The organism is Xanthomonas sp. F4, from assembly GCF_011761895.1.
The window spans coordinates 170,410-257,730 of record NZ_JAASQX010000007.1 but is presented as its reverse complement, the minus strand read 5'-3'; the positions used below and the strand labels follow the sequence as shown (position 1 = coordinate 257,730).

69 protein-coding genes, 1 other RNA gene, 1 pseudogene and 1 riboswitch (1 of these 72 only partly in view) are annotated in these 87,321 nt (G+C 69.9%); of the genes and pseudogenes, 30 read left to right on the top strand and 41 right to left on the bottom strand.

Features of this window, described 5'->3' with window-relative positions; translation table 11 throughout:
• Positions 1-365 precede the first annotated feature (365 nt).
• Both FHR66_RS19070 and FHR66_RS19065 read right to left on the bottom strand, forming a co-directional pair.
• Positions 366-3,011 (bottom strand): hybrid sensor histidine kinase/response regulator, encoded by a 2,646-nt coding sequence (locus FHR66_RS19070; RefSeq protein ID WP_160965254.1) that lies wholly within the window; start codon positions 3,009-3,011, stop codon positions 366-368.
• 310 nt (positions 3,012-3,321) lie between these two features.
• Positions 3,322-4,494 (bottom strand): OprO/OprP family phosphate-selective porin, encoded by a 1,173-nt coding sequence (locus FHR66_RS19065; protein WP_160965256.1) that lies wholly within the window; start codon positions 4,492-4,494, stop codon positions 3,322-3,324.
• Between the two features lie 445 nt (positions 4,495-4,939).
• Here FHR66_RS19065 and FHR66_RS19060 point away from each other — a divergent pair, with 445 nt between their 5' ends.
• Positions 4,940-6,304 carry a dicarboxylate/amino acid:cation symporter gene (locus FHR66_RS19060; RefSeq protein WP_160965258.1) on the top strand — a complete coding sequence of 455 codons (1,365 nt, stop codon included), beginning with the start codon at positions 4,940-4,942 and terminating at the stop codon, positions 6,302-6,304.
• 148 nt (positions 6,305-6,452) lie between these two features.
• Positions 6,453-8,738 (top strand): NADP-dependent malic enzyme, encoded by a 2,286-nt coding sequence (locus FHR66_RS19055; protein WP_160965260.1) that lies wholly within the window; start codon positions 6,453-6,455, stop codon positions 8,736-8,738.
• A gap of 464 nt (positions 8,739-9,202) precedes the next feature.
• On the opposite strand, the gene FHR66_RS19050 is transcribed toward FHR66_RS19055, so the two are convergent.
• Positions 9,203-9,463: a helix-turn-helix domain-containing protein gene (locus FHR66_RS19050; RefSeq protein WP_225851569.1), complete on the bottom strand. Its 261-nt coding sequence runs from the start codon at positions 9,461-9,463 to the stop codon at positions 9,203-9,205.
• 180 nt (positions 9,464-9,643) lie between these two features.
• Here FHR66_RS19050 and FHR66_RS19045 point away from each other — a divergent pair, with 180 nt between their 5' ends.
• The 3 genes from FHR66_RS19045 to FHR66_RS19035 are packed head-to-tail and all read left to right on the top strand — an operon-like array spanning position 9,644 to position 12,300.
• Positions 9,644-9,841, top strand: a complete 198-nt coding sequence (locus tag FHR66_RS19045) for a zinc-finger domain-containing protein (RefSeq protein ID WP_010344507.1) — start codon at positions 9,644-9,646, stop codon at positions 9,839-9,841.
• A gap of 10 nt (positions 9,842-9,851) precedes the next feature.
• A complete protein-coding gene (locus FHR66_RS19040) occupies positions 9,852-10,964 on the top strand; it encodes a glycosyltransferase (protein WP_160965262.1) in 1,113 nt (370 codons plus the stop codon).
• A complete protein-coding gene (locus FHR66_RS19035; protein ID WP_160965264.1) occupies positions 10,945-12,300 on the top strand; it encodes an O-antigen ligase family protein in 1,356 nt (451 codons plus the stop codon). Before FHR66_RS19040 ends, FHR66_RS19035 begins: the two co-directional genes overlap by 20 nt.
• Positions 12,301-12,304: 4 nt before the next feature.
• Here FHR66_RS19035 and FHR66_RS19030 read toward each other — a convergent pair whose 3' ends face one another.
• Positions 12,305-13,246 carry an LpxL/LpxP family Kdo(2)-lipid IV(A) lauroyl/palmitoleoyl acyltransferase gene (locus FHR66_RS19030; RefSeq protein ID WP_160965266.1) on the bottom strand — a complete coding sequence of 314 codons (942 nt, stop codon included), beginning with the start codon at positions 13,244-13,246 and terminating at the stop codon, positions 12,305-12,307.
• Positions 13,247-13,348: 102 nt separating this feature from the next.
• On the opposite strand from FHR66_RS19030, the gene waaA reads away from it, so the two are divergent.
• The gene (gene waaA, locus FHR66_RS19025) at positions 13,349-14,668 is read left to right on the top strand and encodes a lipid IV(A) 3-deoxy-D-manno-octulosonic acid transferase (RefSeq protein ID WP_160965268.1); all 1,320 of its coding nucleotides are present in this window, start codon (positions 13,349-13,351) and stop codon (positions 14,666-14,668) included.
• 522 nt (positions 14,669-15,190) lie between these two features.
• Here waaA and FHR66_RS19020 read toward each other — a convergent pair.
• From FHR66_RS19020 to FHR66_RS19010, 3 genes are all read right to left on the bottom strand, one after another.
• Positions 15,191-16,558, bottom strand: a complete 1,368-nt coding sequence (locus tag FHR66_RS19020) for a TolC family outer membrane protein (RefSeq protein WP_160965270.1) — start codon at positions 16,556-16,558, stop codon at positions 15,191-15,193.
• Between the two features lie 18 nt (positions 16,559-16,576).
• Positions 16,577-17,236: a protein-L-isoaspartate O-methyltransferase family protein gene (locus FHR66_RS19015; RefSeq protein WP_160965272.1), complete on the bottom strand. Its 660-nt coding sequence runs from the start codon at positions 17,234-17,236 to the stop codon at positions 16,577-16,579.
• Between the two features lie 134 nt (positions 17,237-17,370).
• Positions 17,371-18,033: a TetR/AcrR family transcriptional regulator gene (locus FHR66_RS19010; RefSeq protein ID WP_184645272.1), complete on the bottom strand. Its 663-nt coding sequence runs from the start codon at positions 18,031-18,033 to the stop codon at positions 17,371-17,373.
• A 247-nt stretch (positions 18,034-18,280) separates the two neighbouring features.
• Here FHR66_RS19010 and FHR66_RS19005 point away from each other — a divergent pair.
• A pseudogene (locus FHR66_RS19005) lies at positions 18,281-21,288 on the top strand (diguanylate cyclase).
• Between the two features lie 212 nt (positions 21,289-21,500).
• Here the strand turns inward: FHR66_RS19005 and leuB are convergent.
• The 9 genes from leuB to ilvC form a co-directional block, all read right to left on the bottom strand.
• A complete protein-coding gene (gene leuB / locus FHR66_RS19000; RefSeq protein ID WP_167088036.1) occupies positions 21,501-22,562 on the bottom strand; it encodes a 3-isopropylmalate dehydrogenase in 1,062 nt (353 codons plus the stop codon).
• Positions 22,552-23,130 carry a 3-isopropylmalate dehydratase small subunit gene (gene leuD / locus FHR66_RS18995; protein ID WP_160965278.1) on the bottom strand — a complete coding sequence of 193 codons (579 nt, stop codon included), beginning with the start codon at positions 23,128-23,130 and terminating at the stop codon, positions 22,552-22,554. The genes leuB and leuD overlap by 11 nt, the downstream gene beginning before the upstream one ends.
• Entirely contained in the window at positions 23,130-23,312 is a 183-nt protein-coding gene (locus FHR66_RS18990; RefSeq protein ID WP_167088034.1) for a hypothetical protein, read from the bottom strand. The genes leuD and FHR66_RS18990 overlap by 1 nt, the downstream gene beginning before the upstream one ends.
• Positions 23,309-24,736: a 3-isopropylmalate dehydratase large subunit gene (gene leuC, locus FHR66_RS18985; protein WP_160965282.1), complete on the bottom strand. Its 1,428-nt coding sequence runs from the start codon at positions 24,734-24,736 to the stop codon at positions 23,309-23,311. The genes FHR66_RS18990 and leuC overlap by 4 nt, the downstream gene beginning before the upstream one ends.
• An 84-nt stretch (positions 24,737-24,820) precedes the next feature.
• Positions 24,821-26,380: a 2-isopropylmalate synthase gene (locus FHR66_RS18980; RefSeq protein ID WP_160965284.1), complete on the bottom strand. Its 1,560-nt coding sequence runs from the start codon at positions 26,378-26,380 to the stop codon at positions 24,821-24,823.
• On the bottom strand, positions 26,377-27,486 hold the full coding sequence (locus FHR66_RS18975) for a threonine dehydratase (protein ID WP_160965286.1): 1,110 nt from the start codon (positions 27,484-27,486) through the stop codon (positions 26,377-26,379). The genes FHR66_RS18980 and FHR66_RS18975 overlap by 4 nt, the downstream gene beginning before the upstream one ends.
• Positions 27,487-27,681: 195 nt before the next feature.
• Positions 27,682-27,930, bottom strand: coding sequence for an ACT domain-containing protein (locus tag FHR66_RS18970; protein ID WP_010343388.1), 249 nt, complete (start codon positions 27,928-27,930; stop codon positions 27,682-27,684).
• Positions 27,914-29,635 (bottom strand): acetolactate synthase 2 catalytic subunit, encoded by a 1,722-nt coding sequence (gene ilvG, locus FHR66_RS18965; protein WP_160965288.1) that lies wholly within the window; start codon positions 29,633-29,635, stop codon positions 27,914-27,916. The genes FHR66_RS18970 and ilvG overlap by 17 nt, the downstream gene beginning before the upstream one ends.
• A gap of 43 nt (positions 29,636-29,678) precedes the next feature.
• Positions 29,679-30,686: a ketol-acid reductoisomerase gene (ilvC, locus tag FHR66_RS18960; RefSeq protein WP_160965290.1), complete on the bottom strand. Its 1,008-nt coding sequence runs from the start codon at positions 30,684-30,686 to the stop codon at positions 29,679-29,681.
• A 494-nt stretch (positions 30,687-31,180) separates the two neighbouring features.
• On the opposite strand from ilvC, the gene ggt reads away from it, so the two are divergent.
• Positions 31,181-32,902: a gamma-glutamyltransferase gene (gene ggt / locus FHR66_RS18955; protein WP_160965292.1), complete on the top strand. Its 1,722-nt coding sequence runs from the start codon at positions 31,181-31,183 to the stop codon at positions 32,900-32,902.
• 58 nt (positions 32,903-32,960) lie between these two features.
• Here ggt and FHR66_RS18950 read toward each other — a convergent pair whose 3' ends face one another.
• Entirely contained in the window at positions 32,961-34,538 is a 1,578-nt protein-coding gene (locus tag FHR66_RS18950) for a BCCT family transporter (protein WP_160965294.1), read from the bottom strand.
• 358 nt (positions 34,539-34,896) lie between these two features.
• Here FHR66_RS18950 and FHR66_RS18945 point away from each other — a divergent pair, with 358 nt between their 5' ends.
• The 6 genes from FHR66_RS18945 to FHR66_RS18920 all read left to right on the top strand — a co-directional run bounded on the left by FHR66_RS18945 (position 34,897) and on the right by FHR66_RS18920 (position 46,405).
• Positions 34,897-36,753, top strand: coding sequence for a methyl-accepting chemotaxis protein (locus tag FHR66_RS18945; protein ID WP_160965296.1), 1,857 nt, complete (start codon positions 34,897-34,899; stop codon positions 36,751-36,753).
• 213 nt (positions 36,754-36,966) lie between these two features.
• A riboswitch (TPP riboswitch) is annotated at positions 36,967-37,067 on the top strand.
• Between the two features lie 111 nt (positions 37,068-37,178).
• Complete coding sequence (thiC, locus tag FHR66_RS18940; RefSeq protein ID WP_160965298.1) at positions 37,179-39,056, top strand: phosphomethylpyrimidine synthase ThiC; 1,878 nt, start codon at positions 37,179-37,181, stop codon at positions 39,054-39,056.
• Between the two features lie 194 nt (positions 39,057-39,250).
• Positions 39,251-39,916, top strand: a complete 666-nt coding sequence (locus FHR66_RS18935) for a two pore domain potassium channel family protein (protein WP_160965300.1) — start codon at positions 39,251-39,253, stop codon at positions 39,914-39,916.
• A 308-nt stretch (positions 39,917-40,224) separates the two neighbouring features.
• Complete coding sequence (locus tag FHR66_RS18930) at positions 40,225-42,483, top strand: winged helix-turn-helix domain-containing protein (RefSeq protein WP_237475245.1); 2,259 nt, start codon at positions 40,225-40,227, stop codon at positions 42,481-42,483.
• A gap of 120 nt (positions 42,484-42,603) precedes the next feature.
• Entirely contained in the window at positions 42,604-43,500 is an 897-nt protein-coding gene (locus FHR66_RS18925) for a helix-turn-helix transcriptional regulator (protein ID WP_160965304.1), read from the top strand.
• A gap of 49 nt (positions 43,501-43,549) precedes the next feature.
• Complete coding sequence (locus FHR66_RS18920; protein WP_160965306.1) at positions 43,550-46,405, top strand: TonB-dependent receptor; 2,856 nt, start codon at positions 43,550-43,552, stop codon at positions 46,403-46,405.
• Between the two features lie 483 nt (positions 46,406-46,888).
• Here the strand turns inward: FHR66_RS18920 and FHR66_RS18915 are convergent, their stop codons facing one another.
• A complete protein-coding gene (locus FHR66_RS18915; RefSeq protein ID WP_160965308.1) occupies positions 46,889-48,004 on the bottom strand; it encodes an HDOD domain-containing protein in 1,116 nt (371 codons plus the stop codon).
• A gap of 158 nt (positions 48,005-48,162) precedes the next feature.
• Positions 48,163-48,696 carry an inorganic diphosphatase gene (ppa, locus tag FHR66_RS18910; RefSeq protein WP_160965310.1) on the bottom strand — a complete coding sequence of 178 codons (534 nt, stop codon included), beginning with the start codon at positions 48,694-48,696 and terminating at the stop codon, positions 48,163-48,165.
• A gap of 195 nt (positions 48,697-48,891) precedes the next feature.
• On the opposite strand from ppa, the gene FHR66_RS18905 reads away from it, so the two are divergent.
• Positions 48,892-49,380, top strand: a complete 489-nt coding sequence (locus FHR66_RS18905) for a hypothetical protein (RefSeq protein ID WP_160965312.1) — start codon at positions 48,892-48,894, stop codon at positions 49,378-49,380.
• 56 nt (positions 49,381-49,436) lie between these two features.
• On the opposite strand, the gene FHR66_RS18900 is transcribed toward FHR66_RS18905, so the two are convergent.
• Positions 49,437-51,464, bottom strand: a complete 2,028-nt coding sequence (locus FHR66_RS18900) for a sodium-translocating pyrophosphatase (RefSeq protein ID WP_160965314.1) — start codon at positions 51,462-51,464, stop codon at positions 49,437-49,439.
• A gap of 255 nt (positions 51,465-51,719) precedes the next feature.
• Here FHR66_RS18900 and FHR66_RS18895 point away from each other — a divergent pair, with 255 nt between their 5' ends.
• Positions 51,720-52,259, top strand: a complete 540-nt coding sequence (locus FHR66_RS18895; protein ID WP_237475246.1) for a hypothetical protein — start codon at positions 51,720-51,722, stop codon at positions 52,257-52,259.
• Positions 52,260-52,472: 213 nt separating this feature from the next.
• On the opposite strand, the gene FHR66_RS21190 is transcribed toward FHR66_RS18895, so the two are convergent.
• Positions 52,473-52,733, bottom strand: coding sequence for a DUF6434 domain-containing protein (locus FHR66_RS21190; protein WP_221236156.1), 261 nt, complete (start codon positions 52,731-52,733; stop codon positions 52,473-52,475).
• A 107-nt stretch (positions 52,734-52,840) separates the two neighbouring features.
• On the opposite strand from FHR66_RS21190, the gene FHR66_RS18890 reads away from it, so the two are divergent.
• Positions 52,841-54,160: an energy-coupling factor ABC transporter ATP-binding protein gene (locus FHR66_RS18890; protein WP_160965316.1), complete on the top strand. Its 1,320-nt coding sequence runs from the start codon at positions 52,841-52,843 to the stop codon at positions 54,158-54,160.
• A 242-nt stretch (positions 54,161-54,402) separates the two neighbouring features.
• Here FHR66_RS18890 and FHR66_RS18885 read toward each other — a convergent pair whose 3' ends face one another.
• Positions 54,403-55,659 (bottom strand): 6-phosphofructokinase, encoded by a 1,257-nt coding sequence (locus FHR66_RS18885; RefSeq protein ID WP_160965318.1) that lies wholly within the window; start codon positions 55,657-55,659, stop codon positions 54,403-54,405.
• Between the two features lie 145 nt (positions 55,660-55,804).
• Here FHR66_RS18885 and FHR66_RS18880 point away from each other — a divergent pair, with 145 nt between their 5' ends.
• From FHR66_RS18880 to FHR66_RS18865, 4 genes are all read left to right on the top strand, one after another.
• Positions 55,805-56,368, top strand: a complete 564-nt coding sequence (locus FHR66_RS18880) for an adenylate kinase (RefSeq protein ID WP_160965320.1) — start codon at positions 55,805-55,807, stop codon at positions 56,366-56,368.
• Positions 56,369-56,803: 435 nt separating this feature from the next.
• Positions 56,804-58,249 carry a UDP-N-acetylmuramate:L-alanyl-gamma-D-glutamyl-meso-diaminopimelate ligase gene (gene mpl / locus FHR66_RS18875; protein WP_160965321.1) on the top strand — a complete coding sequence of 482 codons (1,446 nt, stop codon included), beginning with the start codon at positions 56,804-56,806 and terminating at the stop codon, positions 58,247-58,249.
• A 28-nt stretch (positions 58,250-58,277) separates the two neighbouring features.
• Positions 58,278-58,859, top strand: a complete 582-nt coding sequence (locus tag FHR66_RS18870) for an LON peptidase substrate-binding domain-containing protein (RefSeq protein ID WP_160965322.1) — start codon at positions 58,278-58,280, stop codon at positions 58,857-58,859.
• Between the two features lie 266 nt (positions 58,860-59,125).
• Positions 59,126-59,596 carry a protease inhibitor I42 family protein gene (locus FHR66_RS18865; protein ID WP_160965323.1) on the top strand — a complete coding sequence of 157 codons (471 nt, stop codon included), beginning with the start codon at positions 59,126-59,128 and terminating at the stop codon, positions 59,594-59,596.
• Between the two features lie 87 nt (positions 59,597-59,683).
• Here the strand turns inward: FHR66_RS18865 and FHR66_RS18860 are convergent, their stop codons facing one another.
• Both FHR66_RS18860 and FHR66_RS18855 read right to left on the bottom strand, forming a co-directional pair.
• Positions 59,684-61,696 carry a bifunctional DedA family/phosphatase PAP2 family protein gene (locus tag FHR66_RS18860; RefSeq protein ID WP_167088032.1) on the bottom strand — a complete coding sequence of 671 codons (2,013 nt, stop codon included), beginning with the start codon at positions 61,694-61,696 and terminating at the stop codon, positions 59,684-59,686.
• 150 nt (positions 61,697-61,846) lie between these two features.
• Positions 61,847-63,238 (bottom strand): GntP family permease, encoded by a 1,392-nt coding sequence (locus FHR66_RS18855; RefSeq protein ID WP_160965325.1) that lies wholly within the window; start codon positions 63,236-63,238, stop codon positions 61,847-61,849.
• Positions 63,239-63,371: 133 nt separating this feature from the next.
• Between FHR66_RS18855 and FHR66_RS18850 the strand changes: the two genes are divergently transcribed.
• The 4 genes from FHR66_RS18850 (at position 63,372) to FHR66_RS18835 (ending at position 66,864) form a co-directional block, all read left to right on the top strand.
• The gene (locus tag FHR66_RS18850) at positions 63,372-64,034 is read left to right on the top strand and encodes a serine/threonine-protein kinase (RefSeq protein ID WP_160965326.1); all 663 of its coding nucleotides are present in this window, start codon (positions 63,372-63,374) and stop codon (positions 64,032-64,034) included.
• A gap of 127 nt (positions 64,035-64,161) precedes the next feature.
• Entirely contained in the window at positions 64,162-64,977 is an 816-nt protein-coding gene (locus FHR66_RS18845; protein ID WP_160965327.1) for an SDR family oxidoreductase, read from the top strand.
• Positions 64,978-65,165: 188 nt separating this feature from the next.
• On the top strand, positions 65,166-66,326 hold the full coding sequence (locus tag FHR66_RS18840) for an ROK family transcriptional regulator (RefSeq protein WP_202394567.1): 1,161 nt from the start codon (positions 65,166-65,168) through the stop codon (positions 66,324-66,326).
• A gap of 115 nt (positions 66,327-66,441) precedes the next feature.
• Positions 66,442-66,864, top strand: coding sequence for a VOC family protein (locus FHR66_RS18835; protein ID WP_160965328.1), 423 nt, complete (start codon positions 66,442-66,444; stop codon positions 66,862-66,864).
• A 4-nt stretch (positions 66,865-66,868) separates the two neighbouring features.
• Here FHR66_RS18835 and FHR66_RS18830 read toward each other — a convergent pair whose 3' ends face one another.
• Complete coding sequence (locus FHR66_RS18830; RefSeq protein ID WP_160965329.1) at positions 66,869-67,738, bottom strand: ion transporter; 870 nt, start codon at positions 67,736-67,738, stop codon at positions 66,869-66,871.
• 323 nt (positions 67,739-68,061) lie between these two features.
• Here FHR66_RS18830 and FHR66_RS18825 point away from each other — a divergent pair, with 323 nt between their 5' ends.
• On the top strand, positions 68,062-69,294 hold the full coding sequence (locus FHR66_RS18825) for an acetylornithine transaminase (RefSeq protein ID WP_160965330.1): 1,233 nt from the start codon (positions 68,062-68,064) through the stop codon (positions 69,292-69,294).
• Between the two features lie 7 nt (positions 69,295-69,301).
• Here the strand turns inward: FHR66_RS18825 and FHR66_RS18820 are convergent, their stop codons facing one another.
• Positions 69,302-69,919, bottom strand: coding sequence for an HAD-IA family hydrolase (locus FHR66_RS18820; protein WP_160965462.1), 618 nt, complete (start codon positions 69,917-69,919; stop codon positions 69,302-69,304).
• Between the two features lie 260 nt (positions 69,920-70,179).
• Between FHR66_RS18820 and azu the strand changes: the two genes are divergently transcribed.
• Positions 70,180-70,611: an azurin gene (gene azu, locus FHR66_RS18815; protein WP_184447448.1), complete on the top strand. Its 432-nt coding sequence runs from the start codon at positions 70,180-70,182 to the stop codon at positions 70,609-70,611.
• 73 nt (positions 70,612-70,684) lie between these two features.
• Here the strand turns inward: azu and hemL are convergent, their stop codons facing one another.
• Both hemL and thiE read right to left on the bottom strand, forming a co-directional pair.
• Positions 70,685-71,977, bottom strand: a complete 1,293-nt coding sequence (gene hemL, locus FHR66_RS18810) for a glutamate-1-semialdehyde 2,1-aminomutase (RefSeq protein WP_160965334.1) — start codon at positions 71,975-71,977, stop codon at positions 70,685-70,687.
• A 1,022-nt stretch (positions 71,978-72,999) separates the two neighbouring features.
• Positions 73,000-73,623, bottom strand: coding sequence for a thiamine phosphate synthase (gene thiE, locus FHR66_RS18805; RefSeq protein ID WP_160965336.1), 624 nt, complete (start codon positions 73,621-73,623; stop codon positions 73,000-73,002).
• Between the two features lie 72 nt (positions 73,624-73,695).
• Between thiE and FHR66_RS18800 the strand changes: the two genes are divergently transcribed.
• On the top strand, positions 73,696-73,887 hold the full coding sequence (locus FHR66_RS18800; RefSeq protein ID WP_160965338.1) for a rubredoxin: 192 nt from the start codon (positions 73,696-73,698) through the stop codon (positions 73,885-73,887).
• A gap of 188 nt (positions 73,888-74,075) precedes the next feature.
• Here the strand turns inward: FHR66_RS18800 and FHR66_RS18795 are convergent, their stop codons facing one another.
• The 10 genes from FHR66_RS18795 to FHR66_RS18750 form a co-directional block, all read right to left on the bottom strand.
• Positions 74,076-74,990, bottom strand: a complete 915-nt coding sequence (locus FHR66_RS18795) for a SirB1 family protein (RefSeq protein ID WP_425612942.1) — start codon at positions 74,988-74,990, stop codon at positions 74,076-74,078.
• A gap of 49 nt (positions 74,991-75,039) precedes the next feature.
• The gene (locus tag FHR66_RS18790) at positions 75,040-75,492 is read right to left on the bottom strand and encodes a DUF192 domain-containing protein (protein ID WP_160965342.1); all 453 of its coding nucleotides are present in this window, start codon (positions 75,490-75,492) and stop codon (positions 75,040-75,042) included.
• A gap of 157 nt (positions 75,493-75,649) precedes the next feature.
• Positions 75,650-76,297, bottom strand: a complete 648-nt coding sequence (gene rpiA, locus FHR66_RS18785) for a ribose-5-phosphate isomerase RpiA (protein ID WP_160965344.1) — start codon at positions 76,295-76,297, stop codon at positions 75,650-75,652.
• A 101-nt stretch (positions 76,298-76,398) separates the two neighbouring features.
• Positions 76,399-76,869, bottom strand: a complete 471-nt coding sequence (locus FHR66_RS18780) for an EVE domain-containing protein (RefSeq protein ID WP_017915860.1) — start codon at positions 76,867-76,869, stop codon at positions 76,399-76,401.
• Complete coding sequence (locus tag FHR66_RS18775; RefSeq protein WP_160965346.1) at positions 76,866-77,459, bottom strand: 5-formyltetrahydrofolate cyclo-ligase; 594 nt, start codon at positions 77,457-77,459, stop codon at positions 76,866-76,868. The genes FHR66_RS18780 and FHR66_RS18775 overlap by 4 nt, the downstream gene beginning before the upstream one ends.
• Positions 77,460-77,723: 264 nt before the next feature.
• Entirely contained in the window at positions 77,724-78,503 is a 780-nt protein-coding gene (locus tag FHR66_RS18770; RefSeq protein WP_167088030.1) for an acyl-CoA thioesterase, read from the bottom strand.
• A 158-nt stretch (positions 78,504-78,661) separates the two neighbouring features.
• Positions 78,662-78,846, bottom strand: a non-coding RNA gene (gene ssrS, locus FHR66_RS18765) — 6S RNA.
• A gap of 98 nt (positions 78,847-78,944) precedes the next feature.
• The gene (locus FHR66_RS18760; RefSeq protein WP_048491763.1) at positions 78,945-79,238 is read right to left on the bottom strand and encodes a cell division protein ZapA; all 294 of its coding nucleotides are present in this window, start codon (positions 79,236-79,238) and stop codon (positions 78,945-78,947) included.
• Entirely contained in the window at positions 79,235-79,456 is a 222-nt protein-coding gene (locus FHR66_RS18755) for a TIGR02449 family protein (protein WP_160965350.1), read from the bottom strand. Before FHR66_RS18755 ends, FHR66_RS18760 begins: the two co-directional genes overlap by 4 nt.
• Positions 79,457-79,523: 67 nt before the next feature.
• Positions 79,524-81,707 (bottom strand): putative bifunctional diguanylate cyclase/phosphodiesterase, encoded by a 2,184-nt coding sequence (locus FHR66_RS18750; protein ID WP_184447447.1) that lies wholly within the window; start codon positions 81,705-81,707, stop codon positions 79,524-79,526.
• 210 nt (positions 81,708-81,917) lie between these two features.
• On the opposite strand from FHR66_RS18750, the gene FHR66_RS18745 reads away from it, so the two are divergent.
• Both FHR66_RS18745 and FHR66_RS18740 read left to right on the top strand, forming a co-directional pair.
• Positions 81,918-82,463, top strand: coding sequence for a YecA/YgfB family protein (locus FHR66_RS18745; RefSeq protein WP_160965354.1), 546 nt, complete (start codon positions 81,918-81,920; stop codon positions 82,461-82,463).
• Positions 82,463-83,809, top strand: a complete 1,347-nt coding sequence (locus FHR66_RS18740) for an aminopeptidase P N-terminal domain-containing protein (protein WP_160965356.1) — start codon at positions 82,463-82,465, stop codon at positions 83,807-83,809. The genes FHR66_RS18745 and FHR66_RS18740 overlap by 1 nt, the downstream gene beginning before the upstream one ends.
• A gap of 134 nt (positions 83,810-83,943) precedes the next feature.
• Here the strand turns inward: FHR66_RS18740 and pepQ are convergent, their stop codons facing one another.
• The 3 genes from pepQ to FHR66_RS18725 all read right to left on the bottom strand — a co-directional run.
• On the bottom strand, positions 83,944-85,269 hold the full coding sequence (gene pepQ, locus FHR66_RS18735; protein WP_160965358.1) for a Xaa-Pro dipeptidase: 1,326 nt from the start codon (positions 85,267-85,269) through the stop codon (positions 83,944-83,946).
• Between the two features lie 249 nt (positions 85,270-85,518).
• On the bottom strand, positions 85,519-85,860 hold the full coding sequence (locus tag FHR66_RS18730) for a PilZ domain-containing protein (protein WP_160965360.1): 342 nt from the start codon (positions 85,858-85,860) through the stop codon (positions 85,519-85,521).
• On the bottom strand, positions 85,857-87,321 hold the 3' portion of the coding sequence (locus tag FHR66_RS18725; RefSeq protein WP_167088028.1) for a DUF1631 domain-containing protein. Its footprint extends 875 nt past the window's final position; the window shows 1,465 of its 2,340 coding nt (coding positions 876-2,340); the start codon falls outside the window, past its right edge — the gene reads right to left on this strand; its stop codon occupies positions 85,857-85,859. The genes FHR66_RS18730 and FHR66_RS18725 overlap by 4 nt, the downstream gene beginning before the upstream one ends.

Genomic DNA, 87,321 nt, shown 5'->3' with positions numbered 1-87,321 from the left:
CCCTTCTCCCCTCGGGAGAAGGTGCCCCGCAGGGGCGGATGAGGGTGCGGCGGCCAGTGCTGCCGCATTGCAAGGGCAGTGATGAGCTTGGTTCGCCAGCTGCGCATGAGGTCTTGCGTGGCGCTGCGCGCCCCCTGACCCTCACCCCAACCCCTCTCCCGGTGGGAGAGGGGCTTGCGCGCTTCCCTTCTCCCCTCGGGAGAAGGTGCCCCGCAGGGGCGGATGAGGGTGCGGCGGCCAGTGCTGCCGCATTGCAAGGGCAGTGATGAGCTTGGTTCGCCAGTTGCGCATGAGGTCTTGCGTGGCGCTGCGCGCCCCGTACCCTCACCCCAACCCCTCTCTCCCGGTGGGAGAGGGGCTCAACCTCAACCCCGCCGCAGCAGCATCTGCGTCATCAGCGCGCGCAGGGCCGGGGGCCGTACCGGTTTGGCCAGGAAGCCCCAGTCGCGTTCCTGCGCCAGGCTGCGCAGCGCCGGGTCGGCTTCGGCAGTGATCAGGATCACCCGTGGCTCCGCCTGCCAGCGTGTGCACAGCTGCGCGAACAGGGTCGGGCCGTCGCTGTCGCCCATGCGCACGTCCAGCAGCACCAGTTCCGGTGCCTGCGCCGGCTGCGCGGCGGCCAGCGCCTGTTCCGGGCCGGCGGCCAGTTCCACCTGGCAGGCCCAGCGTGTCAGCAGGGTACGGCTGGCCTCGCAGACCCGCGGGTCGTCGTCGATGCACCACACCCGGCAGCCGTGCAGGATCGGGTCGTCGCCGTTGTCGCTGGCCATCGCCGCTGGCGCCTGGCGTTGCGCGGCGGCGGCATCGCCCAGCGGCACGGTCACCGAGAATACGCTGCCGCGCCCCAACTGCGAGCGCAGGCCGATGCGATGGCCGAGCAGGCGGCCGATACGCTCCACGATCGCCAGGCCGAGGCCGGCGCCGCGGTCGTTGGCGACGCCGTCGCCAAGCCGGCGGAACTCCTCGAAGATCTCCTGCTGCAGGGCGTCGGGAATGCCCGGCCCCTGGTCGTGGACCTCGATGCGCAGCTGCGCGCCATCGCGTCGGCAGCCCAGCAGCACGCGCCCGCGCGGGGTGTAGCGCACCGCGTTGGACAGGAAGTTCTGCAGGATGCGCCGCAGCAGGGTCGCATCGCTGCGCACCGTGGCGCGGGTCGGCACGTAGTCCAGACGTAGCCCGCGGCCTTCGGCGACGATGCCGAACTCGCGCGCCAGGGTCTGCAGCAGCGGGTCCAGCGCCAGGTCCTGCACCTGCGTCTTCAGCGTGCCCGCCTCCAGTCGCGAAATGTCCAGCAGGCTGTTGAGGATCGCGTCCTGCGCCGCCAGCGCGTTGTCGACATGATCGGCGATCTGCCGCGCATCGGCGTCGTGCAGCTTGCCGCGCAGCGCCGAGACGAACATGCGCGCGGCGTTGAGCGGCTGCAGCAGGTCGTGCACCGCCGAGGCCACGAAACGGGTCTTGTAGCGGTTGGCGTTTTCGGCCTCGCGCTTGGCCTCGGCCAGGTCGCGGGTGCGTTCGGCGACGCGGTGCTCCAGCGCGTCGGCCAGCGAGCGCAGTTCGCGCGCGGCGTTCTTGTAGCTGGTGATGTCGGCGTAGCTGGTGACGAAGCCGCCGTCGGGCAGCGGGTTGCCGCGGATTTCCAGCACCGTGCCGTCGTCCTTCTCGCTTTCGCGCATATGCGGGCGGCCGCTGCGCAGGTGATCCAGGCGGCGCTGGATCGCCGCTTCCACCGGGCCGGGGCCGAGCAGGCCGCGGCGCGCGTTGTAGCGGAACACGTCCTCGATCGGGCGGCCGACCCGGATCAGTTCCGGGGGGAAGCGGAAGATCTCCAGATAGCGCGAATTCCAGGCGACAAGGCGCAATTGCGCATCGATGATCACCACGCCCTGCGGCAGGTGCTCCAGGCTGCGGCTGAGGCCGGTGTCGGCCTGCTGCGCGGCCTGCACGATGCCGTCCTGGGCGGTGCGCAGTTCCTGCGCATGCTGCTGCAGCAGCGACTCCAGTTCGCGCCGGCTGCGCTGGCGCAGCCGCGCCAGGCGCTGGCGCTGCTGGAACAGCAGGCCCAGGAACGACAGCGCCAGCCAGATACCGGCCGCGGCCAGCGCGGCGGCGCGGCCGGCCGCGCGGCTGCCGCCGACGTCGTGCAGCAGGTGCAGACGCCAGCCGCTCTCCGGCAGCGCCATGCTCTGCCACAGCAGCGGCGCCGGCTGCGCCGGCGCGTCGATGCGCATGACCTGGCCGCCGTCGTCCAGCGTTTTCAGCACCCGCCGCCGCGCCGGCAGCAACGTCTGCTGTGCGTACTGGCGGGTAGCCAGCAGTTCGTCGCGTTCGTGCGCGCTGAGCGGCTGCAGTTGGCGGTAGCGCCACACGTCGCGGCTGGCCAGGAACACCACGCCGTGGCCGTCGCTGACCAGCACCACGTCGGGCACGCGCAGCCATTCGTGCTCCAGCGCGGCCAGTTCGATCTTGATCGCGATCACGCCGAGCGGGCGCCCGCGCGCATCCACGATCGCCTCCGACAGGAAGTAGCCGGGCACGCCGGTGGTCACGCCGATGCCGTAGAAGCGGCCCTTGCCCTGCGCCAGCGCCTGTTTCACATAGGGCCGGAAGCTGTAGTCGGCGCCGACGTTGCTGCTGCGCAGGCGCCAGTTGCTGGCGGCCAGGGCCACGCCCTCGGCGTCGATCAGGGTCAGGGTCGAGGAGCGGGTGACGTCGTTGGCGCGCTCCAGCTTCAGGTTCAACTGCCGCTGCGTCGCCGGGTCGAGCGGGCGGGTCAGGGCGTCGCGCAGTTCGGGATCCAGCGCCAGCACCTGCGGCAGGGTACGGTAGCGGTCGATGCGCTGCTGCAGGGTCTGCGCATACAACTCCAACTGCTGGCGCAGTTGCACGCTCTCGGCGCGCAGCGCGCGCTGTTCGGCGACATGCTGCGCCGACAGCATCGCCAGCACCATGCCGCCGACGATGACGATCACTAGCAAGACAAGGCGGCGATGGCGCAGGAGCGAAGGCATGCGGAAGAACGCGGCGACTAGGGCCGCATCAGCTTAGAGGGTGCGATGCCGTTTGCGGCATGCGGCGGCGATGGCCGATGTTGCGGATCGCCAACGGCAGGACGCGGCCTGGTCAGGCTTGGCTGGCGATCGCGTCAGTGCGTGCCGCCGTGGATGTGCCGCGGGCATGTTGCGGGGTGGCGAGGTCAGATCGCAAAAGGGCCGTCGGCATCGCCGACGACCCACGCTGCGTTTCGTTGCTCAGCCCCTGCGGCTGGCGCCGCAGGACGCACGCCGGCCGATCGCGTTGGATCGGCCGACGTGCGCCGGCTCAGAACTGGACCTGGGCGCGGACATCCAGCGAGTTCGGCTTCAGGCGCACGCCGGCGCGCTCGGCATCGGCGCGCACGTAGTTGACCTGGAACTTGAAGTGGCTGGTCAGGTACCAGTTGGCGCCCAGGGTCCAGTCGTGCTGGCGGCCGCCGAGCACGGTGCCGTCGTCCAGGTCCAGGCGGCTGTAGCGCGCCAGCAGTTCGACCGCGCCATAGGCGTTGGCCGGCTTGATGTTGCCGACGTTGCCGGCGCTGTACGGCCGCGATTCGCCGGTCAGCACGTAGCTGGCGAACACGTACTGGCCGTCGGCGGTGTAGTCGGGGCGGCCGTTGTCGCGGGTCACGTCGGCACGCAGCGCCTCGCCCTGCATCGAGAACGGACCCTTGATCCAGATCGCCTCCAGGCCGGTGCGACGCACCTGGTCGACGTCGACCAGCGTGCCCGAATCGATCAGGCGCACGTCGGTCAGGCCGGCTTCCGGACGCGCGCGGAAGCGCGCGCGCGGGCTGAAGCTCACGTCCAGGCCGTTGTGGTAGCCGCGCGGATTCTCCTGCGAATAGGCCAGGCCCAGGTGCAGCACGTCGCCGTCGGCCTTGAACGGGGTCCACACGCCGCGCACCGCCTGGGTGGTGCCGGGGTTGTCGCCCTGCAGGTCCTTGCCGCCGTAGGCGCCGGCCTGCAGCAGGTACTGCGGACGCTCGAAGGTCCACTCCACGCCGGTGCGGCGGCCCTGGTAGATCGCCTGCACCGGCAGCGCGACTTCCATGAAGCTGTCCGCACGCGAGCTGGTCACGCCTTCCAGGCCCACCGGCACCTTGATGTAGCCCAGGCGCACCTTGCCGTAGTCGGCGCCGAACAGCGCCTTGGTCTCGAAGCGGAAGAACACGTCCAGCCACAGCTTGGACTCGAAGTCGAAGTACACCATCGCGTCGTACACGCCCTTCTTCTTCAGCGTGGCGCCGAACTCCTTGCGCCGGAACGCGTTGTCGTCCTCCAGGCGGCCGTCGTCGTTGGAGAAGTTGTTCCAGTCGTAGGCGTAGTTGCCGGTCACGGCCAGTTCGGTACCGTCGTTGAAGGCGACCTTGGTCGGCCAGTCGTCGAAGCTGTTGGCAGCGACGGCGGGAGCGGCAGCGGTCAGGCCCAGCGCGGCGAAGAGAAGAGTGTGGCGCATGATGGAGTCGTCTCGGTAAGGAATGAAGGCGCGGCAGTCCCCGGCCGGGCTTGGTGGTGCGATGGCGCGGGCAGTGCGGTGGCGGGCCGCACGCGAACGGCCACGCCGCTGCGGTGCGGACACGGTGCCGAACGTGATGCCCCCTGCATGCAATAGCGGACGCGCCCGGCTGTTCTTTACGACGATGTTGCAGTCCTGCGGCGGCGTCTCCCCCTGAAGACCGCGCTGCGATGGCGGCGGCACTGCTCCGGGCCGCCTGGGCGGCCATCAGATGCAGCGCTGCGCGCAGCCCTTCCCTGAGCCTGCGGGGACACTGTAACCGCCTCGCCGGGGCCGCCGACCGGGCCTAGTACCAATAGGTTATCTGCTTCGGCGCTGGCGCCGCGTACAAAGGCAGCATTCCGCGACCCGCGTCGGGTGGGCGGACCGTCCCGGAGCGTCTTCGATGCACATCTCAACTTCCCCGGCCACGCCTGCGCCGCGGCCTGTGCCGTTCTACCGGCATACCTACGTCCAGGTGCTGGTGGCCATCGTCATCGGCGCCGTGCTCGGCCATCTGGAGCCGCAGTTCGCCACCCAGCTCAAGCCGCTGGCCGACGCCTTCATCAAGTTGGTGAAGATGATCATCGCGCCGGTGATCTTCCTGACCATCGTCACCGGCATCGCCGGCATGACCCACCTGAAGACGGTGGGCCGGGTGTTCGGCAAGGCGATGGTGTACTTCCTGTTCTTCTCCACCCTGGCGCTGGTGGTGGGCATGATCGTCGCGCACGTGGTGCAGCCTGGCGCGGGCATGAACGTCAATCTGGCGACGCTGGACCAGAGCAAGGTCGCCAGCTACGTGCAGAAGTCGCACGAACTGACCCTGGTCGGTTTCCTGATGGACATCATCCCCAACTCGCTGGTCGGCGCGTTCACCGGCGACCAGGTGGTCAACGGCAAGCTGGTTGGTACCAACGTGCTGCAGGTGCTGTTCGTCGCCGTGCTGTTTGGCGTGTCGCTGGCCATGGTCGGCGAGCGCGGCAAGCCGGTGCTGAACTTCCTGGAAGCGCTGATCGCGCCGGTGTTCAAGCTGGTGCACATCCTGATGAAGGCCGCGCCGATCGGCGCGCTCGGCGCGATCGCCTACACCATCGGCGAACACGGCCTGCACTCGCTGGTGCAGCTGGCCTGGCTGGTGGGTTCGTTTTACGTCACCTCGTTGCTGTTCGTGGTGGTGATCCTCGGCGCCGTGGCGTACCTGTGCGGATTCTCGATCTTCAAGCTGATCCGCTACCTCAAGACGGAATTGTTGCTGGTGCTGGGCACGTCCTCGTCCGAATCGGCGTTGCCGTCGCTGATGGAGAAGATGGAGCGCGCCGGTTGCGAGAAGTCGGTGGTCGGCCTGGTGGTGCCCACCGGTTACTCGTTCAACCTCGACGGCACCAACATCTACATGACCCTGGCGGCGCTGTTCATCGCCCAGGCCACCAACACCGAGCTGACCCTCGGCCATCAGATCACGCTGCTGCTGGTGGCGATGCTCAGCTCCAAGGGCGCGGCCGGCGTGACCGGCGCCGGCTTCATCACCCTGGCGGCGACGCTGGCGGTGGTGCCGGAAGTGCCGGTGGCCGGCATGGCGCTGATCCTGGGCGTGGACCGTTTCATGAGCGAGTGCCGCTCGCTGACCAACTTCATGGGCAATGCGGTGGCCACCGTGGTGGTCTCGCGCTGGGAGAATGCGCTGGATCGCGATCGCCTGCGCCTGGCACTGGATGGCGAGCCCGTGCCGCTGCCGGCGGTGGCGGCCGAACCGCTCGCCACGCGCTGATCCCTTGCACCACACGACGCGCCGGCCTTGCCGGCGCGTTGCTTTTTTTCCTGCCCCCAAGGCCTGGCGACAGCCGCCAGACAGGACCGCTCCTGCTGCTGGGGGTAGAATTCCGGGCCTCCGCGCCTTTCGACAAAAGAAGCCCTCGATGTCAAACGACGATTTCAAACAGGCCGCCCTCGACTATCACCGCCAGCAGCCGCCGGGCAAGATCAAGGTCTCCGCGACCAAGCCGATGCTGACCCAGCGCGACCTCTCCCTGGCCTATTCGCCGGGCGTGGCCTTCGCCTGCGAAGCCATCGTCGCCGACCCGAAACAGGCCAGCGAACTGACCGCGCGCGGCAATCTGGTCGCGGTGATCAGCAACGGCACCGCGGTGCTGGGCCTGGGCAACATCGGCCCGCTGGCGTCCAAGCCGGTGATGGAAGGCAAGGGCGTGCTGTTCCAGAAGTTCGCCGGCATCGACGTGTTCGACATCGAGATCAACGAGAACGATCCGGACAAGCTGGTCGACATCATCGCCAGCCTCGAGCCGACCTTCGGCGGCATCAACCTGGAAGACATCAAGGCGCCGGAGTGCTTCATCGTCGAGCGCAAGCTGCGCGAGCGCATGAATATCCCGGTGTTCCACGACGACCAGCACGGCACCGCGATCATCGTCGGCGCGGCCGTGCTCAACGCGCTGGTGGTCACCGGCAAGAAGATCGAAGAGGTCAAGCTGGCCACCACCGGCATGGGCGCGGCCGGCATCTCCTGCGTCAACATGCTGGTCTCGCTGGGCCTGAAGCCGGAGAACATCCTGGCGCTGGACCGCGACGGCGTGATCCACACCGGTCGCACCGACCTGGATCCGGACAAGGCGCGCTATGCCCGCGACACCGACAAGCGCACCCTGGCCGAGATCGTCGAGGGCGCGGACATCTTCCTCGGCCTGTCGGCCGCCGGCATCCTCAAGCCGGAGATGGTGGCGACGATGGCGCCGCAGCCGGTGATCTTCGCCCTGGCCAATCCGAATCCGGAGATCACCCCGGAGGCAGCCAAGGCGGTGCGTCCGGACGCGATCATCGGCACCGGCCGTTCGGACTACCCGAACCAGATCAACAACGTGCTGTGCTTCCCCTACCTGTTCCGTGGCGCCATCGACGTCGGCGCCACCGGCATCAACGAGGAGATGAAGATCGCCTGCGTCAAGGCGATCGCGGCGATGGCGCGGCGCGAAGCCTCCGACCTCGGTGCGGCCTACGGCGGCGAGACGCCGAGCTTCGGCCCCGACTATCTGATCCCGCGGCCGCTGGATCCGCGCCTGCTGGTCGAGCTGTCCTCGGCGGTGGCGCAGGCGGCGATGGATTCGGGCGTGGCCACGCGGCCGATCGACGACATGGCCGCTTACCGCGACAAGCTCAGCCAGTTCGTCTACCGCACCAGCCTGATGATGAAGCCGGTGTACGACCGTGCGCGTGCCGACAAGCAGCGCGTGGTCTATGCCGAGGGCGAAGAGGAAGTGGTGCTGCGCGCGGTGCAGAGCGTGATCGACGAGGGCCTGGCGTTCCCGATCCTGATCGGCCGCCCCGACGTGATCGAGGCGCGCATCCAGCGCCTGGGCCTGCGCATCACCGCCGGCGTGGATTTCGAGATCACCAACATCCACGACGACCCGCGCTTCAACGACTACTGGCAGTACTACCACGCGCTCACCGAGCGCCGTGGCGTCACCGTCACCGCGGCCAAGGAACTGATGCGTTCGCGACCGACGTTGATCGCGGCGGTGATGGTCGCGCGCGGCGAAGCCGATGCGCTGCTCACCGGCGTGGTCGGCCGCTTCCACAAGAAACTCGGCTATGCGCGCAGCGTGATTCCGCTGGAGCCGAAGGTCAGCTCGACCTCGGCGATGACCGGCGTGATCAACCAGCAGGGCGCGTTCTTCTTCGTCGACACCCACGTGCAGGAAGATCCGAGCGTGGAGCAGATCGTCGAAGCCACGCTGCAGGCCGCCTATCGCCTGAAGCTGTTCGGCATCGAGCCGAACATCGCGCTGCTGTCGCATTCCAATTTCGGCAGCCACGATTCGCGCGATGCGCTGAAGATGCGCCAGGTGCGCGAGGCGCTGCTCAAGCGCAAGCCCGAGCTCAACATCGACGGCGAGATGCAGGGCGACACCGCGTGGGACGAGGCGCTGCGCAAGCAGATCATGCCCAACAGCACGCTGAAGGGCCGCGCCAACCTGTTCGTGCTGCCGAACCTGGAAGCGGCCAACATCGCCTACAACCTGGTGCGCGTGTTCACCGACGGCGTGGCGATCGGCCCGATCCTGATGGGCATCTCCAAGCCGGTGCACATCCTCACCACCAGCGCCACTTCGCGCCGGGTGATGAACATGACCGCGATCGCCGCGGTCGACGCGCAGATCCGCAAGCAGCTCGAAGCGGAGAAGTAAGCCGCCACGCGGCTTCCGCACCGGCCCGCGCGACCGCGGCGCCGGTGTTGCTGCGCGTGTGCGCGGCACTGCCGGAGCGTGCAGACGGTACAGACGGCAGCAAGGCTGCCACCCCGGTGTCCCGGATGAAGGGCGGTCACGCGCTGCGCGCACAATCCTGAGGTGCGAGGTCGTGTTCGTCGCGGTGCCTGAAAGGCGTGGTGTCGCAGCAGACAGGATGGTCGGGAGGGAAGGGCGGCGATCGCGTAAGGGTCAGTGCGGGGAGCCGCGCCAAAAGCGGCCTGGGTGGCGGAACGGGCGCGCCGCTTGCGGCAGGGTCAGCGAAAGGTTGTGGCTGGAAACGGTTTCATACGCGGGCGACAGCAAGTTCTGCAGTGCCATTCGCGTCATCACGCGCAGCCGGCATGCGGGCTGCGCAGGGTCGAGCCGCGCACGGGGACGGCGCCAACGGCGCCGCGCCGCGCTCAGGCCATGCGCTTGCCTACCGGCAACGGCAGGCTGTCGCTGTCGGTCTGGTTCAGCTTGGACGGCTTGCCAGTCAGCAGCACATAGGCATCGACGCCGGTAAGTTCGGCGATCTTCAGCAAATGCCGGGCATTGGGGACCGAACGGTTGTTCTCCCAATGGCCCAGGGTGCTATGCGCCACGCCCAGCAAGGCGGCAAGCTCGCGCAGTGTGAAACCGGCATTTCGCCGCGCCTGCATCAAACGCACACCTATATCCACGAGACACCTCAAAGCGGCATGTTGGCGCCGCGTGATACCAGCATAGTGCTGCGTTCGCCCTGCATCAAGCGAATAAGAAAGGCGCGTGAAAGGGCGCCGCCGCCGTCGCCTCCGGGACCTGCGCCTGGCCCGGGACGGGCTGCTAGAATCGCCTGTCCTTTTCGCCGTGTCCCCACCGCCATGAGCCATACCGCCACCGCGCCCGCCAATGCCCAGACGCGCTACGAGGTGCGCCGCGCCGACCTGCCGCTGAGCTGCCCGACGCCGGAGATGGCGCTGTGGAACTCGCACCCGCGGGTCTACCTGCCGATCGAAGACGAGCCGGGCCTGGAAGCCAAGTGCCCGTATTGCGGCGCGGTCTTCGTGCTGGTCGACTGATCCGGGTTCGATGCACCGCCTGACCGTGGTGCAGCTGCTGCCGGCGCTGGAGTCCGGCGGCGTCGAGCGGTCCACGCTGGAAATCGCCCAGGCCCTGGTCGACGCCGGGCATCGCGCCGTGGTCGTTTCGGCCGGCGGCCGGCTGCTGCCGGCGCTGGCCGCCACCGGCGCCGAGCACATCGCCCTGGACATCGGCCGCAAATCCTTGCTGACCCTGCGCCACGTGCCGGCGCTGCGGCGCCTGTTCGCGCGCGAGCGCGCCGACATCGTGCACGCGCGCTCGCGGCTGCCGGCCTGGTTGGGCTGGCGCGCGCTGCAGGGCATGCCGGCGGCGCAGCGCCCGCGTCTGGTCACCACCGTGCACGGGCTCAACTCGCCCAGCCGCTACAGCGCGGTGATGACCCGCGGCGAGCGGGTCATCTGCGTGTCCGAGACCGTGCGCGACTACGTGCTGCAGCACTATCCGCAGACCGACCCGGCGCGCCTGCGAGTGGTGCCGCGCGGTATCGATCCGGCGCAGTTCCCGCGCCGTCCCTGGCCCGATGCGCAGGCGCGGGCCTGGGCGGCCAGCCAGGCGCCGGTGCTGGCCGGGAACGGGCCGCTGCTGTTGCTGCCGGGGCGCGGCACCCGCCTGAAGGGCCACGCCGACGCGCTGCGCCTGCTGGCGGCGCTGCGCGGCGAGGGCAGCGACGCGCGGCTGTGGTTGCCCGGCGCGCGCGAGGCCGGGCGCGAGGCCTACATCCGCGAACTGGAAGCCGAGGCGGCGACGCTCGGCGTGGCCGACGCGGTGGCGTTCACGCCGCCGACTGCGCGCATCGCCGAGGCCTACGCCGCCAGCGACCTGGTGCTGCAGCTTTCGCGCAAGCCCGAGGCGTTCGGCCGCACCGTGGTCGAGGCGCTGGCGGTGGGGCGGCCGGTCCTGGGCTGGGCGCACGGCGGGGTCGGCGAACTGCTGGCACAACTGCAGCCCGCCGGCGCGGTGGCGACCTTCGATGCCACGGCCCTGCTGGCGACCGCGCGCGCGCTGCTGGCGCAGCCGCCGGCGCCGCCGGCGACGCTTCCCTATACGCTGCAGACGATGCAGCGCAGCACTCTGGCGATCTATGACGAACTCCGGTCCTGACGGTTCCCTGTCCGCTTCTCCCTTGCCCGAGGTCCGCGAACGCTGGGCACCGGTCTGGGTGCTGGTGTTCGTCGCGCTGTGGCCGGCGCCGGGCCTGGCCGCCGGGGTGCTGGCGCTGGGCGCCCTGGTCACCCTGGCACGCCTGCTGCACAGCCGCTTCCGCGGCGGCGCGCGTCTGCTCAGCGGTCCGGCCTGGGCGCTGACCACGCTGCTGTTCCTCACCTACTGGCTGCCGCAGCCGCTGTCGGCGCTGGGCGCGGTGGACGTGCCGCTGGCCCTGAGCGAATCGGCGGTGGACCTGCGTTTCCTGCCGTTCCTGTGGCTGGTGGCGATGGCGGTGGCGACGCCGCGCGGGCGCCGCACCACCTTCAACGGCCTGGCGGTGATCGCCGCGATCTGGACCGTGGATGCGCTGGCGCAGGCGCTGTGCGGTACCAGCCCGCTGTTCTGGTCGATGGACCAACTGAAGTGGGCGATCAGCCACCACGGCCTGTGCACGCCGCAGGAGATCGCCCTGGCCGATCGCCTCAGCGGCGTGTTCGGCCCCTGCAATCTGAAGTTCGGCCAGGTGCTGGCCAGCGTGTCGCCGTTCCTGCTGTGGCTGGCCGCGCGCCGCGGCGGCGCCTGGGGCTGGCTGCTCGCGGCGGGCGCGGTAGGCGTGGTGCTGGTGCTGGCGGGCTCGCGCGCGTCATGGGTCACCTACGCGGTGCTGCTGGTGCTGTCGGGCTGGCGCCTGCTCGGCGCGCGCAAGCTGCTCGCGCTGGGCGTGGCCGCGCTGCTGGTGGCCGGGGTGCTGGGGGTGGTGTCGCCGCAGGTGCACGACCGCTTCGAGCGCACCGCGCGCGTGCTCAGCGGACATCCGGCCGACCTCAACGCGGCGTTGACCGGGCGCGCACAGATCTGGACCGCGGCCTGGTGCATGATCCGCGAGCATCCGATCAACGGCGTCGGCGTGCGCGGCTTCCGCGAGGCCTACGCCAGTTGCGACCCGGATCCGACTCACGCCGGGGAATGGGGGCGCGAGCCGGCCTTCCATGCCCACCAGATCGTGCTCGAGGTGCTCGCCGAGACCGGGGTGATCGGGCTGCTGCTGTGGCTGGCCGGTGCCGCACAGGCATGGCGCGCCTGGCGCTACGCGTCGGCGCAGGCGCGCGAGCGGGCGCGTCCGGCGATGCAGGCCTTGTTGATCACCGTGTTCCCGTTCAACACCCACCTGGCCTTCTACTCGTCGTTCTGGGGCGGGCTGACCATGCTGCTGATCGGCCTGTACGCCGGCGCCCTGTTGGCAAACGAGCCAGAACCGGGCGAACGCGCCGACGCCGCGGCGCCGCGCTGAGCGCTCAGCCGCGCTCGTAGAAGTCGCTGCGGCCGCCGGGCTGGCGCTTGAAGCGGCGGTGGATCCACAGATACTGCGCCGGCGCCTCGCGCACCATCGCTTCGATGGCGGCGTTGACCCGTGCGGTGTCGGCGACCATGTCCTCCGACGGGAACTGCTCCAGCGGCGGCGCGATGCGCAGCACGTAGTCGGCGCCTTCGCGACGGTGGAAATACGGCACCACTGCGCAGCCGGTCAGCCGCGCCAACTGATGGGTGGCGGTGATGGTGGCCGCGGGCATGCCGAAGAACGGCACGAATACCGTGTCCTTGCCGCGCATGTCCTGGTCCGGGGCGTACCACAGGAAGCCGCCGCGCTTGAGATGGCGCACGCTGCCGCGCAGGTCTTCGTTGGCGAACATGGCGGTGGCGTAGCGCAGGCGGCCGCGCTTGACCGCCCATTCGAACACCGGATTGCGGTGGCGTCGGTACATCCCGGCCAGCGGCACGTACTGGCACAGCAGCCGGCCGCAGATCTCCAGGGTCATGAAGTGGCCGGACACCAGCAGCACGCCACGGCCCTGCGCCTGCAGCGTCTGCAGGTGTTCCAGGCCTTCGATGCGGGTGCGCCGGCGAATCGCGCCGATCCCGCCCCACCAGGCGCGGGCGAACTCGAACACGCCCACGCCCAGCGCATCGAAGCTGTCGCGCAGCAGGCGTTCGCGCCAGGCCTCGCTCTGCTCCGGGAAACACAGTTTCAGGTTCACCTCGGCGGCATGGCGGCGGGTACCGGCCAGGCGCAGCGCCAGCCAGCCGATGCCGCGGCCCAGGGCACGCTGCAACAGCCAGGGCAGACGCGCGGCGATCACCGCCAGGCCGAGCAGCAGCCAGGTGAGCCAGTGGCGGGGCGAGCGCGGTGGCGGTGCGGCGTGGGTGGCGGACGCGGGCGGAGTAGGGGCGGCAGACATGCGCCAAGTTTAGCCGGGCACGCGCACGACCGCGTCGGTGCTCCCGTGGCGGGCATGTCGATCGTCTGCCGCCGCCCGCATGCAACCGGCTATGCTGTCCGGATGCGCAACGATTTCATCGAGCGGCTGCTGCGCGGCCTGTACTCGGCCGTGCTCTATCTGCTGCTGCCGGTCACCGTCTACCACCTGGTCTGGCGCGGTTTCCGCGTGCGCCAGTACTTCCAGCGCTGGGACGAGCGCTACGCCTCGTATGCGCAGGCGTGCGGCCGCCCGCGGGTGTGGCTGCATGCGGTCTCGGTGGGCGAGGTCAACGTCGCCGCGCCGGTGGTCAATGCGCTGCGCGCGCAGCGCCCGGACATCCGCTGGGTGATCACCACCATCACCCCGACCGGCTCGGAGCGGGTGCGCGCGCTGTGGGGCGACGCTCTGGACCATGTGTATCTGCCCTACGACGTGCCCGGCAGCGTCGGCCGCTTCCTGCAGCATTTCCGCCCCAGCCTGGCGCTGATCCTGGAGACCGAGCTGTGGCCGAACATGCTGTTCGGCTGCCGCGACCGCGGCATCCCGGTCTACGTGCTCAATGCGCGGCTGTCGGCGCGTTCGCTGCGCGGCTACCGGGTGCTGCGGCCGTTGATCGGGCGCGCGCTGCGCACCGTCACCTGCGTGGCGGCGCAGTCGCAGGAGGATGCCGAGCGCTTCGTCGCGCTGGGCGCGCGCGCCGAGCAGGTGCGTGCGCTGGGCAACCTGAAGTTCGATATCGCCGCGCCTGCGCACCTGCCCGACGTTGTCGCGGCGTTCCGCGAGCGCGTGCCGGCGACGCGTCTGGTGTGGATCGCCGCCAGCACCCACGATGGCGAGGAAGCGGCGGTGATCGAGATGCACCGGCAACTGCGTCGGCAGTGGCCGGACCTGCTGCTGCTGTGGGCGCCGCGGCATCCGGAGCGCTTCGCCAAGGTCGAGGCGCTGGCGCGCGACCAGGGCTGGCGCGTGGCCACGCGTCGCCAGCAGCAGTGGCCGGGCGCCGACGATGCGGTGTTCGTGATCGATACGCTGGGCGAGCTGATGGGCTTCTACGCCTGCGCCCAGGTGGCCTTCGTCGGCGGCAGCCTGCAGCCGATCGGTGGCCACAACCTGCTGGAGCCGGCCGCGGTCGGTACGCCCTCGGTCACCGGCCCGCACCTGCACAACTTCTCCGAGATCTCGCGGCGCATGCGCGAAGCCGGCGCGGTGGCCATCTGCGAGGATGCCGGCGCCGTGTGCGCGGCGCTGCAGAGCCTGCTGGCCGACGCCGAGGCGCGCAAGCGCATGGCCGAGGCCGGCTGCGCGCTGGTCGCCAACGGCCGCGGCGCATTGCAGCGGACCCTGCAGCTGATCGCGCCGCATCTGCCGCCGTTGGCGGACGACGCGGGCGCGCAGGAGTAGCGCGCCGGCGCGTCGAGATGTACGCGCCTGGAGGAGCGCCTGCAGACGGGCAGAAGCCCCCTTGTGGGAGCGACTTCAGTCGCGACGCATGACACTCTGCGTTGGCACATTCCGTCCAGCCCACCGCGCACCGCGTCGGGACTGAAGTCCCTCCCACAGTGAGCTTCCGGATCATTGCGCCATTGCACAGGATGGCGTTCGCTGCGCCACATGGGATGGTTCGACGCAGCATGGCGCATATCGCAGTGCGATGCGCACAGGTGTAGGAGCGGCTTCAGCCACGACGAGGCGTTAGCGGTAGCGCTTCGTCGCGGCTGAAGCCGCTCCTACGAATGACATCCGTCGTTACTCGAGGCGCCCTTCAAGTTGCGACGTATGGCACTCGCCGCCCCTCTCATCCCACCGCGCAGCGCGTCGGGACTGAAGTCCCTCCCACAGGGGAGCTTCCGCGAAGCCTTATCCAAAACAAAAACGGCGGACCCGAAGGCCCGCCGTTCTGGCGGCAAGCGCGTGTGCGTGCGCTTACTGCGTGCTGTTGGCCGAGTTGAGCTTGGATTCGGCGCTCTGGGTCAGCAGCGCGTTGATCGACTGCACCTCGGCCACGTCCAGCGAGCCGAGCGCCTGGCTCAGCAGCAGGCGGTTCTGCAGGAAGTTGTAGCGCGCCTGTGCGTAGGCCAGCTGCGCCTGGTACAGGGTGCGCTGGTTCTGTACCACGTCCAGCACGGTGCGGGTGCCCACTTCCAGGCCGACCTGCGAGGCGTCGAACGCGGCCTGCGCCGAGACCACCGCCAGGCGCCGTGCCTCGATCTCGCTGATCCCGGCCACCACCGTCTGGTAGGCGTTGCGGGTGTTGCGGTCGAGCGCGCGCTTCTGCAGTTCGTAGGTGTCCTGGGCGATGTCGCGTTGCGCCAGGGCCTGGCGCACGCCCGACTGGGTGGCGCCGCCGGCGAAGATTGGGATGTTCAAGGTCAGGCCGATGGTGTTGCTGTCGGCGCGCGGCGTGCTGCCGCTGCCGGAGACGCTGTCGCCCCAGTTCGCGTCGCGGCCGGCGCTGGCCGACAGGCTCAGCGTCGGCAGGTGCCCGGCGCGCGCCGCCGACACGCTGGCTTCGGCTGCCTGCACCTGGTACTGGTAGGAACGCAGCGACGGGTTCTTGTCCAGCGCCGAGGCGATCAGGCTGTCGATGTCGCCGCCGGTGGCCGGCAGCTGCGGGCGGAAGTCCTCCGGCAGGCCGCGCAGGTCGCGCACCGGCTGGCCGGTGATCTCGGTCAAGGCCTGGTACAGGTCCTGCAGCGAGTTGCGCGCGGTGATCGTGTCGGCGCGGGCCTGGTCGTACTCGGCGCGCGCTTCGTGCACGTCGGTGATCGGCGCCAGGCCCACTTCCAGGCGCTTGTCGGCGTAGTCGAACTGCTTCTTGGCGGCCGCTTCGTTGGTCTCGGCGGCGACCAGCGATTCGATCGCCACCAGCACGTTGAAGTAGGCCGCCGAGGTGCGCACGATCAGGTCGTCGTTGGCCGAGTCCAGGGTGTAGTCGGCGGCCAGGCTGCGCGCCTTCTGCGCACGCAGGTTGGAGAACTGCGCGAAGTTGACCAGGGTCTGCTGGCCCTGCACGGCATAGCTGCGGCTCTTGCCGGTGCCGGCCAGTTCGCCGCCGCCGCGCTCGACTTCGCTATGGTTGCGCTGCAGCGACGCGCTGCCGTTGATCTGCGGCAGCAGGGCGGCGCGCGCCTGCACCTCGCCTTCCTTGTCGTACAGCCGGGTCGATTCCGCGGTGGCCAACTGCGGGTCGCTGTTGCGGGCCATTTCGTAGACTTGCAGCAGGTCCGTGGCGTTGGCAGCCAGCGGAGACAGCGCGGCGGCCAGCGCCAGGACGAGGGATCGGCGGATCATTGCGGCTTCCTTGATGGATCAGAATGTGAACTGGGGGACTGGCGCTGCGCCTCGCAGGTAGTACGCCAGGTCGGTTTCGAACAGCGATTCCGTGCGCGGCGCGCCGGCCTCGGCATGCACCAGCACCGCGTCCATGACCGGCGCGCGGCCGCGGATCGCGAACAGGCGACCGCCGGGGCGCAGCCAGGCCAGGAACTGGGCCGGGATCTCGGTGACCGCGGCGGTGACGCAGACCACGTCGAAGCGGCGCTCGCTGTTCCAGGCGAAGGCGTCGGCGGTCTCGATGCGAACGTTGCTGCCCAGGCCGGCGGCATCCAGGTTGGCGCGCGCGGCGGCGGCCAGGGCCGGTTCGATCTCCAGGCTGACCACTTCGCGGCCGAGCTCGCCCAGGCAGGCGCTGACGAAGCCGCTGCCGGTGCCGATCTCCAGCACGTCCTCGCCCGGCTGCAGGTCCAGGGCCTGCAGCATGCGGCCTTCGATGACCGGCTTCATCATGTACTGGCCGTGGCCCAGCGGAATTTCCAGGTCGGCGTAGGCCACGGCGCGGTGGGCCGGCGGCACGAAGGTCTCGCGCGGCAGCCGTGACAGCACGTCGAGCACGCGCAGGTCCAGCACGTCCCAGGGACGGACCTGCTGTTCCACCATCTTTTCGCGGGCTTGGGAGTAGTCGATCGTCATTTCGGGCATCCAACGCGGAGGGCCGGGCATTTTAGCCGGCACGGAGGCCGGGCGTATGCCGCAGCATCGCCGCCGGGCGCCCCGGCGCGCAGTGCCGGAAGTCATCGGGGTAGGCGGACGGCGCCGTGGCCGGGCTAGCGCGGCGCATAGGCGCGCAGGAAGAAGTCGATGCTGGCCTCGACATGGGCGCGGATCCGGTCCTGGCCGGCATCGCGGCACAGGCCGCACATCATCAGCGAGTACAGCTCGCCCTTGACCAGGCAGAAGAACTGCGAGGCGGCCAGATTCAGGTCGGCGATGTCCAGTTCGCCGGCGGCGACGTGGGCCTGCAACAACGTCGCCAGGTCCTGCTGGGTGCGCTTGGGGCCGGCGTTCCAGAACATCTCGCGGACGTGGTCGTCGCCGGTGCCGGGGGTCAGCATCATGCGGTGGGTGGCCATCGCCGCCTCGCTGCTGATCATGGCGAAGAAGGCCAGGCCGATCTCCACCAGCTGCGTGCGCAGCGGCCCTTTCAGCGCGTGCCCGAACAGGTCGTCGGGCAGCAGCGCCTGGCATTGCGCGCGCACCGCCTCGGCGAACAGGGTTTCCTTGTCGCCGTAGTGGCTGTAGACGGTGAGCTTGGAGACGCCGGCGCGGGCGGCGATGCCGTCCATGCTGACGCCGCCGAAGCCCAGTTCGGTGAACATCTCCCGTGCCGCCTCCAGGATCGCGGCGCGTTTGCCCATGTCCTTGGGGCGGCCGGGCCCGGCGGGACGCGAGGAGGATTTGGCGGAGACGGCGGGCGATTTGCTGACCATGGCGGCAATACTAGACCAGTCGGTTCGATATTTATACTAGACCCATGGGTTCATTATTGTGACGGTGTGTCCGGCCGGCGTCGCGCAGGGGCCAGGTGATGCGTGCGCCCGGTGGCCTCGCGCGCCTGGCCTGGACGACTCCAAGCCGTCAGGAAGTCCCTGACATCGGCAGCGAACAGGCGGTGATAGATTAGTCAACTGCCCACAGGGGGTGCCGCGCGCCGTAGCCGGTGTGATTCGGAAAGGGATGGAACAGGGGGATCGGCGTCACGGTAGTCGCGACGGTGCGCATGCGCTGCGTCACCGCGTGGGTGTGATGTTGTACCTGTTGCTGGCGCTGTGTTGCGCCAGCACCGCCACGCGCGCCGCCGAGCCGGCCGCGCCGCTGACCGAGCGCACCGTGCTCGACCGCCCGGTGATCGCGCGCTGGACCATGGAAGAAGGGCTGCCGCACAACTGGTGCACGCGCTGGCGCAGGACCGCGACGGCATGATCTGGGTCGGCACCTGGGAGGGCGTGGCGCGCTTCGACGGCCGCGCCTTCACCGTGTTCGATCGTCAGAACACTCCCGGCATGGAGCTGTCGGGGGTGTTCGCGCTGCTCGCCGAAGCCGATGGCGGCATGCTGGTCGGCACCGCCTACGACGGCGTGTTCCGCTACGCCGCCGGGCGCTGGGAGCATCTGGGCGATGCGCGCGCGCAGCGGCTGCGGGTCACCACGATGCTGCGCGATGCCGACGGCGGGCTGTGGGTGGGCAGCGAGGACGGCCTGTTCCGGATCGAGGCCGACGGCCGCCTGGTCGACGCCGGCGCCGCCGCGGGGCTGGGCAGGACCCGTATCGCCGCGCTGCTGCGTTACCGCGATGCGGTGTTGGTGGGCACCCCGCAGGGACTGTTCCGGCTGACCGCGCACGCCACGCGGGCGCAGCGTTGGGGCGCGGCGGCGATGCGCACGGCGTCGATCCGGCGCCTGACCCCCGACCGCCATGGCGGCCTGCTGGTGGCCAGCGACGAGGGCGTGTTCTGGCTCGGCGGCAACGGCGGCCTGCAATGGCTGCGGCGCGGCCAGCGCGTCGATGCGGCGTTGCAGGACCAGGACGGCCAGCTGTGGATGAGCCTGTCCAGCGGGCAACTGCTGCGGCGCGACTCCAACGGCGCCAGCGAGGAGGTGCTGTCGATCTCCGGCGTGGTGAGCCCGGCGCTGATCGAGGACCGCGAGGGCCTGGTGTGGGCCGGCAGCACCGACGGCCTGTTCCGCGTCGCCAAGGGCGACGCCGGCGGCCTGACCCGCCAGGACGGACTCGGTAGCGACTATGTGCGCGTGGTCCAGCAGAACGCCGACGGCACGATCTGGATCGGCCATGCCGCCGGCCTGGATCGCTGGCAGGGCGGCCGCATCCGCCCGCTGCGGCTGAGCGAGCGCCCGGGCCGCGATCCGTCGGTGCTTGCGTTGGCTGCGGCCCGCGACGGCGGCATGTGGGTGGGCACCTACGACCAGGGCGTGCTGCTGCTGGCGGCGGATGGCACGATCCGGCAACGCCTGGGCGTGGCTGCGGGCGTGCCGCAGACCATGGTGCGCGCGCTGCTGGCCGATGCCGACGGCGGCCTGTGGATCGGCGGCAACGAAGGACTGCTGTATCGCAAGGGCGATCGCACGCGGACCTACGGCACTGCCGAGGGCCTGCCCGGGCGGCAGGTACAGACGCTGTACCGCGATCACACCGGCGTGTTGTGGATCGGCACCAACCAGGGCATCGCCACGCTCGCGGCCGACGGCACGTTGCAGGCGCGGCCGAGCGGGCATGGCTTTCCGGCGCAGAACGCCTTCGACTTTCTCGAAGATGCCGACGGCACCCTGTGGGTCGCCAGCGACCGCGGCCTGCTGCGGCTGCGCGACGGGCAATGGCGCATCTACGACCACAGCGTCGGCTTGCCGCGCGACAAGCTGTTCCGGCTGCTCGACGACGGCAACGGCAACCTGTGGGCGAACAGCAATCGCGGCGTGCTGCGCATCGCGCGCGCGCGCCTGGCGGAACTGGACGCCGGCCAGCGCAGCACGCTGGCGGTGGACGTGGTCGACCGCAGCGACGGCATGCCCGGCGGCCAGGGCAACGGCAGCAGCGCGCCGGCCGGCTGGCGCAGCCGCGACGGCGTGCTGTTGATCCCCACTTCGGCCGGGCTGGCGCTGATCGATCCGGCGCTGCCGAGCCGGCGCAATGTGCGTGCGCCGCCGCTGGTGATCTCCCGTGTGCAGGTGGATGGTGTGGCGCAGCCGCTGCGCGGCGATTATCGCCTGCCCGGCGGCGTCGCCCGGCTCGCGATCGGCTACGCCGGGCTGAGCTTCCGCTCGCCGGACAAGGTGCGCTACCGCTACCGCCTGCAGGGATTCGATCGGCAGTGGGTCGACGCCGGCAGCAGCGAGGAAGCCGTCTACACCAACCTGCCTTCGGGCAGTTACCGCCTGGACGTGCAGGCGATGAGCAGCCCGCTGGACTGGTCGCGCAGCGAACGCATCGGCAGCGCCTCGCTGCGCCTGCAACTGGTGCCGCCGTTCTGGGAACGCTGGCCGTTCGTGATGCTGGTGGCGCTGTGCGTGACCGGCCTGCTCCTGTGGTGGTACCGCGGCCGCAGCTATCGCTACCGGCGCCGCCAGCGCCGGCTCAACACCATCATCGCCGAGCGCACCCACGAACTGAAGGCGAAGAATCTGGCGTTGAAGCTGGCCAACCTCGAACGCGAGGACCTGGTGCGCAAGCTCGCCTACCAGGCCGGGCACGACGCGCTGACCGGCCTGCCCAACCGGCGTACCGGCGATCCCTATCTCAACTCGGCGCTGGAGCGGGCGTTGGCCACGCGCTCGCCGTTGTGCGTGGCGCTGCTGGACATCGACTACTTCAAGAAGATCAACGACGCCTACGGCCACGAGATCGGCGACGAGGTACTGCGCCGGGTCGGCGAGGCACTGCGCGCCAGCCTCGGCGAGCAGGCCTTTGCCGCGCGCCACGGCGGCGAGGAGTTCCTGCTGGTGCTGCCGGGCCTGGACCAGGAACAGGCACGCGCGCGCCTGGACGCGCTGCGCGCGCACCTGGCCGAGCTGGTGCTGCACGACGACGACGGAAGCGCGGTGCGCTTCACCGCCAGCATCGGCTTCGCCTGCCTGTCGCCGACCCTGCGCACCCGCCGCGACCTGCTGGTGCAGGCCGACAAGCGCCTGTACCAGGCCAAGCGCGAGGGGCGCGATCGGGTGATCGGCTAGGTCGCTGCAGCGGCACAGACGCCGCACGTCGTCCGTGCGTTGTGCCGCTGCGGCAACGAGCAGACGCCGCTTGTCGTCCGCGCAACTGCGCAGACCTGCTTGTGGCGTGAAGGCGTAGGCGCCCGGCAGGCGCGGCAAACAGAGGGGCATTCCGCACCCGCCGCATCGTTGCGGCGGGCAGGAGGCGGTCGGCGCCGGTGCGCCGCCGCAGATCAGCCTTGCAGGTGCTGCAACACCGCCTGGGTGGCGGCCTCGGTGGAGATGCCCTGGCCGGGCGCGGCGAGATCGGCGGTGAATGCCTTTGCGTCGAGCGCGGCATTCACGGCCTGCTCGATCGCCGCCGCTTCGGCTTCCAGGCCCAGCGAGTGACGCAGCAGTAGCGCCGCGCTGAGGATGGTCGCGTAGGGATTGGCGATGCCCTTGCCGGCGATGTCCGGCGCCGAGCCGTGGATCGGCTCGTACAGGCCGATGCGGCCTTCGCCCAGCGAGGCCGACGGCAACAGCCCCAGCGAGCCGGCCAGCATCGACGCTTCGTCGGTGAGGATGTCGCCGAACATGTTCTCGGTGACGATCACGTCGTACTCGCGCGGCTTGGCCAGCAGGTGCATGGCCATCGAATCGACCAGTTGGTGTTCCAGGCGCACGTCCGGGAATTCCTCGCGGCCGATCCGCGCGGCGACGTCGCGCCACAGCCGCGAGGTCTCCAGCACGTTGGCCTTGTCCACCGAGACGACGTGGTTGCGGCGCTGCTGGGCCAGCCGAAACGCGCTGCGCAGCACCCGCTCGATCTCCGCGACGGTGTAGCGGCACAGGTCGCTGGCGTCGCTGGGGCTGCGGGTCTTGTCGCCGAAATAGATGCCGCCGGTCAGTTCGCGCACCACCACGATGTCCACGCCCTGCAGCAGGTGCGGCTTGATCGGCGAGGCGTCCAGCGCCGCCGGATGCGGCTTGACCGGGCGCAGGTTGGCGAACAGGCCCAGTCCGCGGCGGATCGCCAGCAGGCCCTGCTCGGGGCGCACCTTGGCGTTGGGATCGGACCACTTCGGCCCGCCGACCGCGCCCAGCAGCACCGCGTCGGCGCCCTGGCAGGCGGTCAGCGTGGCTGCCGGCAGCGGTTCGCCGTGGCGGTCGATGGCGATGCCGCCGATGTCGTGTTCGTGGAACTGGAAGTCGTGGCCGTGGCGCGCAGCGACGGCGCGCAACACCGCGACCGCGGCGGCGGCGACTTCCGGACCGATGCCGTCGCCGGGCAGGACGACGATGTCAGCGTGCATGGGTGGCCTCGTAGCGTTCGATGTCGGGTTGGCGCAGCAACAGATAGCCCATCTCGTCCACGCCCTCGAGCAGGCAGGTCTGCGAGAACGCATCGAGCGGGAAGGCGTAGACGCGGCCGTCGGGCGTGCGCAGCTCGCGCGCGGCCACGTCCACGGTCAATTCGTCGTCCGGCCGCTGCATCAGCGTCTGCACGTCGTCCTCGGCCAGCACGATCGGCACCAGGCCGTTCTTGAGGCTGTTGTTGCGGAAGATGTCGGCGATCTCGCTGCTGACGATGGCGCGCAGACCCAGGTCGGTCAGTGCCCACGGCGCGTGCTCGCGCGAGGAGCCGCAGCCGAAGTTGCGCCCGGCCAGCAGGATCTGGCGGCCGGCGTTGTGTGGCTGGTTGAAGGCGAACTCCGGGTTCGGCGTGCCGTCGGCCTGCCAGCGCCAGTCGTTGAAGGCGTGGCGGCCGAGGCCGGCGCGTTCGGTGGTGGACAGGAACCGCGCCGGGATGATCTGGTCGGTGTCGATGTTGGTCTGGCGCAGCACCACGCTGCGCGAGGTGAGGGTGGCGAAGCCGGCCATCACGGGGTCTCCTGGGAAGCGACGGAGTCGGGGGCGGGCGCCGCCGCGGCGTCGGCCGCCGGCGGCAGTGCCGCGGGGGGCGCGTGTGGCGGCAGCAGCGGCTTGTGGCGGTGCGCGAAGGCGCGGGTGGTGGCGGCGATGAAGGTCAGGGTGGCGGCGAACGCGCCGATGTGCGAGGTCATGCCGCGCTCTCCACCGCGCCGGCGAACAGCGCGCGCGGATCGCTGACCTGGCCGTTCACCGCGGCCCAGGCCGCGGTCAGCGGCGAGGCCAGCAGGGTGCGCGAGCCGGGGCCCTGGCGGCCCTCGAAGTTGCGGTTGCTGGTGCTCACCGCCAGTTGCCCCGGTGCTACCAGGTCGCCATTCATGGCGATGCACATCGAGCAGCCGGACTCGCGCCATTCCGCACCGGCCGCGCGCACCACCTCGTGGATGCCCTCGGCCTCGGCCTGGCGCTTGACGATCTCCGAGCCCGGCACCACCAGCATGCGCACGTGCGGCGCCACCTTGCGGCCGCGCAGCACCTGCGCCACGGCGCGCATGTCGCTGAGCCGGCCGTTGGTGCAGGAACCGACGAACACCACGTCCACCGGCGTGCCGATCAGCGCGTGCCCGGCTTCCAGGTGCATGTAGTTCAGGCCCTTCTGCGCCGCCGGATCCTGCGCGGCCGGGATCGGCACGTCCACCGCGATCGCGGTGCCGGGGTGGGTGCCCCAGGTCAGGGTCGGGCGGATGTCGCGCGCGTCGATGCGCACCTCGGCGTCGAAGCGCGCGCCGGGATCGCTGCGTAGCTGCGACCAGCGCTGCACGGCGGCGTCGAAGTCGGCCCCCTTGGGCCCGCGCGGGGTCTTGGCGACCCAGTCGAAGGTGACCTGGTCCGGCGCGACCATGCCGGCGCGCGCGCCGGCCTCGATCGACATGTTGCACAGGGTCATGCGCTGTTCCATGTCCATCGCTTCGATGGTCGAACCGCGGTACTCCAGCACGTGACCGGTGCCGCCGTTGACCCCGATCACGCCGATGATGTGCAGGATCACGTCCTTGGCGCCGACGCCCGGCGCCAGCGGCCCGTCGACGGTGATCGCCATGGTCCTGGCCTTGCGCTGCAGCAGGCATTGCGTGGCCAGCACGTGGCCGACCTCGCTGGTGCCGATGCCGAACGCCAGCGCGCCGAACGCGCCATGCGTGGAGGTGTGGCTGTCGCCGCAGACGATGGTCATGCCGGGCTGGGTGAAGCCCTGCTCCGGCGCGATCACGTGGACGATGCCGCGGTTGTCCGAGCCCATGTCGAACAGTTCGATGCCGTAGTCGGCGCAGTTGCGCGCGAGCATGTCCACCTGCGCCTCGGAGGCCGGGGTGTAGTACGGCAGCTTGCCGTCGGCGCCGCGCGGCAGGGTCGGCGTGGAGTGGTCCATCGTCGCCTTGGTGCGGTCGGGCCGGCGCGGTTTCAGGCCGCGCGCCTTGAGCTCGGTGAACGCCTGCGGCGAGGTCACTTCGTGGATCAGGTGCAGGTCGATGTACAGCACCGCCGGGGCGGCGGCGCTTTCGGGGACGACGACGTGCGCGTCCCACAGCTTGTCGTACAGGGTGCGGGGAGTGGCGGACATTGCGGAACTACCTGGCAGGAAAGCTGGGCGGGGAAGGGAAGCGAAGGCGAGCGTGCACGACGACGATGACCGCGGCGTGGCGGCTCAGGCCAGTGCGTCGGCGGCGCCGACCGGCGCGCCCTGGCGCTGGCGCAGCACGCGGTTGGCCACGTCCAGCCAGGCCAGCGCGCTGGCCTCGATGATGTCGCGGCTGGTGCCGGTGCCGTCGTATTCGATGTCGCCGTGGCGCACGCTGAGATTGGCCTCGCCGCGCGCGTCGGCGCCGATGCCGACGCTGTGCACCTGGTAGCTGTCCAGCACCAGTTGCACGCCGGTGGCGGCCGACAGCGCGGCGAACAGCGCGTCCACCGGGCCGTCGCCCTCGGCGCGCTCGCTGACCCGCTGGCCGTCCGGATCGGACAGTTCGACCTGCGCGCTGGCGCGCTGGCCGCGATCGCTGACGGTCATCGACGACAGCCGGTAGCCCTGGCTCTCCGGTGCGTCCTGCATCATCGCCTGCAGGTCGGCGTCGTTGACCACGCGCTGCTGTTCGCACAGCGCCTTGAAGGCGTCGAAGGCGATGTTCAGTTCGGCCTCGTCCAGCACGTAGCCCAGCGCGCGCAGGCGCTGCTCGACCGCGGCGCGGCCGCTGTGGCGGCCCAGCACCATCTGCGAGGACTCCCAGCCCACGTCTTCCGGGCGCATGATCTCGTAGGTGCCGCGGTGACGCAGCATGCCGTGCTGGTGGATGCCCGATTCGTGGGCGAAGGCGTTGCCGCCGACGATCGCCTTGTTGCGCTGTACCGGCATGCCGACCAGGCGCTGCAGCAACTGCGAGGTGGCGACGATGCGCGGCGTGTTGATCGCGGTGTCCAGTTCGTAGAACGCGTTGCGCACCTTCAGTGCCATGGCGATCTCTTCCAGCGCGCAGTTGCCGGCGCGCTCGCCGACGCCGTTGATGGTGCATTCCACCTGCCGTGCGCCGCCTTCCACCGCGGCCAGCGAGTTGGCCACGGCCAGGCCCAGGTCGTTGTGGCAGTGCGCGCTGAACACCACCCGGTCGGCGCCGGGGACGCTGGCGATGATCCGAGAGAACATGCCGCGGATCTCTTCCGGGGTGGTGAAGCCGACCGTGTCGGGCAGGTTGATGGTGGTGGCGCCGGCAGCGATCGCCACGCTGGCGACCTCGGCCAGGAAATCCTCCTCGGTGCGGGTGGCGTCCTCGGCCGAGAACTCCACGTCGTCCACGTACTGGCGCGCCAGCGACACGTGCTTGCGCACGGACTCCAGCACCTGCTCGCGGCTCATCCGCAGCTTGTGCTCGCGGTGCAGCGGGCTGGTCGACAGGAACACGTGCAGGCGCGGATTGGCCGCCGCTTCCAGCGCCCGGGCCGAGGTCTCGATGTCGGCGGTCAGGCAACGCGACAGCACCGCCAGGGTCGGCGTGCGCAGCTCGCGGCCGATCAGCGCCATCGCCTCGCGGTCGGACTGCGAGCTGGCCGGGAAGCCGGTCTCGATGATGTCCACGCCCAGCTCGGCCAGGGCGCGCGCCATCACCAGCTTCTGCGGCGGGGTCATGCTGCAGCCGGGGGATTGCTCGCCGTCGCGCAGGGTGGTGTCGAAAATGCGGATGCGGGGGGTCTGGGAAGAAACGGAAGTGTTCACCAGATGGGTTCCTCTACGGCGGCGGTGGCTTGCGGATGGGGATGCGTGGGCGAGATGGTGCGAGCAGGAGCGGGTGGGGCGGGACGTTGGCTGCGAAGTCGCTCGGCGCTGCGGCGGCGCGGCTTGCGCGGCGGGCGCGGGCGCACCTCCGACAGCAGCGTCGCCAGCACGCCGGCGTCGATGTTGCCGCCGGACACCACCGCGCACTTGCGCTTGCCGGCGACGCGGCGCCCGGCCGCCAGGGCCAGCGCGCCGGCGCCCTCGGCGATGACGTGCTCCTCCAGCGCCAGGCGGACCAGCGTTTCGCGCAGCTCCGCCTCGCGCACGATCACCACGTCGTCGAGCAGGCTGGCGCACAGCCGGCGGGTGATGAACCCGGGGATTTTAACCTTGACGCCGTCGGCCAGGGTGGGCACCGGATCCACGGCGCGGACGTCGCCGCGGATCGCCCGCGCCATCGAATCCACGCCCTCGACCTGGGCGCCGACCACGCGCACGCCCTGCGAGCGCAGCGCCAGGGCCACGCCGGAGGCCAGGCCGCCGCCGCCGATCGGCACGATCACCACGTCCGGGGCGTGCGCGGCCAGCTCGATGCCGACGGTGCCCTGGCCGGCGATCACGTCCGGGTCGTCGAAGGCGGACAGGAAGCGGTAGCCGTTCTGCTCGGCCAGGTCTCGGGCGAAGGCGAAGGCCTCGTCGTAGCTGTTGCCGTGCTGGCGTACGGTGGCGCCCCAGTGGGCGACGCCGGCGATCTTGGTCTGCGGCGCGCCGTGCGGCATCACCGTGATCGCCTGCACGCCCAGGCGGTGCGCGGCCCAGGCCACGCCCTGCGCGTGGTTGCCGGCGGAGGCGCAGATCACCGCCCGCTCGTCGCCGCGCTCCAGCCCGGCCAGCAGCGCGTTGAGCGCGCCGCGGACCTTGTAGGAGCCGGTGCGCTGCAGGTTTTCCAGCTTCAGCCAGACGCCGAAGCGCTCGGCGTAATGCACCGGCGTCGGCGAGAGATAGCGGCGCAGCCGCGCCTGCGCGGCCAGGACGTCGGCCACGCTGACGGCGACGTGGCCTACATCCGGCTCCTGCGGGGCAGCGGGGCGGCCGGCATCAGACATGGTGAAGCCGGGATTGGGGATTCGGGATTGGGGATTCGCAGCGGAAACCCCGGGTGCAGGCGAGAAGAAGCGACCTCCGTTGAAGAAGATGCCTCCGCATGGCAGCGCGGCGCTGGCGCGGCAGGACCGCCATGCACGTCGGCACGTCGGGGTGCGCGCCCAATCCCGAATCCCGACTCCCGAATCCCGGCGCCATCACGCTACGCCATCCAGCGCGGTCACGCGCACCGATTCGCAGTCGTAGACCTTCTCCATCTGCAGGCGCAGGGTCTCGCCGGGACGGTTGCCGTCCACCACCAGTTGCAGGTGCCAGCGGCCGGCGTCCTCGGCCACCGGCGCGCCGCTGATCGAGATCGGCGCGAAGCCGCGGCGTTCGGCCATGCCGATCGCGCGCAGCAGGGCGCCGTCGATCGGTTTCAGCACCAGGTCAAGCTGGTAACGCATGTGTCGTCTCCTGGCGCTGGGTCGCGGGATTGCTTTCCAGCATGGTGCTGTTGGCGGTGTTCGGCGGCACCAGCGGCCACACGTTGGCGCGTGCGTCGATGGCCACGTGCAGCAGCGCCGGGCCCGGCTGCGCCAGCAGTTCCGCCAGCGCGTCCTCGACCTGGCCGCGCGCGGTGATGCGCTTGGCCGGGATGCCGAACACCTGCGCCAGCGCGGCGAAATCCGGGTTGTCGGACAGATCGATCTCGCTGTAGCGCTCGGCGAAGAACAGTTCCTGCCACTGCCGCACCATGCCCAGCGAGCTGTTGTCCAGCAGCACGATCTTCACCGGCAGCTTGCAGCGGGCGATGGTGACCAGCTCCTGCACGTTCATCATGAAGCTGCCGTCGCCGCTGACCAGCACCACGGTGCGGTCCGGGCAGGCGAACTGCGCGCCCATCGCCGCCGGCAGGCCGAAGCCCATGGTGCCCAGCGCGCCGCTGGTCAGGTGGTTGCGCGGGTGGTTGAAGCGGCAGTGCTGGGCGACCCACATCTGGTGCTGGCCGACGTCGCAGGCGATCACGGTGTCGGCCGGGGCCAGTTCGCTCAGCCGCTTCAGCAGGCCGGGCGCGTAGATGTCCTGCCCGGGCGCGTCGTAGCGCGCGCCGAACTTCTCGCGATGGCCGACGCAGCGCGCGTGCCAGGCCTCGCAGGTGCTGGTCGCTGCGGCCAGCGCGCGCAGCGCCTGCGCCACGTCGCCAGGCACGGCGATGTCGGCCTGGCGCAGCTTGGAGATCTCGCAGGCGTCGGCGTCCAGGTGGATGACCCGCGCGAATGGCGCGAACTCGGCCAGCTTGCCGGTGGCGCGGTCGTCGAAGCGGGCGCCGACCACGATCAGCAGGTCCGACTCCTGCACCGCCATGTTGGCGGCGCGGGTGCCGTGCATGCCGAGCATGCCCAAGTAATGCGGATGCGCATGCGGCAGTGCGCCCAGGCCGCGCAGGGTCAGCACGGTGGGGATGCGGGTGGCCTCGACGAAGTGGCGGAACGCGTCCACCGCATCGCCCAGGGCGATGCCGCCGCCACCGTAGATCACCGGCTTCTCGGCGCCGGCGATCGCCGCCAGCGCCTCGGCCAGCACCGCGTCCTGCGGCGCCGGCGGGGTCGGCACCGCCGCCGGCACGTGCGCGGGCAGATGCGAGGCATCGGCCAGCTGCACGTCCTTGGGCAGGTCGATCAGCACCGGGCCCGGACGGCCTTCGCGGGCGATGCGGAACGCGTCGCGCAGCACCTGCGGCAGGTCGTCCACGTGCCGCACCAGGAAGCTGTGCTTGACGATCGGCAGGGTCAGCCCGAACACGTCCAGTTCCTGGAACGCGTCGGTGCCCAACAGCGGCGTGGCGACCTGCCCGGTCAGGCAGATCATCGGCACCGAGTCGAGCATCGCATCGGCGATGCCGGTGACCAGGTTGGACGCGCCCGGGCCGGACGTGGCGACGCACACTCCGACCCGCCCGCTGGCGCGGGCGTAGCCGTTGGCGGCCAGCGCCGCGCCCTGCTCGTGGCGGACCAGGATGTGCTTGAGCTGGCTGTCTACCAGCGCGTCGTAGAACGGCATGATGGTGCCGCCCGGATAGCCGAACAGCGTGTCCACGCCTTCGGCTTCCAGGGCCTGCGTCAGCCAGCGCGCGCCGTTGCGGGGCGTGCCGTGAGCGGAGGTGTTCATACGGTGGCGACCTTTCGGTGGAAGCGGGTGGGGGAGCCGCGGATTACGCGGCCTTGGTGCCGCCGGCAGCCGGCGCGGCAGCGGCGTCGCCGTTGAGCCACACCATCTTGGCGCGCAGCTGCTTGCCGACCGTTTCGATGGGGTGGTCCAGGTCGGCCTGCTTGAACTTCTTGTAGTTCGGCAGGCCGGCTTCGTATTCGGCCACCCAGTTCTTGGTGAAGGTGCCGTTCTGGATGTCGGTCAGCACGTCGCGCATGCGCTCCTTGGTCGCCGCGTCGATCACCCGCGGGCCGCTGACGTAGTCGCCGTACTGCGCGGTCTCGGAGACGAACTCGAGCATGCGGGTGATGCCGCCTTCGTAGAACAGGTCGACGATCAGCTTCAGTTCGTGCAGCACTTCGTAGTAGGCGATTTCCGGCTGGTAACCGGCTTCCACCAGCACTTCGAAGCCGGCCTGCACCAGCGACGAGGCGCCGCCGCACAGCACGGCCTGCTCGCCGAACAGGTCGGTTTCGGTCTCTTCCTTGAAGGTGGTCTTGATCAGGTTGGCGCGCGCGCCGCCCAGGCCGGCGGCGTACTCCAGCGCGAACTGCTCGGCCTTGCCGCTCTTGTCCTGGTACACCGCCCAGATGCACGGCACGCCACGGCCGATCTCGTATTCGCGACGCACCAGCGCGCCCGGGCCCTTCGGCGCGACCAGCACCACGTCCAGGTCGGCGCGCGGCTTGATCATGTCGAAGTGCACGTTCAGGCCGTGCGCGAACAGCAGGCACGCGCCCTGCTTCATGTTCGGCGCCAGCACCTCGTCGTACAGCTTCTTCTGCACCATGTCCGGGGTCAGCACCGCGACCAGGTCGGCGTCCTTGACCGCCTCGGCTGGGCGCTTCACCACGAAGCCGTCGGCCTGCGCCTTGGCTTCGGTCGGGCCACCGGCACGCAGGCCGATGGTGACGTCGAAGCCGGACTCGCGCAGGTTCAGCGCGTGCGCGCGGCCCTGGCTGCCGTAACCGACGATGGCGATCTTGGTGGTGGGCTGGGCGGAACTGGTCATGGGGCGGATGTCCTTGAACGGTGTTGGAGTGGAGGGGGTTCTTGCATTTGCGGGTCACTGAAACGAAAAACCCCGCGCCGTTGCCGGTGCGGGGTCTGATCGAATCCTGGCTGCTTGTCGCTTACACGCCGGTTCGTCCCGCACTTGTGGGCGAGGTAATAAGCACGAGTACGAGGAGCGACGCGGCAGCGTCCGCGCGCAACGCGGCGGGCTGGCAGGTCGACTTCGGGCGGGTGTGGCGCTGCAACATGCAGCGAGATAACCATGGGCTTTGCGCGACTGTCAACTGTGTTGCGGGCCTGCACGGACGAATATGCCGAAAGCCGCGCCAGCGCTGCATGGTTACGCATGAAACGGAGGCGGCGCAGGCGGCGAATAGCGCCAATTGCGCGGAAATCCGGCCTCTGCCGATGACGCGATGTGCACGCGTGCGCGGCGGCATTGGCCGCACTCGGGTACGGTGGGCGTCCCCCTGTTTCCCCGGAGAGCCGCGCATGTCCGTTTCGCTTCCTTCCCTGGCGCGCCTGGCGCTCGCGCTGGCGCTGGCGACGTCGGTGCCGGCGCAGGCTGCCGACCGCATCACCGGCCAGCCGTTCGCGACCCGCTCGGAAGTGATCGCCCCGCACGCCATGGCCGCCACCTCGCAGCCGCTGGCCACGCAGATCGCGCTGGAGACGATGCGCGACGGCGGCTCGGCGGTGGACGCGGCGATCGCCGCCAACGCCGCGCTGGGACTGATGGAGCCGACCGGCAACGGCGTCGGCGGCGACCTGTTCGCCATCGTCTGGGATCCGAAGACGCACAAGCTCTACGGCTACAACGGCTCCGGGCGCTCGCCGAAGGCGCTGACCCTGGCCGAATTCCAGCGCCGCGGACTCAAGGAGATCCCGGCCACCGGCCCGCTGCCGGTGTCGGTGCCCGGTGCGGTCGATGGCTGGTTCGCGCTGCACGAGCGTTTCGGCCGCAGGACCATGGCGCAGAACCTGGCACCGGCGATTCGCTACGCCCGCGACGGCCATCCGGTGGCCGAGACCATCGCCTACTACTGGGACCGCTCGGTGCCGCGGCTGTCGCAGTACCCCGGCTTCAAGGAGCAGTTCACCATCGACGGCCACGCCCCCCGCAAGGGCGAGCTGTGGAAGAACCCGAACTTGGCCAACACCCTGCAGCAGATCGCCGACGGCGGCCGCGACGCGTTCTACAAGGGGCCGATCGCGCGCACCATCGATGCCTACTTCAAGGCCAACGGCGGCTTCCTGCGCTACGAGGACCTGGCCAGCCACCACGGCGAATGGGTCGAGCCGGTGTCCACCAACTACCGCGGCTACGACGTGTGGGAACTGCCGCCCAACAGTCAGGGCATCGCCGCGCTGCAGATGCTCAACATCCTGGAAGGCTACGATTTCTCCAAGATTCCGTTCGGCTCGGCCGAGCACGTGCACCTGTTCACCGAGGCCAAGAAGCTGGCCTTCGCCGACCGCGCGCGGTTCTATGCCGACCCGGCGTTCCAGCCGGCGCCGCTGGCGCGGCTGATCTCCAAGGACTACGCCGCACAGCGGCGCGCGCTGATCTCGATGGACCGCGCGCTCAAGGAAGTGCAGCCGGGCACGCCGAAGCAACTGGAGGAGGGCGACACCATCTACCTGACCGTGGCCGATGCCGACGGCATGATGGTGTCGCTGATCCAGTCCAACTACCGCGGCATGGGCAGCGGCATGGCGCCGCCGGGGCTGGGCTTCATCCTGCAGGACCGCGGCGAGATGTTCGTGCTGCAGAAGGACCACCCCAATGGCTACGCACCGGGCAAGCGGCCGTTCCAGACCATCATTCCCGCGTTCGTGACCAAGGACGGCAAGCCGTGGCTGAGCTTCGGGGTGATGGGCGGGGCGATGCAGCCGCAGGGCCATGTGCAGATCCTGATGAACCTGATCGACTTCCACATGAACCTGCAGGAGGCCGGCGACGCGCCGCGGATACAGCACGACGGCTCCACCGAGCCGACCGGGCAGGCCACGGCGATGCGCGACGGCGGCGAGCTGAACCTGGAAACCGGCTTTGCCTACGACACCATCCGCGAACTGATGCGCAAGGGCCACCGGGTGATCTTCGCCGACGGCCCCTACGGCGGTTACCAGGCGATCGCGCGCGACCCGGACAGCGGCGTGTACTACGGCGCCTCGGAAAGCCGCAAGGACGGGCAGGCCGCCGGCTACTGAGGCCGGCTGGCCCGCCGCCGCAGGCGGCCCACTGCTGCGGCCGCCCGTGGTGGCTGGATCAGCGCGGCTCCGGCGCGTTCGCCGCCTCATCGCCGGTGGCGTCCTGCGCCGCCTGTTCGCGCGCGATCCAGGCCTCGATCATGTGCCGCGCGCGTTGCGCCTGGCGGCGTTGGCGGTTGGACTCGGCATCGAGCACGCGGTACAGCGACACGATCACCAACACCATCAGCAGCGCGAACGGCAGCGCGGCGATGGTGATCACGCCCTGCAGCGCGTCCAGGCCACCGGCCAGCAACAGCACCGCCGCGATCAGCGCCACCGCCACGCCCCACACCAGCTTGCGTGACAGCGGCGGGTCGCCGGCTTCGTCGGTGGACATGCTGGCCAGCACCAGCACCGCCGAATCGGCGGAGCTGACGAAGAAGATCATCAGCAACAGCAGCGCCACGCTCGACAGCAGCAGCGATCCGGGCAGGCTGTCGAACAGGGTGAACAGCACCGTTTCGTAGCCGTTGTGCAGTGCCTGCAGCATGTCGACGTGGCCGAACAGCTGCGACCACAGCGCGGTGCCGCCGAATACCGAGAACCACAGGAAACCGAGCAGGGTCGGCGCCAGCACCACGCCGACCACGAATTCGCGCACGCTGCGGCCGCGCGAGACGCGGGCGATGAACGCGCCGACGAACGGCGCCCAGGCGATCCACCATGCCCAGTAGAAGATGGTCCAGTCGGCGACCCAACGGTCGCCGGAGAACGGCGACATGCGCAGGCTCATCGTCACCAGCTGGTTGAGGTAGGTGCCCAGCGTAGTGGTGAAGGTATCGAAGATGAAGCCGGTGGGGCCGAGCACCAGCACCGTCGCCAGCAACAGCGCCGCCAGCGCCAGGTTGATGTTGGACAGCCACTTGATGCCGCGTTCCACGCCGGTGCTGGTGGAGATCATGTACAGCACGAAGGCCACGCAGATCACCGTCATCTGCAATGGCAGTCCCGCGTGCACGCCGAACACGCGCTGTATGCCGGCGGCGATCTGGATGGTGCCGAAACCCAGCGTCGTCGCCACGCCGACCGCAGTGGCGACCACTGCGGCGATGTTCACGCTCTGCCCGATCCAGCCGCGATGATGGCGGCCGATGACCGGCTGCAGGATGTCGCTGATCAGGCCGCGACCATTGCGGTTGTACTGGAACCAGGCCATCGCCAGGCCGATCAGCGCATACACCGCCCACGGGTGCAGGCCCCAGTGGAAGAAGGCGTAGCGCATCGACGCGCGGGCCGCCTGCATGCTTTCCGGCGCCAGCCCTTCCGGCGGCTTGAGGAAGTGCGAGATCGGCTCGGCCGCGCCCCAGAACACCAGGCCGATGCCCATGCCCGCGGCGAACAGCATCGACAGCCAACTGGCGCGGGAGAAGTCCGGTTCGGCGTCTTCGCCACCGATGCGCAGGTTGCCGAAGCGACCGAACGCCAGGTACAGCAGGAAGGTCAGGGTGAGGAACACGATCAGCAGGTACAGCCAGCCGGCGCTGCGGATCACGTCCGTCAGCGCCGTCTGCACCACCGCATTGAAGGGGCCGGGGGCGACGCCGGCGATCAGGACCAGCAGCGCCACCAGGGCGATGGAAATGCGGAACACCATGGGGGAGCGTCTCCAGTCGTGGATCAGAGGGGGCACCGGCTGTCGCGGTACGCATCCAGGGCAAGCGGGCAGGGAAGACGGCGCGTCACGCCGGCACCGGGCGTGCTGCGAATGTGGCCCGCGGCGTGCGTGCCAGCTCAACGCGAGGTGGCATCACGCCGGCACCCAGACGCCCGATGTGGGGTCGGGTTGCGCCTTGCAATGGTCTGCATCTTCGCGAAGGCGGCGTCACGGCCGCGTCGTGATCGTGTCTGCCAGACACACCGCCGGGATGGATGGCGATTCCGGTTGCGTTGGCCGCAACTGCGAGTGCAGGGTGGGAGCCGATACCATGGGTGCAGCACCGAGGGAGACGACGATGGCCTTGTTCTCACGCAGTCCGGAAGCCGATGCCGCGCCCGCTGCCGGCTTGCCCGATGCCCCGATCGCCTTGTTGCGGCTGGAGCAGGATGGCCGCGTCAGCGCCGCCAACCGCGCCGCCCTGGATTTGCTGGGGGTGACGGCGCAGAGCCTGCTCGGCGCTGCCAGCGAGGCGGTCTGGGGGCTGCCGCTGACCGCCCTGGTCGACGCCGAGGGCAGTTGGCAGGCGCCCGGTGCCGATCCCTCGCGCCGCGTGCGCTACCAGCGCGACCGCGATCGCGGCGGCCAGGGCTGGCTGCTGTCGCTGCCGCATCCGGAAACCGCGGCGCTGCTGCGCGATGTGGCGCTGCTGAGTGCCGGCCAGGCGCAGGGCGCCATCAGTCCAGCGCTGCAGGCGCTGGCGCAACGGGTCCACGAGGGCACGGCCGCGCAGGCGCTGCTGGATCGGGTCGGCGAGCGGCTGACCGGCTGCGATCTGGATCTGGGATTGCATACGCCGCTGTCGGTGGAGGACACCGAAGCGATGCCGGGGCGACGCCTGTCCGCCGGGTTCGGCAACCTGGCCGAGGCGATCCGCCAGGCGGTAGCGCTGTCGCTGCAGATCGCCGCCGACGTGCCGCACGTGGTCGCCGAGAACGATGAACTGGCGCGGCAGTCGCAGACCCAGCTGGAAGCGCTGCAGACGGTGCTCGCCACCACCCGGCAACTGTTGCAGGGCCTGCACGAGATGGATCGCGACCTGCGCGCGGTGATCGCGGTGGCGGCCAGCGCCGACGACAGCGCCCGCCAGGGCGTGGAGGCGGCGCGCACGCTCGGCCAGGCGATGCAGGAGGTGGCGCGACGTTCGGCGCGCGCCAACCAGGTCATCGAGGTGATCGATGCGGTCGCGTTCCAGACCAATATCCTCTCGATCAACGCCAGCATCGAGGCGGTACACGCCGGCCCGGCCGGGCGCGGCTTCGCGGTGGTCGCCACCGAAATCCGGCAGCTGGCCGAACGCGCCGCCACCGCGGCGCGCGACGTGCGCGGCATCATCGGCGAGACCGGTGCGGCCCTGCAGGACAGCGCGGCCTCGGCGCAGCGCACCGAACAGGTATTGGGCGGCATCGGCGAACTGCTCGGCCGCGCCAGTGCGGCGATGGACGCGGTGGCCGGCCGCATCGCCACCCAGAGCGGGGAGATCGGCGGCATCGACCGCGCCGTCGAGCACGTGGTCGGACTCAGTCGCAGCAACCTGGAGCACGCCGCGCGCGTGGTGCAACGCAGCGCCGACCTGGCGGCCGGCAGCGACACCCTGCACGACTGCGTGAACCTGTTCCGCTTGCCCGCCGATCCGATGCGGCAGCCGCGGCATGCGCGGGTGCGCGATCTGGCCAAGGCCGCCGCGACCAGCATCGGCCTGGCGTTCGAGGCCGCGCTCGCGCGCGGGCGCATTGCCGAGGACGCGCTGTTCGCCACCGACTACGTCCCGATCCCGGGCATCGACCCGCCCAAGTACCGCACCGCCTTCGACGCGCTGTGCGACGAGCTGTTGCCGCCGCTGCAGGAGCCGCTGCTGGCCGCGCATCCGTGGATCGTGTTCGCGATCTGCGCGAACGTCGACGGCTACGTGCCGACCCACAACCTGCGCTTCAGCCAGCCGCTGAGCGGCGATCGCGCACGCGATCTGGTCGGCAACCGCACCAAGCGCATCTTCAGCGACCGGGTCGGCCGCAATGTCGGCCGTCACACCGAACCGTACCTGCTGCAGGTGTACCGACGCGATACCGGGCAGATCCTGTTCGACCTGTCGGTGCCCGTGCAGGTTCGCGGACGCCACTGGGGCGGCTTGCGCGTGGCCTACGTGCTCGAGTGAGCGAGCGCGGCGCGGGCAAAAAAATGCCGCCGGCAGTGCCGACGGCGATGAGGGAGAGAGCTCTGATTCTTGTGCGTCCAGGCTAGGCCGGCCACGTGGTCGCGGTGTGTCGCCGGCGGCGCGGCGTGTGGCGGCGCCGCCACATGCGTACGGCGGCTGTGCCGGCGTTCAGCCGCGTCGGTTGGCGGCCAGCGGCGGAAACGGGTCTAATAGCCGCAGAAGCGGGGGTACCGTTGGCGCAGGCCGCGGTTGAGACAGTCCCTTCGAACCTGATCCGGTTGATACCGGCGTAGGGAAGCTTCGCAAGTCCGCCGCGGGCGCCTGTGCGTCCGTGGCGGGCCCGCGCCGCCGCTTCGTCCGAGATGCGAGTCCGCTCGCACCCGTCCCGCCTTTGCCGCGGGTCACTTGAACCAGGACGAACGCCGATGAACGCCGTACCCAATCCGCTGCAGCAGCAGACCGATACCTTGTCCGCGGCGGTGACCCGCCCGATCCCCGGCTCGCGCAAGATCTTCGTGCAGGGCTCCCGTGCCGACCTGCAGGTGCCGATGCGCGAGATCGCGCTGACCCGCACACCCACCGTGTTCGGCGGCGAGGAGAACGCGCCGATCACCGTCTACGACACCTCCGGGCCGTACACCGATCCGCAGGCGCGGATCGATCTCGGTGCCGGCCTGGCGCCGCTGCGCGCCGCCTGGATCGCCGAACGCGGCGACAGCGTGGCGCTGGCCGGGCTCAGTTCGCAGTTCGGCCGTTCGCGCGAGGACGACGCACGCCTGCAGGCAGTGCGCTTTCCGGCGCGGCGCCTGCCGCGGCGTGCCCGCGATGGCGCCAACGTCACGCAGATGCATTACGCGCGGCGTGGCATCGTCACGCCGGAGATGGAGTTCGTGGCGATCCGCGAGAACCAGCGCCTGCAGGAGCTGCGCGATGCGCAACTGCGCGGGCAGCATCCCGGCGAGGCGTTCGGCGCCGCGATTCCGTCCGTGATCACGCCGGCGTTCGTGCGCGACGAGATTGCCCGCGGCCGCGCCATCCTGCCGTGCAACATCAACCATCCCGAAAGCGAGCCGATGATCATCGGTCGCAACTTCCTCACCAAGATCAACGCCAACATCGGCAACAGCGCGGTCAGCTCCGGCATCGCCGAGGAAGTGGAGAAGCTGGTATGGGCGATCCGCTGGGGCGGGGACACGGTGATGGACCTGTCCACCGGCAAGCACATCCACGAGACCCGCGAGTGGATCGTGCGCAACTCGCCGGTGCCGATCGGCACCGTGCCGATCTACCAGGCGCTGGAGAAGGTGGACGGCCGCGCCGAGGAACTGACCTGGGAGATCTTCCGCGACACCCTGATCGAGCAGGCCGAACAAGGCGTGGACTACTTCACCATCCATGCCGGCGTGCTGCTGCGCTACGTGCCGCTGACCGCCAAGCGCGTCACCGGCATCGTCTCGCGCGGCGGTTCGATCCTGGCCAAGTGGTGCCTGGCGCATCATCGCGAGAACTTCCTCTACACCCACTTCGAGGACATCTGCGAGATCATGAAGGCCTACGACGTGGCCTTCTCGCTGGGCGACGGGCTGCGCCCGGGCTGCATCGCCGACGCCAACGACGCCGCCCAGTTCGGCGAACTGGAGACGCTGGGCGAGTTGACCAAGATCGCCTGGAAGCACGACGTGCAGACCATGATCGAAGGTCCCGGTCACGTGCCGATGCACCTGATCAAGGAGAACATGGACAAGCAGTTGCGCGAGTGCGGCGAGGCGCCGTTCTACACGCTGGGGCCGCTGACCACCGACATCGCGCCGGGCTACGACCACATCACCTCGGCGATCGGCGCGGCGATGATCGGCTGGTTCGGCACCGCGATGCTGTGCTACGTCACGCCGAAGGAGCATCTGGGCCTGCCCAACCGCGCCGACGTGCGCGACGGCATCATGGCCTACAAGATCGCTGCGCACGCCGCGGACCTGGCCAAGGGCCACCCCGGCGCGCAGGTGCGCGACAACGCCCTGTCCAAGGCGCGCTTCGAGTTCCGTTGGGACGACCAGTTCCATCTGGGCCTGGATCCGGAGAAGGCGCGCGAGTTCCACGACGAGACCCTGCCCAAGGATGCGCACAAGCTGGCGCACTTCTGTTCCATGTGCGGACCGCATTTCTGTTCGATGAAGATCACCCAGGACGTGCGCGACTACGCCGCCGAGCATGGGGTCGATGCGGAAACGGCCTTGCAGGCCGGCATGGAGGAAAAGTCGGCGCAGTTCCTGGCGGCCGGCGCGCAGGTGTACCGCGCCGAGTGAGCGGATGGCGGTCGGCGCCGTGGGGCGCCGACCGCCACTGCCGACGTGGAGTTAGCAGCGCGCGCGCTTGTGCGATGCGGCACCTGCCGCCAAGGCGAACGCGACGCAGGTGCTGCCGGCGTGCGAGGCCATCACGACGGCGCCATGCGCACGCACGTCTATGATGCGCGCTGGGTCGCCACAGGGAATGTCTCATGCTGCGCTATGCGTTCGCGCTGCGTCGCCATCCGTCCGCGCTGTTGCTTGCGGTGCAACTGCTGGGCGTGCTGCTGTATCCCTGGATGGAGGACACCGCGGCCGGACGTGCGCTGTTCGGTGCCTTCGGCATCGTGGTACTGGCGCTGGCGCTGTGGGTGGTCAACCGCGGACCCTCGGCGCTATGGATCGCCTGTTGCCTGGCGCTGCCGTCGGTGGCGTTGTCGATCGCCGCGGCCCTGCTCGGCAATCCGGCGATGACCGCCTGGGCGCAACTGCTGGAAAGCCTGCTGTACTTCTATACCGCCGGCAGCCTGATCGCCTACATGCTGCAGGACCATGTGGTCACCCGCGACGAACTCTACGCGGCCGGCGCCACCTTCACGTTGCTGGCCTGGGCCTTCGCGTTCGTGTTCGCGGTGTGCCAGCAATGGCTGCCGGGCAGCTTCACCGCGGCCGTGGACCCGACCTCGCCGCGGACCTGGATGGAATTGCTGTACCTGAGCTTCAGCGTGCTCTCGGGCGTGGGCCTGAGCGACGTGGTGCCGGTGCAGCCGTTCGCGCGCGCGCTGGTGATGATCGAACAGTTCGCCGGCGTGATGTACATCGCCTTGGTGGTGTCGCGGCTGATTGGGCTCAGCGTGACGCGCAATATGAAAGTGTGAGGCGCTCTCAAAAAAAAAGCGCGCCAGAAGACGCGCAATCATGAAGCGATTATGTGAGTTTCGTCGGCGGAGAGAGGGCCTGAATGCGTCGTCGCGGTTGGCGGCGGCGACGACTAGAGTAGAATCAGGTGACATGCAGCGCTTGGCGGCATCCGCTGCCTCGCTTTGCCGAGTTTGCTCGTTGGCTCCTGCTGCGGGGCCACACGCGGTTGCGTCGCCGCCGCATCTGCGACACTTCCGTCACGGCGTTTTCTTCGTTGTCCAACATGTCTTTTTCATCGTCCGCCACACCGACGCTTCCGCAGCGGATGCAGGTTGGCGAGTGCCTGGTACTGCTGTCCTTGCGGGAAGTGCACGCGCCGCGCGCGCGCCGGCCGCAACGGCTCACGCCCAAGGCGATGGGCGTGCTGCGGGTGTTGCTGGCGCAACCGGGCCAAGTGGTGGAACGCGAGGCATTGCTGGCGCAGGTCTGGCCGGACACGCAGCCGACCAACGACGTGGTGACCCAGGCCATCACCCAGTTGCGCAAGGCCTTCGCGGCCGGCGTGCGCGGCGAGGCGCCGGTGTACATCGAGACCCTGGCCAAGACCGGCTACCGCCTGGTGGCGCCGGTGCAGGCTTTGCCCGATGTTGAGGCCGAGGTCTTGTCCGAGGAAGTGGATGTCGCAGCGGAGACGACCGCGACCGGCGTCCCGGCCGTTGCTCCAGCGGTGCGGCGGCGTCCGCCGTCGTGGCTGGCCGCCGCCGCCGGTGCGGCCGCCATGCTGGTCCTGGCGCTGGCCTGCTGGTGGTGGTTCGCGCGCGATCAGGCCGCGCCCGCCGACAGCGCCGAACAGGAGCGTGTGCTGGGCAGCCCCAAGCGGCCTTATCGGCTGATCACCGCGCTGTCCGGGTTCAAGCTGGAGCCGGCGCTGTCTCCGGACGGCGCGCAGGTGGCCTATGCCGCACGCACCACCGGCAGCGACGGCACGCAATTGTTGGTGCAGCCGACCAGCGGCGCCGCCGGCAGTACCGCCCCGCGCTCGCTGGGCGTCCCCGCCCGCGGCGAGTCAGACCGCCTGCCGGCCTGGTCGCCGGACGGCACGCGCATCGCGTTCGCCCGGCTCGGTGCGGAGCGGCAGTGCCGGATCATGCTGGTGCAGGTGGATGGGCACGCGCCCGCGCGCGAGGTCGCGCGCTGCGACGACAGCGAATTGCTCAGCTTCGACTGGACGCCGGACGGCCGTGGCCTGGTGTTCGGCAGCATGAGCGGGCGACTGGCGGCGCGCGGCATCCGTGTGCTGGATCTGGGCAGCGGGCGCTGGACGGCGTTGGACTATCCGGTTGCCGCCGGCGATTTCGATTACGCACCGCGCTACTCGCCGGACGGCAAATGGATCGCCTTCGTGCGCAATCCGCAGATGGGCGGGCTGTGGCGGGTGCCGGCCGCCGGCGGCACCGCCGAGCCGCTGACCCATGAATTCGCCGAGATCCGCGGCTGGGACTGGGCGCGCGACGGCCAGGGCATCGTGTTCGGGCGCCGGGTGGATGGCGAGACCCGGCTGTACCGGCTGGACACCCAGACCCGGCGCCTGCGCGACCTCGGCCTGAGCGACGCGCAGGCGCCGCGGCTGGCCCGCGATGGCGGCAGCCTGGCGTTCGTGCACCGGCGTCCCCAATTCGCCGTGTACCGCATCCCGGCTGGCGCGGCGGACGCGCCGCGCGAGCGCCAACGGCTGTTCGCGTCCACCGGGCGCGATGGGCAGCCGAGCATTGCCCCCGACGGGCGCCAGCTCGCCTTTACCTCCGATCGCGACGGCAGCTATGCGCTGTGGTGGGGCGACGTGACCCAGCCGGCCTCGCTGCGGCTGATCGAGGGCGTGCGGCCGGAGACCCGGCAACCGCTGGCGTGGTCGGCCGACAGCCAGGCGCTGCTGGTCAGCGGCCGCGACGCGCAGGGCGGTTCGGCGATCTATGAGGTGCGGCCGCAGTCCGGCAGTGTGGCAGCGTTGCCGGTGCCGGCCGGCGAGCCGTTGCAGGCGCTGTACACCGCCGATCCCGGGCAGTTGCTGGTGCTGCTGGGCGAGAACGGGCGTACCCGCCTGCAGTTGTACGACCGGCGCGCGGTGCCGTGGCGGCCCTTGGCGACCTTGCCGGACGTATCCCAGGTCCGCACCGATCCGGCCAATGGGCAGATCCTGTTCACCCAGCTCGCGCGCAGCGGCCTGTGGCGCGCCGACGCCAGCCTGGACCTGGCCAGCGTGCGGGCCGTGGACGCCAGCCTGCCGTCGTTGTGGCGCTACCGCAGCTGGGCGCTGGGCCCCGATGGCGCGGTGCATTACCTGTTCCAGACCGGCGAATGCGCCAGCCGGATGGCGCGGATCGACGGCGACCCTGACGTCAGCGTGTGCCTGGACCGCGATCATTTCAGTGCGATCAACGGTTTCAGCATCGACCCGCGCAGTGGCGACGCCTATGTGGCACTGGCGGTCGAGGACGGCAGTGAAATCGGTTTCATCCGCATGCACGAGCAGCCGGAATGGTTCTCGACGATCTCGCACAACTGGTTGATCAAAAAAGAGAAATAGGTTTCGTAAGTTGTTCGTAAGAGCATCGTGGCGATTTCGGACAAATATCGCCGAGCCTTCCTGACCTGCCGCCAGATTCGGCAAAGACTGCGCGCCGGTTTACGTCAAGCAGGTGCTCGGATGCGGCAATCTTTCCTGGTCGATCATGGACAACAACTGGTGCTGGACGCCGACGACGCGCCGGCGGGGCCCGCGTGTCTGGGCGCGGCGCGCTTGGCCAGCGTGCAGGCGTCGGGCAACGCCTTCACGGTCTGGCTGCAGTTGCGCGGCAGCGCCTGGATCGAGGCCAAGGAGGGGCGGTTCGTGCTGCGCCGCGGCCAGTGGCTGGCCTTCGAACGCGATTCGCGACCGCTGTTGCAGACCGACCGCGATGGGCTGTGCATCGGCCTGAGCCTGGACGGCGAGGCGCTGAAGGCTTTGGGCCGGATGGCCGACGAGACCTTGTATGCGGGGCGCGGCGAGCTGTCCTTGCGCGAGACGCGCACCGCCCTGCGCCTGTGGCGGCAGGCGGCGGCGCGGCCCGGCGATGCGTTGGCGATGCGGCCGGTACTGCTGCACCTGGCCTCCATGCAGGGCGAGTTGTCGCGCCGCGTGCAACGCTGTCCCGGGCGCTCGCGGATGCGCAAGCGCCAGGTGTTCGGGCGCATGCAGCGCGCGCGGCTGTACCTGGACGGCCATCGCGACCGCGTGGTGCGGATCAGCGAACTGGCCGAGCTGACCAACTTCTCCGGTTGGTATCTGTCCAAGACGTTCCAGAGTCTGTACGAGGAAAGTCCGCAGGCGCTGTCGGCGCGCCTGCGCCTGGAGCGCGCGGCGGACCTGCTGCGCGACACCACGATGATGATCGGCGAGGTGGCCGCCGCCAGCGGATTCGACAACTGCTGCAGCTTCGCGCGGGCATTCCGCGCGCGCTTCGGTGTCTCCGCCTCGCAATATCGCCATGGCAGGGCGGTGCCGCCAGGATCGGCAAAGTCTGCGGGCGACAGCGGCAAAGCAGCCGCGCTCACCGGAACGTAACGTGCCCAGGGCGTCTTAACACGCCCCTAACGTTACCCTGGAGAGATTGATGAACCTTCGCACTTCCGCAGTGCGGTTGGGCTTGCTGCCCGCCAGCATCGCGATCGCGTTGACGCCGGCAATTGCCGGCGCGCAAGAAGCCGCCGCCTCGTCCACCACCACGCTGGACCGGATCGAAATCACCGGTTCGCGCATCCGCAGCGCCGACGTCGAGACCCAGCAGCCGATCCTGACCCTGGACCGCCAGGCGCTGGAGCGCCAGGGCTATACCTCGGTCGCCGACGTGCTGCAGAACCTGACCTCGGCCGGCTCCCCGGCGATCTCGCGCGCCGACGCGCTGGCGTCCGGCGAAAACGTCGGTGGCTACTACGTCGACCTGCGCAACCTCGGTGCCGAGCGCACCCTGGTGCTGCTGAACGGCAAGCGCCTGGGCGCGACCACCTCGGGCCTGCAGGATCTGAGCCAGGTCCCGATGGCGGCGATCGAGCGCATCGAAGTGCTGAAGGACGGCGCCTCGTCGATCTACGGTTCCGACGCGATCGCCGGCGTGGTCAACGTCATCACCCGCAAGCGCTTCGACGGCGCGGAGGTCTCGGCCGAGTTCGGCCAGTTCGGCGAAGGCGACGGCAAGACCTCGCAGTACTCCTTCACCATCGGCTCGCAGGGCGAGCGCGGTGGCGTGGCGCTGACTGCCGAGTACTCCAAGCAGGATCCGGTGTTCGCCAAGAACCGTTGGTTCAGTCGCGATGGCAGCCGTGGCCCGAACTCCACGCCGAGCGGCTGGAGCCCGATCAGCCAGAACGGCAGCTGGTGCAACCCGCTGGCCGTGGATTGCTCGGATCCGGAAGTCGCGGTGTGGCAGACGCTGAACCAGGGCGGCAACCCGAACAACCCGGCCGACTACCATCCGCTGACCCCGGCCGAGTACGCCAACTCCAACCAGCAGATGATGGTGCAGACCGGCATCGAGCGTAAGTCGGTGTTCGCCAACGCGAACTACGATCTGACCGATGCGATCGTCTTCAATGCCGACATGCTCTACAACGAGCGCACCACCGATCAGCAGATCGCCGGCTATCCGTACCAGTCCGCCGCGTTCGGCACGCCGCTGGCCGGCGACAGCGCGTTCAACCCGATCGGCCAGGACGTCGACTTCCGCCGCCGCCTGTGGGAAGTGCCGCGCACCACCGAGAGCAAGCTGAAGACCACGCGCTTCGCGCCGACCATCAGTGGCTCCTTCGAGTTCGCCGACAAGACCTGGGACTGGGACGTCGGTGCGCTGTGGAACCGCAACGAGAGCACCAAGACCGGTCACGGCGACATGAGCCTGATCGCCTCGCGCCAGGCGCTGGGCTCGTCCTTCATCAACGCCAGCGGCGTCGCCCAGTGCGGCACCGCCGCTGCGCCGGTGCCGCTGAGCGCCTGCCGCCCGTGGAATCCGCTGCTGCCGTACGGCGTGGCTGGCCCGGGTTCGCTGGCCGATGCGGACACCCAGGCGTTCCTGTTCCCGTACTTCACCGACACGGGCCTGACCAAGACCACCAGCTACACCGCCAACCTGAGCGGCACGCTGGCGACGCTGCCGGCGGGCGACCTCGGCATCGCGGTCGGCTACGAGCACCGCAAGGAAGAAGGCCGCTTCTCGCCGGACGCTTTCGCGCAGTCGGGTGAGAGCACCGGCCTGGGCGCCAAGACCACCTCCGGCAACTACGATCTGGACGAGTTCTACCTCGAGTTGAACGTGCCGATCCTGGCCGACATGGCGTTCGCCAAGCAGCTGACCCTGAACCTGGCCAGCCGCTACTCGGATTACAGCAACTTCGGCGACACGGTGAACTCCAAGTTCGGCTTCACCTGGAAGCCGATCGACGAACTGCTGGTCCGCGGCACCTACGCCGAGGGCTTCCGCGCGCCGACCATCAGCGATCTGTACGGCGGCCTGAACAGCAGCTTCGAGTCGTACATCGATCCGTGCGGCGTGGGCGCGCCGAACAGCGTCAACGGAAATGCGGCGTGTTCTGCGGCCGGCGTGCCGGTCGGCTACACCCAGGTGGGCCAGGGCTATGTCCCGTGTTCGACCCTTCCTTGCCAGACCCCGGACGAGTTCATCAGCGGCTCCAACCCGAACCTGAAGCCGGAGACCTCCACCAGCAAGACCGCGGGTCTGGTGTGGAGTCCGCGCTGGGTGCAGGGCCTGGACATCTCGCTGGATTGGTACCGCTACGAGATCAAGGACATGATCATCGCCGATAGCGTCGACCGCATCCTGCGCGACTGCTACGTGCTGGGCAATGCCGAGCGCTGCGCCGGCGTGACCCGCGCCGCCGACGGCCACATCTCGGCGATGACCTACGGCGTGGCCAACCTCGGCCAGATGGAGACCGAAGGCTACGATCTGGGCATCCGCTACCGTTTGCCGGAAATGGCGTTCGGCAAGATCATGATCGACTGGCAGACCAGCTACGTCAGCAAGTACGACGAAGCCGGCCAGAATCAGGCGGGCGACAACATCACGATCGGCAGCGTCGGCGAGCCGGGCATCTTCCGCGTGCGTTCCAACCTGGGCGTGAACTGGACGATGGGCGACTTCGGTGTGAACTACACCCTGCGGTACTACTCCGGCATGAAGGAAAAGTGCATCTCGCGCGCCGCGGACTACTGCGATGCGCCCGACCACTTCGCCAACGGCGAGGCCGATCCGCTGCGTCACACCGGCTCAAACACTTTCCACGACCTGCAGGTCAACTGGAAGGCGCCGTGGGACGCGACGATCGCCATCGGTGCGAACAACGTGTTCGATCACCGCGGTCCGCTGATGTACTCGGCCCCGGACAGCAGCTTCGCCTACTACGGCGGCTTCGACATCGGTCGCTACGTGTACATGAAGTACACCCAGCGCTTCTGATCCAGCTGTACTGCGTAAAACGAAGACGGGCCGCAAGGCCCGTCTTTTTTTGTGCCTTATGTCGATTGGAGCGTGGCTGTGGGTTGTGCAAGCCCTGGAACCATCAGCCCAGCCAATTGGTTGCGGCCGATGCGGCGGCGACGCAGCGAGAGGACTGTGGATCGCTGTATGCAAGGCGCCCCGGTTAGCATCGGGCGAAGGTGAGCGGCCGTGCCGGCATGCGCCGGGCATCCGCTGCTCTGCGCCGAGTTTGATCTTAAGAGCCGCCCCGGCATCCGTCGCCAGGCGCTCTTCGTCGTAGGAGTGGCTTCAGCCGCGACCTGGCATGGCGTAGGCGTGGCCGTTCGGGCGCCCACCGGCACCATGCCGACGCGCCGTGATCCGGGAGCGCTCGGCGCAGTGGCGGAAACGATGTGACGCCGCCGCGCGGCGCCCGTCGGGGGGCGACGCACGCGGCAACGGGCCGCGTGCACCACGATGGGCTTACGCCGAAGTCAGCCCCATCAGGTTTTCGGCGTGCTCGCGCCAGGTCGGCAGCTTGTTGAGCATGCCGGTCTTGGCCAGGTACTCCTCGTCGATCTCCGAGCCGCTGGCCAGCGCCATCGCCACGTGCACCGCACCGGTGACCCAGAAGCTGCGGGTGCTGGAGCGCTGCGGCTGGCGATGGAAGGCTACCGCCTCGATGATCGGCATCGGCAGGCCCCACAGGCCGAGCAGGTAGGCACCGGCTTCGGCGTGGCCCGGCCGGACGTCGTCGGCGTCGGTGGGCGGCTCGCGCTCGTCGCGCACGCCCGGCAGCAGCAGGCCGATGTCGGCCAGCAGCGCCGCGGTCGAACCCAGCTCGACGCTGGAGGTCGGCAGCATCTTCCCGGCCAGCTTGGACGCCAGCAGCGAGCGCTGCTGCAGCGCGTTGCGCTCGGCGTTGGACAGCGCCTGCACCGAGAACACTTCGCTGGCCAGGACCAGGTCGCGCAGGGTAGCGGTGCCCAGGCGGGTCACGGCGGTGCGCAGGTCGGAAATGGTGCGGCCATTGGAGAAGAACGCCGAATTGCACAACTGCAGCACCTTGGCCGCGATCGCCGGATCGGCCGAGACCAGCTTGGCCAAGTCGGCGGCGTTGCTGCCTTCGTCCTGTTCCAGCGCGTGCATCAGGCTCAGATACAGATGCGGCGGCGAGGGCAGCTTCTCGATGCGGCCGATGCTGGAGCGCAGGCGCGGGTTGCCCAGCAGTTCCTGCAGTTCCTCCAGGCTGGTGACCGCCTCCAGCAGCATCTCCGGGGACAGCGGCAGTGGCAGGAACCGGTGCGCCACGCCGATGATCCGCGCCGGCGGCGCGCGGTTGCTCTGTTCGGCTTCGATCAGCGCGATGCGGATGGTTTCCGGGCTCAGGGTGCGGATCTGGCCGAGCAGGGTGGCCGTGGTCAGGTCCGGCAGCGTCGGCGCGGCGATCACCGCATCCAGGCGCACCGTGGCCGCCGCAGCGATGGCGGCATTGCCGTCAGCGACGCTCTGGACCTGCCAGTCCTCGCCAAGATCGCGAATGTATTCAGTGACTTCGGACGGAAGACTGGCTTCGTCGCCGACGAACAGGATGCGCAAGAGACTGTCCCCCAAGAAGAGCCGGGTCGCGGACGGACCCGGCTCGGTGATGCCATGGCGCAATGTACCGCAAACCCCGAAGGACGGCGCCCGGCAACGCCAAAAACGTGAAACGGATCAGCCGTGGCGGGGGCAGTGCCCCGCCACGGCGGCGCGGCTCAGGCGCCGGCTTCGTAACGGGCCACGGACTCGCGCAGGATGCGCTTGGCTTCCTCGGCGTTGCCCCAGCCGTCGAGCTTGACCCACTTGCCCTTTTCCAGGTCCTTGTAGTGCTCGAAGAAGTGGCCGATGCGCTCCATCCAGTGGCCCGAGACCTGGGCGATGTCCTCGATGTGGCCGTAGCCTTCGAACACCTTGGCCACCGGCACCGCCAGGATCTTCTCGTCGCTACCGGCCTCGTCGCTCATCTTCAGCACGCCGACCGGGCGGCAGCGCACCACGCAGCCGGGCACCAGCGGCAGCGGCAGCACCACCAGCACGTCGGCCGGGTCGCCGTCGCCGCACAGGGTGTTGGGCACGTAGCCGTAGTTGCAGGGATAGCGCATCGGGGTGGAGAGGATGCGGTCGACGAAGATGGCGCCGCTGGCCTTGTCCACTTCGTACTTGACCGGCTCCGAATCCTTGGGGATTTCGATGACGACGTTGATTTCTTCCGGCAGGTTCTTGCCGGAGGTGACCAGTTCCAGACCCATGCGCTAGCTCCAGTGGAGTGGCTACTAAAGAGGCAGGCATTCTAGTCGCTTGGCTGTTGCAATGCAGCGCATGGCGGTTCGGAGGATTCCTACAGCGGTTTCGGACTCCATACTTGCCCGCATGGGGTGCATTCCGATAGTGCCGGTACCGGGCGGCGGCGATCCTGTGGTCACTGTCCCCCAAGGAGCAAGGCGATGAACGGAATCCGGCGATCGATGCTGCCGTTGCTGGCGGTGCTGGTCCTGGCCTGCGGCGCTGCGCAGGCGCAACGGGTGCAACCGACCTACGTGGATGCGATGGACTATCCCGCCCCCGGCGAGGGCTGGGAGGCGTTCGCCGACCTGGAGCGGCGGCTGGCGCACGACTTCGACCAACTCTGCGGCGACACCTTCTGCGAAGGCGACTACAGCGACTACCGGCCGCTGCGCTATCGCTGTTCGGTACGCCAGCGCGACGGGGTGATCGGGGAGTGCATCTGGAGCTTCGGCGCCAGCGAGACCAGTGTCGATCCGGGCAGCGGCCGGGTCGTGGTCGACGCGCGGCTGTGGCACTGCCGTACGCCGTTGCAGCCGCAGACCCGGCTGCACGCACTGTACGCGGCGCTGTCGGGCGAGCGGCCGCTGTTCGCGCCGCTGCCGCACAGCGAACGCAGCATCAACGATGGGCTGATCGAATGCCTGTAGCGGCGGAAGCTGCGCAGTGGGCGCCGGCATGTCGCCGGCGCCCACTGCGCGTGCGGCTATAGCAGCGGCACCAGCAGCAGTGCGACGATGTTGATGATCTTGATCAGCGGGTTGATCGCCGGGCCGGCGGTGTCCTTGTACGGGTCGCCGACGGTGTCGCCGGTCACCGCGGCCTTGTGCGCCTCGCTGCCCTTGCCACCGAAATGGCCGTCCTCGATGTACTTCTTGGCGTTGTCCCAGGCGCCGCCGCCGGTGGTCATGGAAATGGCCACGAACAGGCCGGTGACGATGGTGCCGATCAGCAGGCCGCCGAGCGCGCGCGGGCCCAGCAACAGGCCGACCACGATCGGCACTGCCACCGGCAGCAGCGAGGGCACGATCATTTCGCGGATCGCCGAGCGGGTCAGCATGTCTACCGCACGGTCGTACTGCGGCTTGCCGGTGCCCTGCATGATCCCGGGGATCTCGCGGAACTGCCGCCGCACTTCCTCCACCACCGCGCCGGCGGCGCGGCCCACCGCCTCCATCGCCATCGCGCCGAACAGGTAGGGGATCAGACCGCCGATCAGCAGTCCGATGATCACTGTGTGGTCGGACAGGTCGAAGGCGAAGGTTTCGGTGGGGTGCGCGGCGCGCAGGTTGTGGGTGTAGTCGGCGAACAGCACCAGCGCCGCCAGCGCCGCCGAACCGATCGCATAGCCCTTGGTCACGGCCTTGGTGGTGTTGCCGACCGCGTCCAGCGGGTCGGTGACCGCGCGTACCTCCGGCGGCAGCTCCGCCATTTCGGCGATGCCGCCGGCGTTGTCGGTGATCGGGCCGTACGCATCCAGTGCCACGATCATGCCGGCCATCGACAGCATCGCGGTGGCGGCGATGGCGATGCCGTACAGGCCCGACAGTGCGAACGCGCCCCAGATCGCCGCGCACACCGCGATCACCGGCAGCGCGGTGGACTTCATCGAGATGCCCAGGCCGGCGATGATGTTGGTGCCGTGGCCGGTGGTGCTGGCCGAGGCCACGTGCTGCACCGGCTTGTACTGGGTGCCGGTGTAGTACTCGGTGATCCAGACGATCAGGCCGGTCAGCACCAGCCCGATCAGCGCGCAGCCGTAGAGCTTGCCGGCGCCGGCGGCGGTGTCGCCCATCAGTTGCTGGGTCACCGGCCAGAACGCCAGCGCCGCCAGTACCGCCGAGACCACCACGCCCTTGTACAGCGCGCCCATGATCGAGCCGCCCGGGCGCACGCGCACGAAGAAGGTGCCGACGATCGAGGCGACGATCGACACCCCGCCCAGCACCAGCGGATACAGCACCGCGTTGCGCCCGGCCTCGGCAGCCATCAGCCCGCCCAGCAGCATCGTGGCGATCACCGTGACCGCGTAGGTCTCGAACAGGTCGGCGGCCATGCCGGCGCAGTCGCCGACGTTGTCGCCCACGTTGTCTGCGATCACCGCCGGGTTGCGCGGGTCGTCCTCGGGGATGCCGGCCTCGACCTTGCCCACCAGGTCCGCGCCGACGTCGGCGCCCTTGGTGAAGATGCCGCCGCCCAGGCGCGCGAAGATCGAGATCAGCGAACTGCCGAAGGCCAGGCCGACCAGCGCATGCAGGCTGTCGCCCACGCTGTGTCCGAGCCATTGCAGCAGGCCGTAGTAGCCGGCCACGCCGATCAGGCCCAGCCCCACCACCAGCATGCCGGTGATCGCGCCGCCGCGGAACGCCACCGCCATCGCCGGCGCCAGCCCGCGCCGCGCCGCCTCGGCGGTGCGCACGTTGGCGCGCACCGACAGGTTCATGCCGATGTAGCCGGCGACCCCCGACAGCACCGCGCCGATCGCAAAGCCGCCAGCGGTGTACCAACTCAGGAATATCCCGACCAGCACCAGCAGGACCACGCCGGCGATGGCGATGGTCAGGTACTGGCGGTTGAGGTAGGCGCGGGCGCCTTCCTGGATCGCATCGGCGATCTGCCGCATGCGTTCGTTGCCGGCGGGCTGCGCCAGGATCCAGCGCGTGGAGACGATGCCGTAGAGCACCGCCAGAGCCGCGCACGCCAGTGCCACGGTGACTGCATATCGTTCCAGCATGACCCCTCCCAAGGATGTGGATGGCGCCCAAGCGCTGGACATACCGTGGGATCACACCGGAGGAGCTGAAGCATGCAACGACTCCGCGGCCACAACGCGCGCCGCTGGTGCGTATCGCAATGTCGACTGGCCTGAACGCGGCGAGTATGCGCCCGACTCCGTGATGCCGCCAGCGACCAGGCAGGGCGTCGCACTTTGGCGTCCGGTTCAGTCTGCGCGTGGCAGCGTGGCGCATCGCTTCCCAGGAGCCATCCGATGCACTCGACGATTTCCCGGCGGCCGTGCGGCCGCGCCTCGATCCTGGCCCTCACCCTGTGCGCGCTGGCGCCGCTGGCCGCCGCAGCCGCCGACCCGACCCCGGAACTGCAGCGCCCGGCCAGTGCGCCGCAGGCGGTGGGCGTGGTGCACACCATCCGCCAGATCCCCGAGGCCTGCGTGCGCTTCGAGGGCCAGTACACCGGCGATGCGGCGCAGCCCTACCGCTTCTCCGCGGTGCGCAGCAGTCCCACCTGCCAGCCGCGCGCCAAGCTGGTCGAGTTCGATCAGGCCAAGCCCAGCGAGGCCACCGGCTGGAAGTTCAACGATCTGATCCGCGTGCCCAGCGCGGCCTGTCCTTCGCAGCAGGCAGTGGTGCGGGTCTGGCGCAAGCCGGTCGCGCTGAACACCGAGCGCGATGGCCAGGGCCAGTCGCGGATCTATCTGGAAGAGGCCAAGCAGCAGGCGGCCGCCGGCAAGGTCCCGCAGGTCCCGGAGTTCACCGCGCAGATGACGCTGGAAGGCAATGCCTGCCGTTGAGCCGGATGCGTAGCGACATTCCTTGCGGAATCAGCCGCTGCGCATGCCGCGTTGCCGATGCGGGGCAGTGACATCGGCTGGTCGGGCGAGTTTCCCTGACCGGCTCGATCGCTTGCACGCTCGTATCGGTCGCCATCGTCGGCGCCGTAGCGGCGTCGCCGAACGTAGGTGTCTCAGCGGCTGATGCATGTTGCCGTGGGCCGTCTCTGGTTTTCATCGAACGTATGCAGCATGCAGTTGCATGCAGACTGATCGAGTCGGTTCGGATCCTGTTTGCCGCCGGCGCAGCCATTCGTCGGCGACCTCGCCCCCTGTTCTTGGACGCGCCGTCCTTGATCCACGCCATGAAGACACGATCGAACCTGACGTTGGCCACGCATGCGCCAGGAAGCGGCGCATGGCCTGCGTCGTGCGATAGCTGTCTTCCACCGGCGTTGCGCGGGCGATCGGGCCGTTGTGCCAATCGAAGCGCATTCTGGTGCTTTCTCGTTTCCTGCCGATCGTGTGCGCCGTTTTCGCTCTTGCCTTCCGCGAGGTTCCCCGCAATAGTGACGAACGCGCCAGAAGCCTGAGCATCCATTATGCGGTTTCAATCGATCGTCGGTAGCCTGCTCCTGATGACGGCGTCAGCCGCGAGTATGGCCGCGATGCCTTCCGCGGCGGCCTCGCCGGCGGCGGATGAGGCCGATGAGGCGAAGCGTGTTCAAGCCGCCAACGACCAATCCGTGCAGGATGCCATGCATGGCCGCTATCTGGATGCCTCGTTCGGCCTGCTGGCGCATCTCGGTGTCGCATCGGCGACCGACATCAAGGATGCGGACGTGTTCGACCAATGGACGCAGGTGATGTCGTGCATGACCGGCATGCCGACGTTCAATCCGGCCAAGACGGCGGACTTCCACGTGCCCAAGGAACAACTCGCCGACTTGCGTGGCGCGCACGGCGTTTCCGCGCTTGCGGAGATCGTCCGCCGCGCGCGCCGGACCAGCATCGTGATCCTCGACGAGAACCATCTCGATCCGCGCGGCCGCGCGTTCGCGCTGGAGGTCGCGCGCGCCTTGCGTCCGCTCGGCTACACGACGCTGGCGGTGGAGGCGTTGAAGCGCGATGCCGACGATGCCGTGTCGCGCGACAAGATGGCGGCGCTCTCGAAAGACGGCTATGTGCGGCAGCCGAGCGGCTATTACCTGCACGATCCGGTCTTCGCCGATTTCCTGCGCCAGTCGCTTGCGCTGGGCTACCGCCCGGTGTCGTACGAAACCACGCGCACGGAGTATGCCGACGATCCCGGCCAGGCGCAGGCGCAGCGGGAACAGGACCAGGCCGACAATCTGGTCCGGCGCGCGCTCAAGCAAGCTCCCGCCGGCGGCAAGATCCTGATCTATGCCGGCGAACACCATGTCGCGGAACGGCCGATCGCGGCCGAGGGCGGAAAGGTCGAGATGATGGCGCAGCGGCTCAAGCGCGCCACGGGAATCGACCCGTTGACCATCGACCAGGCGGGCTTGTCGCCGATCCCGATGAATCGGCCCGATGCCGACCTGTATGCCATCGCCGAGCCCAAGACCCATGGCCGATCCGTGGTGCTGATGCGGCACGGCAAGCCGCTGACGGTAGGCCTGCTCGCGGGTTCGGTCGATCTGCAGGTGGTGCACCCGCGCACGACGCTCGTCGCCGGGCGTCCGCAATGGCTGGAGGGCATGGGCCGCAAGCCGAGTCCGATCCCGCAGGCGTTGTTGCCGACGGCCGGCACGCGCCTGGTCCAGGCCTTCGTCGAGCGCGAGGGCGACGACGCGATCGCGGTGGACCAAGCGCTGGTCGCGCCGGGCACCGCCGCCCCTGCGTTGATGCTGCCGTCGGTGCCGGTTCGCTATGCCATCCAGGAACGCGACGCGCGCTAGGGCTGACGCCACGATGGGAATGGACCCGCTGCATCCGCGTTAACCGGCGCCAGGCAGTCGCCAGGACGCGCGGCGCGGGCGCCCAGAACGGCATGGCGGGGACGGCAAGCGCGATGAAGCGAAGCCGCCGCGTTCGCTGCGGCGTTCGGCAACGGGTTCGCTGGCGGTGGCGCCATCCTCATGCGCCACGCGCGCCTCGGCTTGCGCCGCTGCGTCGCAGTGGCAGGTGCGCGCAGGCCGGGTCACCCCTCCCAGGCCGGCAGCTTCTTCTTCACCGCCACGTTCTTCAGCGCCACGTACTTGGGCAGGCCATCGCTGCCGTACGGCAGCGGCGCTTCGCCGCGGATCAGCGGCTGCAGGTAGCGGCGCGCCTTCTCGGTGATGCCGAAGCCGTCCTTGCGCAGGAAACCGGCGGGCATCTTCTTTTCGTGGTTGGCGACCTTGGCCAGCGGCGCGGCCTCGATCTTCCAGCGGTACGGCGCGTCGCTGCTGCGCACGATCGCCGGCATCACCGCGTTCATGCCCTTCAGCGCGAACTGCACCGCGGCCTTGCCGACCGCCTGCGCCTGCTCCCAGTCGGTACGCGAGGCGATGTGGCGGGCCGAACGTTGCAGGTAGTCGGGCAGGGTCCAGTGCACCTTGTAGCCGAGTTCGGCTTTGACCTTGCCGGCCAGGTACGCGGCCACGCCACCGAGCTGGCTGTGGCCGAACGCGTCGGTGCCGCCGCCGGCATCGGCGACGAAGCGCCCGTCGGCGGTCTGGATGCCTTCGCTGGCCACCACCACGCACCAGCCGACCTTGTCCACCACCTTGCGCACCTGCGCCAGGAACGCGGCCTCGTCGTAGGCGCGTTCGGGGAACAGGATGATCTGCGGCGCGTCGTCCGGCGACTGCGCGGCCAGTCCGGCGGCGGCGGCCAGCCAGCCGGCATGGCGGCCCATGGCTTCGTAGACAAATACCTTGGTCGAGGTCTCGGCCATCGCCGCCACGTCCAGCGCCGCCTCGCGCACCGACACCGCGGTGTACTTGGCGGCCGAGCCGAAGCCCGGGCAGGTGTCGGTGACCGCCAGGTCGTTGTCGATGGTCTTGGGCACGCCGATGCAGTGCAGCGGATAACCGAACGCCTGCGCCAGCTGCGAGACCTTCCACGCGGTGTCGGCCGAATCGTTGCCGCCGTTGTAGAGGAAGTAGCGCACGTCGTGCGCCTGCAGCACCTGCAGCAGGCGCTCGTACTTGGCGCGGTCGGCCTCCAGCGACTTGAGCTTGTAGCGGCACGAGCCGAACGCGCCGCCGGGGGTGTGGGCCAGTGCGGCGATCGCCGCCGCCGATTCCTTGGAGGTGTCGATCAGGTCCTCGCGCAGCGCGCCGAGGATGCCGTTGCGCGCGGCCAGCACCTTGACCTTGCGCGCCCGCGCTTCGCCGATGACGGCGGCGGCGCTGGCGTTGATGACGGCGGTGACGCCGCCGGACTGGGCGTACAGCAGGGTGCCTTGGGCCATGGTCGGGACTCGCTCCTGGGGTGGGGACATTGCCGGGACATTGCCTGGATGCGGTAAGCTGGGGATCTTGCGGCGCAGCGCAGGCGTGGCCCCCGAGTCTAACGCCGCCGGCCGCGCACGGTACTTTCCTCGAGGAGTCAGGTTGATGCGATTGGTGCTGTTGGGACCGCCCGGATCGGGCAAGGGCACGCAGGCGGCCCGCCTGAAGGACAAGCTGCAGATTCCACACATCTCCACCGGCGATCTGCTGCGCGCCGAAGTCGCCGCCGGCACTCCGCTGGGCGTGCAAGCCAAGGAAGTGATGGCGCGCGGCGATCTGGTCTCCGACGACATCCTGCTGGGCATGCTCGAATCGCGCCTCGGCCGCGACGACGTGCGTAACGGTTTCATCCTCGACGGCTACCCGCGCAACCTGGCCCAGGCCGGCGCGCTGGACGAACTGCTGGCCAAGCTCGGCCAGCCGCTGGACGCGGTGGTGCAGCTGGACGTGGCCAACGAGCTGCTGGTCGAGCGCATCGCCGGTCGCGCCAAGGCCGAAGGCCGCGAGGACGACAACCCCGAGTCGGTGCGCAAGCGCCTGCAGGTCTATACCGATTCGACCGCGCCGGTGATCGGCTTCTACGACAAGCGCGGCACGCTGGCGCGCGTGGACGGCGTCGGCTCGCAGGACGACGTGCTCGCCCGCATCCTGGCGGCGATCGGCCGCTGAGGCCACCTGGCACGCCGGCGCCCGCAGCGGGCGCCGGACGTGCAGACAGCGCAGGGCATTGCCCGATCCACTGACATCAGGCGCACGCCTTGCGCAGCAACGCGACAGGCACGCGCACACGATCCACGCCACACACGGTGTGGGATCCGGAAGAAGGTGCCAGCGAACGGGCTTGCTCAGGGCCCCACGACATGAGCTCCCTTGGGGATGGTCTCTTGGGGAGTAGAACCACAGGGTGTCGAGGCTGGCCCGTTCATTTTCAGCGTCCGCTCCCGACTTGCCTATCGGGAACTTTCCCCAGTCGATGTGGGGGATTTCCTACTTGACTGCGCAGCGGCGAGCCAACTCCGCGCCGCCCAATGCAGCGCCTCCCACGGCCAGGGGCCGGCTGCGCCGCCGGTTTGCGTGCGTCGGGGGATCGGCGACAATCGGACCATGAGCAAGATCCATATTCTCGGCATCGCCGGTACGTTCATGGGCGGTGTCGCCGCGCTGGCGCGCGAACTCGGCCATACGGTCGAGGGCAGCGACCAGGCGATCTACCCGCCGATGTCCACGCAGCTGGAACACCTGGGTATCGCGCTGAAGCAGGGGTACCTGCCCGAGCACATCGCCGCGGACTGCGACCAGGTGATCGTCGGCAACGCGCTGTCGCGCGGCAATGCCGCGGTGGAGGCGGTGCTCGATGCCGGGCGCGCCTACACCTCCGGCGCGCAGTGGCTGAGCGAGCAGGTGCTGCCGGGGCGCGACACCCTGGCGGTGGCCGGCACCCACGGCAAGACCACCACCACCAGCATCCTGACCTGGCTGCTGCAGGCGGCCGGGCGCGAACCGGGCTTCCTGATCGGCGGGGTGGCCGAGGATTTCGGCGTCTCCGCGCGGCTGGGGCAGAGGGCTAGGGCTGCCGAACCCTCATCCGGCGCTTCGCGCCACCTTCTCCCGGGGGGAGAAGGGGATCAGGGGCCGGCCCTGGCGGGCCGGCCGCTGTTTGTGGTCGAGGCCGACGAGTACGACACCGCGTTCTTCGACAAGCGCAGCAAGTTCGTGCACTACCGGCCGCTGGTGGCGATCCTCAACAACCTCGAGTACGACCACGCCGACATCTTCCCCGACGTCGCCGCGATCCAGCGCCAGTTCCACCATCTGGTGCGGACCGTGCCGCGCCGCGGCCGGCTGATCGTCAATGGCGAGGATGCGCATCTGCGCGAGGTGCTGGCGATGGGCTGCTGGACCCCGGTCGAGCGCTTCGGCTTCGATCCGGCCTTCGAGTGGAGCGCACGCCTGATCGCCGCCGATGGCAGCCGCTTCGCGGTCCTGCAGCAGGGCCGCGAGCTGGGCGAGGTGGAATGGCCGCTGCTCGGCCGCCACAACGTGATGAACGCGCTGGCCGCACTCGCCGCGGCGCACGCGGTAGGCGTGGCGCCGGCGCAGGTGATGCCGGCGCTGGCGCGCTTCCGCAGCGTCAAGCGGCGCCTGGAGGTGCTCGGCCAGGCGCAGGGCATCACCGTGTACGACGACTTCGCCCATCATCCCACCGCCATCCGCACCACGCTCGAAGGCCTGCGCGCCAAGGTCGGCGCGGCGCGCATCGTGGTGGCGATGGAGCCGCGCAGCAATTCGATGCGGCTGGGCGCGCATGCCCAGGCGCTGGCGCCATCGCTGGACGCCGCCGACGCGGTGGTGTTCTTGCAGCGGCCGGAGCTGGCCTGGGATGCCGGCAAGGTGATCGCCGCGGTGCGCGGCGACGCCTGTGCGGCGGCCGACGTGGACGCCTTGCTGGCGGCGCTGCAGGCGCAGGCGCGCGCCGGCGACCATGTGGTGTTCATGTCCAACGGCGGTTTCGACGGCGCACCGCGGCGCTTCCTGGCGGCGCTGCAATGAGTCTCGCCGCGCACGGCGGAGCCGGCGCATGAGCGCGCAGCGGACCCCGCTGCCGCTGTTCCCGCTGCACGCGGTGCTGCTGCCCGGCGCTTCGATCAAGCTGCGGGTGTTCGAGCGCCGTTATCTGGACCTGGTCCGCGAATGCGGGCGTACCGACAGCGGCTTCGGCGTCTGCCTGATCCTGGACGGCAGCGAGACCGGCGCCGCGGCGGTGCCGGCGGCGTTCGGCACCGAGGCGCGCATCGTCGATTTCGACGTCGGCGCCGATGGCGTGCTGGTGCTGAGCCTGCGCGGCGCGCGGCGCTTCCACGTGCTGCGCAGCCGGGTCCGCGACAACGGCCTCGTCGTCGGCGACGTGGAATGGCGCGAGGCCGATGGCGACGACGAACTGCGTCCGCAGCACGCGCTGTTGGCGACCGTGCTCGACAGCATCCTCGACCAGGCCGCCGCGGTGTACCCGCTGGCCGGTCCGCGGCAACTCGACCAGGCCGCCTGGGTCGGCTGGCGCATGGCCGAACTGCTGCCGCTGGACGAACGCCAACGCCTGTCGCTGCTGCAGGAAGACGACCCGCACGCGCGGCTGGATCAGTTGCTGGCCTGGATTCCCTGAGCGAGGCGGCGAGGGCGGCATCGCCGTCCTGGTCTGCGCGTAGAGCACGGCGGCGGCATCGGCGTAGCCATCAGCCACGATTGCCACGCGCTGCCCTCGATCGGCTACACCCAGGCGTCCCACGCACTCTTCGCATTCGGCGTTCAGCGCGCCGCTAGCAGGCGCAGGCGACGCTTGGCGGCGATCGGCGGCCGCGCTCGGCTGCCGGCAACGGCATCCCGCCACGGCGGCCTGACGTCCTATCCACGCATGATCGAGGACTTCGTATGAGGCGTTCCTTCTTGCTGTTGTTGCTGTCCGCCGGCGGCTGTCTGAGCTTGCCGGCCATCGCCGTCGAGCCGGCCTCCAATCCCACCGCCAGCCAGCCCGACTGTCCGCGCGGCTCCATCGCCCTGGTCACCGGCAATGCCGATCAGGTGCCGCCGAAGACCTGCCTGACGCCATCGATGAAGCCGTTCGCCCTGCAGCGCGGGCAACTGTTCGCGGTGACCCTCTCCGAGAATGGGTCGACCGGCAGCGCCTGGGCCTTGCGCAGCCTGCCCGCGTCGCTGGCGCTGCTCGACATCGAGCATGCACCCGGCACGGCCTGCGCCACGGGCCGCATGGGCTGCCCCAGCAATGTCACCTACACCTTCAAGGCCACCGATCACGGCAGCGGCACGATCAATCTCATCTACTCGCGGCATTGGGAGGATCGTGCCACCGACTCGCGTTCGATCCGGGTCGAGGTGAAATAGCCGCCATCGTCGCGCGTCGGCGTCCGCAGGGCAGCGCTGCACCGGCGCGGCGCCGACCGGTTCGAGGCTGAGGCGTACCGCTGCCGCTCAGGGCGACGGCGGCGCCTCGCCATCGCTGCGCACCAGCAGCACCGGGATCTCGCTGCGGCGGTGCATGTCCCTGCGCGTGGGCAGCGCGTGCAGCGCCTCGGTCACCGCGGTGAGCGCGGGATCGGCGCCGCGCAGCGGCCGCCACAACCCGATCAGGTTGAAGTGGCGTTCGTAGCGCAGGCTCTGCGCGCTGCCCAGCCACAGCGGCACGTTGCCCGGCTGCAGGCGCGCCGGCGCCGGCCACAGGCGCAGCGCGTACAGCTCGTCCGGATTCGGGCCAGGGCGCAGCATCAGCAGCGATTCCACCCGCGTGTCCAGCGTCGCCGGCAGCACCGGCACCTGCGCGGGCGTGGCTTTGTAGTCGAGCAACTGCAGCGCCTGCTGCCAGCCGGCCTGCGGCTGCACGCGCCAGCCGGCCGCTTCGAGCTGGCGCTGCAGCGGCGCCAGCGGCCCGGCGACCTGGATGTCCAGCGGCCAGCGCTGGTCGTCGTCGAACTCGTTACGCCGCGACGGCAGCATCCGCCAGTCGTGCTGCCACCAGGCCGCGTCCGCCAGCTGCGTCACCTGCGGCGGCGGCGGTTCGAACTTGGCCAGCTTGCGTTCCAGCTGGCGCGGCGCGTACCACAGCGCGGCGATCGCGAAGCCGCCGTAGAACAGCCAGGCCAGCGGCTTCATCCAGAACCCGCGGTTGAAGCGGCGGCGGTAGGCGATGCCCAGCACCAGCAGCCAGAAGATGCCGAACAGCATGCCGCCGACCACGTCGCTGAGCCAGTGCGCGCCCAGGTACAGGCGGGCGAAGCCGATCAGGGTCACCACCGCGCCCGACAGCAGGTACGGCCACACCCGCGAGCGCCCCGGCAGCTCGCGCGCGATCAGCACCGCGAAGAAGCCGAAGCTGATGGTGGCCATGGTCACCGCCACCGAGGGGAAGCCGAAGCCGCTGCTGGCCGCCGGCGGGCGCACCACGTGCACGGTGGCGCCGAGCAGCTTGGTCAGGGCCAGGCCGAACGCCAGCGCCGCCAGCCAGTGCGCCGCGGCCATCCAGCGCCGGCGCCAGGCCAGGTAGAGCAGGCCCAGCGCGGTCGGCGGCACCAGCACCTGCCAGTTGCCGAGCGAGGCCAGGGCGGTCATCGGGTAGTCGGCCAGCGGGTTGCGCAGGGCCAGCATCAGGTCGTGCACCGCCAGGTCCAGGCGCAGCGGCTCGCCGTGCGCCACCACCACCATCAGCAGCGCGAACCAGCCCCAGCCCAGCGCCAGCAGCATCACCGCCAGCATCGCCAGCGGCACCGATTCGCGCCGCTGCGGGTCGAACACCGCGATCGAATAGCGGCCCAGCACCGGATGCCGGCGCGACCAGTCCAGCGCCCGCGCCAGCAGCGCGTCCATGTGCCCGGCCGACCAGCGGTAGCCGTACAGCACGGTCGCCCACACCAGGCCCAGCGCCAGCGCCAGCAGGCCCAGCACCAGGAACAGGCGCCCGGCGACCGCGGCCACTGCGTCGTAGGCTTGGCCCAGCAGCCAGCCCGGTCCAAGGAACAGCAGCGACCAGGTCACCGCGGCCACGCTGCTGGGCAGCAGATAGCGCCGCAGCGGCATCTTCATCATGCCCGCCACCGCCGGCACGAACGGACGGATGGCGCCGACGTAGCGCGCCACCAGGATGCTCTTGAAGGCATTGCGGCGGAACATCGCCTCGCCGCGGTCGAGCAGCTGCGGGTAGCGCCGGAACGGCCAGTAGGTGCGCAACCGGTCGCCCCAGCGGTAACCGACCCAGTAACTGAGCGCATCGCCGATCAGCGCGCCGAGCGCGGCGCTGACCACCGCATACGGGCCGGAGATCTGGCCCAGGCCGATCAGCACGCCGATCGCGAACAGCAGCGGCAGCGCCGGCACCAGGGTGCCGAGGATGATGACCGCATCGCAGAACGCAATGGCGAAGATGACCGCGCCGGCCAGGATGGGGTGTGCTGCGATCCACTCCAGCGTGGCATCGGTCCATGAGGCATTCATCGGGCGATTATAGAGGGCAGGCGATGACGGTCTGTCCACGCCGCGGCAACGCCCGCCGCGGCGGCCCGCACCGTTCGGATCCTCCAGGTCCGCCGCGCTGCGGCAGCCCGTCGCAAGGCGAGGGCGACGCCGCACGGCCGTCGCAACGGCTCATGCCAGCGGCGGCAGCAGGTTCAGCAGCAGCACCATCCCCAGCCCCACCAGCGCCACGATGGATTGCACCACCGAGATCGTCTTGGTCGCCTCGCCCATGCTCATGCCGAAGGATTCCTTCACCAGCCAGAAGCCGGCATGGTTGGCGTAATTGAAGAACAGCGAGCCGCAGCCGATGGACAGCGCCAGCAACGGCAGATTGAGCGTGGGTTCGGCGCTGCCGAGCGGCGCCAGCAATCCCGCGGCGCCCACCACGCCGACCGTCGCCGAGCCGGTGGACACCGACAGCAGCATCGAGATCAGCCAGCCCAGCAGCAGTGGCGACAACGCCAATTGCTGGCTCATGTGCACGATCGCATCGCCCACATGGGCATCGGTGAGCACCTGCTGAAAGGCGCCGCCGCCGGCGATGATCAGCAGCACGCCGGCGACGGGCTTGACGCTGTCGCCCAGGGTCTTGCGCAGCGCGGCCGGCGCACCCGGCCGCAACGCGACCTGCGCGAACAGCACGCCCAGCAGCATCGCGACGATGGGGTGGCCGACGAAGGCCGTGGCATGCAGTACTGCCGAATCCTTGCGCAACAGCATCTCGGCCACGGCGTGGCACAGCATCAGCAGGGCCGGCGCCAGCGCCGCCAGCACGCCCAGGCCGAAGGCAGGCGGCGCGCGTTGTGCGGATGCGTCACCGTCCGCGGCGTCGGCCGACGCGTACTGTGCCAGCAGCGCCGCGTCCGGCTCGGCCTGGATATGCCGCGCGATGTAGCGGCCGTACAGCGGTCCGGCCAGGACGATGGCCGGAATGGCCGCGATGAAGCCGTAGAGCATGGTGGCGCCCACACTGGTCCCCAGCGTGGCGATGGCGGTGAGCGGGCCAGGGTGCGGCGGCACCATGCCGTGCATGGCGGCGAGGGCGGCGATGACCGGGACGCCCACGTAGGCATAGGCCGAGCCGCTGACCTGGCGCTGCGCTTGCAGCTTGCGGGCCACGCCGAAGATCAGCGGCAGCAGGATCACCAGGCCGACCTCGAAGAACATGGGAATGCCGACGATGAAGGCGACACCGGCCATGGCCCAGGGCAGCGCGCGTGGCGAGGCGCGGCGCAGGATCGCGTTGGCCAGCGTGTCGGTCACGCCCGCCTGCGCCAGCAGCTTGCCGAGCATCGCACCCAGCGCCACCACCAGGCCCACCGCCCCCAGCGTCTTGCCCGCCCCCGTGGCGACGGCGTGCAGCAGCGCGTCCATCGGCATGCCGACGACCAGGCCGGCGGCCAGCGACACCAACAGCAGCGCCAGCAGCGGATGCAGCTTGGGGCGCGCCACGATCAGCAGGACCAGGGCGATGACGCTGAAGAGTGCGGTGAACAGCAGGAACAGGTCGTTGGAGCTCATGGGGGAGATGCCGCGTGGATCGCTCGCAAGCTTAACGTGCTCTCTCACCCGGCTGGGTCGATGACCCATGACGATGGCCTGGCAGGGCACCGGTCCGCCGCGCAAACGGCAGCGCACGCTCTACACTGGCCGGATGCCCGCCGCCGCTCCCCGCACCGTCCAGATCCTCAAGGCCGACAGCTTCGGCCGCATCCTGCTGCTGGGCGAGGGCGAGGCGCGTTTCGTGCGCCGCGATCTCACCGCCTCGCCGTGGTGGCTGCGGCTGCCGGCGTGGTGGCTGGCGCGGCGCGAGGCGCTCGCCTTGCGGCACTTGGATGGCATGGCCGCGACGCCGCAACTGCGCGGCTGGGACGGCACCTTTCTGGATCGCAGCTACCTGGACGGCGCGGCGATGTACCAGCGCCCGCCGCGCGGCGACCTAGCCTATTTCCGCGCCGCGCGGCGCCTGCTGCAGCAGGTGCACCGGCGCGGCGTGGCGCACAACGATTTGGCCAAGGAAGCGAACTGGCTGGTACTGGCGGACGGCAGCCCGGCGCTGATCGATTTCCAGCTTGCCGTGCGCGGTGCGCCGCGCTCGCGCTGGATGCGCCTGCTGGCGCGCGAGGATCTGCGCCACCTGCTCAAGCACAAGCGCATGTACTGCGCGCACGCGCTCACCCCGATCGAGCGGCGCTTGCTCAAGCGCCATTCCTGGGTGCGCGAACTGTGGTTCGCCAGCGGCAAGCCGGTGTACCGCTTCGTGACCCGGCGCCTGCTCAAGTGGGAAGACAACGAGGGGCAGGGGCCGAAGCCCTGACGGGCCGGGATTCGGGATTGGGGATTGGGGATTGGCAAGAGCGAATGGCTGCTGTCCGAAGCTGTCCTGGCGCAGACGGCAAAGGCGCTAAGCTTTGGCGAATCCCCATTCCCGAATCCCCAATCCCGTGACCTTACAAGGCAAAACCCTCCTAATCACCGGTGCCTCGCGCGGCATCGGGCTGGCGATCGCGCTGCGTGCGGCGCGCGATGGTGCCAACGTGGCGATCGCGGCGAAGTCGGCGGTGCCCAATCCCAAGCTGCCCGGTACCATCCACAGCGCCGCGGCGGCGGTGGAGGCGGCCGGCGGGCGCGCGCTGGCGCTGAAGTGCGACATTCGCGAAGAGGAACAGGTACGCGCGGCGGTGGCAGCGACGGTGGAGGCCTTCGGCGGCATCGACATCCTGGTCAACAACGCCAGCGCGATCTGGCTGCGCGGGGCGCTGGACACGCCGATGAAGCGCTTCGACCTGATGCAGCAGGTCAACGCGCGCGGCAGTTTCCTGTGCGCGCAGGCCTGCCTGCCGCATCTGCTGCGCAGCGCCAACCCGCACATCCTGACCCTGGCGCCGCCGCCGTCGCTGGATCCCAAGTGGTGGGCGCCGCATACCGGCTACACCCTGGCCAAGATGGGCATGAGCTTGGTCACCCTGGGCCTGGCCGGCGAGTTCGGTCCGCAGGGCGTGGCGGTCAATGCGCTGTGGCCGCGCACGCTGATCGCCACCGAGGCGCTGAACATGATCCCCGGCGTCGAGGCCGGCAATGGCCGCCGCCCGGAGATCATGGCCGACGCCGCGCACGCCGTGCTGACCCGGCCGGCCGCCGGCTTCCATGGCCAGTTCCTGATCGACGATGCGGTGCTGGCGGAGGCCGGCGTGCACGATCTGTCCGGTTATGCGCTGGATCCGTCGCAGCCATTGTTGCCGGACCTGTTCCTGGACTGAGGCCCGGCGTGGTCGGCTGACCGGACGCGATGCGGCTGCGCGCTTCGGGCAGGGACGACATGGATCGGACGATCGCGGCGCGCTGCGGCGCGCCGCGAAAACGCTCTGTTCCACCCAATCGCGGTTGGCGCCGCAATGACGGCGTGCGGCGCGGCTATGCTGCCGGGGTCTTCACGCCACCGCCGCCTATGCCCGCTCCTGTCGCCGTCGCCTTGCCGCATCTTCCCGAGTCCCGCCACGCCGTCCATGCCGATCTCAGCGACAACGAGCGGCACATGCTCGATCGCCTGCGCCTGGCCGGCACCGCCACCCGCGCCGATCTCAGCCGCAGCACCGGGCTGACCGTGCAGTCGGCGGTGCGTCTGGTCGACGCGCTGGCCGAGCGCGGCCTGGTCGCGATCGGCGCCTCGCTGGCGCACGCAGGCCGCGGCAAACCGGGCGCGGGCATCGCGCTCAATCCCGGCTACGGCCACACCGTCGGCTATGCGATCGCGACCGACGCGCTGTCGCTGGCGCTGCTGGATTTCAGCGGACAGATCCGCGCCACCGCCGAGCATGCGCTGCGTTCGACCGAGCCGGCCGCGCTGCTGGCGCAACTGCGCGAGGCCGATGCCACGCTGACGGCCTCTGCCGGTGCCGGGCTCGGTCCGCGCCTGGGCGCGGGCGTGGCGATGACCGGCTTCTTCGTCGAGGACGGCGTGCACATGAACCCGCCCGAGCCGCTGCGTGCGCTGGGCGAGCTGTCGATCGGCGACTGGCTGGCCGAGGCGCTTGGGCTGCCGGTGTGGGTGGACAACGACGGCACGGTGGCGGCGGCGGGCGAGAGCCTGCTCGGCATCGGCCGCCAGTACCGCGATTTCGCCTATCTGCACTTCAACTACGGCCTGGGCGGCGGCGTGGTGATCGACGGCGCCTGCCTGCGCGGCGCGCACGGCAACGCCGGCGAGTTCGCCGGCATGCTGCCGCAGCAGGGGCTGGAGCGCGGCACGCTGGAGCTGTTGCGGCAATTGCTGGCCGAGGACGGCATCGCGCTGCCCGACATCCGCGCGCTGCTGGCGGCCTACGATCCGGCGTGGCCGGCGATCGAGCGCTGGATCGCACGGGTCGCGCCGGGCCTGTCGCTGATCGTGTCGGCGATCGTGGCGATCTTCGATCCGCAGGCGGTGGTGTTCGGCGGGCGCATGCCGCGCGAACTGGCGACGCGGCTGATTCCGCACGTGCGCATCGACAACCAGCCGCGGCGCGGCCAGGCGCGGCCGTTGCCGCTGCTGCTGCCGGCCGCCGCCACGGCCGATGCCAGCGCGGTGGGCGCGGCGGCGCTGCCGTTGAAGGCCTGCTATTTCCGCTGAACCGGTCCCGCCGCGGCGTCGCCATGCCTGCACGCCGCCGGCGCTACCCTATGCACCCTTTTCGCGCGCCATCGCGGCACGGTGCGCGCCTGATCCCCCACACGGAGCTGTCACGATGAAATATCTGCACGCCATGATCCGCGTCCACGACCTGGAGAAGACCAGCAAGTTCTTCACCGAAGGCCTGGGCCTGCACGAAACCCGCCGTATCGAGAATGAAGCCGGCAAGTTCACCCTGGTGTACTTTGGCGCCCCGCAGAACCCGGAGGCCGAGGTCGAACTGACCTACAACTGGGGCTCGGACGAGGACTACGGCAGCGCCCGCAACTTCGGCCACCTGGCCTTCGAGGTCGACGACATCTACGCCCTGTGCGCGCACCTGCAGTCGCTCGGCGTGACCATCAACCGTCCGCCGCGCGATGGGCGCATGGCCTTCGTGCGCAGCCCCGACCTGATCTCGATCGAATTGCTGCAGAAGGGCGAAGCGCTGGCGCCGGCCGAACCGTGGGCGTCGATGCCGAATACCGGCGTCTGGTAATGGCTCAGGGCGCGGTATCGGGCAACGCCTGGCCGCAGCCCCGGCAATAGCCGGCGTTGCGGTCGTGGCCTTGCAGGCCGCAGTGTGCGCAGGTGCGCTGATCCGGCGCGCGGCTGCGGTCGACATCGCGCAGGCTGTTGGCCAGTTCGGCGGTGTAGATCCCGGTGGGCACGGCGATGATGCTGTAGCCGATCAGGATCAGCACCGAGGTGATGGCGCGGCCCAGCGGCGTGAGCGGGGCGATGTCGCCGAAGCCGACGGTGGCCATCGTCACCACCGCCCAGTACATCGCGGTGGGGATGCTGGTGAATCCGTTCGCTGGGCCTTCGACCACGTACATCAATGCGCCGAAGATCACCACCAGGGTGATCACCGTGAACAGGAACACGAACACCTTGCGCCGGCTGCGCCACAACGCGTCGACCAGCAGGCTGCTTTCCTCGACATAGCGGGTCAGCTTGAGGATGCGGAACAGCCGCAGCACCCGCAGCACGCGTACCACCAGCAGCGTCTGCGCGCCAGGCAGCAGAAACGAGATGTAGGTGGGCAAGGTCGACAACAGGTCGATCACGCCCCAGAAGCTCAGCGCGTAGCGCAGCGGCCGCTTCACCGTGGCCAGGCGCAACGCGTACTCGGCGGTGAACAGCGCGGTGAAGCCCCACTCCAGCACGTACAGGGTGTCCGCGTGGCGGGCGTGCAGCGCCGGCACGCTGTCGGCCAGGATCACCGCGACGCTGGCCAGGATCGCCGCGACCAGCAACAGGTCGAAGTTGCGCGACGCCCGGGTGTCGTGCCGATAGATGATGTCGAACCAACGGCGCCGCCAGCCGTGCTCGGTCGCCGGGGCGAGTTGGGGATCGAGGAAAAAGCGCATGCGCCCATGCTACCCGAGCCGCATTGCAGCCGCGGGCGCGCACGCCGCTGCAGGCGGCGTCCTGATCGGATGCGACGCGGTTGCTGGAGAATCCCTTGTGGGAGGGGCTTCAGCCCCGACGCCGTAGCGCTGAAGCGTCGCGACTGAAGTCCCTCCCACATGTCGAGCAACGGCGTGGTGGGGTTGCTGCGGCACGCGCGCGGGCGGCGGCGGTGTGGCACGGCAGCCGGCTGCCCCGTCGGTCCAGACGGCGGCCGGCAGTCGCCGGCCGTGCGCTGCCGACGGTCTTATAATCGACTGCTCTCCCGCAGGATGTTCCCCCGATGACCGCTTCCTCCGCCGCGGACCTGATCGCCCTCGGTCAACGCTATGCCCTGCCGATCTACCGTCCGCGCCAGCTGGTGCTGGAGCGCGGCCAGGGCGCGTGGGTGTGGGACAGCGAGGGACGCGACTACATCGACCTGTCCGCCGGCATCGCCGTGTGCGGGCTCGGCCACAACGATCCGGATCTGCATGCGGCGCTGCTCGAACAGGCCGGCAAGCTGTGGCACACCAGCAACGTGTTCTACAGCGAGCCGCCGCTGCGCCTGGTCGAAGAACTGGTGCTGGCCTCGCGCTTCGCGCAGAGGGCGTTCCTGTGCAACTCCGGCAGCGAGGCCAACGAGGCGGCGATCAAGCTGGTGCGCAAGTGGGCCACCGCGCAGGGTCGTCCGCCGCAGCAGCGGGTGATCGTCACCTTCCGCGGCAGCTTCCATGGCCGCACCCTGGCCGCGGTGACCGCCACCGCGCAGCCCAAGTACCAGGAAGGCTACGAGCCGCTGCCCGGCGGTTTCCGCTACGTGGACTTCAACGACATCGTGCAGTTGGAAACGGCGATGGCCGGCGGCGACGTGGCCGCGGTGATGCTGGAGCCGGTGCAGGGCGAGGGCGGGGTGATGCCGGCGGCGCCGGGCTTCCTGGCGCAGGTGCGGGCGCTGTGCGATCACCACGGCGCGCTGCTGGTGCTGGACGAGATCCAGTGCGGCATGGGTCGCACCGGCACCCTGTTCGCGCACTGGCAGGATCAGGTGACGCCGGACATCGTGACCCTGGCCAAGGCGCTGGGTGGCGGTTTCCCGATCGGCGCGCTGCTGGCCGGGCCCAAGGTCGCCGAGACCATGCAGTTCGGCGCGCACGGCACCACCTTCGGCGGCAACCCGCTGGCCGCGGCGGTGGCGCGGGTGGCGCTGCGCAAGCTGGCTTCGACGGCGATCGCCGCCAACGTGTCGCGGCAGTCGGCAGCGCTGCGCAAGGGCCTGGCGGCGCTCAACGACGAATTCGCGCTGTTCTCGCAGGTTCGCGGACGCGGCCTGATGCTCGGTGCGGTGCTGGCGCCGGCGCACGCCGGTCAGGCCGGGACGATCCTCGACCACGCCGCCGCGCATGGTCTGCTGACCCTGCAGGCCGGCCCGGACGTGCTGCGCTTCGTGCCGTCTTTGAACCTCACCGATGCCGAACTGAGCGAAGGCCTGACGCGGTTGCGCAGCGCGCTGCGCGCCTACCTCGCCGCACGCTGAAACCGGTTCACCCCAGCCCGTGCCGCGCCAGCGCGCGGCGCAGGGCACGCGTGCCGCTGGCGGTTTCCGCGGCCATGCCGATCGCGCGGGCGCCGCGCACGTTGACGAACAGGTCGTCGATGAACAGCGCCTGCCGCGGGGCGACGCCGAAGTGCGCCAGCGCCTGTCGGTACACCGCGGCATCCGGCTTGCGCCCGCCCAGGCTGCCGCTGCACAGCACGCGCCCGTGCAGCAGCGGGAACAGCGCCGGCACGATCTGTGGCATCGCCTGCGCCATCAGCGCGCCGTTGTTGGTCAGCACGCCGATGGCCAGGCGTTCGGCCAGCGCCAGCACCTGCGCGACCACGCCGGCATCGGCGCGGCTGGCCGCCACGCGCGCGGCGATCCAGGCGTCCACGTCCACGGCAGCGCCCAGGCCTTCGCTCAGCCGCTGCAGGTAGGCCGCAGTGTCCAGTTCGCCACCGTCGTAGGCGGTCTCCAGCCCGGAACCGAACAGGACCTCGCGCACCTGCGCGGCCTCGCAGCGACAGTGCGCGGCCAGCGCGGCGATGCGTGCAGCACGCGTGTAGTTCGCCAGCACGCCATCGAAATCGAGCAGCAGCAGCGCCGGCTGCGCGCGGATCATGGCGGACATGGGTGGGCCTGCGAAAGTGGTGGCAAGCGCCATGGGCGCGGCGCGTCATCTGCGCAGATCGAGCTGCGTCTCGCGGTCATCGCCGCGCGCCGTGGTGCGTGCCGATGATGCAACGCGCCATCGCTTGTCGTTGACAAGCCATCGCGGGCCGGCGGACAGTCGGGGCACGCCGCCGCGCGCGCGACCTGCCGCGGCGCAATGTCGTTTTTCTTGCCGAGGAATCCACCTTGAACACCAAGTTTCCGTCCCTGCTGCTCGTCCTTGCCGGCCTCGCGTTCGCACCTGCCGCCTGGGCCAAGACCTGCGCGGTGACCATCACCGGCACCGACCAGATGTCCTTCGACCAGACCCAGATCAAGGTCGCGGCCGATTGCACCGAGGTGGCGGTGACGCTCAAGCACAGCGGCAAGCTCGCCGCCGCGGTGATGGGCCACAACTGGGTGCTGACCAAGACGCCGGATTTCCAGGCGGTGGCCAATGCCGGCACCAGTTCCAGCCTGGCCGACAACTACCTGCCCAAGAACGATCCGCGGATCATCGCCCACACCAAGGTGATCGGCGCGGGGCAGTCGGACACGGTCAAGTTCTCCACCGCCAAGCTGAGCAAGGGCGGCGACTACACCTTCTTCTGCTCGTTCCCGGGGCACTGGGCGATGATGAAGGGCAAGTTCGTGTTCGGCTGATCCAGCGTAGCGGCGCTGCGCCGGCCATCGGCGTAGCGCGTTGTCGTTGTGCAATAGCCGCTGCGCCGGCATCTCAGCCGGCGGCGACCACCGCGAACGCCTCGCGCGCCGCGGCCAGGGTGGCCTCCAGCACGTCCTGGTCGTGCGCACTGGAGACGAAGCCGGCCTCGTAGGCCGATGGCGCCAGGAACACGCCGCGCTCGAGCATCGCGTGGAAGAAGCGGTTGAACGCGGCGGTGTCGCAGGCGGTGGCCTGCGCATAGGTCTCGACTTTCTCGGTGGTGAAGAACAGCCCGAACATGGCCCCGACTTGGTTGGTGGTGACCGCCACGCCGGCCGCCGCCGCGGCGGCTTCCAGGCCGGCGCACAGCTGCGCGGTGGCCGCGTCCAGGCGCTGGTGGAAGCCCGGCGCCTGGATCAGCTCCAGCATCGCCAGCCCCGCGGCCATCGCCACCGGATTGCCGCTGAGCGTGCCGGCCTGGTAGATCGGCCCGGACGGCGCCACCTGCCGCATCAGCTCGGCGCGCCCGCCATAGGCGCCCACCGGCATGCCGCCACCGATGATCTTGCCGAAGGTGGTCAGGTCCGGCGTCACCCCGTAGTGCGCCTGCGCACCGCCCAGGGCGACGCGGAAACCGGTCATTACTTCGTCGAAGATCAGCAGTGCGCCGTGCTGCGTGCACAGGTCGCGCAGGTGCTGCAGATAGCCCGGACGCGGCGGAATGCAGTTGGCGTTGCCGACGACGGGCTCGATGATGACCGCAGCGATCTCCTGGCCGATCCGTTCGAACAGTTCGGTGGCGCCCTCGGCATCGTTGTAGGCCAGGGTGGCGGTGAGTTCGCTCAGGCCCGCCGGCACGCCCGGCGAGGTCGGCACGCCCAGGGTCAGCATGCCGCTGCCGGCCTTGACCAGGAACGAGTCGCCATGCCCGTGGTAGCAGCCTTCGAACTTGACGATGCGGTTGCGCCCGGTGGCGCCGCGCGCCAGCCGCACCGCGGACAGCGTGGCCTCAGTGCCGGAGTTGACCATGCGCACCATCTCGCAGGACGGCACCAGCCGGGTGATGGTCTGCGCCATCGTCACCTCGGCCGGGCACGGCGCGCCGAACGACAGCCCATCGCCGATCGCGTGCTGCACCGCTTCGCGCACCGCCGGATGGTTGTGCCCGGCGATCATCGGCCCCCACGAGCCCACGTAGTCGATGTAGCGGTTGCCGTCGACGTCGTACAGGTACGCGCCATCGGCGCGCTGCACGAAGAACGGCTCGCCGCCCACCGACTTGAAGGCGCGCACCGGCGAATTGACGCCGCCGGGAATCAGCGACTGCGCTTGGGTGAACAGGGCGTGCGAGCGGGAATGGTTCATGAGCGGGAATCCTTGGCGATGCTGGCCCGGCCGATCGGCCTGGCGCGGAGCGAGGCGGTCTATTGTCGCGGCTGCCGCCGACATGCGCCATGTTGCCGACCCGTCGCGGCCGGTGCTGCGCCGTGATCTGCTGCCTGCAATCGAGCAGCGCTAGCCCCTCTCCCGTCGGGAGAGGGGTTGGGGTGAGGGTCCGGCGCGCAGCGACTTGCGATGTTTGGGGGCATGAGGCTGCGCCCGCACCCTCATCCGCCCCTTCGGGGCACCTTCTCCCGGTGGGAGAAGGGAGAGGCCAAAGCCCCTCTCCCGCCGGGAGAGGGGTTGGGGTGAGGGTCCGGCGCGAAGCGGCTCGCGATGTTTGGGTACACGAGGCTGCGCCCGGACCCTCATCCGCCCCTGCGGGGTACCTTCTCCCGGTGGGAGAAGGGAGAGGCCATAGCCCCTCTCCCGCCGGGAGAGGGGTTGGGGAGAGGGCCCGGCGCGAAGCGGCTCGCGATGTTTGGGTGTACGAGGCTGCGCCCGGACCCTCATCCGCCCCTTCGGGGCACCTTCTCCCGGTGGGAGAAGGGAGAAGCCAAAGCCCCTCTCCCGCCGGGAAGGGGTTGGGGTGAGGGTCCTGCGCGCAGCGGCTCGCGATGTTTGGGTGCAGGAGGCTGCGCCCGTACCCTCATCCGCCCCTGCGGGGCACCTTCTCCCGGTGGGAGAAGGGAGAAGCCAAAGCCCCTCTCCTGTCGGGAGAGGGGTTGGAGTGAGGGTCCGGCGCGCAGCGACTTGCGATGTTTGGGTGCACGAGGCTGCGCCCGAACCCTCATCCGCCCCTGCGGGGCACCTTCTCCCGGTGGGAGAAGGGAGAAGCCAAAGCCCCTCTCCCGTCGGGAGAGGGGTTGGGGTGAGGGTCCGGCGCGCAGCGACTTGCGATGTTTGGGTGCACGAGGCTGCGCCCGGCCCCTCATCCGCCCCTGCGGGGCACCTTCCCCCGAAAAGGGGGCCATGGTCCCGGTGGGAGAAGGAAAGGCGCTGCCACCTCAGTCGAAGCAGGCGCGGTACGCCGCCAGCGCCACGCGCGGGTCGGGCGCATCGAATACGCCGCTGATCACCGCCAGCAGGTCGGCGCCGGTCGCGACCAGCGGGCGTGCGTTCTCCGGGGTCAGGCCGCCGATCGCCACGCGCGGCAGGCCCAGTGCCGCCGCTTCGCGCAGCAGGTCGGGCGCGGCGCGGCGCGTGGTGACCTTGCTGCGGGTGGGGAAGAATGCGCCGAAGGCGACATAGCTGGCGCCGGCCGCCGCGGCGCTGCGGGCAAGGGCCAGGTCGTCGTAACAGGACGCACCGATCAACGCCTGCGGTCCCAACGCGGCGCGCGCAGCGGCCAGGTCGCCGTCGTCCTCGCCCAGGTGCACGCCGGCCGCACCCACCGCCTGCGCCAGCGCGACGTCGTCGTTGACGATCAGCGGCACCCCTGCCTGCGCGCACAGCGCCTGCAGCGCTGCCGCCTGATCCCGCCGCTGCGCCGCGTCGGCGCGCTTGTTGCGGTACTGCAGCCAGGTCACGCCCTGGTCCAGCAGCGGCGTCACCCGCGCAAGCAGGCGCGCGCCATCGGCCTCGTCGGGGGTGATCAGGTACACGCCGCGCGGCGCCGGGGATGCGTTCATGGCCAAGCCTTCCGATGCGTCGGCGGCGATGGGACAATGCCGTTCCGTCCGACTGTGACCTGCGATTATCCAATGAGCGACGCCACCGCCACCACCTATCGCACCTGGATGTGCGTCGTCTGCGGGTTCATCTACAACGAGGCCGACGGCCTGCCGGAAGAAGGCATCGCTCCTGGCACCCGCTGGGAAGACGTGCCCGACACCTGGACCTGCCCGGATTGCGGCGTGACCAAGGACGATTTCGAAATGGTGGAGATGGATTGAGCGCTGGGAATGGGGAGTCGGGATTGGGGAGTCGCAAGAGCGGCTGCGGCGTGACCTGACGCGTCGCTGAGCGACGCTGCTTTCTCTTGAGGGCTTCCAGGCTGAAGATGCTCAGGACGACTTGCACATAGCGGATGGCCGCTCTTGCGAATCCCCAATCCCGACTCCCGACTCCCGAATCCCCGCCGTCAATGCATCCGCTGCGCGCGGGCGCTCAGCTCCACCAGGCGTTCGCGGATCGGCAGCGCGTCGGAGGCCTCGGGGTTCAGTTGCAGGTAGCGGCCCAGGTCGCGGCGCGCGCCGGGCACGTAGTCCATCTGCAGGTAGGCCATGCCGCGGTCGCGCAGGGCTTCGGGTTGGTCCGGCATCAGCTTGAGCACGCGGTCGGCGCTGCGCGCGGCGCGGTCCCACTCGTCGCGTTCGGCATACAGGCCATGCAGGTTGCGCAGGACCCGGGCGAGGATCGCGCGGTGCGGCGCCGGGTCCAGGATCTGCAGCAGGGCACGGTCGTCCGGGCTTTCGCCGCCCATGTGCGGCCGCGCGCGCTCGCGCAACTCCTCCACCGCCAACGGGCGACCACCGTTGAACGGGTCCATCACCAGTAGCCCGTCGTCCACCGGCAAGCGCACCAGGAAATGCCCGGGGAAGGACACGCCGTCGAGCGGGATGTCCAGGCGCCGCGCCACTTCCATCTGCACCAGCGCCAGCGAGATCGGGTTGCCCAGGCGCCGCTCGAACACCTGGTTCATGTAGCTGTTGCGCGGGTCGTAATACTCGTCGTGGTTGCCGCTATAGCCCAGTTCTTCGAACAGGTGGCGATTGATCGCCGCCATCTTCAGCGGCCACTGCTCGATCATCGCCACCTCGTGCCGCAGGTGGTCGGCGTGGCTCTGCGCCAGGGTGTCGTAATGGGCGGCATCCAGCTCCGGATACTCGTCGCGGGCGATCAGCAGGGCGGTCGCCAGCAGCGGCAGGGCATCGTCGTCCAGAGCGGCCAGGGTATTCCAGCTCGGCAATGTCAATCGGGCGGCCATGGCCCAAGACTGGCGGCAAAGCCGGGCCCGATCAAGTCCGGCGGTTCCCGACAGCGGTGTCGGGTTCAGCGCCGTTGTCGCGGGATCTTTTCCCGACCCGGGCCGACGCGTCGGGCGATCAGCGGCCCTGCGGAATCCCGGGGCCGAAGCGCAGTTCGGTGCCGTCCTGCAGCTTCAACTGCTCGGCCTGGCCGGCGTTGAGTTCGAGCACGTAGCGCGCCGGCGCGTTGCTGGGGTAGGGCGGGCAGGCGTCGCCGGCCGAGCACGGCGGCACGTCGCGCTGCTGCGCCACCAGCTTGCGCTGGTTGTCGAAGTACAGGATGTCCAGCGGGATCTTGGTGTTCTTCATCCAGTACGCCTGCGGTTCCTCGCGGTCGTGGATGAACAGCATGCCGTGGTCGGCTTCCATCTGATCGCGGAACATCAGCCCGCGCGCGCGGGTCGCATCGTTCTGCGCCAGTTCCACGTCGTAGCGGTGTCCGCCCAGTTCCACCCAATGGTCGCCGCCGGCACTGGCGCAGCCGCTGAGGGCGAGCAGGAGAAGGACGCAGCAAGCGCGAATGAGGGACATGGCAGGGCCGGGGCGAGGAGGACAGCGCGCACCTTGTTGCATGGTGCGTGACGAGTCAAGAGAGCGGGGATTGGGGAGTCGGGATTGGGGATTCGTAAAAGCCGAGATCCTGCCTTTGCGAATCCCCAATCCCGACTCCCCAATCCCGCCGCGCGTCCTACAGGACGCGCGGAGGCTCGCCGCCGACGATCACCACGTCGGCCGGGCGGCGCGCGAACAGGCCGACGCAGACCACGCCGGGGATCTGGTTCAGTTCGCGCTCCAGCGCCACCGGGTCGGTGATCGAAAGGTGGTGCACGTCCAGCACCACGTTGCCGTTGTCGGTGATCACGCCGTCGCGCCACACCGACTGGCCGCCGGTGCGCGCCAGGATCTCGCGGGCGACCAGGCTGCGCGCCATCGGGATCACCTCGATCGGCAGCGGGAACGCGCCCAGGGTCTGCACCTGCTTGCTGGGGTCGACGATGCAGATGAAGCGCTCGCTGGCCTCGGCGATGATCTTCTCGCGGGTCAGCGCCGCGCCGCCCCCCTTGATCAGGCACTTGTTCGGATCGCACTCGTCGGCGCCGTCCACGTACAGCGACAGGTTGCCGGTGTGGTTCAGCTCCAGCACCTCGATGCCGTGCTGGCGCAGGCGCGCGGTACTTTGCTCGGAACTGGACACCGCACCCTTGATGCGGTGGCCGATGCGGCCCAGCGCGTCGATGAAATAGGCGACGGTGGAGCCGGTGCCGACGCCGACGATCATCCCGTCCTGGACGTAGTCGATGGCTTTCTCGGCGGCAAGGCGTTTGGCTTCTGACATTTGGAGAGCTCGGGAGTGGGGATTCGGGATTGGAGATTCGTGAAAAGCGGGTCGGCGGATGGGGACCGGGCGAATCCCGAATCCCAAATCCCGAATCCCGGCTACTCGAGCGACAGCAGCAGCTTCCACTGCGCGGCGCTGACCGGGAACACCGACAGGCGATTGCCGCGGGCGACCAGCGGGAAGCCCTCGCCCAGCGCGTCGGCGTGCTGCTTGATCTCGTCCAGCGCGATGGTGCGCGCCAGCTTGCGCTCGAACGCCACGTCCACCAGGTACCAGCGCGGCTGTTCCGGGGTGGCCTTGGGGTCGTGGTAGTCGGAGGACGGGTCGAACTGGGTGGCGTCGGGATAGGCCTGGCTGGCCACGCGCGCCACGCCGACGATGCCCGGCACCTTGCAGTTGGAGTGGTAGAACAGGATGCCGTCGCCGACCTTCATGCCGTCGCGCATGAAGTTGCGCGCCTGGTAGTTGCGCACGCCGTTCCAGGGTTCGGTGCCGACCCGCTGCAGGTCGTCGATCGAGAAGGCGTCCGGTTCGGACTTCATCAGCCAATAGCGGGTGCGTGCGGTCATGCGGGGGAATCGTGCGCGGTCGACAGGGTGAGGGATTCGGTGCAGACCGCGTCCAGCGCCACGTCCCAGGCCGCGAGCGGCAAGGCCGCGACCTGCTGTGCGTCGAAGGCGGCCCCGACCAGCCAGGGCGGCGGCGCCTGCCGCTGGCGGAAAGCGAAGCTGCGATCATACCAGCCGCCCCCCATGCCCAGGCGCCCGCCGGCGGCATCGAAGCCCACCAGCGGCGCCACCACCAGCGCCATCTGTGCCGGCGCCAGGGTCGCGGCCGGGTCGACGTCGGGTTCGGGAATGCCGTAGCGGTTGGCCCGCAGCGGCTGCCCGGGGCGCCACGGCGCGAAACGCAGGGTGGCGCCGCTGAGCATCGGCAGGCAGTACTGCACCGTGTCCGGCAACGACAGTTGCCAGCGGTGCAGCGCGATCTCCCCGTCCATTGCCCAATAGCCGCCGACATGGCCGTGCTGCGGCGCGAACGGCAGGTCCAGCAAGCGCTGCGCCAGCGCGTCGGCGGCGGCCAGGCGTACAGGCGCCGAGAGCGCGCGGCGGCGGGCGCGCAGATCCTGGCGCAGGGAGTCGCGGTCGTCGGCAGTCATCGGGCAGGCGGAGCGAGGGAGGGCGCTATTGTCGGCGCCAGCGCACACCCTGACCAGGGTGGGGCCTCCATCTCCGAGTACGCCGCGCTGGATCCGCCAGGCCCAACCCGAAGAGCTGCGGTCGCGCGGGTCCACGGCCGCGTCATCGCGCGGGCGTGGACGGACGTCCACATTCTCGCGCTTCCTTGCCGCAGGCATACGCAATCGCGGTGCGGCGCGGCATGCCAGGAGGACAGGTCCTGGGCGCGGCCGCCGCTGCCGCGATCACGCGTAGAGCGCCACCGTCTGCCTGCCCCATAGCACCAGCCGCCCGGCCGTGTCCCAGATCTGCATGTCCTGTAGCGAGTAGCCGTCCTCGGCATGGCGGCTGGCCGAACGCAGCAGGAACCAGTCGCCGGCGCTGGCCGGCTGCGGGAAGTCCAGGCTCCAGGTCATCGAGCTGACCGGCGCCGGCTCGGTGAAGCAGGTCATCGCGGCGGGCGGCAGGCAGTCGCCCAGCGCGACCAGGGCCACGCTCGGGTCCACGCCGCCGGGGTCGCGATGGCGCGCCCAGACCAGCAATTCCGGGTCGGCCGCGGCGGACAGCGGCAGCGCGCCGCCGGCCAGGCGCATGTCGAAGTTGGCGACGAAGGCCGGGGTCGCCGCGCTGTCGGCGATCGGCGTCGCCGCGTCGGGGCCGACCACCGCCGGCCGCGCCGGCAGGAAGTCGTGGGCGATGCGGCTGGCGCGCGGCTGCGCGAACAGCAGCGCCGCGCGCAAGGCGACCTGCCCGTCCGCCAGGCAATCAACGCCCACCGAAGTGGCGGACTTGCCCTGGCGCAGCACCTGCGCATCGAAGCGCAGGGTGCCATCGGCCGGGCCGACGAACCCGATATGCGCCGACTTCAGCGGCGGCAACGTCGACGGCGCCGTGCGCAACGCGGTCTGCAGCGCCAGCGCCGCGGACAGGCCGCCGAAGGCGGTACGGCCTTGCCGCCAGCTGGCGGGGACGTCGAATCCCGCGGCGGGGTCGAAGCTTTCGAGGATCTGGGCGAGCGTCGGCAATCCGGGATCTCCGTGGTGGGTGCACCAGTATCCCGGGTTTCGGTCGGCGCGAGAACGCGTGGCGCCTGCGCTGCGTCGGCGACGACGCGGGTGGACGCGCACGTGGCGGACGTACAAAAAGGAAACGGCGCCTTGCGGCGCCGCTTCCTGGAAAAATTGCATTCTCCGCCGTGACGATGCGTGCGAAACGACCTTGAACCCGGGGTTCAAGTGGGATGGCTGGAGAATCATCGGGCTTCCCGCTACGAGGCGGACCTGCACTCCCGATTCCGTCGCCACCCCGTGGTCGTCATTAAGGGACAAGGCGAATGTTTGCACACGCTGTCGTTCACAGCAGAGAACGCAAGTGGAGTATAGCGCCGTGATCGCGCTTGGCTAGTCCGTTCGTCGGTCCTTCGGTGCGTTGCAATTCACGTTGATGATCGCAACGCCAATGACGGATCAGCGTGTCGTATCGACGACGCTGTCCAGGCGCCGATTGAGATCGGCGAGTGTGCGCGCCATCTCGCGGTCGCGCTTTGCCTGTTCGTCGCGCAGTTGCTGCAACTCGTGCGCCAGGTTCAGCGCCGCCAGGACGGCGACGCGATCCACGGCGGCCATGCGGTTGCTGCCGCGCACCTCGCGCATCTTCGCGTCGAGCAGGCGCGCGGCGGCGAGCAGGCCGTCGCGCTCCTCGGCCTCGACGCCGACGGTGTATTCGCGGTCGAGGATGCGGACGCTGACCGGTTCGCTCACGTGTGCTGCTCCAGGGACTTCAATCGGGCGATCATCGCTTCCACGCGCGAGCGCGCCTGTTCGTTCTTGGTCAGCAACTGCGAGCGCTCGCCGATCAGCTGTTCCTGCTGCTGGCGCAGGCTGCGGTTCTCGTCGGACAGGCGCTGGCAGCGCTCGACCAGCGTTTCCACGCGCGCGGCAATGGCGCGAAGCTCGGCGAGGGTGTCAGGGCTGTCCATGGCGCTCACGATAGGCATGCGCCCGAGGGGCGGTCAAGACGCCGCGCGGCGGCGCCATGGCCGGCGCTCAGGCAGGCAGCCGCAACGGTTGCTGCAACAGGCGCAGGCAGGCGTCCGGCTCCAGCGCCGGCGCCACCAGGTGGCCCTGGATCTCGTCGCAGCCATGCGCGCGCAGGAACGCCAGCTGCCCGGCGTCTTCGACGCCCTCGGCCACCACTTTCAATGCCAGCGAGTGGCCCATCGCGATGATGGTGCTGGTGATGGCCTCGTCGTCCGGGTCGCGGGTGAGGTCGCCGATGAATTCCTGGTCGATCTTCAAGGTGTTGATCGGCAGGCGCTTCAGGTAGGCCAGCGACGAATAGCCGGTGCCGAAGTCGTCGATCGCCAGGGTCAGCCCCAGCGCGCGGCAGGCGCGCAGCAGCTCGGCGTTCTTGCCGACCTGCGACATCACCACGCTCTCGGTCAGTTCCAGTTCGATGTTGGCGGCCGGCACGCCGGTCTCGGCGAGGATCTCGGCCATCAGGTCCGGCAGGTTGCCGCGCTCGAGCTGGATCGCCGAGACGTTCACCGACATGCACAGGTCGGTCAACCCCATCCGCCGCCAGTCGCGCAGCGCGCTGCAGGCCTGGCGCAGCACCCATTCGCCGATCTCCAGGATCAGCCCGGTCTCCTCGGCCAGCGGGATGAACTGGCTGGGCGAGATCGGCCCGAAATCGGCGCTGTGCCAGCGCAGCAGCGCTTCCACGCCGACCACCCGCTGCGTGCGCAGCGAGTAGCGCGGTTGGTAGACCAGCTTCAGTTCCTGGTCCAGCGGGATCTTGCGCAGCGTGCTGGCCAGGGTGGCGCGGTGGCGCGTGGCCTCGTCCATGCGCGCCGAATACACCTGGGCGTTGCGGCGCCCGGCAGCCTTGGCCTGGTACATGGCGGTGTCGGCGTGCTTGAGCAGTTCGCTCGGCAGCAGCGCGTGTTGTGGGAACAGCGAAATGCCGATGGAGGTGGAGACCGCGACGTCGGGGCGTTCGTCCAGCCGCAGCGGCGCCTCGAACGCGGCCAGCACGCGTGCGGCCACCGCCTCGGCCTCGCCCTGGCTGACGATGTCCTCGACCACCACGGTGAATTCGTCGCCGGCCAGGCGCGCCACCGTGTGCTGCGGCCCCACCGCCTGCTGCAGGCGTTCGGCCACGGCGCGCAGGACGCGGTCGCCGACCGCGTGGCCGAGCGAGTCGTTGATGTCCTTGAAGCGGTCCAGGTCCAGGAACAGCACCGCGACCGAACCGGCCTGGCGCCGCGCCCGCACGATCGCCCGTGCCAGGCGCTCGGACAGCAGCGCGCGGTTGGGCAGGCTGGTCAGCGTGTCGTAGTTGGCCAGGTAGCGCAGTTCCTGCTCGGCGCGCTTCTGTTCGGTGATGTCTTCCAGCACCACCACCTGGAAGCTCTGGCGGCCGTCCGCGTCGACCACGGTATTGCGGCGCAGGTGGCAGAGGATCTCCTGGCCGTCCTTGCGCCGCTTCCAGGCCTCGCCGCGCCAGTGCCGGCCGTGGTCGGCCACCGGCGCCGCCGGCGTTTCCGGTGCGTGGTCGATCAGCGCCATCGGTTGGCCCAGCACCTCGCGCTCGCTGTAGCCGGTGATGCGGGTGAAGGCCGGGTTGACCGAGATGAAGCGGCGGTCCTCGTCGAGCACGGCGACCGCCTCGCCCATGCTGCGCAGCACTTCGGCGGCGATGCGCCGTTCCAGGTCGGCCTGGCGGTGCGAGGTGATGTCGCGCGCGGTGCCGGCGAGCCGGCGCGGTGCGCCGCTGGCGTCGTAGTCGACCACGCGGCCGCGCACCCGCGCCCAGTGCCAGACCCCGTCGCCGGCCAGGTCCACCCGGTACTCGGCGGTGTAGATCGCGGTCAGGCCCTGCAGGTGTTCCTGCAGCACCTGCCGCGCCTGTTCCATGTCGTCGGGATGGATGCGCAACGGCTCGTTCTCGCGGATCACCAGGCCGATGTCCTGCGCGTGCGGCGTGGCCTCGTCGGCGCGCATCAGCCGCAGCGTGCGCTGTTGCAGGTCGTAATCCCAGAAGTGCTCGCCCGAGGCCCACAGCGCCAGCTTCAGGTGCTGGTCGCGCTGCTGCAGTTGCGCATGCCGTTGCAACTGCTCGCGCAGGCGCCGCCGCGAACGCAGCGCGGACAGCGCCAGCAGGGTGCCCGCCGCCAGCGCGGCGATGGCCGCCAGCGGCCACGCGGCCAGCAGCGTTTCGCCAACCAGGGCGAGGCCGGTCCCTTCCGCAGCTCCTGCAGCAACGTGCTCCAATGGCATGGCGGAAAGTGACTTCTGTCAAAGAACGGGTGGTGGAGTGTAGGCGCGTGCCGGAAGCCTCCACAAGCGGCGGCGCACACGCGATTGCTACACTGCGCAGTCCCGATTCCGCTGCGGGCCTCGACAGGCCGGCGGCCAGCGCCCGACAGGCTTCGCTCCATGACTGAACTTCCCACTGCCGACCAGATCGCCGATGCCAGCCGGACGCTTGGCCTGGCTGCGTCGGCGGCCGAACTGCACGGCGGCCTGTGCGGCTGGCTGGCCGGCGGCGGCGCCGAGTTGCCGGCATGGCCGGCGGCCGTGCTCGCCGACGCCAGCATCGCCGCGCCACGCCCCGGCGACGCACTGGATCGCCTGCGCGAGGCCACGACTGCGCAACTGAACGACCGCGATTTCGGCTTCGACCTGGTGCTGGCCGATGCCGGCGCGCCGTTGCCCGAGCGGGCCGACGCGCTGTTCGACTGGTGCCGCGGCTTTCTCGGCGGCTTCGGCCTGGCCGCAGGGGCCGCGCCGCCGCTGTCCGAGGAAGGCCAGGAAGCGCTGCAGGACGTGGCGCGGCTGGCCCAGGCCAGCGCCGACGATTTCGACAGCGGCGACGAGGACGAGGACGCGTTGGCCGAGATCGAGGAGTTCGTGCGCGTGGCGGTGCTGCTGCTGCACAGCGACTGCGTGCTCGGCCCGCGCCACCGGCAGCGCCTGAACTGATGAAGCGGCTCACCGGGATTTCCTCCGGCGAGTACGCGCGCCGGCGCCGGCAGCTGATGGACATGGCCGGCGAGCAGGCCATCCTGGTGTTGCCGAGCGCGCCGGAGCGGGTGCGTAGCCACGACACGCACTACCCGTACCGGCAGGATTCGGACTTCTGGTACCTGTGCGGCTTCCCCGAACCGGATGCGGTGCTGGTGCTGGTGCCCGGGCGCCGTCATGGCGAGGCGCTGCTGTTCTGCCGCGAACGCGATCCCGAACGCGAAGCCTGGGACGGCCCGCGGGCGGGCCAGGACGGCGCGGTCGAGCGCTACGGCATGGACGATGCCTATCCGATCGACGACCTCGACGAGATCCTGCCGGGTCTGCTGGAAGGCCGCTCGCGGGTCTATTACCACTTCGGCCGCGACGTCGATTTCGACCTGAAGCTGATCGGCTGGGTCAAGCGCGTGCGCGAGCAGGTGCGGCACGGCGCGCAGCCGCCGCACGAGTTTCTGGAACTGGGCCACCTGCTGCACGAGCAGCGCCTGTTCAAGTCGCGCGACGAGATCGCGCTGATGCAGGTGGCCGCCGACCTGAGCGTGGCCGGGCATCGCGCGGCGATGCGGCTGGCGCGGCCCGGCATGCACGAATACCAACTGCAGGCTGAGATCGAGCGCGAGTTTCGCGCCGGCGACGCCTGGCCGGCCTACGGCAGCATCGTCGGCAGCGGCCACAACGCCTGCGTGCTGCACTACCGCGCCAACGCCGCGCGCCTGCGCGACGGCGAGCTGGTGCTGGTCGACGCCGGTGCCGAATACCGCGGCTATGCCGCCGACATCACCCGCACGTTCCCGGCCAACGGCCGCTTCAGCGCCGAACAGCGCGCGCTGCACGACCTGGTCGGTGCCGCGCACGCCGCCGCGCTGGCGCAGGCGCGCCCGGGCGTGGCCTACGAGGCCGGGCACCTGGCCGCAGTGCAGACCCTGACCGAGGGCCTGCTGCGGCTGGGCCTGCTCAAGGGCAGCCTGGAGCAGAACCTGGCCAGCGGCGACTACCGGCGTTTCTACCGGCACAAGACCGGGCACTGGCTGGGCCTGGACGTGCACGACGTCGGCGACTACCGGCTGGCCGGCGAATCGCGCCTGCTCGAGCCGGGCATGGTGTTCACCATCGAGCCCGGCCTGTACGTGTCGCCGGACGATAAGGACGTGGACCCGAAGTGGCGCGGCATCGGCATCCGCACCGAGGACGACGTGTTGATCACCGACGACGGCCACCGCGTGCTCACCGATGCGCTGGCGCGCAGCGCCGAGGAGATCGAGGCCTTGATGGCTGGGGAGCCGGGATTGGGGATTCGGGATTAGGGATGAGGTAACCGCGGCGGCTGGCGCGCGGGCTGATCATCCTGAAGAAGAGCGGGTGCAGCCTCGCCTCGCGGCACGGCATTGCGCGCACTGGCAAATCCCCAATCGCGATTCCCCAATCCCGCGGCGGCGGCTCAGGCCGCCGCCGCAAACACCGGCCGCGTCAGGTTCTCGGGTGCGTCCTCGGTGCACACCACCTCGTCCTCGATGCGGATGCCACCGTAGGGTTTGAACTGCTCCACCCGCGCCCAGTCGACGCTGTTGCCGTGGCCGGCCTGCTTGAGCTCGTCCAGCAGCATGTCGATGAAGTACAGGCCCGGCTCGATCGTCACCACCATGCCCGGTTCCAGGGTGCGGGTCATGCGCAGGTAGGGGTGGCCGTCGGGGCGTTCGATGCGGCCGCCGCGGTCGCTGGCGGCGAAGCCGGCGACGTCGTGCACCTGCAGGCCGATCGGGTGGCCCAGGCCATGCGGGAAGAACGCGGCGCTGACGCCGGTGGCGACCGCCGCTTCCGGCGACACGGTGAGCACGCCGGCATCCTTGAGCACGCCCATCAGCGCCAGGTGCGCATCCAGGTGCAATTGCCGATAGTCGACGCCGGCACGCACGTTCTGCCCCATGCGCTGCTGCGCGGCGTCCACCGCGTCGATCAGCGCCTGGAACTCGCTGCCGGGATCGGCGGCGTAGGTGCGGGTGATGTCGCTGGCGTAGCCGTGCGCGGAGGCGCCGGCGTCGATCAGGAAGCTGTGCAGCGGCGTCGGCGCCTGCCGCTGCAGTTCGGTGTAGTGCAGCACGGCGGCGTGCTCGTTCAATGCCACGATGTTGCCGTACGGCAGTTCGTTCGCGTCCTGCCCGACTGCTGCACAGTAGGCCATGTGGATCTCGAACTCGCTGCGGCCGTCGCGGAACGCGGCCTCGGCCGCGCGATGGCCGCGCACCGCCGACTGCTGCGCCTGGCGCATCAGCGCCAGTTCGTAGGGCGTCTTGTAGGCGCGGTGGTACTCCAGGTAGTGCAACACGCCTTCCGGGTTGTTCGGCACGTAGTCGCCCAGGGCGCTCTGCGGCTCGCCCAGGATCGCGCTGCGTGCGGCATCCGGCAGTCGCGCCAGCGCCTCGTCCGGGGTGCGGATCAGGTGGATGTCGCAGTGCTCCACCCACCAGCCGCTGGGCGCGTCCGGCACCACGTGCCAGTAGTCGCGCGGCTGGTGGAAGATCACCTGCGGCCGGTGCCCGGGCGTGTACACCAGCCAGCTGTTCGGCACCCGGGTCAGCGGCAGCCAGGCCTTGAACTGCGGGTTCACCGCGAACGGATAGTCGCGATCGTCGAATACCTGGTAGTGCAGGCTGCCGCTGGGGACGACCAGGTGGTCGAAGCCGCCGCGCGCCAGGGCCTCGTCGGCGCGTCGGGTCAGGGTGCGCAGGTGGTCGGCATACAGGGCGCTTGGGTCGTGCTGGGGCATGGCGGTGGCTCGTTCGGCGATGCGGAAACGGGGGCGCCAAGTGTGCCGGAAACGGTGCGGACGTGCGGACACGCGTGTGTGGCATGCGCATGCATGCGGCGATGCGAAGCTGCGTTGGCGACGTGGCGGTCTTTGCCGATTCCGTCGGATCTTCCTTGCGTCAGATCGCGCAATGGGCGCGCATGGCCGTCGTAGCAGCGGTTGATCCCGCAAAAGGCGACAAGAGCCGCTGCGACGAGGTTGACCTCGTTAGCCGCCGGGGGCCGAGTTGATCCACTGCCGCAACAGATCGCGATGCGCAGCGGAAATGGTCAGGAAGCGGAAGCCGGCCCAGGCCTGGCCGGGTGCGTGCGAAGGTTCGCTCCACAACAGGTGCGCGCCGACGTCGATCTGCACCTCGCGGTCGGCGTGCGGCATCGCGAAGCGCAACTGGTACAGCGCGTCCTCGTGCAGCGGCGCCGAGGCCAGCAACAGCATGCCGTGTTCGGACACATTGCCGAGGCGGCCGACCACGGCGTCTTCCATCAGGTCCAGCACCGGCACCATCTCCGGAACCTGGCGACGCGGCGAGCGGCGGGCGTCGACGCTCATGCGTTCTCCATTGTGTCGTCGGCCGCGGGGGCGCCGGCCAGGGTGCGCAGTGCGCGGACCGCGGCCTGCCAGGCGCGATCGATCAGACGGGCACGGTCTTCGCTGACGATGCGGGCCTGGCCCTGCGCCAGCAAGCGCGCCAGTCCATCGAGGGTGTGTTCGGCGGCCTTCTGTCCACGCTGGTTGACGAACAGCGCGCGATCGGTGATCGGGCTGTACCAGGACAGGCGCTGCCGTTTCAGGTCGCCCTGCTGGTTGATGACGAATTCGAACCAGGTGCCGAACGCCAGCGTACGCAGCCGCGCATACGCGGCCTGTTCGGCCTCGGTGCGTGGCGGCAGCGACGGCCGCTCGCCGTCCTCGCCCTGCTCGCCGAGGCGGGTGTGCGCCTTCAGCCGCATGCTGAGTTCGGTGCGCGAGGTGGTGGCGTCGGCGCCGCCGGGCGTGGACAGGCGGCGGGCGATGGCTTCGGCTTCCTGCTGGTGGTAGCCCACCTGCAGCAGCGCCTGGCCCACGCGCTCGGCGAGGTCAGCATCGGAGGCGCCTTCGCTGCGGCAGGTGACCTCGGCGATGCGCTCGGCCAGGCCGATACGCTCGCGCCAGGTCTCCGAGTCCTCGCCCTGGCGCAGCAGGGTCAGCACCAGCACGTCGGACCAGGCCTGCTGCAGCAGGGTCTGCACGAAGCCGGGCGGTTGCCGGGCGGTGCACAGCGCGTCCAGGGTGGCGGCCGCGGTCTGCTTGGCCAGTTCCAGCCGTTCCTTGCCGCGCGCGGCCTCGACGTGCCGGCGTTCGGCGATCTCGGCCTTGTGCGCCAGGTTGCGTTGCTGCGCCTGGATGTCCTGGTGGGCCTGTTCGAAGACGACCGCGTCGCCTTCGTACTCCTCGACCACGCGGTCCACCGCCTGGTTGAGCTTGAGCAGCAGCGTCGGATCGCTGTCCTCTTCGCCCAGCCAGGTCGCGCCCGATTCGGCGACGGCGTTGAGCAACTCCCGCGCCGGGTGCTGGCTGCGTGCGAAGAACGCCGGATCCTGCAGCGCGGCGCGCACCAGCGGTACCTGCAGGCGTTCCAGCAGCGCCGCGGCCGGCGCGTCAGGACGCACCTCGCGTTCGATCTCGCCATACAGCAGGCCGAGCAGGTCGAAGGTGTCGGCCTGCTGCGCGGCCAGCGTCGCCTGCGCGCCGTGGGTGGCGCGCAGCGTCTGCAGCAGGGCGGTCTGCACGTCGCGCAGGTGGCGGCGGCTACGCAGCCCGCCAAGGGTGCTGTGGGCCGGCGGTTGCCCCTGCAGTTCGCCCAGCGCCTCCAGCAGGCTGGCGGTCGGAACCGGAGCCGTGCCGGCGGCGCTCGCCGGCAGCGGCGGAAGCGTGGCGGCCCCGGCGGTCATCGCCGCGGACGCGCCGGGTGCGGCATGCGCGCGCGCGGCCGTCAGCAACTGGCGCAGCGTGGCCAGATCCGGGCCGCTG

Coding starts and splice junctions, on each gene's coding strand:
- FHR66_RS19070 (WP_160965254.1), bottom strand. CDS start 3,011: ATGCCTTCGCTCCTGCGCCATCGCCGCCTTGTCTTGCTAGTGATCGTC.
- FHR66_RS19065 (WP_160965256.1), bottom strand. CDS start 4,494: ATGCGCCACACTCTTCTCTTCGCCGCGCTGGGCCTGACCGCTGCCGCT.
- FHR66_RS19060 (WP_160965258.1), top strand. CDS start 4,940: ATGCACATCTCAACTTCCCCGGCCACGCCTGCGCCGCGGCCTGTGCCG.
- FHR66_RS19055 (WP_160965260.1), top strand. CDS start 6,453: ATGTCAAACGACGATTTCAAACAGGCCGCCCTCGACTATCACCGCCAG.
- FHR66_RS19045 (WP_010344507.1), top strand. CDS start 9,644: ATGAGCCATACCGCCACCGCGCCCGCCAATGCCCAGACGCGCTACGAG.
- FHR66_RS19040 (WP_160965262.1), top strand. CDS start 9,852: ATGCACCGCCTGACCGTGGTGCAGCTGCTGCCGGCGCTGGAGTCCGGC.
- FHR66_RS19035 (WP_160965264.1), top strand. CDS start 10,945: ATGACGAACTCCGGTCCTGACGGTTCCCTGTCCGCTTCTCCCTTGCCC.
- FHR66_RS19030 (WP_160965266.1), bottom strand. CDS start 13,246: ATGTCTGCCGCCCCTACTCCGCCCGCGTCCGCCACCCACGCCGCACCG.
- waaA (WP_160965268.1), top strand. CDS start 13,349: ATGCGCAACGATTTCATCGAGCGGCTGCTGCGCGGCCTGTACTCGGCC.
- FHR66_RS19020 (WP_160965270.1), bottom strand. CDS start 16,558: ATGATCCGCCGATCCCTCGTCCTGGCGCTGGCCGCCGCGCTGTCTCCG.
- FHR66_RS19015 (WP_160965272.1), bottom strand. CDS start 17,236: ATGACGATCGACTACTCCCAAGCCCGCGAAAAGATGGTGGAACAGCAG.
- FHR66_RS19010 (WP_184645272.1), bottom strand. CDS start 18,033: ATGGTCAGCAAATCGCCCGCCGTCTCCGCCAAATCCTCCTCGCGTCCC.
- leuB (WP_167088036.1), bottom strand. CDS start 22,562: ATGCACGCTGACATCGTCGTCCTGCCCGGCGACGGCATCGGTCCGGAA.
- leuD (WP_160965278.1), bottom strand. CDS start 23,130: ATGGCCGGCTTCGCCACCCTCACCTCGCGCAGCGTGGTGCTGCGCCAG.
- FHR66_RS18990 (WP_167088034.1), bottom strand. CDS start 23,312: ATGACCTCGCACATCGGCGCGTTCGCCGCCACCCTGACCTTCATCGCC.
- leuC (WP_160965282.1), bottom strand. CDS start 24,736: ATGTCCGCCACTCCCCGCACCCTGTACGACAAGCTGTGGGACGCGCAC.
- FHR66_RS18975 (WP_160965286.1), bottom strand. CDS start 27,486: ATGTCTGATGCCGGCCGCCCCGCTGCCCCGCAGGAGCCGGATGTAGGC.
- FHR66_RS18970 (WP_010343388.1), bottom strand. CDS start 27,930: ATGCGTTACCAGCTTGACCTGGTGCTGAAACCGATCGACGGCGCCCTG.
- ilvG (WP_160965288.1), bottom strand. CDS start 29,635: ATGAACACCTCCGCTCACGGCACGCCCCGCAACGGCGCGCGCTGGCTG.
- ilvC (WP_160965290.1), bottom strand. CDS start 30,686: ATGACCAGTTCCGCCCAGCCCACCACCAAGATCGCCATCGTCGGTTAC.
- ggt (WP_160965292.1), top strand. CDS start 31,181: ATGTCCGTTTCGCTTCCTTCCCTGGCGCGCCTGGCGCTCGCGCTGGCG.
- FHR66_RS18950 (WP_160965294.1), bottom strand. CDS start 34,538: ATGGTGTTCCGCATTTCCATCGCCCTGGTGGCGCTGCTGGTCCTGATC.
- FHR66_RS18945 (WP_160965296.1), top strand. CDS start 34,897: ATGGCCTTGTTCTCACGCAGTCCGGAAGCCGATGCCGCGCCCGCTGCC.
- thiC (WP_160965298.1), top strand. CDS start 37,179: ATGAACGCCGTACCCAATCCGCTGCAGCAGCAGACCGATACCTTGTCC.
- FHR66_RS18935 (WP_160965300.1), top strand. CDS start 39,251: ATGCTGCGCTATGCGTTCGCGCTGCGTCGCCATCCGTCCGCGCTGTTG.
- FHR66_RS18930 (WP_237475245.1), top strand. CDS start 40,225: ATGCAGGTTGGCGAGTGCCTGGTACTGCTGTCCTTGCGGGAAGTGCAC.
- FHR66_RS18925 (WP_160965304.1), top strand. CDS start 42,604: ATGCGGCAATCTTTCCTGGTCGATCATGGACAACAACTGGTGCTGGAC.
- FHR66_RS18920 (WP_160965306.1), top strand. CDS start 43,550: ATGAACCTTCGCACTTCCGCAGTGCGGTTGGGCTTGCTGCCCGCCAGC.
- ppa (WP_160965310.1), bottom strand. CDS start 48,696: ATGGGTCTGGAACTGGTCACCTCCGGCAAGAACCTGCCGGAAGAAATC.
- FHR66_RS18905 (WP_160965312.1), top strand. CDS start 48,892: ATGAACGGAATCCGGCGATCGATGCTGCCGTTGCTGGCGGTGCTGGTC.
- FHR66_RS18900 (WP_160965314.1), bottom strand. CDS start 51,464: ATGCTGGAACGATATGCAGTCACCGTGGCACTGGCGTGCGCGGCTCTG.
- FHR66_RS18895 (WP_237475246.1), top strand. CDS start 51,720: ATGCACTCGACGATTTCCCGGCGGCCGTGCGGCCGCGCCTCGATCCTG.
- FHR66_RS21190 (WP_221236156.1), bottom strand. CDS start 52,733: ATGCGCTTCGATTGGCACAACGGCCCGATCGCCCGCGCAACGCCGGTG.
- FHR66_RS18890 (WP_160965316.1), top strand. CDS start 52,841: ATGCGGTTTCAATCGATCGTCGGTAGCCTGCTCCTGATGACGGCGTCA.
- FHR66_RS18885 (WP_160965318.1), bottom strand. CDS start 55,659: ATGGCCCAAGGCACCCTGCTGTACGCCCAGTCCGGCGGCGTCACCGCC.
- FHR66_RS18880 (WP_160965320.1), top strand. CDS start 55,805: ATGCGATTGGTGCTGTTGGGACCGCCCGGATCGGGCAAGGGCACGCAG.
- mpl (WP_160965321.1), top strand. CDS start 56,804: ATGAGCAAGATCCATATTCTCGGCATCGCCGGTACGTTCATGGGCGGT.
- FHR66_RS18870 (WP_160965322.1), top strand. CDS start 58,278: ATGAGCGCGCAGCGGACCCCGCTGCCGCTGTTCCCGCTGCACGCGGTG.
- FHR66_RS18865 (WP_160965323.1), top strand. CDS start 59,126: ATGAGGCGTTCCTTCTTGCTGTTGTTGCTGTCCGCCGGCGGCTGTCTG.
- FHR66_RS18860 (WP_167088032.1), bottom strand. CDS start 61,696: ATGAATGCCTCATGGACCGATGCCACGCTGGAGTGGATCGCAGCACAC.
- FHR66_RS18855 (WP_160965325.1), bottom strand. CDS start 63,238: ATGAGCTCCAACGACCTGTTCCTGCTGTTCACCGCACTCTTCAGCGTC.
- FHR66_RS18850 (WP_160965326.1), top strand. CDS start 63,372: ATGCCCGCCGCCGCTCCCCGCACCGTCCAGATCCTCAAGGCCGACAGC.
- FHR66_RS18840 (WP_202394567.1), top strand. CDS start 65,166: ATGCCCGCTCCTGTCGCCGTCGCCTTGCCGCATCTTCCCGAGTCCCGC.
- FHR66_RS18835 (WP_160965328.1), top strand. CDS start 66,442: ATGAAATATCTGCACGCCATGATCCGCGTCCACGACCTGGAGAAGACC.
- FHR66_RS18830 (WP_160965329.1), bottom strand. CDS start 67,738: ATGCGCTTTTTCCTCGATCCCCAACTCGCCCCGGCGACCGAGCACGGC.
- FHR66_RS18825 (WP_160965330.1), top strand. CDS start 68,062: ATGACCGCTTCCTCCGCCGCGGACCTGATCGCCCTCGGTCAACGCTAT.
- FHR66_RS18820 (WP_160965462.1), bottom strand. CDS start 69,919: ATGATCCGCGCGCAGCCGGCGCTGCTGCTGCTCGATTTCGATGGCGTG.
- hemL (WP_160965334.1), bottom strand. CDS start 71,977: ATGAACCATTCCCGCTCGCACGCCCTGTTCACCCAAGCGCAGTCGCTG.
- thiE (WP_160965336.1), bottom strand. CDS start 73,623: ATGAACGCATCCCCGGCGCCGCGCGGCGTGTACCTGATCACCCCCGAC.
- FHR66_RS18800 (WP_160965338.1), top strand. CDS start 73,696: ATGAGCGACGCCACCGCCACCACCTATCGCACCTGGATGTGCGTCGTC.
- FHR66_RS18790 (WP_160965342.1), bottom strand. CDS start 75,492: ATGTCCCTCATTCGCGCTTGCTGCGTCCTTCTCCTGCTCGCCCTCAGC.
- rpiA (WP_160965344.1), bottom strand. CDS start 76,297: ATGTCAGAAGCCAAACGCCTTGCCGCCGAGAAAGCCATCGACTACGTC.
- FHR66_RS18780 (WP_017915860.1), bottom strand. CDS start 76,869: ATGACCGCACGCACCCGCTATTGGCTGATGAAGTCCGAACCGGACGCC.
- FHR66_RS18775 (WP_160965346.1), bottom strand. CDS start 77,459: ATGACTGCCGACGACCGCGACTCCCTGCGCCAGGATCTGCGCGCCCGC.
- FHR66_RS18755 (WP_160965350.1), bottom strand. CDS start 79,456: ATGGACAGCCCTGACACCCTCGCCGAGCTTCGCGCCATTGCCGCGCGC.
- FHR66_RS18745 (WP_160965354.1), top strand. CDS start 81,918: ATGACTGAACTTCCCACTGCCGACCAGATCGCCGATGCCAGCCGGACG.
- FHR66_RS18740 (WP_160965356.1), top strand. CDS start 82,463: ATGAAGCGGCTCACCGGGATTTCCTCCGGCGAGTACGCGCGCCGGCGC.
- pepQ (WP_160965358.1), bottom strand. CDS start 85,269: ATGCCCCAGCACGACCCAAGCGCCCTGTATGCCGACCACCTGCGCACC.
- FHR66_RS18730 (WP_160965360.1), bottom strand. CDS start 85,860: ATGAGCGTCGACGCCCGCCGCTCGCCGCGTCGCCAGGTTCCGGAGATG.